Source organism: Acinetobacter sp. GG23, assembly GCF_057766365.1.
Window position 1 is genome coordinate 1 of the sequence record NZ_JBYMDJ010000013.1, and the last position, 90656, is coordinate 90656.

Sequence of the window (90656 nt, forward strand, 5' to 3'; positions counted from 1 at the left end):
TAATTAGCCATTTTATCTAACTAAAGAGTGTCTACAAAATCGGTGGCTATTCAAAAGCTAGCTAATAATTTACTAAATTTTATAATCATCAATAGTATTTTTTTTGCACAATTGTCCTGTAAATGTAATCGTGTCTTGTTAGATAAAACTTACAGGAATATATTAACTCTACAGTAGGTCGTTAAAGACGCTACAAAGAGGTTGGACGGATCAATGACAGCTCGTTGAGTTTACAACCTTAGGTTGAAACAAGAAATCAGCACTAGCCTTCCAACATAAAAGCCCGCAGAAATGTGGGCTTTTTTTATTTTGATTTTCTTGGATTTGAAAAGCTCTCTACACTACTTTATGAACTCATCAGCAATACAGGTTTAATTAATATGTTTTTATTACTTAAAATAAATTCCAAATATCTATTTATAAAAAGTTACATTGCCAAAAAATCTAACATCTCTAGCGAATGTTGAGAGTAGAACATATGTTATAAAAAGATCCATTAAATAAAATAAGTAGAGAAATCTAATGACGCAAATGATTGAGGTGAAGGTAAAAGATCAGTTTAGTAAGATACATGAAGTGCAGGCATTACTTCGGGATCTTCCTGAAAATACTGAGTTGAATAGGCTTTCAATATTTCAAAGAATTGAACATATTATTATAGAGGGGGAAATTATACGGCCCAGTATTGAGCTGCTCTTTGAAAGTCGTAATTCGGATAGTATTTATCGGATTATTGAGTGACACACATATGCTTAATGATTGGGTGAATTTAAATCAAAGCATGATATACAAAGAACTCATCAACAGGGTGGGTTTTTAAATTAGCCCCATTTTATCTGCTTTATATTTATCTAAAGGTAATTCTTTTTGAGGAAATTAATAAAAAAAGCTCACCGAAGTGAGCCAAGGGCTAAAACTTATAACAAATCAATATCTACATCATATTTTTTAAATTCTTGAATAATGCTTTGAATGACCTTAATTCCAATTTCATCATTACAGCTAAACTTTTCATCCTTAGTTTTTGTGCTGTCATAACATTCAATCTGCTGGATCAACCAGCGACTCTCAATTTCTGTTTGCTCAATAATAATTCGAAGGGGCTGGAGGTTTTCACCCACTTGGCGGGGAAGGACACTGGTCATTGCAAGTTGGATATTGGCCAATTCATCTCTAGAATTTAAAAATGTCAGCACCCAATTGCCTACTTTTTTTAAATACCTGGGATTGTCAGCTGCATCAAATTCCAAATAACGTAGAGACGACATAATTGATTCCCCTAAAATACCTATTATATGAGGTTTTTGGAGAAGTGAGACTATTGAGCAAAAGTCGTAATTAAAAGAATTTTTCTGCTTGAAAAGAAAGGTCGATACTTAAGGAAGAGTAAACCTAATTGTTTTATAAAAATAAAATTTCATAACACTGGTCTGGTTAAGACATGAAATGAATTATGACACAGGAAAATACTCTTAATTTTTATACAGCATTCAGCTTTTGTAGAGAGTGGTTGATTTGCTGTAAATTTTGCCTCAATTCTGCTGGAGCAATACGGCTTTCTTGTAACTCTGTAATCCATTGCATCTGACACAGTTTTAAACTGCGTAAATCTTGGGTTTGTAAGATGCGATTAATTAGTTGTTTTGCCATTAAGCCGCAGTTTTGCTGGAGTAGATGAGCCATCAATTGTTTAACTTCTTCAAAATCTAGAGTATCGATAATAACTTCTATGATTTCATTCGGCGTTTCTATTGCCTGAGAATTGTCATTACTGGATGAAATAGAGGAAGCGCTAGACGTAATAATGGGTTCGGCAAACCTCTCTGCAAGTGTTGAGGTTGGAGTAGTGAGGTGGGTTTCAATTTCACTCACAAGTGTAGCGGAAGAAGGCGGCGTTTGAGCTTGCTCTGGGAGAGAACAAGTGATTAATCCCATATCTAGCAATTGTTCGAGCAATTCTAATGGCGCAATCCGATTTTTAAATTGCTCGTTAAGGAGGTTAAAATCTTCGGTGCCAATTAAAAGTAATAGTCTACGTTGGCGAGCATTCAAATCCATTGAACGCTGTTTTAAACTTGCAATGCCTAAGTCGGTTTTGTGATATTGAGACATACCTTAATTTACTCTCCAAAATAAATTAAGGCAGATTGTAGTCGGCAATAATGACAATAATATGTAAAAAATATTACAAATCAAAAGATTATAAGGTAGCGATTTTTGCGTTTTCGATTGCCTTACGTAAGTAAGGGTCTAGGTCTTCTTGACGAAGCAGCCACTGCATATAATCCGCAGGTAAATCAGTGATAGCAGTTCCACGATGTTTGCCAAAATTAATGCTACGTGGAATACGGGCATCTTCAGATGCTTTATAAAGTTCTTCAAGACTTTGAATTTTTAGATGATGAATTTCATGCATCAAAATATTTGCGGTCAAAATAATATCCATATCGGCACGATGTGCTTTTTTAATCATTTCGCGGGCTTTTGCGCTGCCTTTGGTAATCATATAAATGAGCGCAGAAATATTATGTGCTTCTGCATCTGGCCAAACTAAGCGTGCAAGTGCAAGCGTACAAATGGCCTTAATATGTTTGGAATCTACGCCACATTTTTCCAGAGCGCGAATATCGTAATCAATGTTATGCCCAATAATATAAATGGTATCGTTAGGAAGCGTGAAAGTCTTATAGTGAGGTTGATCGACTAATTCCGATTCCAAAATATGATGTACTGCCATTGCTGCATAAGAAATGGGTTCATCTACGCTATACAGTTGATCAAAAATTTGTGTTTTATCGAGAGTCAGTTTGCCTTCATCAATTTGAACAGGTGCATAGGCAATCTCAATCGGCTGTCCATTTAAAGTATGGGTTTCTGTATCGAGAATAATTGCTTGCATGACCTGATCCATAACTGTAGCGAAAGTTTAAATAAATTTAACACTTTCAAATGCGCAGACACAAACCGAAAACAGCGACTTTGAGTTATTCTTTCTTATTTCTTTCTAGAGATGATGTTTAAATAGTCTTGTTTTAATTCTTCAACCGAAATTAGACCTTTATATAGATACAAAGGCACTCCACTTCATGATTCATCAATTTAATAAGCTTGAGTATCATCACGGTATTCAAATATGCACATGGCATAGAGGCGCGATCTAAAAGAATAAAACATTGTTGCTTGATGGCGATGTCAGGATTGATAAAGAGTTGTTTGAGTAACTGTAAAAATTCACTTTGAGGTTAGCTTAATTTATTAATTTTAGGGGTTCAAATGCTCTTATTTTGATCATGGTTTTAGATAAAGCTCAAGAAAAATTTGTTCGTAATGAATCGAGAGAAATAACGATACTAACTTATTTAATAAATTTTATTTTTTAATAGTTGTTCAACTTAAATAGATAGAATTTAAGAAAAATAAGATGAATAAGTTTGTATTTTACCAAACCTAAATTGTTGTATATTTGTAATTAAGGTGAATACAAGATAATAAAAATCAACGACTTAGATTGGGTAAAAAATTATTCAATTTTATTGTGTTTATTTGATCTGAAATTACATTGTTTAAAATTAAGAATAAAGGTAATAATTCTTATCTTCATGATACTTAAATCATCACAACAAAAAATGTATAAGGAAATGCACATGAAAAAAACATTGCTAACAGTGTTAATGAGTAGTTCGGTCATATTTTTAACTGCATGTGGAAGTGGAGATGGGGATTCAGTCTTCAATGGTCCGAATAATGGAATTCCGGTCAATAATATTCAGAATCCTGTAGTTTCTACCCCCATAGCCTATGACAAAACAAATATGACTAGTGTAGCAGGGCAAAGCGTGGTCATGACTTATAAGATGTTGGGAGTTAATGGCAAGGAAGTTCAAGCGACTGCATTGGTAATCACACCGAAAACACCTGCACCTGCAAAAGGTTGGCCAATTGTGGTTTGGGCACATGGGACAACGGGTGTGGCAGATCAATGTGCACCTAGCCGAAATAAACTGGATGTAGATATTGAGGGTATGATTACTCAACTCTTAGATGCAGGTTATGTGGTGGTGGCACCTGATTATGAAGGCTTGGGTGAGCCAAGTGGTAATGAATTGCATCCTTTTTTAAATTTAAAAAGCGAGGCTTATTCTATTACTGACGCAGTGGTTGCTGCACGTAATTATTTGGGGGTAAAAGTATCTAATCAATGGATGGCGGTAGGACACTCACAAGGCGGACATGCAGCATTAGGAGCAGCTCAATATGCTGAGCGCGCAAATCTTGACTATAAAGGAACTGTTGTAGTCGCACCGGCCTCTAATTTAAAAACTATTTTTAATACAGGACAACAACTTGTAGCGAATTTACCAGCCAAAGATCAAGTCCCTACCTTGGCTTCTTTAAATACTTATGCCGCACTAATTACTGCAGGAATGCAAGGTCAATCTTCACCACCTACATATGCTCAAGTATTTGAACCCAATGCAGCAGCAATAGCCGCTCAAGCTGAAATAATCTGCTCAGAACCATTAGGACAGGATTTTGGTACTGAAATGGGCACTGCGGCAGTGACAACTAATTCATTGGCTGGTTATTTAACACAAAGTAATTTTATGCAAGTACCTGCAATTTCAACATTTTTAAATACGACTTCTCAGCCGTTATCTGTGAAAGTTACGACACCAGTGAAGATATATCAAGGTGGATCGGATAGGACTGTACCAGCAAATGCAACAGCTGACCTTATTACCAATGCGACGAAACTCGGAACTTCTAATATAGTTTTGGAATATGACTTAGCATGGAATCATACAACTGCATATACTGGAAATATTCCTAATATCGTGAATGATGTTAAAGAGATGATGCCAACATCTACTCCATAATTTGCATTGACATAAATAGCTCATGTTTTTAATTAAACATGAGCTATTTTTATTTAAAACTGAACAAAGTTCATTCTCGATATTTATAAACTTCATGCTACAATACGCGCCAATCTTAGCACGGCTTAAAAGCCCTAATTTATAGGACCTCGCTAATGTTTGCCAATATCTCGATTTCTGAATTCGACCCAGAATTAGCTAAAGCAATTGATGCTGAAGGTGAGCGCCAAGAAGCGCACATCGAGCTAATCGCTTCTGAAAACTATTGCTCTCCAGCAGTTATGGAAGCTCAAGGCTCAAAACTCACTAACAAATATGCGGAAGGCTACCCTGGTAAACGCTATTATGGCGGTTGCGAATATGTAGACATCATCGAACAATTGGCGATTGACCGTGCTAAAGAACTCTTTGGTGCTGACTATGCTAACGTTCAGCCACATGCCGGCTCACAAGCAAACTCTGCTGTTTACCTAGCGCTTCTTAACCCAGGCGACACAGTTTTGGGTATGAGCTTGGCTCACGGTGGTCACTTGACTCACGGTGCAAAAGTTAGCTTCTCTGGTAAAACATATAACGCGATTCAGTACGGCTTAAATGTTGAAACTGGCGAGATCGATTACGAAGAAGTTGAACGTTTAGCTGTAGAACACAAGCCACGCATGATCGTAGCTGGTTTCTCTGCCTATAGCCAAATTGTTGACTGGCAACGTTTCCGTGAAATTGCGGATAAAGTTGGTGCTTACCTGTTTGTAGACATGGCGCATGTTGCTGGTCTGGTTGCTGCGGGTGTCTACCCAAGCCCAGTACAAATTGCTGACGTAACAACAACGACTACACATAAAACACTTCGTGGCCCACGTTCAGGTTTAATCCTTGCGAAAGCAAATGAAGAAATTGAGAAAAAACTTCAATCTGCAGTATTCCCAGGCAACCAAGGTGGTCCATTGGTTCATGCTATTGCAGCTAAAGCAATCTGCTTTAAAGAAGCAATGACTCCTGAATACAAAGAATATCAAAAACAAGTTGTGGTAAATGCTCAAGCAATGGCTGAAGTATTAATCGCACGTGGTTATGATGTAGTATCTGGCGGTACTGAAAACCACTTATTCTTACTGTCATTGATCAAACAAGACGTGACTGGTAAAGAAGCGGATGCTTGGTTAGGTGCTGCTCACATTACTGTGAACAAAAATGCTGTACCAAATGACCCACGTTCTCCGTTCGTAACTTCTGGTATCCGTATTGGTACTCCAGCTGTAACAACACGTGGTTTCGGTGAAGCTGAAGTACGTGACCTAGCAGGTTGGATTGCTGATATTCTAGATGCCAAAGGCGACGAAGCGGTAATTGCTGCGGTTAAAGAAAAAGTTGCTGCTGTATGTGCTAAATTCCCTGTTTACGCAAAATAAGTTAAAGACTTGAGAAAGCCCCCCTCAAGGGGGCTTTTTTTATATATGATTAAAGGTCATATTCTTCAAATATCATATTTCTGCTATAACAGAATAATACTCCATAAAAGATATAACTCATTTTGCTATTGCTGTAATGACATCTTTCTTTCAAAGGAAACAGGTAAATGGCTAGACCAACAATTATTATTTCACAACAAGATCTTCAGCGTTTAGAAACCATGCTTGAGCATCAATCTAAACTGAGCCCAACGATGCAGCATCTTGAAGACGAAATTGCCCGTGCTGATGTAGTGGCTCCCCAAGATGTCCCTCAAAATGTAGTCACTATGAATGCGCGTGTGCGTATTATCATTGCACCCGCTAGTGAATCTACGGATATTACCCTGGTTTATCCACATGATTTCCGCGGTGAAAAAGGCCAAGTCAATATACTTGCACCGGTAGGCGCAGCAATTTTGGGACTGGCAGAAGGACAGGAAATTGAATGGCCACAGCCAGATGGTCATTTAATGAAAGTGAAGATTGAAAAAGTGTTGTATCAGCCAGAACGTGAAGGCGATTATCTATAATTGTTTTGAATAAATAGCCCCATATTTAGGGGCTTTTTTAATGGGTAAATTAAGCTTAATTTTTTTCTTACTTTACTGAAGACGCTGCTAAAAGGTCACTGTGTAAATCAGAAAACTTCAACACTTCAGCGCGTATTGTAGTGATCACTGTCAAAGCTTTGACAATGTTTAGGGCGTATTAAGGGCAGACTGTATTTCAACAACATAACCTTGCAATAAAAATTGAAATATAAGGAATAGCCATGAGTCAAACTCAAATAAATTCCTATGTCCAAATTACTAATATCAACCTATTCAAGTGAAACCGATTACCTGTCGCATTGGTACAGAAATTGAAGGAATCAAATTATCTTTCAAGTGCTAAGCTATTTCTTTAAAAATCATCAGCATTTAACCGATGATGAACAGGAAGAAGGCTTTACTGCATTAGTAGGCGCCTTTGAACCATTCAACAGTGCCGGTAAAAAATGGAACAGTCCATAAGCTTGAGCTGGATTCACGTGGTGGCAAAGCAGACACTTGGCATACCGACATCAGCATTATTGAGGATTATCCAAAAGCTTCCATTTAACGCAACAATAGATTTTATTTTCTCAACAAAAATTGGGTGATAGGTAGATGTTATTGTGTGGGTATATGCAGATCGGTTAGCTGCTTAGTGACGGTAAGTTTAAAGTCAGTGATTAGGTGAAAAGGTATGCGGTGTTTAATTGGGTACTATTTTTACAGCAAAAAACGCTAATTTGTGATTTTTATGCGGTCTATAAAAAGTCAAAGTTGCCGTGATGGCAGGTGTTCCGACCAACCTTAAATAAGCAACTGCAATATTTTATCCAACAACGCATTGTAGAGTGGAGTTATAGCCAAACTCGTATTATTGATATGCAGCGTTTAAAACAAATGAGCTAGTTATAGAAATATTACTAAACTTACTCAACACACTGAAATTTTCTAAAATAATTGAACGGGTTATAAAAAAATTAAGCCAATAAAAAAAGGCAAAGTAAAACTTTGCCTTTTTTGATCTGTACCGATCTTAGTGGTGGTGACCACCCGCGCCGTGTACATGACCGTGTTCTAATTCTTCAGCAGAAGCTTCACGAATTTCAACAATTTCAACTTCGAAAGTTAAGTCTTGACCAGCAAGCGGGAAGTTAGCATCCACAACGATTGTGTCGCCTTCAACTGCTTTAACAGTCACGATTTGCACGCCATCATCGGTTTGAGCTTGGAATTGCATACCTGGCTGGATGTTGTCCACGCCTTGGAACATTTGAGCAGGAACTTCTTGAACCATTTCTGGGTTATATTCGCCATAACCTTCAGCAGCAGGAACGTTTACAGTAAATTTATCACCAACAGTTTTGCCTTCTAAAGCATTTTCTAAACCTGGGATGATGTTACCTGCACCGTGCAAATATGCAAGTGGTTCACCTTGTGATTGGTCGAGAGTTTCGCCTTCTGCGTTAGTCAACGTGTAGTGGAAAGAAACCACGAGGTCATTTGCAATAGCAGTCATGTTATTGATCCATTCAATTTTTAAAGGGGACATCATAAAGTGAAAAGCAGATTTTGTAGATCCATAATTATCAAAAATCTGCATTTTCTACATTTTTAATGGCATTTTGTTAATAATAGGGGCGGTTTTTTAAATTTCAATGCAATTTTATCTTTGGACCTGTTTTTCTTGTGACAAAATCTTTGGCAGTCAAAATTCCCGCATGGGTATAACCATGAATCGCGGCTTGATGCAGTCGATATAAAGAAACATACATTGATTTCGCCAGAAAACCTTGCACATTGACTTGGCCGAGTAATTCTCCTACTGCTTTATTATGACTTAATGACACCAGTGAGCCTTTGTCGGAAAATTTAAACATAGGCTGTGGTTTGCCTTGAATACGAGCTTTCATGGCTCTGACCAAGAAACTAGCCTGTTGACTGGCTACTTGAGCACGTGGGCCAAGTACAGGTTCATCTGCAGCCGGTTGGCAATGAGCGCAGTCACCAAAAGCAAAAACATTCGGGTCAGATAAAGTTTGCAGCGTTGCATACACTTTTAGCCGGTGAATATTGTCTTTTTCAAAGTCTTCTAATTTTTCCAGAACAGCAGGGGCTTTAATCCCTGCCGCCCAGACTTTCAGGTCCGCGTCTATAGAGTTTCCATCGGCAAAGTAGACTTTCTCGTTATCTACTTTGGATACCTGATGCTGGGTTAAAACCGTAATACCGAATTGCTCTAATTGATGACTGGTATGCTGTGCGATGGTTTCAGAAAGCGCAGGTAATATCCGGTCGGCCGCTTCTATGACAGTAATATTGACATTTTTCGGATGAATTTTATTTAGCCCATATTTAAAGAAAGTCTGCTTGGCTTGATACAGTTCGGCTGCAAGTTCGATACCGGTTGCGCCTGCACCAATAATGGCAATATTTAAGGTACGGCTGATTTCATGGTTCTGTGCTTCTAAATATAAATGCAATAAATCTTGCTGAAATACATCTGCCTGTTTGCGGCTATCCAGAAAATGACAGTGCTGTTTCACGCCTTCGGTATTAAAGTCATTCGAAGTCGAACCCACGGCAATAATGAGGGTATCGTAATCCAGACGAATATTTTTTTGAGTTCGATCAAGTTTGGATCGCTGCGATGTTTCAAGAACGATTTGTTTGCTTTTCTGATCGATCTCGATAAAGCTCCCTAAGACAAACTCATAATAATGTTTGGCAGAATGGGCGAAATAATTGGTTTCTTCGGCGTGTGGATTGAGAGTGCCTGCCGCAATTTCATGTAATAGCGGTTTCCAGATATGGGTCAGTTTCTGATCGACCAAGGTGATTTTGGCTTTATTACTTTTACCTAAAGTATTGCCCAGTTGGGTGGCCAGCTCTAAACCGCCGGCACCACCACCCACAATGATAATTTTATGTAGATTGCTCATATTTAACCTATTTATTATTTTCAAGACAAAAAAAGAAGACGGCATCAATATGCCATCTTCAATTCATTGCTTTTGTTTAGATTGTTATACAGCTTACATAATTTAAAGAAATGTCACGCAATTAGCCTAGAGGATACGTTTTAACTTCCACTTCATCACTAGAGAAGAAAGTGAAAAGCTGTTTAAACCAAATGGCAATTTTCTGGAAGAAATTGGCTTCTTCAATTTGTACATTATCTTCAATCGCAATGGTGCGAATCAACTGGTTGTTTTGGTAAACCTGTACGGTTGCCAATTCCATCACTTTAGCTACTGGAGCGGTCAGGAGTTTTTCTTTGATTTCGACATTTAAGTGAGTTTTGGTTTCTTGTAATGGGTCGATCGCCTGAATTGTTCCATTACCTGTATTCAACATAATGCGCTGGTTCACGGTGTCATAGGCTTGCAGATCAATCGCATAAGGCTGGTCATATAAAGACGTGGTAATAATTTGCGGTTTGCTGGTTTCCAGTTTGAACATTTTTAAAGTGGACTTAATCACCGGTAATTCAGCAATCAGCTGCTTGTCTTTAATCGCCACTTCATTACGCGTATAGGTATAAGCCATGTTCAGCAGGGTATGGGCAATTTCAGCACGTTTTAAAGCATTTTTTGTACCCATAACCACCACAACCAGACGACGTTCAGGCAATTCAGGATTACCAGTAGGACGGTGTGCAGTAAGTGCCAGGTTATAACCTGCGGCTTTGGTAAAACCTGTTTTTAAGCCATCAACACTTGGGTCAAATTTGAGTACCAAGTTGGTTGCACGATGAAAACGCTGGTTATAACTGAAACTTGGCATAACCGAGTAATGCAGGTATTCAGGTGTCTCTGCTGTAAGTGCCTGACCCAACAGTGCCATATCGTATGCTGAGGAAAAATGATCCGGCATGGTTATACCGGGTGCATTGGCAAAATGCGTATCGTTCATCCCTAAAGCTTTTGCCTCAATATTCATGCGTTCAATAAAAGCTGGAACCGTACCTGAAATACGTTCAGCTAAAGTCACCGCAGCATCATTGGCTGACATCACCACCAAACCTGCAAGCAGCTGGTCTATTGAAATTTGCTCACCTTCTTTTAGATACATTTGTGACTCATCCCACTGCACCATTTTTACCACTGGTGTCGCTGTGATGATTTCATCCCTTTTTAGATGACCCGCTTGAATTTCTTTAAGTGCGATATAAGCCACCATCATTTTGGTCATGGAGGCGGGTGCACGTTGTTCATGGCTGTTGTGTTCAGCAATGATTTGTCCAGAATGGGTATCTAAAATAGCCCATGCCGGAGCTTCAACGCTTTCGGGGACAAGATTCAGTAATGCAGCATTGACTATCGTGGAGCACAATAAACAAAGAGACGAGAGGAGGTAGATAACAGCTTTCAATGATGTTCCTTTATTTGCCAATCCATTGACTTTAAAAATGCAAAAAACCTTGGGCATGCTATGCTTTTTTCTTAACATTGGCTAGTCAGAATTGTAGACAATTGCGACAGTTCAGCATTGTTTTACAAAAAAATGCTAAGCTAGCCCTAAGTTCAGTTTTTTATTTTGTATTGCCCATTATGTTGCATTATCAAATCGAATTTGACGATTATCGTCAGCATTTAATTCACGTAACTCTTCGTTTTTTAGCAGATCCTACTCAAGTATTATCACTGCCAACCTGGATTCCGGGAAGTTATCTGATTCGCGAGTTTTCCAAGCATCTTGAGTCAGTTAAAGCCTACGATGAAGATGGCCGAATTCTACAAATCCAGAAATTCGAAAAGAATAAATGGCGTTTATTTAATACCGATCATGAACTGATTACAGTTGAATATGATGTATATGCCTATGACCTGTCTGTACGTGGTGCATATGTCGATCAAACACGTTTATATGTGAATCCGGCTTGTGCATGCTTGGGACTGGAAGGTCAGGAAGATAAAGCCATTGAAGTTGAAGTATTCCTTCCGGAAGAACTGAAACACTTCCAATTGGCTACAGGATTGGAAAATAAGAGCTTGGTTAAAGGCCGTCATACCTTAAAAGCCAAAAACTATGCGCAGCTGATTGACTCGCCATTTGAACTGGCAGAGCAAACCCGTTTCAGCTTTGAAGCCAATGGTATTCCGCATGAGTTCGTGGTTTCAGGCAAACACAGCATGAATGCTGAACGTATGCAGCAAGATATTGAAAAAATCTGTAGCACGGAAATTTCAATGTTTGGTTCGGCGCCATTTGAAAATTATACCTTTATGACGATGGCAACAAATAGCTATGGCGGTTTAGAACACCCGAATAGCACTAGCCTGATTACACCACGTGATGACCTGCCAAAAATGGATGAGCCTGTTGAGCCTTCAAAAGATTATCAACGTTTCTTGGGTTTATGTAGTCATGAATATTTCCATTCTTGGCTGGTGAAATTTATTCGCCCAGAAAATTTTGTTAATTACGATTTGAATAGAGAGGGCTATACCTCACTGCTTTGGATCTTTGAAGGCTTTACTTCTTATTATGATGATCTGATTTTGCTGCGCAGTGGTGTCATCAATCAGGAATCGTATATTGCTTTATTAAAAGCACAGATAGATCGTTACTTGCAAAATCCAGGTCATGCGATTCAAACCGTGGCAGAATCTAGTTTTGATGCATGGGTAAAATTCTACCGTCAGGATGAAAACTCGAATAATGCAGGCACCAGCTATTACAACAAAGGTTGTCTGGTTGCACTGTGTCTGGATTTAGGCCTTCGACTGAAAGGTTCAAGCCTTGATGCACTCATGCGTAAGCTGTATGAAAATGCGCAGAAGGGCATTCAAGTAAATGAGCGTACCATCTTTGATTTGTGTCATGAGTTGACGGGTCATAGCTGGCTTGAGCAAATTAATCATTTGATCAATACCACAGACGAATTGCCACTGGATCAGTTGCTGCCCGAATTTGGTCTAAGCTTTGAATTGAAAAATGAAAAAGCTTTGCCATTCGGACTCAAAGTTGCAGACAAACCTGAAGGTGTGGTGATTCAACAGATTCGCCGTGATAGTGCAGCGGCTAAAGCCGGTCTTTCTGCTAATGATGTGATTGTTGCGATTGATGGTTTAAAAGCGTCTGAAAAACTTGTTGAGAAATATTCGAAACAAGAAGGCACTTTCGCTGTGTATGCATTCCGCCGTGATGAATTTATTCAGTTTGAAGTCGAAGGTGGTGCAATTGATTTGACCACGGTTCACTTGAAAGTGGAAGATCAAGCGAAAGCAGAGAAGTGGTTGAAGGCTTAATTTGCTAGTTTTATCAAAGTCATGTAAAACCGATGCTTAGGCATCGGTTTTTTATTAGAAAAAATGAATCAGAAAAGTTTAAATTGGGGAATTGGAATTACGGTCATTTGGTTGGTTGTGATTGTTGCATTTTGGATCTTTGGAGGGTTGGAATCACCAACATCGTTAAATGAATTGGGTGATTTTCTTGCAGGTACATTCGCACCTGTCGCTTTCTTTTGGTTGATTTTAGGGTATGTACAGCAAGGGAAGCAGTTAGAACAGAATTCTCGTGCAATAAAATTGCAGGCAGAGGCTTTAAATCTCCAAATTGATGAATTTAAGAAACTAGTTGCTATTCAGGACAAGCAAAATTTTGATAAAAAAATGAGTGTAAAACCTAAGTTTGTCTTTAAAGACGGAGGATGCATAAAAAAATATGAAGAAAATGAAGAGGAAGATATGTTTAATTTAAGCTTGCAGCTTTTAAATCAAGGTACTGGTGATGCATTTGATATTAAAGGTCATAATAAGCAGCAATATTCTTATAATCTGTTTGAGGTTTCTAAGTTAAAGTTGGATTCATCAGTCTTAGTTAATTTCTGCCTTTATATTTCTAGTTTTGATCAATATTTAGAGGGGTTAATATATCGAAAATTAATAGAAGTTGAGTTTAAGGATAAGTTTGGGAATCAGTTTACGGAAATCTTTACTTTATATATTGGTAGAAAAGAAAATGATATGGGAACATCTTTTGTGTCAGTTCAGGATGGTATAGATAATACTTATGATCTAGTTACTAGGAAAAATAAAGACTATTAACCTAAAATTATTTTTATATATTTTCTAATTTAAAGGAATGGGTTGATTAACCTTTGCTAATCTTCTGGGTAAATCAAATAATTATAAGGACTTAAAAGTAGCGGAATATGGTACTGCTCTAAATTACCGTCAATCAAAAAACTACAGATACTTTAGGAAAATACGTTATTTATCATTGGTCGCACCTTCATTCAACTTCCCTCATTTATCACCTTGCTGAGCTTCAAGGATAACACCCACATTTTGGATTCTTCCACAAGATCCTATTGAAAATTACCGCTCGAAAGCCTTTAAAGTTTAGTAAAACTTAAGTGAGGAGTGCATACCTCATTGCGACAATTTTTTTCGGCTGATCAGGAGCAAACTGCAACGTATTCCTTAATAGATAATTTATTTGCATGATACCCAACATGTTTTAATAAATTGGGTTGTAAAACAGTAAATCAATTAGTTTGGATTTTAATCAATATTGTGAGTTTTTTTGATTTAAATTATTGATAAATATATATTATATCTTATTCAAGCCTTGATTCATTACTCATGCAGTTAGGTGTGCAGATGTAGCTGTAGATAACGACTACAAGTACCTATATTCGAAAAGAGACGAAATTTCAAGTAGAATATAAGGATTGGTGAACAACACCGATGTATACGAATTTTCAGCCAGACAGCAAGATGAAAAGATATTGTTGTTTAGCTGAGGTGCAATGAGCACCGATACTTTCGATGTTTTATTTAAGCAAATCGGTTCGCAGGGTCGGGTCAAAAGCTCGATCCTCAAAACTCAATCCAACGCAAGGGGCTATATATGGCTGGTGGAAAGTCAACAATCATTTACACACTGACTGACGAGGCGCCATTGTTGGCGACTTATTCGCTACTGCCGATCATTGAGACCTTTACTAAGCCGGCCGGTGTCGAGATTGTCAAAAGTGACATCTCTGTAGCGGTTCGTGTGCTCGCAGAATTTGCAGACTGCCTAAACGAAGAGCAGAAAGTTCCCGATACCCTCACGGAGCTAGGTCGTCTTACTCAAGATCCAGACACTAACATTATTAAATTACCGAATATCAGTGCCTCTGTTGGCCAGCTAACAGCGTGCATCAAAGAGCTTCAATCTAAAGGCTACGCGATCCCTGATTATCCGGAAAATCCAACGACTGAAGAAGAAAAGTCAATCAAGGTTCGTTATGGCAAATGCTTAGGCTCTGCTGTAAACCCGGTATTACGTGAAGGTAACTCTGACCGTCGTGCGCCTGCTGCTGTAAAAAATTATGTGAAAAAACACCCGCATTCAATGAGCGAGTGGAAACAGTGGTCACAAACCCACGTTTCACACATGAGCGAAGGCGACTTCTATCACGGCGAAAAGTCAATGACCCTTGACCGCGCTCGTAACGTAAAAATGGAACTTATCACCAAGAGCGGTGAAACCATCGTTCTTAAGCCAAAAGTTGCGTTGAAAGATGGCGAAATCATTGACTCAATGTTCATGAGCAAAAAAGCGCTTTGTGACTTCTACGAGAAAGAACTTGAAGATTGTCGTGAAGCAGGCATTTTGTTCTCTTTACACGTTAAAGCAACCATGATGAAAGTTTCGCACCCGATCGTATTTGGTCACTGTGTGAAAATTTACTATAAAGAAGCGTTTGAGAAGCATGGCAAGTTATTTGACGAGCTAGGCATCAACATCAATAACGGTATGGCGGGTCTCTACGAGAAACTTGAAACTTTACCTGCATCTCAGCGTGAAGAAATCATCCGTGACTTGCATGCGTGTCAAGAACACCGTCCAGCACTTGCAATGGTTGATTCAGCAAAAGGCATCACTAACTTCCATTCACCAAACGACGTAATTGTAGATGCTTCTATGCCTGCAATGATCCGTGGTGGCGGTAAAATGTGGGGCGCTGACGGCAAACCTTATGACTGTAAAGCTGTAATGCCTGAATCGACTTTCGCACGTATCTACCAAGAAATGATCAATTTCTGTAAGTGGAATGGCAACTTCGATCCAAAAACAATGGGTACTGTACCTAACGTTGGTTTGATGGCGCAAAAAGCGGAAGAATACGGTTCACACGACAAAACTTTCGAAATTCCTGAAGCGGGTATTGCCAACATCACCGATCTTGAAACTGGTGAAGTGTTGATGACTCAAAACGTTGAGGAAGGCGATATCTGGCGTATGTGTCAGGTGAAAGACGCACCGATTCGTGACTGGGTGAAACTTGCGGTAAATCGTGCGCGTAACTCTGGCATGCCTGCGATCTTCTGGCTTGACCCGTACCGTCCACACGAAAATGAATTGATCAAGAAAGTTGAGAAATACTTGAAAGATCACGACACGACTGGTCTTGATATCCAAATCATGTCACAAGTACGTGCAATGCGTTATACGCTTGAACGTGTTGCTCGTGGCCTGGATACGATTTCTGTAACGGGTAACATCTTACGTGACTACCTGACTGACTTATTCCCGATCATGGAATTGGGTACGTCTGCGAAAATGCTTTCTATTGTGCCGTTAATGGCGGGTGGTGGCATGTACGAAACGGGTGCAGGCGGTTCTGCTCCTAAACACGTACAACAGTTGGTTGAAGAAAACCATTTACGTTGGGATTCACTCGGTGAGTTCATGGCGTTGGCTGTTTCTCTAGAAGAGATGGGCATCAAAGAAGACAATGCTGCTGCGAAGTTACTGGCTAAAACTTTAGACCAGGCGACTGGCAAATTGCTCGACAATGATAAATCACCTTCACGTCGTACTGGCGAGCTCGACAACCGTGGCAGTCACTTCTACCTAGCGAAATACTGGGCTGAAGAACTTGCTGCGCAAGACGAAAATGCTGAATTGAAAGCGAAGTTTGCTCCGCTTGCAAAAGCATTGGCTGAAAACGAAGACAAGATTATTGCTGAACTTGCTGAAGTTCAAGGCAAACCAGCAGACATCGGCGGTTACTACGCTGTTGATCAAGCGAAAGTAAATGCTGTGATGCGTCCAAGTGTAACGTTGAATACAGTGCTTGCAGCTGTTACAGCTTAATGAATGTAATGCAAAGCCGACTTTGTCGGCGATGCAAAAAAAGCCGGTGCATATGCACCGGCTTTTTTTGTTCGTAAGCTTACGATACAAACTTTCCCAAAAAAGGAACCTGTTTAAACTAAATCTTAACGACCATTACGTCCACGACCACGAGGGGTTTTGGTATTTGGGCGTGTCGTACCATTGGTTTTACGACGAGGTTTATCTGCATCGTCCATTTGCCAAATACGCGTTGTACCACCGCCAGCTTTTTTCTTGCCTTTAAATGGCGCTTCGCCTCTTTCTTCACGAGCTTTATCTTTAGCAACCGAAAAATGCTGTTTTTTGGTCGGGGTCTTTTTCGCAAAAGAACGACCTTCATACGGTTTATCCGCAGGAACATCTTTAAAGTCTGGGTAAAGTAAAGGCTCGATCTCAACTTGCTCACCTGGTTGCAAGCCAAGTTTTACAATGCTAATGCTACCAATTTGAGTGCGAATTAAACGTAAAGTAGGAAAACCAACTGCAGAGGTCATACGACGAACTTGACGATTGCGCCCTTCACAAATTTGAATTTCCACCCATGAAGTTGGAACACTGGCACGGAAACGTACAGGTGGTGTCCGTTCCCATAACCAGTCAGGCTCGTCAATTTTTTTTGCCTGAGCCGGCAGGGTGATGCCATCTTTAAGCTCAACGCCTTTACGAAGTTGCTCTAAGGCTTCTTCAGTGATGTCACCCTCGACCTGTACTACATAAGTTTTAAACTTTTTGTTGGCAGGGTTGGTAATGAACTGGTTCAAACCCCCATGATCCGTCAAGAACATTAAACCTTCTGAATCTAAATCAAGACGACCAGCAATACGCAGGTCAGGATCTTGAGTAAAATCAGCCATGGTTTGATGTTTCTCGTCGGCACGGAATTGGGAGAGAACGTCATAAGGTTTATTAAGAATAACTATTTTCACAGTAACCTACTAAAAAGATTAAATATATTTTGTTGTGGTTTTCGAGTTACCCGTTTAGTTACCCGTTTTGGGAGGTGGGGGTAAAAGGTGTTAAAGAAAAGCCCACTATGTGGGGGCTATCATATCAGATTCTGTTTTGTGTTCTTCAACTTTATTCTTGACCTATTATGAATACTAAGACCTATTTTTTTCTAAAAGTTGAATAGGATGTTTAATTTTGTAGAGTTCAGCAAGGCATGAACTATTTAGTCCGAATGTTGTAAACAATGTCGACTTATGAAACCTCCTTTAAAGTTTGTAACCTTAAGAGATAACCTCATTCCTCGGTCAAACTGTTTATGGGGGCTTCTGAAATCAATCATTCTGCGATAAATGACATTCAGGCACCCAAGAGCTGATTTTTTAATTTCGTATATGATGACTTACATATAGTACAAAAAATAATCAAAAGTGATTTGGAAAGCTACAAATTTGAATGATAGTTTAATATTCATATATTTATTTTAATAATTTGAGGTGAAGAATGAAAATGCTGGCCCTATTAAGTGCAGGTATAGCAGCGAGCTATTGCTATAAAACCGTGAAGACGAATAAGCAAAATTCGTTAAAACCTAATTTTGATGAAATTATTAAACAATCTCTACTTAAAGATTTCCTGGTCTAACGCAGGAAAATATTAATTTTGATAGATTTGATAAAATAAAGAGATTATTGAAATGATATCAGTGGAAATGAAATGATACGAGTAAAAACTCAGTTATAAAAATTTTATTAACCCTATTAAATTTTGGAAATTTAGATAAATTTCTAAAAAATATAACTTAACTATGATATTTGGAAATAGACCAGTTTTATAAAACCTACTTATTCAACAGGGTAACAGTAATATCTTGTTTTCACTCCAATAACTTAAAAACAAAAAATATAAAATTGTGAATTAAAGAGCCTATTTAAGTTGAGAGAGTTAGGTAGACTTTTTACTAACTTCTAAATTAAATAATATGCTTACCATGTACAGGTGGTAACAATGAACTTTCTGTATCTATGGATAATATATTAAGAGATTTTAGATCGCATAAGTATGATGCTGACTGGGGTTCAAAAGAAAAATGATTTAGTCATTTTAACTGAACCTGGCGATATCACGATCAGTAAAATTTACTTTACTTTAAAGATACCGGTTTTATATTCAATAAAAATTGATTGAAAAAGATTAAAGTTGTAATTAGGTGTTTTTAACTTATATAGAGTAGATAAATATAATTCATTAAAGAATAAGGAATGCAGAAATATTAAGAATGACGACTTTCATAAAAAATGACCAATTTGATAATCATCAAGACCGGAGCGTTGAGTTTTATTTCAGCGAAAAATGGGGTTATTTCCCGTCTAAATCTCCAAAATACTAAAATTCGATTAAAGTATTTATGCAATAAGATAAGAAAAGTTGAAAGTATTGCTGTCTGACAATTATTTTTAAAGTCATTTGCTACAAAGGGAGAACTTGTACAATGGGTTATCAGAAAATCATAGTTCCTGTGGATGGTAGCAAAATTATCGTAAATGCAGATTTATCACTGAATGTTCCAAATAATCCGATCATTCCTTTCATTGAAGGGGATGGAATTGGGGTAGATATTACACCAGCGATGAAAACTGTAGTAGATGCCGCAGTTCAAAAAGCCTACGCTGGCAAACGTTCGATCGAGTGGATGGAAGTTTACTGCGGCGAAAAAGCAGATAAAATCTATGGGACTTACATGCCGGAAGAAACGTTTGAAGCGCTTCGCGAGTTCGTTATTTCGATTAAAGGCCCATTAACCACTCCTGTGGGTGGTGGTATTCGTTCTCTCAATGTCGCTTTACGTCAAGAATTAGACCTTTACGTATGTGTACGTCCAGTTCGCTGGTTCGAAGGTGTTCCTTCTCCAGTGCATCATCCTGAACTGACTGACATGGTGATCTTCCGTGAAAACTCTGAAGATATCTATGCGGGAATTGAATGGAAAGCGGATTCACCAGAAGCCAAAAAAGTCATTAAATTTCTGAAAGAAGAAATGGGCGTGACTAAAATCCGTTTCGAAGATAACTGTGGTATTGGTATTAAGCCAGTCTCTAAAGAAGGGACTCAACGTCTGGTTCGTAAAGCCATTCAATTTGCAATCGACAATGACAAGCCTAGCGTGACTTTAGTTCACAAAGGCAACATCATGAAGTATACCGAAGGTGCATTTAAAGAATGGGGTTACGAAGTCGCGCTTGAGCGTTTTGGTGGTGAACTTCTTGACGGTGGTCCATGGGTCAAAATCAAGAATCCTAAAAATGGTAAAGACATCATCATTAAAGACGTCATTGCCGATGCGTTCTTGCAACAAATCCTGATGCGTCCCTCGGATTACTCCGTTATTGCCACGTTGAACTTAAACGGTGACTATATTTCTGATGCACTTGCAGCGGAAGTGGGTGGTATTGGGATTGCTCCTGGTGCAAACATCGGGGGTGCAATTCAAATGTATGAGGCGACTCACGGTACTGCACCTAAATATGCTGGCCAGGACAAAGTAAACCCGGGTTCAATCATTCTTTCTGCGGAAATGATGCTGCGTGACATGGGGTGGACTGAAGCTGCTGACTTGATCATTAAAGGGATTTCTGGTGCCATTGCCGCTAAAACTGTGACTTATGACTTTGAGCGTTTAATGCCTGACGCGACTTTATTACGTTGCTCTGAATTTGGTCAAGCCGTCATCAACAACATGGAATAAGTCACAGACTTGAACTTTGTATGGGAAAAACCTGCATTTGTTGCGGGTTTTTTTATATTTACAGAAATCATATTTCATTCAATAGAATTAAAAACTTAAGATGAAATTGATTAAATCACTTTAATTCTTGAAATTAATGCATCAGCATCGAAAAATATTCAAAAAGAGTTCCTACATATGTTTAATGATGACATTCATGCTGCTTTCAGGTTGTCAGCCACCATCGTCTGGCGAAGCAGTGGGCATTCGTTATCCAGTTTTATATATGCAATTACAACAAATGGACTTGCCTGAACAACTTGCAATGCCGGTTGAAAATATTAAAGCTCGTCAGATTAATGATACTTGGGGTGCAGCACGTAGCGAAGGACGCAAGCATGAAGGCATTGATATTTTTGCCAAGCGAGGCACTTTTGTACTGAGTGCAACACAAGGGATTGTCACTCGAGTCGGAACTAATAATTTGGGGGGTAAGGTGGTCTGGATTACTGGGCCGAATTTAAGTCGACATTATTATGCGCATTTAGACGATTATGCGGATCAGATTCAAGAAGGAGACTGGGTAGAAGCCGGTCAAGTGATTGGTTATGTAGGAAATACCGGTAATGCTAAAAATACACCGCCCCATTTACATTATGGTATTTATTTCAATGGGCAAGGTGTGATCAATCCTTATCCTTATCTGGTTCCAGATTCTTAAAAGTATCAGAATAAATCAGATTTCTTTCATCTTCTGACCTTGATCCGAGCGGGTATACCAAGCCAATTGTAAAGTTCCCAATAATAGAACCACAGTAGCCAATATAAACTGTTGATGATAAGTTACACCGAAATGTTGCAGGGCACTAAAACTTAATCCGCCAATCAGCTGCACAGATGCAAAACACAGCGTGGCTATACTCCATAGTTTTTTATAAGCCAGACCATAGAGTTGTAAAATCGTATAAGAGGTCAAAAACACCACGGCCGGATTGAGCATTCCTGTAAAGAAGGAGGAAGCAAAAGTCAGCAGCTGACTGGTGTTTAATGTGGTAATAAAAATCGCCAGGATATATAGACTATACAGAATTTTCAGGCTGGTAAAATTGCCAAATTTTCTTGCCAGTGAGTAAGCGGCAAAAGCCCCCAAAGCACTGCCTACGCCATACAGAATCCAGTTAAAATTAATCCAGAACAGAGTCAGCCCCAGTTCATGGCTGAGATAGTCAATCCAGAATAATGAATGCGGAATATAGGCAAATGCACTGCAAGCATACACAATCATCAAGCTATAAAAGAGTGCATTGAGTGGAGTCTTAGGTACACTCTGAACGGTTTGTGCAGACAAATGATGCTTAAATTGTTGCAGCAGCAGACTTAAGCAACCACAAATAATCAGTGCAAACCCACATAAAATAAGCCAGGCTGTCTGTATCGAAATTTGATCCAGATAAGGCAAGAAAAGCGTAGCTATTAAAACCCCGAGACCAATTCCACTAAAGCCAATAAAATTAATTTTAAAACGATCCTGAATGTCGCAGCATTGTGCAACCACACTAGGGGATAAGATCATTAACAAGCCACCGCTGATCCCCGAAACCACACGCCAGAAGATATACCAAGCTTGAGGGAAATTTGCAAAAGCACAGCACATTAAACTGAACATTCCCGCAAGTGCGGCAATTTGAATGTAAAGGGTCATGCTTTTGTTTTGAGGCAGTCGCATGGCTACAAAAGCGCCCATCAGATAGCCGAGTAAATTGGCACTCCCTAAAAGACTGGCAAAACTGCTTGACCAGTCAAATGCTTCACGTGTGCTGGGTAAAAGTGCGGTATAGGAAAAACGTAAAATACCAATTCCTAAACACATGCTGAGGCATAAAAAAAGACTAAGCCTGATATTGTTTGGGGACATCCGTGTGCTCGTAGCTCTTGGGTATTAATTCAATATAATAAATAACATGAGTACTAAACAATGAATAGGATCAGACCTTACAAACGCTGCACAAATATCGATGTTTGACCCATTAAGCAATATTTAAGACAACTCTTATAGAGTTGGGCGACAGATAGCCCTTTATTTTGAAAATTGAATTTTTTCAATAAAGGCATACAATGCCGCTACTTTATTATACTTTTTAGAATTATGAATTTCTCATATCGCGCTGATATAGATGGCTTAAGGGCTATCGCCGTTTTATTGGTGATTTTTAACCATATCGGATTATCTTTCTTTTCTGGAGGATATATTGGTGTCGATGTCTTTTTTGTGATTTCAGGTTATTTAATTACCCTCATTTTAACCCATGAAATTCAGTCCAAACGGTTTTCTATCGCACGCTTTTACAAGAAGCGCGTGGTACGTCTAGCACCTGCTTATTTTACGGTGCTCAGCGTGGTTAGCATCATTGCTTGGCTGGTGATGTTACCAGGTGATCTGACTCAATATTTTGATAGTGTCATGTACGCAACTTTGCTGATGGCGAATATCTATATGCGCAATGAAGTAGGAGATTACTTTAGCCAGAGTGCTGAAAGTATTCCTTTATTGCATTTGTGGTCGCTTGGGGTAGAAGAGCAGTTCTATATTTTCTGGCCTTTATTATTATTGCTGTTTGTTGGAAAGGTATCACGTAAATATAGCTGGGCTATAGTCACGACATTAATCGTGGCCTTATTGTTTTATGCCCAGCATAAATTGACGCAAAATGCAGAGAAGGCCTATTTCAGTATGCCAGTACGTGCCTTTGAGTTGCTCATTGGTGCATTGATTGGCTTTTTGCCACAGCTTAAGCTGCCAAAAAAAATAGTGCAAAGTCTGGTTTGGGGCAGTTTAATCGTATTGTTTGCGGCAGCAGCGTATTTTAATGAAAAGACTCCATTTCCGGGAGCAATGGCGCTTATCCCATGTTTGGCAACAGCTTTCATTATCTATTTGGGGCAATGTTCACCTTCAACTAACCTGTTACTCAACAATCCTCTGAGTACTTGGATTGGAAGGATTTCCTATCCTCTGTATTTATGGCACTGGCCTATTATTGTATTGTTTGGCATTTATATGCGGCCATTAAATACAGAAAATCAGGCTGTGATTGTACTATTGTCTATCCTGTTGGCATTTTTAACTTATCAACTGATTGAAAAACCAAGCAAACGTTTTGTGATGATGGCCAATTACAAAGTGATAATCATCGGTTTTCTGGTACCCGCCCTCAGTTTTATTGCTGTTGCAAAGACCATCAATATCAATAAAGGTTTTCCAGAACGATTCCCTGAATCTATTTATATCAAGCAACAAGCACTCAATTCATTTGCCCATGTGATCCGAAATAAATGTATGGATATTGAAGATCCGAAAATATTACCTGAGCAGGATGATTGTGTTTTGGGCAAAGCGAAAGCTAGTATCGATTTTTTATTGATCGGTGATTCTCATGCCAATGCTTATACCGCAATGCTGGACGTATGGGCTAAAGATGCCAATTTACGCGGTTATGACGTTACTCAAAGTTCAACTTTCTATTTGCCTGGTGTGCAGCGTTTTGACTCTAATTTTAATCGATGGGAAGAGCTGAGTGAATTTAAATTAAGAAATGAGGCCATTACCGCTCATCTTGCAAAAACACATTATCCAAGCATTGTTTTAGCGGGTTCATATGTACCGTATTTTGGTCATGAGATAAAACTTGAAGATGATATTCATCATTCAAATGAAGAAATATTCAAAAACGGTTTCATGAAAGCGCTGGAAATTGCCTATCAGTCCAGTGATCAGGTCATATTGCTCAATGATGTCCCTTGGTTAGATCAAGATGGAGTGCCGGCAGATTGTAATCTACGCAATGAAATTTTAAACACAGAGGCCCAATGTACTGTTTCTAAAAGCAATTATGAAACACAGCTCATGAAATTTAATCGGATTGTTGCAGAAGCAAAACTGAAATACCCTGACTTGAAAATTATTGATCCGACGAAGGTGATGTGTAATCAGCAGACCTGTAAAATTATGCTCAACAATGTGCCTTTATACCGAAATAAAGACACCAACCACATTAATAATCAGGGTTCTCGGCAATTAGGGATTGAATATTTAAAACGATATGGTAATCCGCTGAAAGATCAAAAATGAATTGCAGACATAAAAAACCGCGCTATATAGCGCGGTTTTTTAGCATTTTTAATTAACGCATTTTTGCCAGGAAGCGACCTAAACGGGTAATCGCTTCACGTAATTCATTTTCAGCCGGCAAGAACACTACACGGAAATGATCTGGAGTCGGCCAGTTGAAACCGGTCCCTTGAACCAGTAACACTTTTTCAGCACGCAAAAAGTCGAGCATGAATTTTTCATCATCCTGAATTGGATAAATCTCCGGATCCAGTTTAGGGAAACAGTACATTGCACCTTCTGGTTTGACACAAGATACGCCGGGAATTGCATTCAGCATTTCCCAGGCGATATTGCGTTGTTCATATAAACGACCACCTGGACGAATCAAGTCATTGATGGATTGATAGCCACCAAGTGCTGTTTGAATGGCATATTGCGCTTGATGGTTGGCACATAGGCGCATTGAAGCCAACATGTCTAAACCTTCAATGTAGTCCATTGCACGTGATTTATCACCGGTAATGGCCATCCAGCCTGAGCGGAAACCTGCAATACGATAGGCTTTAGACAAACCGTTAAACGAGACACACAGTTGATCACCAGCAAGTGCAGCCACTGCCACATGTTCAATGCCGTCATAAACGATTTTGTCGTAAATTTCATCTGCAAATAAAATCAGGTCATATTTTTTTGCAAGTGCAACAATTTGTTCCAGTACATGACGTGGGTAAACTGCGCCTGTTGGATTATTCGGATTGATAATCACAATACCACGGGTATTGGGGGTGATTTTACTTTCCATATCCGCAATGTCAGGATACCAGTAGTTCTCTTCATCGCATTTGTAATGAATCGCCGTACCACCTGACAGGTTTACCGCAGCAGTCCACAAAGGATAATCCGGCATGGGAACCAGCATTTCATCGCCATCATCCAGTAATCCTTGCATTGCCATGACAATCAGTTCGGATACCCCATTACCGAGATACACATCATTGACATTCATATTCAAAATGCCTTTTTGCTGGTAATACTGACAAATTGCTTTACGCGCAGGAAAAATCCCTTTCGAGTCTGTATAACCTACGGCATTCGTAAGGTTTAAAGCGACATCGTTAATAATTTCTTGTGGTGCTTCAAAGCCAAAAGGGGCAGGATTACCGATATTGAGCTTAATAATCTTATGCCCGGCTTCTTCCATTTCGTTGGCCGCTCGTAACACAGGTCCGCGAATGTCGTAGCATACATGCTCGAGCTTAGACGATTTCTTAATTTCGCGAGGGGTTTGGAAAGTGTTCGGCATTTTAATGTTCTCGGAAGGAGTGGAGGTCACTTTTGCATAACGATATAAATAACTTTTAAATGTCTCAGTTGTTACTAAATCAAGATTGTGTTCATCTCGAAGTAAAGCAACAATTTTTTCGTGCGTAAATCCTGCCTGTTGATACTGTCTAATCAAAGGAAGCAAATTTTTAAAAATAACGCTCTTTTTTTGCGACATTTTTTAATCCTGAGCAAGCTTATGATAAAGAGTAACACTAAATTTGCTCACAAAAAAGCATTTCTTAAATGAATTGCTCACTCTATTTTTAAAATTTGCTTACTTTTTGCTTTTTTAGAGAAATTATAGGTCTTTTGTAAAATGTTAACGAAAGACTAGAAATTTAAATATGAATGACGTAAATATAGGATTATTTTATTTTAAATAGCAAGAAAGAAGGTGCGTAGCCATGGGAAAACTCAATAAATCAGACCGAGAATGGCAAAGAGAGTTATCACCTGAAGAGTTCCGTATTACACGTCAAAAGGGAACAGAGCCTGCATTTACAGGTAAATACTGGAACACAAAACAAGATGGTACTTATGTCTGTCGTTGTTGTGGCGAGCCGTTATTTAGCTCAGAGACAAAATATGATAGTGGTTGTGGTTGGCCAAGCTTCTATAAAGCCTTAAATAATTCTGCAATTGAAGAACATCAGGATACGACCCATGGTATGGTGAGAACTGAAATTGTTTGTCATCATTGTGACGCACATTTAGGGCATGTTTTTGAAGATGGTCCACAGCCAACAGGGTTACGCTATTGCGTAAATTCAGCTTCATTAGAATTAAAAACACAAGAAAAAAATGACGAGGAAACATATCCATGACCAACATTTATCAGTTTGAGGCTGAGTTGTTAGATGGAAAAAATAAATCATTTGCCGATTATGAAGGTAAGGTTTTATTGATTGTAAATACTGCAAGTAAATGCGGTTTTACCCCCCAGTTTGCAGGTCTTGAAAAGTTGTATGAGAAATACAAAGATCAAGGTCTCGAGGTTTTGGGATTCCCCTGTAACCAGTTTGGCGGTCAAGATCCTGGCTCTAATGAACAAATCGGGGCTTACTGCCAAAAAAACTATGGGGTAACATTTCCCATGTTTTCAAAGGTGGATGTGAAAGGCCCAGAAGCGCACATTTTATTCCGTTATTTGACTAATAACAGCAAAGGAATTCTAGGCAATGGGATTAAATGGAATTTTACCAAGTTCTTGATTGGTAAAGATGGCAAGGTGTTAAACCGTTTTGCACCGACCACGAAACCTGAAGAATTAGAAAATGAAGTTGAAGCTGCTTTGGCAAAGTAGTCAAAAGCAATTACTGACTAAAGTAAAATAGGGCGATCAATTGATCGCCCTAAATTTATCTAAAAAAATGCTGTTTAGATTTTTTAAATGAGTAGAGTGTTTATAAAATCGCTTTTAAACGCTGAATGGCTTGTTCACACTGCGAAATATCTGCAACCAAAGCTAGACGTACATGGTTTTCACCCGGATTGCCTTGTTCGGTATCACGAGACAGATAACGTCCAGGAAGCACTTTAATATGCGCTTTTTCCATTAACATTTTTGCAAAAGCTTCATCATTGTCGACTTTTAACCAGTAATAAAAGCCTGCATCCGGTTTTTTCAGTGGCAATAACTGACCGAGTTCATTTTGAAATAGTTCAAATTTGGCACGATACAGTTTACGGTTTTCTTCCACATGTGCTTCATCATCCCAAGCGGCAATAGACGCCAGTTGATGTTGCACCGGCATTGCTGCACCGTGATAAGTACGATATTGCAAATACGGTTTAAGTAATGCTGCATCACCCGCTACAAAACCTGAACGCATACCCGGTAAGTTTGAGCGTTTAGAAAGTGAGTGAAACACGACACAGTTTTTATAGTCGTCACGTCCAATTTCAGCACAGACTTCAAGTAAGCCGACTGGTGCTTGATCAAACCAGAGTTCTGAATAACATTCATCCGACGCAATGACAAAGTCGTATTTGTCTGAAAGTTCAATCAATTTCTTGAACTGTTCTTTAGACAATACCGCACCGGTTGGGTTACCCGGTGTGCAGACAAACAGTAATACTGTTTTTTCCCAGACTTCTGCAGGAACGGCATCAAAATCACCGAGGTAATTGTTTTCTTCAGTACAGTTAATGAAGTACGGTTTTGCCCCTGCAAGTAAAGTTGCACCTTCATAAATTTGATAAAAAGGATTTGGCATAACCACATAAGGTGCATCTTCACGGTTCACCAAAGCTTGAACAAAAGAGAAGATCGCTTCACGTGTACCAGATACAGGAAGAACATTACTTTCAGCACTCATGCTATTCAGCTTAAAACGACGAGTAAGCCAGTGGGCAATGCTTTGACGCAGCTCTGGTAGGCCTTTACTGTTTGGATAAGTCGATAAATGCTTAAAGTTGTCAATAATTGCCTGTTTTACAAACTCTGGCGCAGGATGTTTCGGTTCACCAATCGATAATGGAATCAGTGGTAAATCTGCAGGTTTTATATCCTGAAAAAGTTTATTTAACTTTTCAAAAGGATAGGGGTGCAACAGTGACAAACTTGAGTTCATGAAATCGATACCGCTTAATTTAAGTTAATGTTGGCCAGAGACTTGATTCGAGGCTTCATCCAGTGCCAATTTTAATTGAGCAGCAAAAGTTTGAGCTTCTGAATCGGACATGGGAATGCCATCTTTTTTAGTGACAAAGAAAATATCTTCTGCGCGTTCACCCAAGGTCGCAATTCTAGCAGAGTGAATATCCAAACCTTGCATCATAAATAAACCGCCTATTTTGGCAAGCAAGCCCGGATGGTCAAGTGTTGCTATTTCCACCATGTTTTGCTGTAGCGCAGCATTCATGGTGATATCAACAGTATTTTCAATATCAAAATGACGTAACTGGCGTGGAATGCGACGTTGCATTAAACCTGGATATTTATCCGATTGACTGAGTGCTTTGACTAAAGCCTCAATCACGGTTTCTTCACGTTCAGGATCGGTCAGCAAGGTACCAAAACGGTCAAGCACTACATAGGTGTCCAGGCTAAATGCAGTGGATGCCGTAATAATTCGTGCATCTTGAACGTCAAGATTCATCCGGTCAAATACAGCCACTGTAGTGGCAAATAAATTGGGCTGATCTTGCGTGTAAATAAAGATCTGAACCGCATCTTGGGCATATTGACGATGGGCACGCATTAACACCAAAGGTTCAGTATTGTTGCCATGTTGCAAGATGGCACGGGTATGCCAGGCAATTTCATCGGCTGATTCTTTAATGAAATACTCATCGCCAAGTTCCTGCCAAACCGTTTCTACATCGTATAGCGAGAAATCATTGACCAGCAGTTCACTTGCTGCAAATTTGGTGTCCTCAATCAGCATTTGATAATCGACAGGACGCCCCAGACCGGTACGAATTACATCACGGGCATGGGTGTAAAGCTGACGCATTAAGGAAGCACGCCAGGTATTCCAAAGTTTTGGATTGGTCGCGTTAATATCTGCCACCGTCAAGGTATACAGATAATCCAGATGTTCCATATCACCAAGTTTTTCAGCGAAAGCTTGAACCACGTCAGGATCGGAAATATCTTTTTTCTGCGCCGTCATCGACATGAGCAAATGGCTTTGAATCAGCCATGCCACCAGATTGCATTCACGTTCAGTAAAGCCATGTTTGCGACAGAACTTGATTGCATCTTCTGCACCCAATTCACTGTGATCACCGCCACGACCTTTGGCAATATCATGGAATAGAGCAGCCAAATAAACAATATCGCGACGTGCCAGACGCTGGAACACTGAACTGACCACAGGGAAATTTTTTGCAAATTCAGGCTCTTTAAAGCGGTTTAAATTGCGCAGCAATAATAGGGTATGCGCATCTACGGTATAAATATGGAACAGGTCATATTGCATCAGGCCCATAATTTGGCCAAATGCAGGAATATAATTGCCTAAAACGCTATATCGCTTCATCGCAACCAAAGTGTCATAAAGACGATGCGGTGAACGAATAATCGCCATAAACAAGGCTTGATGTTGAGGATTATCTCTGTAGTTTTGATCAATACGTTTTGCCGCAAGGATCAGAAGACGCAAGGTGCGTGCGCGAATGCCTTCAATTTCAGGGCGATTGGCCAATAAATAGAAAATTTCTAGAATTGCGCTTGGACGTTCTGAGAAAATTTTATGATGCTGTACCGCGAGTTTGCCATCCACCAGTTTGAAGTTTTCATTAATTTCTTCAATTTTGCGTTCATAGTTGGGCAAACGTGGCGTAATCACCGATTCATTAAAGTAAGCCAGCAGCATTTCATTGAGTGTTGAGACTTGCTGCGCGCTACGATAATAACGCTTCATGAATTGTTCGATTGGATAGTTGGGTGGCTGATGTTCTTCACGGGTGTAGCCAAACAGGGCTGCAATGTCGCGTTGGTAATCGAACAACAGACGGTTTTCATCACGCTTGGTTAAGCGGTGTAAATGATGGCGGATTTCCCACAAAAAACTTTCCGCTTCTTCTAATACCCCTAGTTCAAAATCGGAAATAAAACCTAAATGTACCAGATCATAAATGCGATTGACCCGAAAATGGCGTTTTGCAATCCAGCCAATTTGGTTAATATCACGAATACCGCCCGGTGCATTTTTAATATCTGGTTCTAAATTACTTTCAGTATTGTTGTGCTGGGCATGACGTCGTGCCTGCTCATCCATTTTGGCATCAAAAAAGGTTTTATCTGTCCAGGTTTGCGAAACAATACGACGCGGCCATTTGGCTAAATGTTGATTGCCAATAATCAAGCGTGACTCAATCAGGGCAGTGGCTACAGTTAAATCGCTGGTAGCCTGTTCCACACAGTGGGAAATGGTACGTACACTAATGCCCGGTTTAAAATTACCGACATCCCAAAGGGAGGAGATAAAGGTTGAAATCAACTTTTCCTGATCTGGAGTGATTTCATCTTCTGATAAAATCATGATGTCGATATCGGAATAGGGTAACATTTCCCGACGGCCATAACCGCCAACGGCAAATAGTCCCAGATCAGTCTGATCCAGTTCAGCATGCCTCCAGAGGAATTCCAATGCCTCATCAATCAGATTTGATCGGGCCAAAATGATTTCTCGGATTGACTGTCCATTTTCAAAACCTTCCTGAAGCTGATTTTCAACATCGGTGCGCCATTGATTGATCGCCTGAATGTCATGGTTACTTTTAACGTAATTCAACAGCGGAGAGGTATTGATCATGAACAGAGATCCATAAATAAGGTGATACGTTTAGTTTTGCTGAACAATGACTTGAGTCGCCGTATGCAATGCAAGTTCACGTGCTTGATCGGTTGTTTCGGCACGTGCCGTTGCCACACCCATGCGACGACGTTTAAAACCTTCGGGTTTACCAAAAAGCCGTAAATCTGTGTCCGGATTAGATAAAGCAAGATTTAAGCCAGAAAAAGACAGATTGTGATCATCAACACCCGCATAAATAACTGCACTTGCTGCAACGCTATGGCGTGTTGTATTCACAGGCAGGCCTAAAATGGCACGTGCGTGCAGTTCAAATTCGCTCTGGAATTGCGATGCAAGTGTCACAAGCCCCGTATCATGCGGACGTGGTGATACTTCACTAAACCATACTTTATCGCCTTTGACAAACAGTTCGACTCCGAAAATACCGCAACCGCCCAAGGCTGCTGTTACTTTATGTGCAATCCGTTTAGATTCCTCTAAAGCTGCTGGAGTCATAGCTTGAGGCTGCCAGCTTTCGACATAATCGCCAGCATCTTGACGATGTCCGATCGGGTCGCAGTATTGAGTTTCGATTTCACCCGTTTCTGCATTTTTAGCCCGAACTGTCAGTAAGGTAATTTCAAAGTCGAAATCAATTTGTGATTCCACAATGACTTTGCCTTGATTCACACGACCGCCAGTTTGGGCATATTCCCAAGCTGCATCAACCTCATCAAAATTTTTAACCCGCGATTGTCCTTTACCTGAAGAAGACATCACTGGTTTGACGAAATTCGGATAGCCAATATCATCACAAGCCGCGCGGAAAGATTCAATCGAGTCGGCAAAACGATAGGCAGAAGTTGGTAAACCCAGTTCTTCGGCGGCCAAACGGCGGATACCTTCACGGTTCATGGTGAGGTTGACGGCTTTTGCTGATGGAATAACAGTCGCAATATTTTGTTGTTCAATATCAACTAAAACTTCAGTCGCAATGGCTTCAATTTCAGGAATAATGAGGTTGGGTTTAACTTGTTGTATCAGTTGTTTGAGTTGTTCGGCATTTGCCATATTTAAAGTATAAGCATAATGTGCAACTTGCATGGCAGGTGCGTGATCATAACGGTCAGCAGCGTGAACCTCCACGCCGAGACGTTGCAGAGAAATCACCACTTCTTTACCCAACTCTCCTGAACCTAATAGCAAAACTTTAAACGCAGAAGCTTGAAGGGGAGTACCAATAGTCACGCTCATGTAAATCATCCATGCTTGATTTTATGGGCTTTTAGCATAGCAGAACTGATTGGGGTGATAAGCCTGGATTCACATAAAATAATGATATTGTCTAACAATTTTATTTATAAAGTTGTTAAAAAAATCTCCTTAAATTCTTCTTTGAAAAGAAGGCCCTTGATAGGGAGTTTGGATCTATAGGCTTTAGAAATAAAAAGGCAGGTAAGTATAAATCAAACCATACGTCACGGCTGCGGTTAAAGTCGCAGGAACAATTTGCTTAAACTTAAAATACAGACTGGCTAAGGTTAGAAAACCCATCAGCATGGCAAAGCTTTTATTTGGTGTTTCCATCAGCGGCGGAAGAGTGGCGACCACCAGCATGGAACTAATCGCGGCAATACCAATACTGCCTAAAGCAATTTTGATCCAGACCGAGCCACGTTTTTGTGATTTTTGCTGATGTTTTTGAAGCACATAAAAAGGACCGAAACGTGAAGCAAAATTGGCAATTCCGACAATGATCCCCACCAGAATAATTTCAAGATTCATGAGGCTCTCCAAATTCATCATCATGCTGTTTTAAAATATAATGCTTAAATAAACCGGCTAAAATACCAGATAAAATTCCAATGAAAATCGCAGCCGATAAATTAATGAAATAGTAGGCGATAGCGGAAATTATTAAACAGACAGCGACGATAAAAGTATGTTTCTTTTCAAATGCCGCCAGCAGGAAGCTCAAGAACAGGGCAGGAAGCAGAAAATCCAGTGCGGCTTGCAAGAATTGCGGTAAGTGACTGACTTGGTCCGCGAATAAGCCCCCTAAGAACGAACCTAAAGCCCATGATATCCAGCTGAACAGGCTTACCCCCAACATCCAGGACTCAGACCATTCCTGACGACGTTGCGATAGTTTAATCATCCCGGAAGCAAACACTTCATCGGTTAGACCCCACGCCCAAAAGGCTGTCTTTTTTAGGTTTAATTTATCTTGAATCAGGTTTTGAAGGGCTGGACCATAGAGTAAATGGCGAATATCCAAAGCAATCACGGTGAGGGCTGTCATCCAGATGGATGTACCACTACCCAGTAAAGCCACCACTAAAAACTGACTGGCACCAGCATACATAGAGCAGGATAAAAACAGGGCCTCCCAAGGAGTAAAGCCAAATTGTGTTGCAGAAACACCGAAAGCAAAAGAAACAGGAAGATAGGTAAAAATAATGGCTTGACTATCTTTAGCGCCTTGCCAAAAGCCAGCAGCTTGTACTGGAAGGATTTTGTGCTCAGACACGACACACCTAAGGAGAATTAGACAATGAGGGGAAAATGTTGATTGAGTATTCTACCCGAATTCACTAGCATAGTGCCGAAATGTTTGTATAGGCAGCGGATATGTTTGCGTTCAAATCACGTGCAATAGTGATGATTTCTGTACTGTGCAGTATTTTTGCATTGCAGGCTTGTGGTAACTCATCTGAAGAACCGAAACAGAAAGTTGAAATTAAGGCTGCACCCAAGCTCACTAATGATGCGACCAGCTATGCCAATGAAGCCTGGAAATTCATGAATCAGGTTGACGGTTTGGTATATGCAAAACAACTGGACGTACTTGAAGAACAGGTTCGTAAGCCGGCCCGAAAGTTAAGCACCGATTGGCGTATTAATGTCAAAATGACTGATTCCGTGACTGAAGGAAAATATGCTCTTTGTCGTAAAGCATTGACCAGTCTGGAAATATGGGCGCGTGAAACGATAGATCAATCCAGTTCGGTTGCACAAAAGCAGACAGATTACGAACGAGATAAGCAACAGTGTAAGGATGCAATTGATAATCCTGAACTTGGAAATACTGACCCGAAAAAGAAAGGGGTTTAATATAGTTAAAACGAGGCAAAGGCCTCGTTTTTTTTCGTTCATTTTTTGAATTTTATTTCTACTTATAGTTTTAAAGAATGAATAAGAGAATAATACAATAATACAATAATACAATAATTATATAGAATTATCGCCAAGTGATAATTTATTTATAATAATTGGTGTTATTTTATATTTATTTGGATTAAATTCTAATTTAATTTAACTCTAAAATTATCAGGAGTAAGAAAAATTGTTTCATAAAGTGTTTTTATCAATAAGTATGGCTGTTGTTTTGAGTGCTGTGAGTAATGGGGTAATTGCAGCAGAACAATTACAGTCAATCCAATCTACATCAGAAAGTGAAAATGAAGTTGCGCCTTGTAGCAATGATTTTGATAACGTTAATGTTTGCCAATTACGTTCGTAATGGATTGCTATAAGAATGATAAGTGCGATATTAATCTAGGCCTAATGAGGCCTAAATAAGATAAATATTGTAACGGTACTGCCTCTCAATCATTCAGATCTCATTTGTATATTCTGTTATTTAAAAGTCTGAAGATGCATGTGCGATTCGGTGCAATTTACCCAGATCTAAAATTTCGATTTTCCGAAAAGAAAGCCGCAAAATACTCTGCTTCTCTAAGTCTTGCAGTTCCTGATTTACGGTTTGTCGGGAACAGGTCAGCATTTGCGCCAATTGTTCTTGAGATAAATGAATGGTATTTGTTTCAATCATCAAATGATTGCCATAGCCATTTAATATAAAGAGTAAGCGCTGCGCTAAACGTTGCGTGAGGCTTTGCGTCTGAATTGCAATCAGCTCTAAAAAAGCAAAGCGTAACTTTTGACTGGTCAATTGTGCAATGTGATACCAGAACAGAGGATATTGTTGCAGTAAATTTTTTATCGCTGCACTGGGAATGTGTAAGATCAGGCTCTTTTGAGTCGCAATGGCATTGTGGGAGCGGGGCTGGGCATCGACCAGTGATATTTCGCCAAACCACATAATCGGTTCCACTATCGCCGCTACGGATTCTTTACCTTCAACATCGATATAGCCTAAGCAAACCGCGCCTTCTAAAACAGCATAGATGCCATTGAATGAATCTCCTGAACGAAAGATGGCCTGTTCCTTAGCAAAATGCTGTTGAACAGCATGACTGATAATAAATTCCTTGAACATTGAAGGTAATTGTGAAAACCACGCGTTATGTTTTAAATGATTAATATAAATGGGTTCTAGCACTTCAATTCCTTTTTTGAAGTCAGTTGTCATTTAGCCGACAACTTTGTCTTGGGTTTTTTTATATAGTGAAAGGATGAGTGTAGCAAGGAAGAGTAACATGACCAAATTAGAACAGCTGTTAAGCCAGTATGCAGCGTATCACCTAGATCACAAAAATATTTTGACGCATTTTGTGGGTATTCCTTTAATTGTGTTTGCGATTCTCTGCTTAACTGCAAGAGCAGGGGTGATGCAGTCAGGAATGGAAATCACCTTGGCATTAGTGCTGATAGTAGTCACCAGTATTTACTATTTTAGCCTCGACCGAATTTTTGCTTTAATTATGTTGATCATTCTGATCGCTGCCTATCCCTTGGCTTTGAAAATTGCCCATCTAGAACTCGTAGTTTGGTTAAGCTTAAGTATTGGTATTTTTGTGGTAGGTTGGGTATTTCAGTTTGTGGGACATTTTTATGAGAAGAAAAAGCCTGCTTTTACCGATGATATTATTGGTTTAGCGATTGGGCCCTTATTTGTTTTGGCAGAACTGGTATTTATGCTCGGTTTTCGTAAGGAATTGGAGCAGCGTATGCTTGATCATGCACGTCTATTACGCGCTGAAATGGATGTCAAGACTGTGAATATCACTTAACATGCATAGCTTAAACATAAAAAAGCCGGTTTATTGAACCGGCTTTTTTATGTACCGTTATGAGGCAGGTCGTTTTAATATTTGGATGCCTGTTTTTCAGGGGTTTTGTTTTCGTGCATATTTTCATGCATAGGGGCTTGAGGTGCAGTAGTTTTAGAGGCGGAAGTTGCAGCTTTTTTATCCGTTTTCATCATGTTGTGATCTGAGTTCATCATTTGATGCTCTGCTTTTTTCTCATGATTTGCTGTATGTTTTGGAGCATGGGCAGTTGAAACACATTTACCGCCTTTATGATTTGGACCTGTACCTCCCGTCATGGTGGTGCCTTTAGGGCAAGCAAATGCAGTTGCACTAAGCATAGTGAGGATAGCTGCTGTAAAGATTGTGCTGAGTTTTTTCATTTTCATTATTCTGAAATAAAGGCATTAGTGCCTGTAGATAAATTAGGCAAATTTGATCAGGGATTGAGTTGTAACATGGTTGCTAAACAGCAAAATTTTAGGATGAAATTGTCGGCATATTTTTAGTTTTAAGCTAGCATTAAGCTTATGCGGGATCTGATTAAATCAGAATAAAATAGTGGATTGCGCTTATATTAAATAGCCTAAGATATTAGGTATTAAAACCATTCATATTAAAAACTGGATCTAATGCAAAATTATAAGGTATCTAATTAACTCTCAAAGTTGAATTAATCAAAATGGAAAAGTACGGGCGGGTTAGCACTTCTTTCATAAACCATGTTTCGAGGCTTCCTGAACTTTAAACTATCTCCATATTTAGCCCGAAAAAGAAGGGATGTTTCAATGCTCGGATTAAAGCTGCATATTGTAGGGACTTAAAGATTTATCTTAAGTCAATTTTAACAATCTAAGAAAATAAAAAAGCCAGCGTAGCGCTGGCTTTTTTGCTGTCGGATTAGACGTTAAAACGGAAGTGTAAAACATCACCGTCTTGAACGATGTAAGTTTTACCTTCTAGACGCCATTTACCAGCTTCTTTTGCGCCAGCTTCGCCGTTGTATTGAATGAAATCATCATAAGCAACACATTCAGCGCGAATAAAGCCTTTTTCAAAGTCAGTGTGAATCACACCGGCCGCTTGAGGTGCAGTCGCGCCAACCTTAACTGTCCATGCACGAACTTCTTGTACACCTGCAGTGAAGTATGTTTGTAAGCCAAGCAGTGAATAGCCTGCACGGATTACCACGTTAAGACCAGGTTCTTCCATACCCATTGCTTCAAGGAATTCAGCACGGTCTTCATCTTCAAGCAAAGAAATTTCTGCTTCAATCTGGTTGCAAAGTGGAACCACAATCGCATTTTCTTCAGCCGCTAATTTTTTAACTGCATCCAGATGTGGATTGTTTTCAAAACCATCTTCAGCCACGTTGGCAATGTACATGGTTGGTTTTAAAGTCATTAAACCAAAACCACGCACCAATTTACGTTCATCATCATCAAGATCAGCTGCACGAGCCGGTTTGCCTTCATCCAGTAATGGTTGGATTTTCTCCAAAATTGCTTTAACAGCAATCGCTTCTTTGTCGCCACTTTTTGCAGATTTTGTTAAACGGGTGATGGCTTTGGCAACGGCTTCAAGGTCAGCCAGTGCAAGTTCTGTGTTGATGGTTGCGATGTCATCTAGCGGATCAATTTTACCATTTACATGAATCACGTTTTCATCTTCAAAACAACGAACCACGTGTGCAATTGCATCGGTTTCACGGATGTTGGCAAGGAACTGGTTACCCAAGCCTTCACCTTTAGAGGCACCTGCAACCAAACCTGCAATATCAACGAATTCCATAGAAGTTGGAATCACGCGTTGTGGTTTTACAATGGCGGTCAATTTGTCTAAACGTGGATCAGGTACAGGAACAATACCGGTGTTTGGTTCAATGGTACAGAACGGGAAGTTTTCTGCAGCAATCGCAGCTTTAGTCAATGCATTGAAAAGTGTAGATTTACCAACGTTCGGCAAGCCGACAATACCGCAATTAAAACCCATGTAATGACTCACAAAGTATACTTTAAAAATTGTGGCTGATTTTACATGAAAGCCACCACAAAGTCAGGTCATGGCTTTCATGTTTATTGAAAACAACTGAAATGTATATCCTTTAAATTTTACGTTTGTCCAGTTGGTTGGCAAGGGTGTCGCCCGTTGTTTGAATGAGCATGACTAAAACAATCAGTACAACAATAACGGCAAGCATGATTTGCATATCAAAACGCTGATAACCATAACGGTAAGCAATATCTCCCAAACCGCCTGCGCCAATAGCACCAGCAATTGCGGATGAGTTGATCATGGTAACTAAAGTGACGGTAAATCCTGCCACAATACCGGGTAGCGCTTCTGGAAGCAGTACATGCCAGACAATCTGTTTGCGGTTACAGCCCATGGCTTGTGCAGCCTCGATCAAGCCCTGATCGACTTCACGCAAACTGACTTCCGCAATACGTGCAAAGAAAGGTGTTGCAGCTAAGGTCAAGGGAACAACGGCTGCCCATACCCCATAACTGGTGCCAACGATAAGTCGAGTCAATGGAATCAGTGCGACCATTAAAATCAGGAAGGGAATGGAGCGGGTAATATTTACGATCCATCCCAAAGACTGATTAATGCTTTTCGAAGGATAAATACCGTATTCCGAAGTATTGACCAAAATCACGGCCATCGGCAGACCAATCAGCAAGGCAAAAAATGCTGAAACCCCGACCATCACTAAAGTATCGATGGTGCCAGTAATCAACAGATCAATGAGTTGGTCGTGCATAGCCCAATACCTCTAGATGCGCAATCTGGTTTTTTAATTGTTGCGTGAGTTGCTGGAGATCAATATCTAGATCAGCTATACCAACGATTAACGTACCGACTAAATGATTTTGTATGGTATCAATATGACTTTGATAGAGATGTACCGAATGCCCAAAGCGATTTAAAATTTGTGCAAGATCAGGAGAATGTCTAGCTTCACTGGCATATTTCAGTTTTAAAATGGTATGTGAAGCCGCATTGTCCTTTTCTGGATAAACGGTAAATGGCAAATTCAGTTGTTCCAGATTGAGTAGCTCTTGGGTAATCGGCTGTTCTGGATTAGAAAACACAGACCAGACTTGCCCAGACTCTACAATTTCGCCTTTCTCAATTACCACCACCTGATCGCAGATTTCACGGATCACCTGCATTTCATGGGTAATCAACACAATGGTAATTCCCAGTTTCTGATTGATTTCTTTGAGCAGGGAAAGCACAACCGAGGTACTTTCAGGATCGAGTGCAGAAGTCGCTTCATCGCAGAGTAAAATTTCAGGATGACTAACCAAAGCACGGGCAATCCCGACACGCTGTTTTTGCCCACCCGAAAGCTGTGACGGATAATGTTGCGCCTTATCGCTCAGCCCGACCAGTTCCAGCACTTCATTGACGCGCTGTTGAATGTCCGCCTTATTAAAGTTGGAAATTTTCAAAGGCAGGGCGACATTTTCCCAAACGGTTTTTGCCGACATTAAATTGAAATGCTGGAAAATCATGCCAATTTTTTGGCGCAACTGAATTAAATCCTGATGACTTAAGGTGGCTATTTCCTGTTGATGAATATGAATATTGCCTTCATTGGCCTGTTCCAATCCATTTAGGGTACGAAGCAGCGAGGATTTGCCTGCACCACTTTTACCAATAATGCCCAGAATCTTGCCTTGTGGAATATCTAGATTAATATTCTTTAAGGCATGTACCTGTTTGTCCTGTACATCATAAAATTTATTCAAGTGCCGGATTTGAATATGCGGCACGGAAAAATCGATTTGTGAACCGAAACTCACCATGGTTATTCTCCTTATTTCCAGCCTTCAAACCACATGCCTTGGCCAAAATCTTCATTCAAAATTTCGCGAACTTTGGCAGAGTTTTGAAAGGCTTGGACAAAAGTCGCCAGTTTTTGGTCTTGATCCGGGTAGTCTTTACGCGTCACAAATAAAATGGCGTATTTTTTATCCACTGGGTCGACAATTAGGGCTGAATTTGGGTCAGCGACTTTGGCCATTTTTAAATAATGCGGGAAGCCCATAATCAGGTCAGCTTCGTTATACGCATGCGCTGTTTGTGGACCTTCAACTTCAATTAACTTGAGCTGTTTCGGGTTGCTGGTGATGTCCTGCAATGTAGTCAATTCATTGTTGATATCTTTTACAGTAAGCAAACCTGCACGAGCCAATAGCGTCAAGCCACGGGATAAGTTCACAGGATCATTCGGCACCACTACTTTGGCTTGATCTGGAATTTGATTAAGCGAACGATATTTTTTGGAATATAAACCGACATGACTGCCAGAACCTTTGCCAAAGGCATGCAGGTTATAACCCGTTTCACGTACGGCATTGGCCAGAAACACACTCTGCTGAAAGAAGTTGGCATCAATATCGCAGTTCTGAACCGCAACATTGGGTGCTTGCCAGTCTGAAAACTCGATCAGTTCGACATTAATACCTTGGGCTTTAACATCGTCAGCCACACTTCTTAAAAGTTCAGCATAGGGTGGGCTAATACCTATTTTAAGGGTGCTGCTGTTTTTATCGCTATTGATCCAGCGATAGCCTGTCAACCCGACCACAAGTGCAATCACTACTGCTGCGATGACCCAAAGTTTGGTATTGTTTTTAACTGTATTTGACATGATCTTATTTCCAGCCCGGGAACCAGAGTTTGGCACCAAAATCGGTATCTAAAGCTTGTTTCACTTTTGCAGAGTTCTGATAGATATCAACAAACTTTTTCAGCTTGTCATTTTTATCTTCATAGTCATCACGCACGGCAAACAGGATGGCATAGCGTGTGTCAGTGTTAGAGTCAAATAACAAGGCTTGTTCCGGATCAGCCGTTTTCGCCAGACGTAAGTAATGCGGGTAGCCAAAAGCCAGATCGACATCATCAATGGCACGTGCGGTTTGTGGGCCTTCCACTTCTACAAACTGTAATTTTTTAGGGTTGGCCGCAATGTCTTTCAGGCTAGATAAATAGTTTTCAGGATCTTTAAGGGTAATCAGTCTTGCCTGTTGTAAAAGTAATAATGCACGACCCTGATTCACTGGATCATTGGGAACGACCACTTTGGCATTGTCTTTTAATTCATCAAAGCTTTTGATTTTCTTTGAATACAAACCCACATGCGTTGCAGCTCCTTTAGCGAATGCCTTGATCTTAAAGTCGGTTTTCTTTTTCGCGTTATCCAGAAAAGGCTGATGCTGAAAGAAATTGGCATCAATATCGCCATGATTCAGGGTGATATTCGGTGTGTTCCAGTCAGAGAATTCTACCAGTTTCACATTTACGCCTTGTTGTTTGGCCTCATCAGCTGCGACCTGTAACGGTTTGGCAAAGGAGGGACTAATACCAATCACTAGTTCATCAGGAACAGATTTTTTTTGTTGATTCCAGACTGCCAGTCCAATAATTACGGCGGCAATAATCACCCCAATAATGGTGAATTTGGTTTTCGCTGTTTGTGCCATGTTGCACCTCAAAATTTATGCGGATTGTTTTTGCTTTAAGTTAGAGTTCGAAGTTGAGGCGGAGCTTTGACATCGAAATTGCTGAACAGGATGTGAGGCAGACAGTCGGTCGCCTTGATTAAAGAGTTTGTGTCTTAAACTGCCGTGTTCATATGCGGTTTTATAACGGTCACGCTGTTGTAATTCAGGAATCACCAGTCGGACAAAATCATAGTGCGATTCAGGGGCAACGGTACGGGTCAGGTTAAAACCATCGATTCCTGTTGCATCCAGCAGTTGAATCAACTTTTCAGCGACAGTCGTACCGCTGCCGACAATTAAGGGATAACGTCCACCAAGTACATGCTGCGCTTTTAAATCATTTTTAGTGATTTTCTGTTCTTTAAACTTATTGTTCACTGAAGCAATGCTGTTGGTCTTTTGATAGGGAATGGCTTCGTCATCGGCAAATTTAGATAAATCAATACCGACTGAACTGGAAAAATGGGCAAGACCCGCTTCAGGACTGGCATAAGCAATATATTCATCCAGTTTTTGCTGAGCCAATTGATCAGTTTCAGCAGTCACCACGGTAATGCCGACAAAAATTTTAATTGCTTCAGGATCACGTCCTTGATCGGTGGCTTGCTGACGAATTTGATCGACCTGTTTTTTGATTTTTTCCGGTTGATCGCCCCCAATGAACATGCCTTCTGCATGCTGAGTCGCAAAAGCTAAACCATGAGGAGACGCGCCCGCCTGAAATAAAACAGGGGTACGTTGAATCGATGGTGAAACCTGAAACACACCCTGACTTTGGTAAAACTGACCTTGATGCTGAACTGGATGAACTTTAGCGGGATCGGTAAAAATACGATTCTGTTTATCTTTTAAGATGGCATCGTTTTCCCAGGAACCTTCCCAGAATTTATAGCAAAGCTGTAAAAACTCTTCGGCTTGCGCATAGCGCAGATCATGGTCTTTCAAGCCTTTTTCACCAATCAGGCGTTGTGCGCTGTCTAAGTAACCGGTGACAATATTCCAGCCGATACGGCCATGGGTCAGGTGATCTAAACTCGCAAAACGGCGGGCAAATTGATAGGGTGATTCATAGCTTAAATTCACCGTAATACCAAAACCTAGATTTTGTGTCACGGCAGCCATAGCTGAGACCAGGGTAGAGGGATCATGGCTCGGCAGCTGAATTGATTCTTTTAAAGTCAAATCAATGTCATTTTGATAGACATCATAAACCCCGGTAATGTCAGCAATGAATAAGCCATCAAACAGACCCTGTTCTAGGGTTTGAGCCAAATCCGTCCAGTAACTGAGTTCATTAAAACGATGTGACTCATCACGTGGATGGGTCCATAAACCGTGGTTGATATGCCCGACACAGTTCATGTCAAAGGCATTGAGCAGAATTTTTTTTGCTGTATTTGGCGTTGAGGTTGTTGTCATTACAATGTCCCCCGACGTGGCGGTAATACACCGTTTAACACATGATTGGCTATGAAATAGTATTTCCATCGAGAGGCATCATGCAGGGTATGTACACGGGCATTGCGCCAAAAACGGTCCAGCCCATCTTCACGCTGGCTGCCACGACTGCCTGCCAGTTCAATCAATTTTGACGATGCTTTCAATGCAGTTTCAGTACTGTGTGCACGCACCTTTGCGACATCGATTGAAGCTTTAGCAATATTTTCAACGGTCGGTTGTGGCTTGGCAGCGTCAATAGAACGTGCTGCCTGTTTCAGTAACACTTCAGAGGCACGCACATCGGCAACAATACGACCCAGTTCAAACAGGGTGAGCGGATCATCAGTGGCTTTGTCTACACCTGAATCAATCCATGGGCGCGCTTGACGCACACGAATCAGGGTTTCTTCAAATGCTGCACGGGCAATTCCGGTTTCAATAGAAGCATGCATCAATTGGGCAAACGGGCCGGAAATGGTCGGCTTTAAATAGGCAGTATCAAATGGAATAACATCTTCCGCTTCTACAAAAACATTACTAAATTTAACGGTGCCGCTGCCGGTGGTACGTTGTCCAAAACCCGACCAATCATCTACTAATTCCAGGCCTTGACTTTGACGCGGAATAAAAGCCAGAAATTCACGGCCATGTTCATCTTTGACCAAGGTCGGAATGCGATGTGCAAATAAACTGCCGGTGCAATAAAATTTTTCACCATTCACAATATATCCGCCGTCGACTGCACTGATTGCAGTTTGCTTTTGTGCAGCAGTTTTGGTTTTAAATTCGGCCAAGGCATTGCCAAAACGGGCACCTTTTAAAACTTCGGCATAGAGTTTTTGTTTTTGTTGTTCTGTGCCGGTATTGCGTAAAATTTCCAGTCCATAAAAATGATTTTGCGGAATCTGACCAATTGAACCATCTACACCACTCATTAAGGCGATGACTTGCGCCACGGTATAGCTTGAAACCTCTGCACCACCATATTGCTTGGGTACGGTAATGGCCCATAAGCCGGATTGGCTGTACGCCTCAATTTCTTCAAAAGGCAGAATTCGCTCGGCATCACGTTGTACAGCATTCTGTTTAAACTGTTCTACTAAAGCACGTGCAATTTCCAGCGCTTCTGCATCAGACTGAATAATATGTGCATGAACCAATTGTTGTGCTTTATACTGGTTAAGTTCTTGATATAAAGTCATTTTTATTACTCCTTAAATCCAGGCGTGACGGGCAGGTAGCTTATGATTGAGGTAGTAGTCACCTAAAGCATGCAATTTCCATCGCACGGGATCATGTAAGGTATGCACACGGGCATTGCGCCAATGTTGATCAAGGTTGTGCTGACTCAGACTAGAACGGCTGCCACCAAGTTCCAGTAACTTTTCAGAAATGTGCAAAGCAGCATCATTGGCATAGATTTTTGCTTCAGCCACTAAAATAGAGGCTTTTGCTGCTTGTTCATCCGTTACGGAATCGAGTTGATCCAGTTCATCTAAATACTCAGCCGCTTCATCGAGTAACAAGATGGCAGCATCCAGTAACACATTCGATTTACCGACTTCTTGCAAGGTGTAATGTTCAAAACTGGCTTTTTCAACTCGTGCATCGACAATCGGACGTGCTTTCTGTACGGCTGTAACGGTATCGGAAAAGGCTGCTTCAGCAATGCCGACATCTATCGCTACTTGCATCAGCTGAGAATAAGCACTCCGATAAGATGGTTGCGCTGATAATTTACGTTCATCAAAAATCAGTAAGGGATCGACTTCAACATGGTCGAGTTTGACCGTGCCACTTGAAGTGGTACGCTGACCAAAGCCATTCCAGTTATCAACAACTTCAACACCGGCAGCATCACGATTCACAATGGTTAAAACCACATGACCTTCTGGATGAATGGCTTTAATCGCCAACCAGTGGGCAAAACTACTACCGGTCGAATAAAACTTTTCACCGTCTACAAAGTAATGACCATCTTCAAGGGTTAACAGCGTATTTAAGGTTTTACTGTCTTTGGTATGACGTTCCGGGCCGCCATTGGCCAAGCGTTTGCCTTGTAAAATTTCTTGATAAATAAACTGTTTTTGCTGCTCTGTCCCCATAATCTGGATCATATTCAATAAGGCAATCTGGTTTTGCGGAATTTGTCCCACACTGGAATCCGCTTTATTGAGAATACGAAATACATGTGCCAAGGTTTTATTGGAAACGAATGCGCCACCAAATTGTTTTGGTATTCGAATGCCACCTAAGCCTTTCTGACTGAATAAATCAATTTCAGCAAAAGGCAAGAAGCGTTGTTGATCACGGTCATTGCGACCTTCCAATGCAAAATCTGCGACATGATAAGCAGCATGAATGGCTTCAAGATCGTTTTCAATTACATGAATATTTTCTGAAATTAAACGAGACATAATGACACCTTAAATCGATATCAAAACGCTACAAGTAAGTAGCTTTAAAATTAAGTAATTGCTTTAGCAAAGCTTATGAAAAATGATCTTTAGGATAAAAAATGATAGTTTTTGAATGAATTCGAATATGTTAAGTATTTAAAAATCTTCATAAATTAAATTTATTAAGTTTTTTATTTAAAGTTTTTTTAGTGGTTTATCTGCTTTAAAGATAATCAAGACAAAAAAATGTATAAAAATAAAGGGGCTAGCGTTAAAGATTAAACGGCTATTTTTGAATAAAAAGTACATTGTATTTCTAAGATAGGATGTCTAAAGTATCCGACCAAGGGCGCTGGTTTTTTATAGCCAGAGCTAAAAAAACAACTGTGGAGATTTTATGCGAATTTTATACCAGTTTCCTTTATCTCATTTTTGTGAGAAAGCTCGCTGGTTGCTCGATCATAAAGAATTAGATTATATTGCCCATAATCTGATCCCAGGTGTGCATCGTGCATTTGCACAATTAAAAACAGGGCAAAACCGTTTACCCATTTTACGTGACCAAGACCGCTGGATTGCGGATTCGACTGAAATTGCACTGTATTTAGATGAAGTCTATCCAGAACATTCTTTGCTACGTGCTGATTTGCAACAGCGTGAGCTAGCTTTAGAAATTAATCATCAAGCCACAGAGTTGGGGATGCATGTGCGTCGCTGGGGCTTGGCGCATACTTTGACTGAAAGCGAGGAATCTCTCGATATTCTGATTGGTGAAAAAGGCTATTTACGCCAATTTGAAAAATATTCAAAACCAATTATCAAAGCATTGTTGTCTAAAGGTTATCAGCTGAATTCAGATAAAGTGGCAGAGTCTAAACAGCGCATGGATGATTTGGTTGAACTTCTGAATCAGCGCTTAATTGAAAATCATGGACGTTATTTTGTCGGTGAGCGTTTAGGTTTGGCTGATATTGCTGTCTGTTCAATGCTTGCACCACTTTTGGAAATCCCGGGTACGCCTTGGGAAAAAGAGCATGGTGAAGATTTGTCTGAAGAATTTAAAAAATATAAAGAGACTTTAACTGAATTGCCGATCGGGCAATATGTACTGCGGATTTATCAAACCGAACGCAATGCTCGCGTAGACTGGCGTGGTATTTAAAACGTAATTCAGAGGAACATACACTCTATAGTGCTTATTTTTATGCTTACTCAGTGACTTACCAAATCCCACTTAACCAAATGCAATCGGCTGACCGAGTTCTAAATTGGGTGTTAATGTTGGTAAAGATGATGCATCTTAACTCGGTCGTGTGCTGCTACCCAAAATTTTGCGAATTGAATTTGTAATACTCTGAATCCCTTCGACGATGCTGCCGAAATCAAAACTGTTTTAAAGCAGATGAAATATCTTCTATACCGCCAAAATTTAGCTTGTTGTCATTATTGAAATTACTTAATACTCAGCTTAAGTCTATAGCATTGAAGTCGCATTCACTTAGACTGCCAAGGTCAGTTCGTGAGGGCAGAAATGTCGATATGGTTACTAATTAAGCCGCTTAGTGAAGTTTTTGTTTGCGTTTCCGCAGTTACACAGGACCCAGGTTGGTTTTTATGAGGCTTAGAAATTTAGAAGCTGTACCCCTTGCTTGTGTAATATATGTTTTTAAAAATGCGCTATTTTTATTTTTACTAGGACGCTTCTCTTTCAATCTATTTTTATACAGCTGTAGAAGATAGCTGGTGGTCGTGTTTTGGATACTCCAATTGATCAGTTTTATCTTAAAGTTAGTCCTGAATTCAAAGCATTTAAAAATAAAGATTTAATAGACATTACCATGGGGCATTTTTTTATAATTAAATGACCCATAGTCATCTAACTCAGCATGAATCAAAATTTTCTCTATGAATGAATTTGGTCTTTGGAAAATATTTTCATAATATTAAAAATTTATGAAAAATAAGTGATTATTGTATGACGGATATAGGGTAGTATTTTACGTATTTATTGGATATTGAGAAAGAGTATAAAAATGGAACTGGATCGTTTCGATAAACAAATTCTGGAAATTTTGAATCAGGAAGATGCGAATTTAAATGAACTTTCAGAACGGATTAATCTTTCTGTAAGCTCTGTGCATCGAAGGATTAAGCATTTGATTGAAGCCAATATCATGACGCATTTAAAGCGTGATATTAACTATGCCAAGTTGGGTTTTAGCCTGCATGTTTTATTACAGGTATCTTTAAATAAACATGACACCGATACTTTCGCTAAGTTTTTAGAAGAACTGGAAAATATTCCTGAAGTAATTAATGCCTTTTTAGTCACAGGTCAATCTGCCGATTTTATTGTCGAAGTGGTCGCAAAAGATATGGAAAATTACAGTGAAATTCTTTTAAAACGTATTGGTAAAATTGAGCATGTGGTGGCATTGCATTCGAGCTTTGTGATTAAAGAATATAATGTGTTGAACTGTAGCGGCTTACTCAACCGGGTATGAGGCGAAAATTTATTTTTATATTGGAACAATGATTATTTGTTTTTTTAAGCTTATAAAAAACGCACCATGCGGTGCGTTTTAGATTAGAAAAGATATTAGCCTTCAAGTTGCTCTAATACTTCATCTGAAAATTCTACGTTAGTATAAACGTTTTGAACATCATCAAGATCTTCAAACATATCAATCATTTTCAAAATCATTTTGGCTTGATCGACGTCTGTAATTTCAGCTTTAGTTGATGGACTCATCACAACTTCAGCGTTGTCAGATTTTAAACCTGCCGCAGATAAAGCATCCTGTACGTCACCAAAGCTTTCAGGGGTCGTGATGACTAAGATTTGATCTTCATCAACTTCAATATCTTCAGCACCCGCTTCTAAAGCCACGTCCATGATTTTATCTTCTAAAGAAACGTCTTCAAAAGTAATTTCACCACGTTTGGTAAATAGATAAGCCACTGAACCTGCTGTACCTAAGTTACCATTGGTTTTAGAGAAGCAATGACGAACGTCAGGTACAGTACGGTTTAAATTGTCTGTCATTGTCTCGACTAGAACAGCTACACCACCCACACCATACCCTTCGTAAGTGACTTCTTTTAAGTCATCGTTATCTTCGCCACCCGCACCACGTTGAACAGCACGGTTGATCACATCACGTGTCATATTTACAGACAATGCCTTTTCGACAACAGCACGTAGACGAGGGTTACTTCCCACATCGGGACCGCCGAGTTTTGCAGCTGTGGTTAATTCACGAATGTATTTGGTAAAAACTTTACCACGGCTCGCATCTTGTTTTGCTTTGCGATGCTTGATATTGGCCCACTTGGAATGACCCGCCATGCGAAATATGCTCCTTGTAGATTGGCTTTATGCCTAATCGAATGTGTCAAATTCTACCATAAGCCCTTTTTTCTTAGAAAGGGCTAGGTTTTGAGTTTTTTAAACAAATGTCACTTAGATCTTATCTTCAGTAATTTTTTTAGGTTCTGGAATAACAATATCCAGACCTACCTTATCTTTATAGAGTTGTTTAAGTAAAGCTAAGTCATGGTTGATTTCAGTCGGGTATATTTTTCCTAAAATGCCACCTTGCTTGGTATTTGAATTGGCATACATTAAAACGATAGGAACACCAGCTGCTTTGGCAATATGCCAGAAACCTGTACGTATCGGTCTTCTTGTTTCACCAGTTTTGGCACGCGTGGCTTCAGGTGCAATCACCAGATTGAATTTTTCATTTTGCTGAAAATGTTCAACCATAACAGACACGATATCCTTATTGGATTTACGATCGACTGCAATACCGCCAATGGCTTCTAATAACGGTTTCATCGGACCCTTAAATAATTCTCTTTTAATCAAGGTATGAATTTTCATATCATAAATCTGAAAGAGGGCAAGGGAAAGAACTGCATCCATCATCGAAGTATGTTCAAAGCCTACAATGACCTGTTTATTCTCAAGTACATCGGGTTCAACATGATAGGTCCATCCCGCAAGTTTAAATGCGGATTCACCAAGTAATTTTTTTAACATAGGAGGAAATTAGACAATTCGAAAGTCAGCTAATTTCTGCTTGTTCGTATTTATAGTCAAGAGGATATGTGTTGAAAATGAACAAATAAATACAGATGAATATAGTTTTAAAAATGCATGTATTAATTGTTTTTATATATAAACAGACCTTAATAAATATTTTAAAAATATTACTTAATATAAATTAAGTCTTAATAATGAGTTAAAATGACTATTCAGATCAAAAAATAACTATTAGACTTTTGTCGAAGATATAAGTTTCTGAACAGATGGTTCAACTTCGCTTCTGTTTAATAAGGATTGAAAAGAATGATGTATTTTTCGACTTTTTTATTGGCGTTCGGGTTGTTTACGCTGGTTATTGTGTGGTCTTTGATCGAAATTCTTCTAGAATCCCGTAAAGAACGCAGTTTTGGTTCTTAATTAGGTTGCTAATCTAATGTTTAGAAAAATTAATTCCTCTTTTTAATTTTTGAATAAATACTGAAAATAAGGGCTAAGTAATTAAATTAAGACCTTATAAGTATAATAAATTTATCATTCTTTTAGCATTTAATGTTGAATATTAAAATTGCCTGAGTGGTATAGCAGATATTTTTATTATCTGGATTTATTTTTTTAAAATAAAAAATTATGATTACTTAATTTTATCAATCACAAGTTTTTTAAAATATAAGTTATAAATAAATGATTAAAAGAATTGTTGTGTTACTGTGCAATTAAAAGCGAAAATGCTTGTTTTTTGAAAAAATCTTCGTTAGTATTGCCTCGCTTGAACTTGTTGATATATAACAATTTCAGCTTATAAGGGCCTATAGCTCAGTTGGTTAGAGCAGCGGACTCATAATCCGTTGGTCGACAGTTCAAGTCTGTCTGGGCCCACCAAATAAATCAACCCCTTACGTGTACTAATCGTAAGGGGTTTTTTAATGTCTGAATCCATGTAAGCACTATGTAAGATGCTACCTTGTAATCACTGCAGAGAAATAGAAGATGATCTAGTAAAAAAGAAAAAATAAATTGATAAAATTAGACCGCATAGCTATTTCGATAAGTTGGCTTTTTTCATCAGCAAAAAAGTAAGATAAAATGAGGAGTGAAAAAATATGTGCAATCTTACTCCGCTGACCAAATTAGATGGTCATTAATTGCTGATTATTAATCAATCATTAAAGGGTTGGAATATAAACATTGGTTAAGAAAAGTAACTTAAGCTAAACATCTTCAAACATAAAAGTTGTATTTTCTATACTTTTTTCGATGTTTTTGAAGGTATATTATTGTTATTCCAAGAACTTAAAAACAACAATAAGAAACCTATGAATTGAAAAGCCTACTTAATTAGAGAGAATTAAGTAGGCTTTTTATTTATTCTTGTAAAAGTTATTTCTTTTTTACGAAGTATAAATTTCATTACAAAAAATTAGTAAGGATTAAATTAACTAAATAAATTTTATAGGTTTTAATTCAATTTTTTCAAAAATATAAATTTAATTTTTGGTATATTCCATCATTGAAACGTAATAATAAAAAAGTAAATTGATAAGTCTACTTAACTATAATATCAATGATATGCAAAATAGAAGACTAGCAATTTTGCTCGGAATATTAATGATGGGATCTTTATGCCTCATGATATCAGTATATGTTCAGGCACAAAGGCAGAAGAGAGAAGATATTCAACGAGTTATAAAAGAGGCAGAAGAGGCTCTTAAGAACCAAAATTTCGGATATTAGTGCGAATTGAAATTTTAAATTTTTTATTAATTATTAAATTGAATTTTAAAGTATTTTTTTGCCAATGATTAAAAATCAAGTTTATATAGAATATGTATTTAGAATCTATCGCTGTAGTTTCTGATTTTAAATTTTAACCTCCTTAGCAGGAGGTATTTTTTTGTCTGAAATCAAGGAGAAGTAAATGCTCCAATTCTTCCGAAAACTATTTTGCTTACATGCTTATGAATTTGATTACCATCATCAGCATGGATATACACAAGAATGTCGTAAATGTGGTAAACATGAGTCATTAATTAATTGATTGTCTGACTAGACGGGTGGTTTACGCCACATAAAACCTTACTAAGGATCTATTATTATTTGGGTTTTTCTTTTTTATTTGTAATACTTATAACATGATGGGCATAAATTAAATCTTACGTAGATACGCCTAATATTTAAGAGTTAGTTACACAAAGGATGATTGTTGGGTATTGAATAATTTTATCGAATGTTTGAGCATAATACTTTCTTGTTTGAATAAGTGATGGATCGCCATGATAGATGAAGAAAAGCCTTTAGATTTCGAAGATGATAGTGAACCTCAAGATTTCGAAGATGAAGAATTTATCGATGATAAGAAAGAGGATGAGATGTACAACACTATTACGAAAGATGGTTCGAGTGTTGATCCAGCAGATGATGGGGTACGTCATATCCGTCCGGAGGACGGAGATCCCATAGAAGTCGAAGAGTAGAGTATAGGCCCAATTTAATGTTGGGCTTTTTTATTGCCTATCGAAAGAACAGTAGAGCACTTTATTCCTCAAAAATAATCAAAATAGAGAAACAAATGTTCCGCAAACTTCTCCTAAATATTAACCAATTTAGTGAGATTTTTCTTTTTTTATTAGTGATTTAATTATACGAGAGTATATACAAACTAAAAACTGCAGTTCTGTTATGAAGAACTGGCAAAATATCAAAGTTTAATCCGTTCAAATCCTAAGTTTCATCAAATGATGACTAGGATGAAATCAAGAATGGACTAAAGAGCATTTTAATACCTTATGAAATTTACTGTTCTAACATTTATTTAAAAAATCAGAAAATTTTCCTCTATTTCATGTCTATAAATTAGTCTTGAAGTTAAATTTAGCTTTAGTGGCAATATATTGAATGATTTGATTAATTCTTCATAATTAATTGATGTAAATTCTTTTTCTTTAAAAAAATTATTGTGTCTATACTTTATTTTTATTTAATTTTTTACTTATTGAATAACAAGATTTATTACAGCTGATGAAATACTACTATAATTTTAATAGATTTTTTGATTCTCCTGCCGTGTCGAGATCAGTTTTAATTTTGTAATTTGCTCTAAAAATTGTTGCTAAGTTATTTGAATTATCTCAAAAATATGGTAATAAGTAGTGGTGATGGTTTTTTAATCACACGGTTGTTTCAGGATGAAATGTATTTAAAAAAACTGAATTTTAAAAACAAGCAAAAGGGAGTTTAGAAAATGCTTCAATTACTTATGAAATTATTTTGTTTACATGTGTATGAGTATGAGCACATGGAGGAAATTGGGGAAAATCATAAGGAATGTAGGAAGTGTGGGGTTAATAAGCCACTTTAATTGAATTCTATTTCTAACAAAGAAGTGAGCTTTAGCTCACTTCTTTGTTTCTAGCGCAAAATTAGTAATAATGGATAAGTAAAAATTTTTACTTAGGCAAGGCTAAGGCCAATGAACAAAGATTTTAAAGCAAAAACTTATATTGTGAATGAGCATCTTGAAGATACATTAATGTGGTTATGTCATCATCAAGACAGTTTCGATTCATTCACCTATGATACGATTTCTAAAGAATTAGTCGTGTATCATGCCAATGGTACCGATATCATTCGAGTAGGGGATTATTTAAACAGCAGTTATGGTATTTTAATTACGGCACATAATTTTGCAGAATAATTTTTCCCAGAAAAAAAGACCACTAAGGTAATGCTGCTCAGTTAAGGGGTTTGACCATAAACTCCTTAGCTTTTAGGTTATTCATCGCGGAGTCTTATTTTTTTAAATCAAATATTTGAAGTTCGTCAGTTCTTTTGTTTAGCCAAAAGAACCAAAAGCATTCGTCATTCGCAAAACTCGTCCACTACTACTGGGTAGCAAATCAGTTGCAGAAACATTAGCTTATTAATGTAATCCTGCCTCAAACAGTTGCGAATGACGTTTCCGTGTATCAAAAACATGATGAGTCCAAAAATAAAAAATGCCAGTCAATTTCTTAATAGACTGGCATTACTCAAAGAGGACTTTTTTATTAACAATAAAAATGAATCATTTAACTTGCCATTGCATCTACAGATAACTCTTTAACCGTCGGTTTGGCCTTTTCTGCAACCAAGCCCAACTTATCAAATAATTGTCTGTCTTTACCTTCGCCAGCATTTGGAGTAGTCAAAAGTTTTTCCCCAGAGAAAAGAGAATTGGCACCTGCCATGAAAGCCAAGGCCTGGTCCGCATCTGATAGAGACTCACGCCCAGCAGAAAGACGAATATAGCTTTTAGGCATAATGATTCGCGCAACCGCGATAGTACGAATCCATTCGGTGATGTCGAGTTTCTCTACCTCTGCAAGTGGTGTACCTTCAATAGGAACGAGCATGTTGATAGGTACAGATTCAGGATGAAGGGGTAAGGTTGCGAGTTCGTACAAAAGACCAATCCGATCTTTACTGTCTTCACCTAAGCCGACAATTCCACCACTACAGACTTTCATACCTGCTTGACGGACATGATCCAAAGTATTTAAACGATCATCATAAGAGCGGGTGGTAATCACATTGGGATAATATTCGCGAGAGGTGTCGAGGTTATGATTATAATAGTCTAACCCCGCCTCACTCAGGCGTTCGGCTTGCGATTGATTGAGCATGCCTAACGTCATGCAGGTTTCCAAGCCCAGTGCTTTCACTTCACTAACCATTTCCAATACATACGGCATGTCGCGTTCATGTGGATTACGCCATGCAGCACCCATGCAGAAACGTGAAGAACCTGAAGCAAGTGCTTCTTTGGCTTCTTGAATCACTTTATCGACAGCAATACGTTTTTCAGCTTCAAGTTTTGAGTCATAACGTGCTGACTGTGAGCAATATTTACAATCTTCAGGACATTTACCGGTTTTAATTGAAAGTAATGTGCTGACTTGAATTGTATTTGGATCAAAGTTTTCACGATGAATGCGTTGTGCTTCAAAAACTAAATCCAAAAAAGGCTGGCTATACAAAGCCTGAATTTCTTCACGTGTCCAGTCATTACGTACATTCATTGGCGAAAATCCATAATCATCATTATTTATTATTTATCATACCTAATTTAAACTAAATCTAAAGGCATAAAAAGCCAAATTTCATAGTATCTATCGATTATTTTTAGTCAATATAGCCTATTATAAGATTGTATATTTAGTTACAAAGTAAGTCTTATTTCTCTTAAGATAATCGCAAAGTTTTCAATGAGATTTTTTAGTTTGTTTTGAAATGGATGCTATTTTTTTTATAGAGATAAAACTTTGCTTATATCTGAAAAATAAAAAAACTGAAAAATGCTTTGAAGTGGAGGGAAAACCTAACTCGATTTAGCCAACTGCTCCTGAATTGCCCAGTCAATATGGACTTGCACAATCTCATCATGTAATTCGCGAGTTTGTTTTAAAGTTGCCACAATTTGATTAGAAAAAGGTGCATTTCCTAAGCCAATCGCAATATTTCGCATAAAACTTTGATAACCGGTACGACGTATTGGACTGCCTTCAGTGTTGGCTAAAAAGGTTGGTTCATCCCAGTGCCATAAATCCAGTAAATTGATCTGATCTAAACCATGTCGGGGATTAAAATCGTCAATCGTGGCTTTCTTGGCAAAACTATTCCATGGACAAATCAACTGACAATCGTCACAGCCAAATACACGATTACCAATGCCACGACGTAATTCTTCAGCAATAATGCCTTTATATTCAATAGTTAAATAAGCAATACATTTACGCGCATCCAACATATAAGGTTCAACAATAGCCTGAGTTGGACAAATATCGATACAGGCTGTGCAAGAACCGCAATGATTGGTTGCAGGGGAGTCGAAGGGTAAATCCAGCGAAGTAAAGAGTTCACCCAAAACAAAAAAGGAACCTGATTTTTTATGAATCAATAAGGTGTGTTTACCGGTCCAGCCCATACCTGCATTTTCTGCTAGAGATTTTTCAAATACCGGTGCAGAGTCAGCAAAAGGACGCGATTCAAAATTTCCAACCTTTTCACGAATGATGCTGGCTAAAGTTTTTAAACGGCCGCGCATGGTTTTATGGTAATCGCGACCACGGGCATAGCGTGCAATAATGGCGGCATTAGGCTCATCTGGGACATAACGCGGTTTAGGGGTTTCTACCAAATAATTCATTCGTACGCAAATAATGCTTTTGGTGCCGGGAACCAGTAGAGTTGGATCAGCACGTTTTTCTAAATTTTCTTCCAGAAACTTCATATCACCATGATAGCCACGCTTTAAATATTCTTGAAAACGTGGCAATTCTGCTTGAGCATCCGGTTTTGCGATGACACAATCGCTAAAACCTAATGCCAAAGCTTGAGCTTTAATCCACGCTTTTAGCGCTTCAGGATCAGTTTGATCTAAAGGTATTTTCTGTGACGCTGTGGATGTTGCCATAATTTAATAAGAAGGGAAGAACAATGCGTCAGCCAGTTTATCATAGCCCAGTTTATTTGAGCCAAAGTATTCAAGCATGGGAGCAACGCTGGTTTGCCAAGCAAAACGGTTCTTATGCCTTGATGCAGCAAGTCGCGTGGATGATTGCGCAGCGGCTGGTTCCCCTTTTTCAGCATCAGAAAATACAAAATATCGCAGTGTGTTGTGGACAGGGAAATAATGCAGGTGATGGATATTTAACGGCTCAATATTTAAAACAGGCGGGTTTCAAGGTCGAGATTTATGCCGCTGAATTGGGTTCTTCTAAAGATTTGTATACGGCTTATCAAGACGCTATCGCTGCTGAAATAAAAATTCATTCAGGTTTTAATTTTCAAAAACAATATGATTGTTATATCGATGCTTTATTTGGCATCGGTTTAAATCGTGAACTTAGTCCAGAGTGGCAGCAGATTATTCAAAGTATTAATGCTCAATCCGCTTTGAAAATTGCGATTGATGTTCCCAGTGGTTTACAGGCCAATAGCGGTCAGCCCCTACCATGCGCAATTAAAGCCGATTACACTTTCTCAGCCTTGGGGTTAAAAGCAGGACTGTTTACCGGACAAGGCAAAGAGTTTGCAGGACAGATTGAAGTTATTTCCCTGATTCCGACAGATGCAGAACTCAGTCCAATTGCCGAACTCTCGCCTGATACAATTTCATTGCCCGAGCGTCAGGCATTTGGCCATAAGGGCAGTTATGGTCATGTACTTGTGGTTGGTGGACATGCCGATATGGGCGGTGCGGTGATGATGGCCGCCGAATCTGCTTTTAGTGCAGGTGCAGGTAAAGTTACTATTGTCTGTCATGAAAAACATCACACCGCTATTTTGGCACGCTCACCGAATATTATGCTACGTGATATCAATGCTTTGACTAAAGCCGAGATTCAGCAATTATTAGAGCATGTCGATGCCGTCAGCTTTGGTATGGGCCTAGGACGTGATACTTGGTCAGAACAACAATTTTTTAAATGGTTCCCGAAGATCAACACAGCTGAACATTTACATGTGGTGCTCGATGCCGATGCTTTATGGTTCTTGGCCGAGCATCCGGAATTATTAAAAGCGGATTCTTATGCGACACCGCATCCGGGTGAAGCTGCAAAACTTTTAAACTGTTCAGTGAAAGAAATTGAACATAATCGAATTGCAGCGATTCATCAACTGCAAGAAAAATACGCAGGACAATGGGTACTTAAAGGTTCTGGCAGCTTAATTTTGCAAGATCAGCTCTGGATTTGCACGAAAGGTAATGCAGGAATGGGAACGGGCGGTATGGGAGATGTGCTGGCAGGTATGGTGGCCAGCTTAAAAGCACAATTTGGAGAGCAAATTCATCTACATGAAATTGTCACCTTACATGCTTTGGCAGGGGACTGGTTGGCGAAAAAAGGGATACGAGGTCTGCAAGCCCATCATATGAATGAGGCGGTTTATCATGTGGTCAATGGGAGTCATGATGAATAAGGCGATTAAATTAATCATTCATGGCAAAGTCCAAGGGGTGAGTTACCGGCGCTGGTTTGAACAGCAGGCTTTAACATTAGAACTCACAGGCTATGTAAAAAATCTGGCTGGCGGTGAAGTTGAAGCCATTATTGTTGGGACGGAAAATCAGCTCCATACAATAATCGAACGTAGTTATATGGGGCCATCACGTGCCGAGGTTTCAAAGATCATTCAAATTGAACTTGAGCAGGCATCGGAGTTCATTGCATTTACAATTTTGTAGTGAATATGACTTTTATAAAAAATATAAGAGGGAAATGATGGAAAAATATCTGGTTGTGGCAATTGTTATCGCAATTTGCATTGTTATGGTGATTTACACGCAACGTGGTGAAAGTTCAAGTCGCTCAGGCAATACCTCATTTAAGGACATTGTGCAAAAAGAATTCGTGAAATATAAGGTCATTGAAAGGAATCAAACCATTATGATTTGTGAGATAAACCATCGCAATGAACCGGATGAACTGGTTTTGATCCGGATTGATCCCAATCAGAAAAAGAATAGGCGAAGCTTTGGTCGAAGAGTCACTTTTACTTATCCCAAGCAACCCTCGATTGGTGAAATGCGTAAAGATTTCGCGCCGTATCTTTAAATATTCTAGTTATCTTCTTCTGCTGGTACGGCCACGACCGCGTGCCATACCACCTAAGGCATTCAGTACCGCCATTTTACTCATACTGCCTGAAGCATGGGCATGACAAATTGCAGCGGCTAAAGCATCGGCAGCATCCTGTTGCGGTTTAATGCTTAAATTTAAAATGCGCATCACCATCATCTGAACTTGTTCTTTATCTGCTGCACCATAACCCACTACCGATTGTTTAATTTGTCGTGCTGTATATTCAGCGACTTGTAAATCCAGATTTACCAAAGCAGCAATGGCAGCACCACGGGCTTGACCAAGCTTTAACGCAGAGTCAGGATTGACTGCCATAAAAACTTGTTCAACTGCAGCTTCTGTCGGGCCATGAAATTTAACAATACGTTCCACCCCTGCAAAAATTCGTTTTAAACGTTCCGGCATTTCAGGAGTTTCGGTACGAATGGTTCCTGCATCCACAAAAGTCAATTTTTGCCCATCTTTTTCGATAATACCGTAGCCAGTTAAGCGAGAACCCGGATCGATACCAATAATTAATGACATATAAAGACTTTAAAAATAGAATAATGCCCATATTGTTACATAAGCGTATCAAAAAAGCTTGATCGTGATTAAGCACTTGAATATTGCACCCTATTTATTTTATTGAGATTTGATTAATTTTTATGAAATTATTTCTTATTGTTTTAGCTGGCTTAATCCTTGAAGTCTTTGTCTGGATTGGCGTGGGTGACCTCGTCGGCAGTATGTGGTACGTATTTTTCTGGTTTGTAGCCGCATTTTTCATCGGGATCAATATGATCCGTACCCATGCGTCTGGTCTGCAACAGATGAAACAAGGTCAAATGGTAATGGACCCAAGTCTAACCAATAATTTACCAAAAATTATTGCGGGTTTGTTGTTATTGATTCCAGGCTTAATTACTGATGTACTTGCCCTGTTAATACTCATTCCCCCAGTACAACAAGCTTTGAAAGCTGTGGCAATGAAAACCATGATGAAACGCCAACAAGCCATGATGGATAAAATGATGGGTGGCATGATGGGCGATATGAATGGCATGGGCGGGGGTGCACAAGGTCAAAATCCATTTGCAGATATCATGCGTCAAATGCAGGACATGCAACAGCAGCAAGGTGGTTCACCGCGTCATGACTCTAGTGTGATTGATGGCGAAGCGCGCGAAGTGACGCCTGATGCGAAAAAAATTGAAATGAAAGATGTGAATAAATAAGTTTATTGATTTATATTTTTAAGCCGAATCCTGATGATTCGGCTTTTTTATTGGCTCTAAATTTGTATGTAAATTAGATGGCAAGACATGCAAAAAATTGAACAAACGATATAATACGTTTTTTTAAAATCTCCTCTATTTCTATGTCATTGCTTTTGACCATTTGTGCATTGCATTTTGTTGCACAGCTTAGCCCCGGACCGGATGTTCTACTGATTGCTAAAAGTTCGGCATCGACTTCAAGAGCCAACACTTTAAAAATTATTTTCGGTATTTCAGTCGGTATTGTAGTTTGGGTGGTGCTGACTTTACTTGGCTTTACTGTGCTAATAGAACAATTTCCATGGATACAACAAGTTTTAATGTTGATTGGTGGACTGTTTTTGGCTCGAATGGGCTGGGCAATGTTGAATGGCGGTTTAAAAAACCTGAAGCAAGAGACCCGTTTAGATGATGATCAACAGGCTGTACCTGATTCTAAAAACCATTTTTTATTGGGACTGTTTACCAACTTATCCAATCCTAAAACCCTGATTTATTTTAGTAGTGTGTTTTCTTTAGCTTTAAGTTCATCCGCATCAACACATTTAAAAACCCAGCTTGCAGTGATTATTCCACTACAAACTTTTTTGGTCTTTGCACTATTTATGCTCATTATGTCGATGCCAAAAATCAAAAATGTTTATCAGCGTTCAGGAAGTTATATTGATATTATTTCCGGCGGATTATTCCTGATTTTTGCAATTTGGTTGGGCTATGACGCATTAGCGATGTTTTAATCTTTTTTAGCTAGATCATCAACGGATTGCGAAGATGGGGGAGTGGCAGTGCTGACTTCCTCATTTTTTTCGCCTTGAGCATAGCGATTGGGTTTTAAGGTCGCTTCAGTATTTTCTGAACCTTTATAGCTGCGGCTACGGTTGGCACGTTCGCGTAAACCACCTTTCTTAATCAGTTGAACCATCATACACTCCAGATTATTGTCTGCCATTTTACCTAAAAAGGTGAGAAGTATCTGTTTTTTGCAACTTTCATATTCAAAGTTTGTTTTATTGCATTGTGTTACAAATGATGTCTTTAATATTTGAATAGATTGTTTAATTTTCAATATAAATTAGTAACTTATAAAAAAAACTGAAGAGAGATATTTTTGGTATATTTTAGTTATTGATAAATAGCCTTGTATCTCGCTAAAGAGTCACATAAGATTTTATTGATATTACCTTCCATCAAAAAAAATAGGGTGGAAATATAAAAACAAGAATGTGCGTAATGTAGGAGCATAGCTATGCTATATCAATATCATTGTGCGTGTTGTGATCAGGTTATTGAGTCAACCCATCATAAAGAATGCACAAATTGCGGTTCACATAATATTAAAAGTCCGTATGGTTTCTGGATTTTCTGTATTTTAACCTGCCTGGCAGCAGTCATCATTTTTAAGATCGTGCATGTCTATTTACAAGATCATCAAGAAACGCCTGTGCAAATTTCATTATTAGAAGTTTTACAACAGGGAGGAAAGCCGAAATAATGATTTTTTACGTAAAAAAAAGCCCACATCTGTGGGCTTTTTTATGAAAAAATTACAGGCCAGCAGAGGCTTTAAGCGCTTCCACTTTATCTGTTTTTTCCCAAGTAAATGCAGTGTCTGAACCTTCGCGACCGAAGTGGCCATAAGCAGCAGTTTGCTTATACATCGGTTGAATCAGGTCTAGCATACGAGTAATGCCGTATGGACGTAAGTCAAAGTGTTCACGAACCAATTGAATAATCAATTCTTCAGATACTTTTGCTGTATTGAAGGTGTTGATTGAAATAGAAGTGGGTTCAGCAACACCAATTGCATACGACACCTGGATTTCACACTTGTCCGCAAGGCCAGCAGCAACAATGTTTTTCGCTACATAACGACCCGCATAAGCAGCAGAACGGTCAACTTTAGATGGATCTTTACCAGAGAAAGCACCACCGCCATGACGTGCCATACCACCGTAAGTATCTACAATGATTTTACGGCCGGTTAAACCGCAGTCGCCTACAGGACCGCCAATCACAAACATCCCAGTTGGGTTGATGTGGAATTTGGTGTCTGCATGGAACATTTCAGCAGGAATCACTTTTTTCACAATTTCTTCAATTACCGCTTCTTTTAAAGCAACTTGTGAAATTTCAGGATCGTGTTGAGTCGACAATACCACTGCATCTAAACGAACAGGCATGCCATTTTCATATGCAAAAGTCACCTGGCTTTTCGCATCTGGACGTAACCAAGGCAAATGTCCACTACGGCGTAGTTCAGCCTGTTTTTCCATTAAGCGATGTGCATAAGAAATAGGTGCAGGCATTAAAACATCAGTTTCACGGCTTGCATAACCAAACATCAAACCTTGGTCACCCGCACCCTGATCTTCAGGTTTTAGACGGTCAACACCTTGAGCAATCTCAGGAGACTGTTTACCAATCATATTGATAACAGCACAGGTTGAACCATCAAAACCAAGGTCAGAATGGTGATAACCAATTCCATTTACGGTTTGGCGTACAATTGCTTCGAAGTCAACATTTGCTGTTGTTGTGATTTCACCGGCAAGTACTACCGCACCCGTTTTTACAAGCGTTTCACAAGCAACCCGTGCATATGGGTCTTCTGTTAAGATTGCATCCAAAATAGCGTCACTGATTTGGTCAGCCATTTTATCCGGATGGCCTTCGCTTACAGATTCCGAGGTAAATACAGCGTACTCGCGCATAAGTCCTATCACAGTTAATTTTAAAGACCCGATATGTTACATCGAGTTAGACTTTTGGACTAGTTCTACACGACCAAAATGACTGAAATTATTTCAATTTCACAACTTTTTAATTGATATATGCATCTAAAAAACTGATAAGCAGAAGAAATTTCGCTTTAAAGAAAAAGTTTTAACGAGAAAAATTTTTATAGAGCAACTATTTAATTAGATGTTCAAAGCTGCTTTATTGAAATTAAAATCATATTAACTTTATTTTAGGTTAAAATTTAATTATGTTAATAGTATTTATTATCAATATTTTACTTTAAATAAATTGAACTTTATGATCGCAGTTAGAGGAGTAGATCAAAATTATAGATCCAATAAAAACCGTTACAAAACATTCATTTTAACTCATTAAATTTTCATTAAATATTTTCAAAGATGAATTTTATTCAGCTTTTGTGTCTAGCGGGTATTAATTGATCAATTTTATTTCATAAAACTTTATAGGTAGCATTATTTGATGATAATCCCTCTATGAGCAGGTAAATAATAAAAATAATTCCTGTGAGAAGGGGGATGTGTGAATAATATTTTAATTAAATATAGTGAAAGCGATTTATCGTTAATAAGTCGTATATCAGTTTTAAATTAAATTACACCGCTCTTCACTCACTCGCCAATACTTAAAAGCGATGTCAAATTGAGCTTTACCAACCATTAAAATATATACAGTCACGAATAAATGTTGAAATGTTGACTATTAGGCTTTACCCCTTGCTGTTTTTTTAAGACAATATAGCCAGCTTTGAATTTTCCTATTCATCATCTTCTTTAAACGATTTAGTTGGACTCTGACCTATGACAACCCCGCTTAACGAACGTCGTATTGCAAATGCAATTCGTGTATTGGCAATGGACGCTGTGCAAAAAGCAAATTCAGGACATCCAGGTGCTCCAATGGGGATGGCAGATATCGCTGATGTAGTATGGCGTGAATTTTTAAATCATAACCCGACAAATCCACAATGGGCCAACCGTGACCGTTTCGTATTGTCGAACGGCCATGGTTCAATGCTTCAATATGCATTATTACATTTGACCGGTTATGCACTTTCAATTGACGATTTGAAATCATTCCGTCAATTACATTCTAAAACACCGGGTCACCCTGAATTGGGTTATGCACCGGGTATTGAAACCACAACTGGTCCACTCGGTCAGGGTATTGCCAATGCAGTTGGTTTTGCTTTGGCAGAAAAAACTTTAGCGGCTCAATTCAACAAAGATGATATTCAGGTTGTTGACCATTTCACTTACTGTTTCTTGGGTGATGGCTGCTTAATGGAAGGTGTTTCACACGAAGCATGTTCATTGGCAGGTACTTTGGGTCTAGGCAAGTTAATTGCTTACTATGATGACAACGGCATTTCAATTGATGGTGAAGTTGAAGGCTGGTTCTCTGACGATACAGAACAACGTTTCCACGCTTACGGCTGGCAAGTAATTAAAGTTGATGGTCATGATGCTGATGCGTTACGTGCTGCAACTTTGGAAGCAAAAGCTCAAACCACTAAACCGACGCTTATTATCTGTAAAACAGTGATTGGTTTAGGTTCACCAAACAAACAAGGTAAAGAAGATTGCCACGGTGCGCCGTTAGGTAATGATGAAATCGCATTAACTCGTGAAGCACTTGGCTGGAAAGAAGAAGCATTTGTTATTCCTGCAGACGTCTATGCTGCTTGGGATGCAAAAGATAAAGGTGCTAAATCTGAAGCTGCTTGGAATGAAGTATTTGCTGCTTATGCTGCAAAATACCCAACTGAAGCTGCCGAACTTAAACGCCGTTTAAGTGGTGATTTACCAGCTGACTTTGCTGTTAAAGCAGATGCCTATATAGCTGAAGTGAATGCAAAAGCTGAAACTGTAGCAACACGTAAAGCGAGCCAAAATGCACTTCAAGCATTTGGTCCGTTACTTCCTGAAATTTTAGGTGGTTCTGCCGATCTTGCAGGGTCCAACCTGACGCTTTGGAAGGGTTGTCAAGGTATTCAGGACAATCCTGCCGGTAACTACGTACACTATGGCGTACGTGAGTTCGGTATGACTGCAATTGCCAATGGTGTTGCACTACATGGTGGTTTCATCCCTTACGTAGCAACATTCCTGATGTTCATGGAATATGCACGTAATGCAGTACGTATGTCTGCACTGATGAAACAGCGTGTGATTCATGTTTATACTCATGACTCAATTGGTTTAGGTGAAGATGGTCCTACACATCAACCTGTAGAACAAATTGCATCACTACGTGGTACTCCAAACTTAAATACTTGGCGTCCATGTGACACCGTAGAAGCAGCGATTTCCTGGAAATCTGCACTTTTACGTTCTGAAGGTCCAACTGCCTTAATCTTCTCTCGTCAGAATTTGCCATTCCAAGCGCGGACTGAGGCACAAATTGCAGACGTAGCCAAAGGTGGTTATGTATTGGCTGAAGAGAAAGGTGAATTAAAAGCAATCATCATTGCAACAGGTTCTGAAGTGTCTCTTGCGATGGAAGCGTATGCACAACTTGAAGGTGTGCGTGTAGTTTCTATGCCATGTGCTGAAGAATTCGTTAAACAAGATGCGGCTTACCGTGAAGCGGTGCTTCCATCTAACATCCGTGCGCGTGTAGCTGTTGAAGCTGCGCATGTGGATTACTGGTGGAAATTTGTAGGTCTTGACGGTCGTGTGATTGGTATGACAACTTACGGTGAATCTGCACCTGCGAAAGACTTATACCAATATTTCGGTATTACGACTGATGCTGTCGTTGCTGCTGTAAAAGAAATTACTGCTTAATTCTAAAAGATTAAATCAATGAAAACGTCTCTTACGGGGGGCGTTTTATTTTGATAAATTTTTGACGATATTGGTCTAGCAGTTTTTACGAATAAGTATATAGTGATGCCATTCATTGAGTATTCATGGTGAGATGGCATTTATTCAGCATAAGTGAGGAAAATATGAGCCTTTATAACCAAATTAGTGATGAAATCACTTTAATGGAACCAGGTGAGCAAAAGTGGATCGGTCAGGATCTGCCCCTTGAAAGCATGATGGCCGTAGTATTGATGCTCAAAGAACTGGACGAAGAAAAAGTGATTAAGGTGCGTCGTCAAAATCGTGAAAAACATACGGGTCTTAAGCAAGTCGATCGTGTGTTGGTTGAAAAGTTATAAGAGATTAATGATCTTAAAAAGCCCTCATGGGGCTTTAATTATTTTAGCGATATGTTAATTATCTTTAATTGCTTTTGGAGGGTTCATCCATTTAAAGTTAAATAGACCAAGTCAGTCAATTGTCTGTAAAGTCACCTAATCTTCTTGCGGTATTGTGTCTCTAAACTGTATATTTTTGTATTAAATAATTCAAATATCATTCAAAAAATAATGTAAATCAGACCCTGAGCTAGAATAATAAAAGTTGATTAAAAATAATTTATGAAAATTATCAACTGATTAACATCAACGCGTTTATATTGAGGCGAATGTCTTCTGTAAAAGCAAGTGAGTGTTCTATTCTTGCAACATATCGTTTTATCTATACCAGTGAATTAAAATAAGAAACCTATACACTAACAATCATTCCAAAGAGAGATAAAATACATGAATTTCAAAGCAATAACTTTAGGTTTGGCGGTTGCATCTGTTGCAACTTTATCTTTGGCAAAACCCGTTGCTTACCAAATTGATCCGCAACATTCTGCAACTGTTTTCTCTTGGAGCCACTTTGGTTTCTCTACACCTTCAGCGAACTTTTCTGACATTCAAGGTACGATTAACGTTGACAATGCAAAACCAGCTAACTCCTCTGTAAATGTTAATATTCCAGTATCAAGTATCAATACCAATGTAAAAGCATTGGATGAGCATATTCAAACTGCAGACTTTTTTGATGCTGCCAAGTATCCGAACATCACTTTTAAAAGCACTAAAGTTCAGGCTTTAGGCAAAAACAAATACAAAATCACCGGTGATTTAACAGTAAAAGGCGTAACTAAACCTGTGGTTTTAGATGCTGTTTTAAATAAACAGGCAGTTCATCCAATGACTAAACTGCAAACTGTTGGTTTTAATGCAACCACTTCATTTAACCGTTCAGCCTTTGGTATAGGCGGTTATGTTCCGAACGTGGGTGATAAGGTTACTGTGAATATCACTACTGAAGCTTCAGTGCCTGCGAAAAAATAAGCCTAACAAGCGCTTAAACAAAAAAGCACCCTTGATGGTGCTTTTTTGTTTAAATTATTTTAGATGCGTTAATCACGGTTTAAGATCAGCAGACAGCCAAAACTGATAAAAATTCCGCCGGTAATGCCGTCAATTTTCTTACTGAATTTTTGATAATAATAATTAATTTTTGCTGTAGAGAAAACCAGAGCAACAGCAGAAAACCATATCAGACTTTCAATAAAAACCAGCGCGAGCAATGAACTTTGCTCGAAAATACTGACATTTGTGCTAATGGCGATGGAAAAGACGCTGCTGAAATAGACGAGTGCTTTGGGGTTAGCCATGTTGGTCAGAAAACCCTGAACTAACAGTGTACTGTGTGATTTTTTCGGCAGAATTTCATTCTGGTTTTTCGAGATAGGCACCGGATTTTTATTGAAAGCGGATTTCAGCAATTGTATCCCTAAATAAAGCAGGTATAGACCGCCTAAAGTCATCAGCACCTGTTGTAGCCAAGCAATTTTCTGAAATAAAAAATGCAGCCCACTGATTGCACAAATGGACCAAACCAAAATACTCAGCGAGACCCCTAATGCAGCGCATAAAGCATGCGTACGTGATTGGCGGATTGCACTTTGGGTGACAAAGAAAAAATCTGGACCCGGACTGATCAATGCAAAGAAATGAATTACAGCAATACTGATTAAAGGTGTCATCATCAGAGACTTATATAAATGAATGACACCGTTATAAATGAATTAAATCATAAATTAAAGTCTATTTACTCATCAATTGGTTCATATAATTTAGCAAAATTTCTTTAGCACCGGTTTCCAAGGGCAGGGCATATTTTTCGTTATCTGCACGTAACGCTGGAATATTGATATTGGCTTTACGTAATTCACAAGTATGACCAATGAGCCATTTTTCCAGACTTTCTGCTGCAACTTCCAGATGGAACTGCAAAGCTAGAATGTTTTTTCCAACTGAAAAGGCCTGATTCGGATAAACGTCAGAGCTGGCCAGTAATTCAGCCTGTTCAGGTAAATCGAAAGTATCGCCATGCCAATGTAATACAGCTGTATCACTTAATGGTGCAAGTAAGTTGTTTGGAGTATTTGAAATACTCAGTTCACTCCAGCCAATCTCCTTTTGATGTCCTACATAGACTTTTGCCCCCATAGCATGTGCAATGAGTTGAGCGCCTAAACAAATACCCAAGGTCGGTAAATTTTCCTCTAAACGTACTTTTAGTAAGTCTATTTCTTGTTGTAAGAATGGGTAGTCATCTGTTTCATAAACACCAATCGGACCACCTAAAATAATGGTTAAACCTTTGTGCTGAAATGCTTTGTTTAGATCATCTACACCGGCTTCAAAATAACGCACCCGAAAGCCAAGTTGGTAAAAGATATCTTCTAAAGCCCCCAAGTCTTCAAAGGCAAGATGTTGAATGGCATAAATCGTATCAGGGAAATCTCGAGATGCTGTAGTCATACTATTTTTTCAGGATATTTGGAATAAGAGAAATTTAGCCCGAATCTGAAGAAAAATGAAGGTTTCAAACAAAATGATTTGGTTAATGCGCTGCATTAATAAAAAAGCGAACCGAAGTTCGCTTATTTATGCTTTACATACCTGGGTTGTTAGAAGAAGCCCATCGGTTTGGTCGCATAGCTTACCAACAAGTTTTTGGTTTGTTGATAATGGTCCAGCATCATTTTATGGTTTTCACGTCCAATCCCGGATTTTTTATAACCCCCGAATGCCGCATGTGCAGGATAAATATGGTAGCAGTTGGTCCATACACGACCGGCCTGAATGGCACGACCAGCACGGTAAGAGGTATGAGCCGAACGAGACCAGACACCGGCACCTAAACCATAAATGGTATCGTTGGCAATTTTGATTGCATCATCAAAGTCTTTAAAGGTTGTAACAGCAAGTACAGGTCCAAAAATTTCTTCCTGGAACGTTCTCATGTCGTTGGTGCCTTTCAAGATGGTCGGTTCGATATAGAAACCTTGCCCTACTTCATTGCGTTCGCCACCACCTGTCAATATTTCAGCACCTTCTGCACGACCTGTTGCAATACAGCCCAAGATTTTATCTTGCTGCTCTTGCGATGCCTGAGCGCCAATCATGGTGTCAGTATCGAGTGGATGACCGGTTTTAATCCGTTTAACACGCTCAATGGCTTTTTCCAGAAATTGATCGGCTATGCTTTCTTGAACCAGTGCACGAGAAGGACAGGTACAAATTTCACCTTGGTTTAAGGCAAACATGGCAAAACCTTCTAGCGCCTTATCTAAAAAGTCATCCTCTTGTGCCATTACATCTTCAAAGAAAAGGTTGGGTGATTTACCACCGAGTTCAAGCGTGACTGGAATAATGTTTTCGGTGGCATATTGCATGATTTGCTGACCGACTGAAGTTGAGCCGGTAAAGGCAATTTTGGCAATACGTGGATTGGTTGCAAGCGGACGACCCACTTCAACTCCATAACCATTAACAATATTTAATACACCTTCAGGCAGCAGGTCCTGAATCAATTCAACCAATACCAAAATACTGACCGGAGTTTGTTCAGCCGGTTTTAAAACAATACAGTTACCCGCAGCCAATGCCGGTGCCAATTTCCAGGTCGCCATTAAAATAGGGAAGTTCCAAGGAATAATTTGCCCCACCACACCTAAAGGTTCATGAAAATGGTAAGCAATCGTGTCTTCATCAATTTCTGAAATGCCGCCTTCCTGAGCACGGATACAGCCAGCAAAATAGCGGAAATGGTCAATCGCCAAAGGAATGTCTGCTGCCAGAGTCTCGCGGATGGGTTTGCCGTTATCCCAAGTTTCAGCCACTGCTAAAAGCTCTAGATTGGCTTCTAAACGGTCTGCAATTTTTAACAGAATATTGGAACGGGTAGTGGGAGAGGACTTGTTCCACTGTTCTTTGGCTTTATGCGCTGCATCAAGTGCCAACTCAATATCTTCAACACTTGAGCGTGGAACTTTGGTGAATACTTTACCGTCGACAGGAGAAATATTGTCAAAGTATTCACCTTTTACTGGAGCTACCCACTGACCGCCAATAAAGTTTTCATATTGGGCTTTAAACTGAACTTTTGAACCATCTTGATTAGGATCGGCATAACGCATATGAATTTTCCTTTGCTTATTTTAGTGTTTTAAACCGCATCTACAGCTTTGGTATAAGGTACTTTTGTACATTATTTAATTAGCATACATGGAATAAGGTTGGAGAAAGGTTGGAGACAAGAAGGTTTACAATCTTTTCAATCAGGCTTACAAGAATAGCTATTACAGTGGATGTAAATCATGAATTGTTGTGAGAATAAGGAATGATGAATAAACAAAGTTTGATCCAGAAAAGACAGAAAATTGAGCATTTTAGACAAAGTAGCAGTCTTTCTCCCTTACATGCAGAACAGCTCGGGCAAAGTATTGCCAGTTCTTGGCAACGCTCAACTTCTGCTGAAATTCCCAAAGATCGCGCAGCTGCGCCGTTGGTTCATTTACAAAAAGAAACTTACCCCACGGCTTTGGAACATGCATTGCAATATTGTGCACAAGATTTAAAACATATTGCAGAACAATCTTCCATGGTACTGGCGGTAGGCGATATCGGCAGCACTATTATTTGGACAGCATCGAGTCCACAAATGCAAAGTGCAGCAGAAAGTGTGCACTTTATTGAAGGCGGGCAATGGCGCGAAGAACTGGTCGGAACCAATGCTCTAGCACTTTCTTTAAAAACCCAACAATCGAGTTGTGTATTTTCCAATGAGCATTACATGTCGTCTATTCATGATTGGGTCTGTTATGCAGCTCCCATTATTGATCCTTATTCGAAACAGGTGCTTGGAGTGATTGATCTTTCCACCACTTGGCAAAAACACAATAGTTTGGGTTTGCTGGCGGCTGAACGCTGCGCCTCAATTATTCAATCTGCATTACTGGAATATCAAAAGCAGCGCTTGTTTGTTCGGGCTTTTTCCGTGCCGCAAGTAATGTTCAATGGCAAAGTTTTGGTGCTCACCCCACGGCAAATTGAAATTTTGACTATTTTGGCACTATGTCCGCAAGGCTTAAGTTTGGATACTTTGCATCAAGCCTTATATGGGGAGCGTAAAGTCAGCATGGGCACTTTAAAAGCAGAAATGTCACAATTACGCGATATTTTAGGCGGAATGCTCGGTTCCAGACCTTACCGTTTACTGGCGCACGTTGAAGCTGATTTTTTACTCACCGAGCAATCTTTAGATGCCGGATATATCGATTCCGCCTTAAAATTGTGTACGGGCGTTTTTTTGGCAAAAACTGAAAGTCCTTTTTTATGTGCTTGGCGAGATTGTCTAGAGTCACGTTTAAGTGATGCCATTTTTAAAGCTAATGAAACGGATGTTTTGCTTAAGCACGTGGCACGTTTTCCTGAAGCGATTGATGCAGTGGAACGTCTGATTGAATTGATGCCCAAGACGCATCCTGTGCATCAAACCTTATTAAAGTATCAAGATGGCTAAGGCTTATAGCGCTTTTCTTTAGATCTCTTTCATAAATAAAAAATTGTTCAATATTAGGTTTTATAAAATCGTCATTGCCGCATTTGACTGATTTAATTTTTATACCTTTGTATAGGCAATATTTCTACTTTTGAAAGGTCAAAATGAGAACATCAAAATATATTTTGAGTTCGCAAGAAAAACCTTTTGTTTCGCACACCCAACATTCTGAGTCAGTTTTAAGCACTGCTTTAAAATGCAGCGCAAGGAATAGGAACCGTGGGGCATGCATGCCACATTCATAAAACCCATACCTATTAAAATCCATTTTTGATTTTGACTTTACAATTTATTGGTAGTCTTTGAAAAATGATTTATGAAAAGAAGTCTTTTAGAAACCTTTTAATGCTAACCATTCAAATAGCTGTTGATAGACATTTTCGCGCACCGATTTTTCCGACAGCACCAAGTCATGCAAGCCATTTTTTATTTCGCAGATGGTGACATCACCGTTAATTTTTTTAGCATATTTATCAATATGTTTTACGTCCAAAATCAAATCACTACTTTGTGCATATTTATGCCATTTTTTTGGATTTTTAGTTTGATCTGAATGCATCACTAAGGCAGGGACTTTTAAGGTCACGCCTCGATGAATTTCCTTTTGCGCTTCAAAAATTGCCCGTATAAAACTTAAACGAACCAAAGGATAAGTGGCTTTTTTCCATTCAAGATTAAAGTCCCATTCTCCTTTTAAGCTTTTGTGCAAACTGGTCACATACCATTTATTCAGTTGACTGGGGAATTCTAAATCTGGACAAATTTTACCGACACGGCTTATATTGGGCAGGCCCAGTTTTTTCTTGATTGGATTCATGTTGAAATCGTAAAAAGGGCTATTGACCCACAATGCTTTAATTAAAGGATGATCCGGATGATGCGCTGCATATAAAGTCGTGGTGAGACCGCCAGTCGAATGTCCGCATAGTAAAATAGCCTCATGATCTTCTGCGCCAATAATGTCTAAGGCTTGGCTGATTTCAGCGTCGTATTCAGCAATCTCACGTACGTTATAATATTTTTGATGGGGAAGGTGAGAGCGACCGTATTTACGTAAGTCGAGTGCATAAAAGTTAAAGCCATGCTGATTAAACTGTTCGGCCATTTCGGTTTGGAAAAAATAGTCGATAAAGCCATGAATATATAAAACAGCCTTGTTGGTTTTTTGCGCTGCTTTTTTACGCACCAATGTAGCTATAACTTGACCTTCATAATCCTCAGGGAAATTTAAGGTGGCTTGTTCATAGCCTGAACCTAAGATATCAACTTGATAAAGCGGTTCAATTGTCTGTTCTGTCATTATTGTGCTCATTTGGAATTATCAATTTTCTTTTATCCTTCATGATGAGCAGTGATTTGTCAAATAACTTTAAGATTACTAATAAAAAAAGGGCAATCTAAATTTCCACCTCTTTAAGAAAATAGAGTTTAGATTGCCCGAAATGTAAGTCAGAGATTGGAAGAGAGGACTTACATGGACGTTTTACACCGCTGCTTTAAAAATATCGACCACTTGAGCGTTTGCCTTTAACGCGGCTTTAAAAATATTCACCACTTGATCATGGGTTGCTTTGCGTGGGTTGGTTAACATACAGGCATCTTTTTGTGCATTTTCAGACATCACATGAAGATCTTGCTCTTTCACACCAAGTTCCGACAAACTTGAGGGAATACCAATCGATGCTGATAATTCACGAATTGCATCAATAGCTGCATAAGCTGCTTCGGTTACGGTCAGTCCAGCAGTATTTATACCCATTAACTGTGCAATTTTGGCATAACGATCAGGACAAGCAATCAGGTTAAATTCACATACATGCGGAAGTAAAATCGCATTACATACGCCGTGGGGTAGATTGTAAAAACCGCCAAGTTGATGTGCCATGGCATGTACATAACCTAAAGATGCATTGTTGAATGCCATTCCAGCCAGATATTGTGCATAGCTCATCGCATCACGTGCTTCAAGGTTTTCACCATTGGCAACAGCAGGGCTAAGCCATTCACTAATCATGCTAATGGCTTTTTCAGCACAAGCATCGGTAATTGGATTGGCTGCTGTCGATACATAAGCTTCAACAGCGTGTGTCAATGCATCCATGCCTGTTGCTGCGGTTAAGCTGGCAGGCTTAGCAACCATCAGTTTAGGATCATCAATGGCAATCAATGGAGTACAACGCCAGTCTACAATCGCCATTTTTACATGGGTATCGGTATTGGTAATAATACAGAAGCGCGTCATTTCAGACGCTGTACCTGCTGTGGTATTGATAGCGATCAATGGTGTCATTGGTACTGTGCTTTTATCAATCCCTTCGTAGTCACGAATATGACCACCGCCCGCTGTGACTAAGCCTATACCTTTGGCACAGTCATGCGATGAGCCACCGCCTAAAGAGACAATGAAATCACAAGCATGGTCGTTATAGGCTTGTACGCCGTTATGTACGTTAATATCGGTGGGATTTGGTTCTGCACCCGGGAAAATGTGACTATCTACGCCGGCATCTTTTAAATAAGCTGAAATGGTATCTGCGACACCAAATTTAAAAAGACCTGCATCTGTCACAATCAGGGCTTTTTTAGCACCTAAATTTTGTGCTTTAGCACCAATTTCTTTGGCACAGCCTGGACCAAAAAGAGAAACACAGGGAATATAAAAACCGTTCGTTTGATCTGCAATATTTTTAAAAGCCATGGTGCGATTCCTTCTACCATTGGTATGTTGTTATCGGTGACCCTCACCGTGAATTGAGTATCAAAGGAACAGGATAAAAATCCTACCTACCAAACACCTACCCTTTTAAGTAATTGAATTTTTATTATTTTTTGGGTTTAATTATTTAATCAGAACTTAAAGCATATTTTTTATATAAATGTACAAGATAAACCGGGAGGGTTTAGACGGAATTTGATAACCAAAAATGTAAGTTCGTTTTAAGGTGGTGATTTTCTGATTAATGCATAGAGCTAAAGGTATTGTTTTAATAAAAATATAATTTTCTATTTGGTAAATAAATTATTTATGTTATCTATTGAATAATCAATGTTTTTGCAAATTGAAAATTCAAAAGTTAGTGTTTTTCATGGGGTAAAGGAATTTAAAACTTTATAAAAGCAAGTTGGAAGATATAGTTAAAAATACTTGATAATATTGTTGAGAGTAAATTATAGTCAATTTATATGATTTTTATATTAAATTCCTAAGGATGGGGGGAGGTTTAATGAAAGTCGAACATACGAATGATGCCACATTATTATTACATGCAATCCATAAAATTCTACTTAAAGAATGGGATCCTTTAGGAATTCGTAGTATTCCTTTGATGCGTGACGAATATGAAGATTATTTACCTAAACTCTTTATGATGATTTGTGACAAGGCAGATGAATCAGAGATTTTTGAATATTTATGGCGGGTCGAAAATAAAATCATGGAAAAAAGAGGCAATAGGCAGCATACCTTGCGTATTGCCAGTTTACTCAAAGATTTGCAATTGAAAAAATAAAGTCAAATTTTTTAGTAGCAAGCAGAATCTTTTTAAATACAAATGATTGACTGCACGGATGTTGATGAGGAAAACCGGTGCATGAGCACCGGTTTTTTTTTAGAATTTCTTTTCCAGACTCATTAATACACTGGGAATTGCTTGATTCACACGTGATTCATAAAGGCTGCCATTGGCCTGACTGGTGAGGCGTTCTTTATAATCTGTGCTGAGAATATTGCGTGCATTGAGTGTGGTTGCCCAGCCATCGGTAAAGCGTTTGGTGATGCTGATATCCATGTTGACACGTTCATTGCTGGTACGCTCATAAGGCTGGTTATCCAGAGCACGGGTAAATTCTGGAATATAGTTCAGGTTGACACTGGTTGAAATGCGCCAAGGCTGATAGTTATAAGATAGACCGGTACTTGCAGTATAGGGAGCAACATCACTCACCAGACGTTCCTGATGGTTTTCATCTTCCACTTTGGCACGTACCGTAGACAGTTGCCCATTCAACATAAATGAATGACCATTTGCAGTTTGTTTCAATGCATAGCGTCCAGCAATTTCAACACCATAAGTGGTGGCATTGTCCTGATTTTGTGGGCGTTCTACAAAGCGCGTACCTTCTTGGCGAATTACTTTTTCAATATAGTCATCAATTTCACGTTGAAACGCGGTGATATTGATTCCACCAGATGGCGTGTTGTAGCCCAGAGTGGATTCAAAAGCAGTAATTTTCTCAGGACGTAAATTTGGATTACCGCCACGATCTGGATTGTTCAGGCTACCGGCATCACTATCGGTAGAAATGGAAACCGTGGGCAATAAACGGTCTGCCTTAGGGCTACGGAAGGCTTGGCTGATATTGGTTTGTAATGACCAGGTATCGTTAAGGTCAAAACGATGTGCCAGAACAGGACTGAAGTGGTGGTCGCTATATTCAACTAAGCCCGAACGGTTAATCCATTCCTGACGTGCACCCAAAGTCACCGTTTGGCGATCAGTAAATTTCCAGCTACCTTCCGCATATAATGCGTATTGCTGTTCGTCTAAACTCTGGCTGACATTGCTGTCGAGTTCATTGCTACGTGCATCTGCACCAAATTTAAGTTGACGAGTTTCATTGAACTTTCGAACACCATCATAGGCAATACCATATTCATTGACCGTTTCATCGGTATAAGTGTTGAAGAGTGATGACTCGGTCGATTCCGTTTCATTCTGCTGTTCAACTGAAAGACGAATCTTGTCAGAATTGCCCTTGTCTTTACGTTCATAACGAGTGTTTAAGCGAATGCTATCATTTTTGTCATGCTGAAACTGGTCGCCACGAATACCATCACTTTCGTTATTCCGATAGAACAATTCTGCAACCAATTTTTGCTGATCATCCAACTCGTATTCAACCCGTGGCGCCAGCATTTGTGACTTGCGTTCAGTCGTACGTTTTTGCTCACGTGTTTCGGTACTGGTTTGCGTCTGTGTAAACGATGTGCTGTCATTCCACATTTGATTGGCAGAAAGACTATATAACCATGGACTATCACGTCCATCGAGTTGAACGCTAATATTTTTACGTTGTTCTTCTTTTTGATCTGATTTTGCCAAGCCATATCCGACACGGACATTGCCGCCTAAGCCTGCATTATTTATCGGTTCTTTTAAAATAATATTAATCACGGCAGAGGAAGAGACGGAAGCTTGGGCGACACTTGGCTGTTTGGTGATTTCAATACGCTCAATCATGTCGGGAGTAATGCTGTCGACGATAGACATTCCACCACGTGGACCGCCTTGTACAGGTTCACCATTGATTAAGAATACCGGGGTGCCGCCACCACGAAAACGCATACCTGAGGCACCTCCACCCCCACGTGGACCTTGGCCGGGTGTCGGCATTTGAAAACCAGCTGCACGACGTAAGGCATCATTTACCGACTGATCGCCAAATTGCAGCATTTCTTCGCGAGTAACAATAGTTTTCGCAACTGCACTGATATCAGGATCTTTTGCCGTTGTCGGGGTTGCTTCAAACTTTAAGGTTGCCAAAGTTTGTACTGGAGCAGTTTGGTTAGTAGCGCTGTCTGTTGTATTTGTAATGGTATCAGCAGCCCAAGTTGGGGAAATAACAGTAAACAATGCACAGCTTAAGGTGCTTAATTGCCAACGCGGTTGTATGCGTTTCATTATTTGATGTTCCGAATGTAATTTTAGGTAAGATAACGTAAAAATGTGGAGAAAAATTGTGGAAATCAGCAGAACAAAAAATAAAAGATAGAAATCGGATTGAATGAATAAATACCAGCAAATGAATGATTTAGATCCTAAGATTGTGATTTTAATTCTTGGTTCAGGAAAATGATTGAATTTTAATCACTGAAACTAGGGCGATAAATAAAATCCTCCTTTATCTTTAACATGACTCACTGAATCTTGCGTTCAAGATTAATATCCATTTGTAAATTAAGTGCTCATTTTTTTAATAAATACAATCGAGCCTTATAAATGAAGCAGGCATTTAAGTGCATGGTATAGGCGCTGTCATACTATTTTAAGAGGATGAAGATCCTTATATATTTTGAGTCAGCAGGACAAAAAAATCTTTATTGCGTATCAAACAGCGTTGGACGTTCAATTCTTTCTCATATTTTGTATGGACGCATAACATCAATTAATTATTAAAACGATAAAATGCAGTTTTGGCTGATTTTTTCAATAAGTGCTTCGCTGATACTGATTTGATCCCATTTGACCATTTGCTGAATCAGCCATTTAAAGTCTTCTGCTTTAGGTTGAGATGATTCATTGATAAAATTACGGATAATATTTTGAATGGAATGAAATTTTTGTACATGAATGCTGTCTGAACATTGAAACTGCACAATATTTAAGTCCATCAGCATTTGCCAGACTTGCGTATAATCCTCGAGATCTTTTAGTTCTTGTTGCGCTTTTTGAATCGCCTGAATCAAGGCACAGTGTGTATTCGGATGTTGCATCGCCCAATCCGCTGTTACAGCCAGAACTTTATCTGCCACTTGAGGAATAACATCTTGGCTAGAAGCGATCACTTGACTAATCCCTAACAATTCCCCTTGCGTATTCCAGGGTTCGCCGACACAAAAACCGTCAATCACATGATTGCTTAAAGCCTCGACCATATAAGGCGGTGGAAGTATCGCGAGTTTCATGTTCTGTGCAACATCACGGTCCGCGAGTGCGAGCCATTCTCTTAAACAATAATGATGAATCGACTGTTTAAATACATGCGCCAGTTGAATGTTTTTTTGCTGTTGAATCGCAGCGACTAATTTTTGTGCCGATTGTTGGGCATTATCTGGAGGGAAAATCTGCAGGTCAAAACATAATTTTTGATTCAAACTGATAAAGGCACGGTTATGACTTAACACCAAAGCCGTTTGCAGGGGAATACCAAGCTGGTCTTCACCCAGCGCTGCGGCAGGCAGCATGGCAGACAGGCAATGCGCAGCATCTAAAAAACCAAAAGCCAATCGGTCTCTTAAACTTGCCCATGAAGCTTCCTTGACTAAAGTAATATCCAGACCAAGCTCATCGAAGAAGCCGCGCTGTTTGGCCCAAAGAATGGCCACACAGTCAAGCAAGGGAATATAGCCGATCTGGATTTGAGTTTTTTCTAAATCTGTCATGGCTTAATCCCTGAGTTGGTTTTGTAATAGTTGTTGGGCATCCAGTAAACGCCGTGCCATTTCTCCAATGGTCATGCGATGACTCATGGCATTTTTACGCAGTAATTGAAAAGCCTGATCTTCACTGAGTGAATGCAATTGCATCATCAGTACTTTGGCTTTTTCGACATCTTTACGGTCAGCCAGTTTATTTTTGGTTTCTTTCAGATCACCGAGTAATTTTTTATGTTTTTTAAACTGTTCAATCGAAATTTCTAAAATACTTTCCAGTTTAGATGGGTCAATACCGTCGACGATATAAGCCGTTACACCGGCATCAATGGCACTTTTGATGGTGTCTTTATGGCTATTTTTGGTAAATAAAACAGTCGGCAAATCGAACTGGCTGACACAGCTTTCAATGATGTCACGATGTGGATGGTCCATATCCAGCAATATCACGTCGGCATGCAATTGTTCTAAACGGAACATGCTTAAATGGTCAATGGTCAGGCAGGCGACAACCTCGAAATTGTGCTCGATCAGAGAGGCTTTTATATAATTGGCACGTTCCTGATGGTCATCAATCAGTGCGATTTTCAGTTTTGGCATAGTGGCTAAAATATCATCAGGCAAGGCCTGAAAGAAAAGTCATAGCAAATGTAAAGCAATTAAAATGCCAAAACAGTTAAAACTGTATTAATTCGATAAAAATCAGATATAAAACTTAACTGTTATCGGATTGTGCACCGTATTAATGCAAAAATGCGCTACAAGGAAGCACAATCACAATTCATTTCCTTAGCTCTAGCGTTGTTAATCAGATGAACGTGCTGTAAGGATGAATATCAAAAATGATTAATCCATTATAAAAAGTTATAAAAAATATTGAGTTAATGATGTTTTTTTTATGTTGGCATGGACATTGCTTAATTTATATTGAGTCAAAGACGACTCTAAAGAATTTGTAGACGGCCAACGATGTCCGCTCTGATCGAATCTGGTGTGCAGCGATCCGCATAGCAGATAAACCAATACGTTCAGTTCAGGAAGGAGAAGGTTATGTCTTCAAATTTATATGAAAAAAAAGCCACAAAAATAGGTCTTTTTAATTTTAACAGCGCAGCGATGAGAGCCTTCCACATGAGTTGGCTCGCTTTTTTTGTCTGCTTCTTTGCCTGGTTTGCCTGTGCACCACTGATGCCTGTGATTGCAGGTGAATTTCATCTTACTAAAGACCAGATCGCCAATATTAATATTGCCGCAGTCGCAATTACCATTTTGGTTCGCCTGATTGTCGGGCCTTTATGTGACAAGTATGGACCACGCAAAACTTATACTGCACTACTGATTATCGGCAGTATTCCTGTCTTTGGTGTGGCCTCTGCCAACAGCTATGAATCTTTCCTTTTCTTCCGCTTATTGATTGGTGCGATTGGTGCCAGCTTTGTCATCACGCAATATCACACCAGTATCATGTTCGCTCCGAATGTGGTGGGTACTGCCAATGCTGCATCGGCAGGTTGGGGCAATGCCGGCGGCGGTGCGACACAAGCCTTGATGCCGTTAATGCTTGCTGCTTTGGTGATGTTCGGGGTGGAACAGGCGATGGGTTGGAGAATTGCTTTATTGGTGCCGGGTATTCTGATGCTGATTGTCGGTGCAATGTACTGGAAATTTACCCAAGATTGTCCACAAGGCAACTTTAAAGAACTTCGTGCGCAAGGCATTCAAGTCGGTAGCGATAAAAAAGGCGGTATGGCGATTCTGATGCACGCTGCACGCAACTACCGTGTCTGGATTTTATTTGGTGCTTATGCAGCGTGTTTCGGTATTGAAATCTTTATTCATAACATCGTGGCGATGTACTACGTCGAACACTTTAGCTTTGGTCTCAAAGAAGCAGGACTGGCAGCAGGGATCTTCGGTTTACTGGCACTGTTTGCCCGTGCTTTGGGTGGAATTGTTTCAGACAAAGTTGCAATGAAAAAAGGCCTGGATGGTCGTACTAAAGTGCTGTTCGGCATGATCCTGATGGAAGGTTTGTTCCTGATCTTGTTCTCACAAATGAATACCGCAGTTCTCGCAATTCTGGTCATGACCGTATTTGCACTGTTTACGCATATGGCATGTGGCGCAACGTATGCCCTAGTGCCATTCATTGACCGTGATGCCTTGGGTGGTGTAGCCGGCATCATTGGCGCAGGCGGTAACGTCGGTGCAGTCGCAGCAGGTTTCTTGCTCAAAGGTATGCTGGATATTCAAACTTGTTTGATGGCACTCGGTGGATTGGTCGTGATTGCAGCAAGCTTTGTACTGATGATTCGCTTCTCGGTTGAGCATAAACAGAAAGAACAAAAACTGTTTGAAGATGCAGTGCTTGAACGTAACAACATGGCGCAAGGTTAAGGAAAGGGATTAAGGAGAATTGATATGAAATTAGTCATGATTGGTCACGGTATGGTAGGGCACAAGTTCATTGAATCGGTTCTTGAACATGCAGGTGACGAAGTTGAAATCACGATTCTGGCAGAAGAGCCACGTTTAGCCTATGACCGCGTGCATTTAACCGAATATTTCACTGGAAAATCTGCCAAAGACTTAACCCTTTGCCGTAGCGATTTTGCCGATGCGTATGGCATTGATTTACGCCTCAATACCAAAGCCAATGCAATCGACACTTTAAATAAAACGGTTATCACCAATCATGGCGATGTAATTAGTTATGACAAGTTGGTACTGGCAACCGGTTCATATGCTTTTGTCCCTCCTATTCCAGGCAATGAGCGTGAGAACTGCTTTGTTTACCGCACCATTGAAGACTTGGATGCCATTCGTGCCGCGAGTTTAAATGCCAAAACCGGTGTGGTGATTGGTGGCGGTTTACTCGGTTTGGAAGCGGCCAAAGCCTTACGTGATTTAAACCTTGAAACCCACGTGGTCGAGTTTGCACCTCGCTTAATGGCGGTGCAAATTGATGACCTCGGCGGCAAGGTTTTACGGGCAAAAATCGAAAATCTAGGGGTGAAAGTTCATACTCAAAAAGCTACACAATGCATCGAAGCCGGTGAAAATACTACGCACGTGATGAAGTTTGGCGATGGTTCTGAACTTGCAACCGATATCGTTTTGTTCTCTGCCGGTATTCGCCCACGTGATGAATTGGCGCGTCAAAGCGGTCTGGTGCTTGGTGAGCGTGGCGGTATCGTGATCAATGATTATTGCCAAACCTCTAATGCTGACATTTATGCCATTGGTGAATGTGCACTTTGGCAAAATAAAATTTATGGTCTGGTGGCTCCAGGTTATGACATGGCACGTATTGCTGCGAAACATGTTATGGATCAAGTCTGCAATTTATTTGCCGGCGCGGATATGAGTACCAAGCTGAAACTGATGGGTGTTGATGTAGCATCAGTGGGTGATGCGCATGCCATGACGCCGAATGCCTTAAGTTATTTCTATGCCGATGAAGATGCCATGATTTATAAAAAAATCGTGGTGAATGCGGAAAAAACCAAGCTACTCGGTGCTGTTCTGGTGGGCTGTGCCAAAGAATATAACGACCTGCTACAAATGATGCTGAATGGCCTGGCTATACCAGAACATCCGGAAAGCCTGATCATGCCGGGTTATGCACAGTCATCAGCAAAAACAGGCGGTAGCGGTGTTGATTTACTGCCAGACAGCGCAACCATTTGTTCATGTAATAACGTGTCTAAAGCCGATATTTGCAGTGCTATTGCCGATGGTTCAACCTCACTGGGTGCACTAAAAAAATGTACCAAAGCCGCAACGGCTTGTGGTGGATGTGCACCTTTAGTTACTCAAGTATTGAAATCTGAATTGCAACGTCAAGGGGTGACCGTAAACAATCACCTTTGTGAACACTTTGCCTATTCACGTCAAGAGCTGTATCACCTGGTGCGGGTCAATGAAATCAAAACTTTTGATGATCTGATCGGGCAACATGGTCACGGTCTAGGCTGTGATATCTGTAAACCGACTGCGGCGAATATTTTGGCATCTTGCTGGAATGATTTTGTACTCAAACCAAGCCATGCCGGTCTGCAAGACAGTAATGATTACTACCTCGGTAATGTTCAAAAAGATGGTTCCTATTCAATTGTGCCCCGGATCGCAGGCGGTGAAATTACCCCGGAAGGTTTAATCACTATCGGGCAGGTTGCGAAAGACTATGGTCTATATACCAAAATCACTGGTGGACAACGGATTGACCTGTTTGGTGCGCAAGTGCATCAACTGCCTGAAATCTGGGAAAAACTCATCAATGCAGGATTTGAGTCGGGTCATGCTTACGGCAAATCATTGCGTACTGTGAAATCTTGTGTCGGTAGCACTTGGTGCCGTTATGGTGTCGATGATTCTATGGGCTTGGCCATCTTCCTGGAAAATCGCTACAAGGGCTTGCGTTCTCCACATAAACTCAAAATGGCGGTCTCTGGCTGTACCCGTGAATGTGCCGAAGCACAAAGTAAAGATGTCGGGGTGATTGCTACAGAAAAAGGCTGGAACCTGTATGTATGCGGTAATGGCGGAATGAAACCTCGCCATGCGGAGCTACTTGCTTCTGATCTGGATACTGAAACTTTAATTCGTTATATCGACCGGTTCTATATGTTCTACATTCAAACAGCAGATCGCCTGCAACGTACTTCGGTATGGCGCGACAACCTGGAAGGCGGTCTGGATTATCTTAAAGCCGTGGTGCTTGAAGATTCTTTAGGACTGGCTGCCGAGTTAGAACGCCGTATGGATCATGTGGTCGGCACTTATCAAGATGAATGGCGCACTGCGGTTGAAGATCCGGAAGTACGTAAACGCTTTATCACCTTTATTAATGCCAAGGCTGAAAAACAGAATGATCCACATATTCAGTTTGCTATTGAACGTGGACAAATCCGCCCAAAAACTGCGGTTGAACGTGATGTGACGCGTATTCCGGTAGTTGAAGCCTAAGCATTTTCATGGAAATGAAGGAGAATAAATATGACGATTTTAAAAGAAATGAATGACTTGGATTGGGTTGAGATTTGTAGTCTGGATGACATTACCCCGAATACCGGTGTGGGGGCTTTAATTGACAATCAGCAAATTGCCATTTTCCGTGTCGGTAATGAAAAACGGGTTTATGCTTTAAGTAACCAGGACCCATTTAGTCAGGCATTTGTGATGTCGCGCGGCATCATTGGCGATTTGCAAGGTGAGCGTGTCGTGGCATCTCCCATCTATAAACAACATTTCAGTCTGGCAACCGGGCGTTGTCTGGAAGATAAAGATAAAAAGCTACTGGTTTTCCCAAGCAAGATTGAAAATGGAAAAGTCTGGGTCAGTCCTACATCGCAAAAAACCTATATTACCAATAACGGCACTTCCCAAGAAAAGATGAAACTGGTGCTAGTGGGCAATGGTCTGGCGGGTATGCGCTGTCTGGAAGATTTGCTGGATATGGCACCTGAACGTTATGAAGTGACCGTAATCGGTGAAGAACCATGGGGCAACTATAACCGCATTATGCTCTCACCTGTGTTGTCTGGCGATAAAACCATTGATGACATCATGCTGCATCCGTATGCCTGGTATAGTGACAAAAACATTCGCTTCATTGCCGGTGATGCTGCGGTAAAAATTGATCGTCCTCGTAAACAGGTTTATACCGAAAAAGGCATAATTGTAGATTATGATCGTTTGATTCTGGCGACAGGTTCCAAGCCGTTCATTCCGCCCATTCCAGGTAGTGACTTAAAAGGTGTGCTCAGTTTCCGTGACATTTACGATGTCAACACCATGCTTGATTACTGCAAATCTAAACAGAATGCCGTGGTGATTGGTGGTGGCTTGCTTGGTTTAGAGGCTGCTTATGGCCTGAAACAACGTGGCATGAATGTGACGGTTTTACATTTGATGGACCGCATCATGGAACGTCAATTGGATAGCCGTGCAAGCAGCTTGTTAAGACAAAGTATTGAAGCGAAGGGCATCAACATCATGACTCAAGCCAATACAGAACAACTGATTGGCGAAGACGGTCATGTGACACACATTAAACTTAAAGATGGTACTGTTTTAGATGCTGATCTGGTGGTTTTTGCTGTGGGCATTCGTCCGAATATGGCATTGGCGCAAAGTGCTGGCTTACGTTGTAACCGGGGTGTGATGGTGAATGACACCATGCAAACTTTTGACCCGAGTATTTATGCGGTGGGTGAATGTATTGAGCACCGTAATCAAACCTTCGGTCTGGTTGAACCACTTTGGGGTCAAGCCTTTATTTGTGCCTCACATCTGGCCGAACACGGCAGCTTAACCTTTAAAGCACCGACGGTTCCGACGCAGCTCAAGGTCAGTGGCTGTGATGTATTTTCGGCAGGCCGAATTGATTTAGAAAATAGCGAACCGCAGGACGATTATGAAGACATTATCTTGAATGATGAAAAACGTCAGATCTATAAACGCATTATTATTCAAAAAGATAAAGTCATTGGTGCCGTATTGTTTGGTGATACTGAAGATGGTGCATGGTATGCAGAACTGATTTCCGATCAAACGCCAATCAGTAATATTCGTAATAAATTGCTCTTTGGTAAAGATTTTGCATTAAAGAAAGCAGGTTAATTACATGAGTGGTATTTGTTCAATTTTAAATATTTGCACAGCCACACTTTGCACTAATAAGTAAAGAATAATTGCGTAGGCATGATCTTACTTTTGAAAGATCAAAAGTAACAAAAATCTTTGTTTCCCATACATTACGTCCTGTAATGATGGGAAACGGTGGCATCCATGCCACCTCGACAGAATACATACTTACGTGAACTCTAAAGATTTAGATAGCTTGGAAAATAGAAGAAATTATTCAAGTGAATTTATTCGATAAAAAGGAGCATCCATGAATAGTATCCCTGTGATGGAACTGCATAGCTCCACAGAAATAAGTAGCAAAATCACCAATACCACCTGTCCCTATTGTGGGGTGGGGTGTGGCGTAACTGCTACTGTGCAGGACACGGCATTAGGTCAAAAAGTTTCGGTTGCAGGAGATGTCAATCATCCATCCAATTACGGGAAACTGTGCATTAAAGGTAGCAATCTGGCTGATACCATTGGCTTGGAAACCCGTGTTCTCCATTCTATGCTCGGTCGCAAGCAACAGCGTGAAAAGAGCGACTGGAATACAGCAACGGATTTAATTGCCGAAAAATTTCAGCAATGTATTGATCAATATGGTCGTGACAGTATTGCCTTTTATGTCTCTGGGCAATTGCTGACTGAAGACTATTATGTGGTGAACAAGTTCGTCAAAGGTTACCTTGGTACAGCCAATATCGACACCAATTCACGACTTTGTATGTCATCTGCGGTTGCGGCACATAAACGTGCTTTCGGTGAAGATATTGTTCCGGCAAGCTATGAAGACTTTGAGCATGCCGATATGGTAGTGCTGGTCGGTTCCAATACCGCTTGGTGCCATCCGGTGCTATATCAACGCATCATGAAAGCTAAAGAGCAACGTGATTTGTTTGTGGTGGTGATTGATCCACGCTTTACCAGTACCTGTGAAGCAGCAGACTTACATTTGCCGATTTTACCGGGGCAGGATGTCGCATTATTTAACGGCTTATTACAATATCTGGCGCAAAATGGTCATGCAGACCAAGATTTTATTACTGCACATACTCAAGGTTTGGAACAGGCTTTGGCGCATAGCCAAACTGAATCATCTATTGAAGATGTAGCAGTGCGTAGCGGTATTTCACTTGAAAAACTACAAGTTTTTTATGAGAAATTTGCCCAAACTGAAAAAGTGATGACCCTGTTTTCGATGGGGGTGAACCAGTCTTCACAAGGCGTGAACAAAGCCAATAGCATAACCAACTGTCATCTGTTCACGGGAAAAATTGGCAAACTCGGTGCTGCACCATTTTCCATGACTGGGCAGCCAAATGCCATGGGCGGACGTGAAGTGGGTGGGCTGGCCAACATGCTGGCAGCACATCTGGAACTGGAAAATGAAAGTCATCAGCAACTGGTGCAAAATTTCTGGCAAAGTCCTTATATTGCCAAGCAGGCTGGCTTTAAGGCCGTTGATCTATTCCATGCGGTAGAAAGTGGCAAAATTAAAGCCATCTGGATTATGGCCACCAATCCAGTCGTAAGTTTGCCGGATGCAGATCAGGTGAAACGTGCTTTAGACAAGTGTGAGTTTGTGGTGGTGTCCGACATTTGCCAAGACACCGACACCACACAATATGCCGATGTACTTTTACCCGCTTTAGGCTGGGGAGAAAAAGATGGCACAGTCACCAATTCTGAACGCCGTATTTCCAGACAGCGTGCATTTTTAGAAGAGCCAGAACAGGCTAAAGCCGACTGGTGGGCGATGAGTCAGGTCGCTAAAAAAATGGGCTTTAGCGGTTTTGAGTTTAACAACAGCTATGACATTTTTCTGGAACATGCACGACTCTCCGCTGAGCAGAATTCAGGTTTGGAACACCGTGGGAAAACGCCAAACTTCCGTTATTTCAATTTAAAAGGCTTAACTGATTTAACCTTTAATGAATATGATGAACTGCAACCGTTGCAATGGCCGCTTTGGTCTAGGCAGCAAGCCGATGGTGCTGTGGCACGCATCTATGCCAAAGGGCATTTTAGCCATGTCGATGGCAAAGCCAAATTTATCGCCATTACCGCGATAGACCCGGTGAATCAGGTGTGTAGTGAATTTCCTTTGGTGCTGAATACAGGCCGGATTCGTGACCAGTGGCATACCATGAGCCGTACCGGTTTATCTGCCAATTTAAGTACCCATCGCGCAGAGCCGTTTTGTGAAATCCATCCCCATGATGCCCTGAAATATGGGATCAAAGATGGCGAATTGGTAGAAGTCAAATCGAAATGGGGCAACTGTGTTTTACGCGCCACGGTCAGTGATGATATTCGTCGTGGACAAGTCTTTGCGCCCATTCACTGGAACGATCAGGTAGCTTCCGATGCCCGCATTGGCAAGGTGGTCAATCCTGTTGTGGATGCCATTTCAGGAGAGCCTGAGTTTAAACATACACCGGTGATCATCCATCCATTTTATAGCCAATGGCAAGGCGTATTTTACGTGCGTCAGGGCTTTGAACAAATAGTACAAGCTTCGATTCAAAATACGGTGTGGTGGACGAAAATTACCACGGCCAAAGCTGTACGCTATGAACTGGCAGACCGTAAAAAATTTACCCAGACCACTGAGCATTTGAAAGAGCTGTTACCGTTTCAGGATGAAAGTTTTGAATGGCTGAATATTGAAGATCAGACTGCGCATATCAGTCACAGTATTGTATTGAAAGATGGTCATTTAATTGCCAGTTTGTATATTGCCCCTAAAGCTTTGTTGCCAGATCGCGACTGGGTCGCAAGTCTGTTTAAACGTGAACGTTTAAGTGCCATGCACCGTAAAGCATTGCTTGCCGGTCAACCGATGTCGATGGCCAACAATGAAGGGCCACTGGTCTGTAGCTGTTTTAAAGTCGGTAAAAACCGCATTATCGATACCATTAAAACTCAAAATATCACCGATGAAAAACAGATCACTGCATGTTTAAAAGCAGGCGGCAATTGCGGTTCATGTCTGCCTGAAATTCGTGGCTTGATCAAAGCCTGGCAAACGGAGGCAGTTGAATGAAGCAAGTCATAAAAAAAGCAGTTTATCCTGAGACTGATTTGGTGATTTTAGCCGGTGGACAAGCGCGGCGCATGAATGGTATCAATAAACTGTTGCAGAAATTTGATGATCAAATTCAACTGATCAAGATTCATCAACAGCTTAAATCCGATGTTGCACACGTATGGATCAATAGTCATCGAGATGATTCGATCTATCAAAAAATGATTCCGAGTATTGATTGTTATCAGGATGAGGAGGCTGGCTTTCTAGGACCACTCATGGGAATAAAAAGTGCCTGGTCACATGTACAGGCAGACTATGTGCTGTTTGTACCTTGTGATGTGACTTATATCCCTTCAAAAGTGCTACTCAAACTACATCAGGCTTTAGCCAAAAATAGCTTGGCAGAAGTGGCTTATGTCGAAATCAACGGCAAGGCACTTTATCCATTTTGTCTGGTTAAACGTAATAGTCTGAATATCCTTACAACCCATCTTGAACAAAAACAGCGCAGTTTGAGGCAGTGTTTTTTAGATTTGCACGCTCAAGTGGCACATTTTAAAAATCACGCACTATTTTTTCACAGTATTAACTCATTGGATGAGCTGCAACAGCATCAACAACTTAAATTTCTGCATTAAAACTCAATAGTTCGCCTTTGGCACAAAGTTGGAACACTTATTGCAAATCTAATCATCACAAGATTGGGCGATTTAACACTAGTGCACGATAGGTGTGCAGTTGTAGCCAAATGCCTGAAGATGGATGTTCAACATGAATATGATGACAGAGCTTAAAACCGAAGCGAAATTTGTCGACCAATTTGGTCGTGGCAAGCGCAAACTGCGGATTTCAGTAACCGATCGCTGTAATTTTAAGTGTGTCTATTGCATGCCGGAACATCCAGAATGGATGAAAAAGCACGACTTGCTCAGTTTTGAACAGCTTTACCATTTTTGTGATTTTATGGTGCGTCGTGGTATTGAATCTATTCGCATTACAGGCGGCGAACCACTAATGCGTCAAGGGGTGGTGCATTTTGTTGCTCAGCTTCAGCAGCTAAAAAAACTGGGGCTGAAACGCATTTCGATGACCACCAATGCCCATTATTTAAAACAATATGCACAGGCGTTAAAACAGGCAGGACTGGATGATTTAAACATTAGTCTGGACAGTCTGGATGCCCATCAATTTAAACAGCTTACAAAAAAAGATTTATCTCCTGTACTCGAAGGAATTCAGACAGCACAAGCGGTAGGGTTGCCGATCAAGATCAATAGTGTATTGATGAAGGGCATTAATGAAGATCAAATTCTGCCTTTGGCACGCTGGTCGGTTGAAGAAAAAATTGTCTTACGTTTTATTGAATTTATGCCACTGGATGGTGACCGTAAATGGTCGAGCGAATATGTGGTCAGTGAACAACAGATTTTAGATAGCCTGCGTACTGAATTTGCTGTAACTCAACAGCGAAGTGACTCTGCATGTTCAACTTCAGAGCCGGCACGACAGTATTTTATTGATGGTCATCCGATCGGAATCATATCCACCATCACTAACTCATTTTGTGGAACTTGCGACCGGGTACGTTTAACCGCACAAGGTGAATTTTATAACTGCCTGTTTGCGCCTCAAGCTTTGAATCTAAAAACTGAAATTAAAGCCCTAAATTCTTCCGAACCTTTGAGTGAACTGAGCTTGCATGCTGCGTTATCACAATATATCTGGAACAAAGAATACGGCTTTCATGCGATTGAACAGCGTTTAAAACATCAAAGTATGAATAAAAGCAGCCGCAAAATCAGCATGCATATACTTGGAGGTTAAGATGTCACAGATCACAATTAAAATTGAAGCCTTCGGTGCGGTAGAACGCCAGTTACCTGCAAACCTGGAGATGATCTGCAGCCCATACAGCACGGTTGCGCAAGTTTTGGCTCAAGTTGGGCAGGAGTATCCGGCAGCTTTTACCATGATTGAACGCTGTGCCTGTGCCATTGGTGAGGACATTATCTCACGCCAAACACAACTAAGTGCGGACAGTAGCCTGGTTCTGCTTTCACCCGTTGCAGGAGGCTGAAATGAATGTATTGAAACGATTTTCACGGATTCAGGATACCGCCTTAACCTTAGATAGCTTTGATGAGATTCAAACTTTTCCTGAATGTGGTGGTATTGGTATTTTTGTGGGCACAGTACGCAATCATCATGAAGGTAAAGCGGTTAAAGCACTGAAATACACATCTTATACACCCGTGGCGGAAAAAATGATTCGCCAGATTGAGCAAGAGATCCAAGCTAAATATGGCGTGTCTTATGTGCGGGTGATTCACCGGGTTGGCGCTTTGGATATTGGTGAAAAGGCGATTATTGCGATTGCATATGCTGCCCATCGCCGCGAAGCCTTTGCCGCCTGTGAAGAAGCGGTAGAACGGGTCAAGCATGAAGTTCCGGTTTGGAAAGAAGAATTCTATATGGATGGCAGCAGTCAATATGTGGAAGGCTGCTGTATCCGTAAAGATGCCGTGGATAACATCCATGCCCATCATCATCCGATTAAAAAATCTGAATACGAAGAACACCTATATTGTCATCATTAGATAGAAATGAGTTTTTGATTTGCTCAAGTTTTAGCTCAGTTGAAATGACTTTGAAAAGCCAAAAAGAAACATAGGAATACGTAATGAAAAATGTCGGGATGAAGGCAGAGAGTTACCGGACTGCA

79 protein-coding genes and 1 tRNA gene are annotated in these 90656 nt (G+C 39.8%); 41 read left to right on the forward strand and 39 right to left on the reverse strand.

Features of this window, described 5'->3' with window-relative positions; all coding sequences use genetic code 11:
• Window positions 1–522 precede the first annotated feature (522 nt).
• A complete protein-coding gene (locus tag AC3CAU_RS16050) occupies window positions 523–741 on the forward strand; it encodes a hypothetical protein (protein ID WP_447054279.1) in 219 nt (72 codons plus the stop codon).
• 176 nt (window positions 742–917) lie between these two features.
• Here AC3CAU_RS16050 and AC3CAU_RS16055 read toward each other — a convergent pair whose 3' ends face one another.
• The 3 genes from AC3CAU_RS16055 to AC3CAU_RS16065 all read right to left on the reverse strand — a co-directional run bounded on the left by AC3CAU_RS16055 (window position 918) and on the right by AC3CAU_RS16065 (window position 2899).
• Entirely contained in the window at window positions 918–1268 is a 351-nt protein-coding gene (locus AC3CAU_RS16055) for a hypothetical protein (protein ID WP_447054280.1), read from the reverse strand.
• A 211-nt stretch (window positions 1269–1479) separates the two neighbouring features.
• Window positions 1480–2112, reverse strand: a complete 633-nt coding sequence (locus AC3CAU_RS16060; protein ID WP_447054281.1) for a hypothetical protein — start codon at window positions 2110–2112, stop codon at window positions 1480–1482.
• 88 nt (window positions 2113–2200) lie between these two features.
• Window positions 2201–2899 (reverse strand): exonuclease domain-containing protein, encoded by a 699-nt coding sequence (locus tag AC3CAU_RS16065; protein WP_447054282.1) that lies wholly within the window; start codon window positions 2897–2899, stop codon window positions 2201–2203.
• 745 nt (window positions 2900–3644) lie between these two features.
• On the opposite strand from AC3CAU_RS16065, the gene AC3CAU_RS16070 reads away from it, so the two are divergent.
• From AC3CAU_RS16070 to AC3CAU_RS16085, 4 genes are all read left to right on the forward strand, one after another.
• The gene (locus tag AC3CAU_RS16070; RefSeq protein WP_447054283.1) at window positions 3645–4877 is read left to right on the forward strand and encodes an alpha/beta fold hydrolase; all 1233 of its coding nucleotides are present in this window, start codon (window positions 3645–3647) and stop codon (window positions 4875–4877) included.
• A 155-nt stretch (window positions 4878–5032) separates the two neighbouring features.
• Complete coding sequence (glyA, locus tag AC3CAU_RS16075) at window positions 5033–6286, forward strand: serine hydroxymethyltransferase (RefSeq protein WP_447054284.1); 1254 nt, start codon at window positions 5033–5035, stop codon at window positions 6284–6286.
• A 167-nt stretch (window positions 6287–6453) separates the two neighbouring features.
• Window positions 6454–6858, forward strand: a complete 405-nt coding sequence (gene rnk, locus AC3CAU_RS16080) for a nucleoside diphosphate kinase regulator (RefSeq protein ID WP_131213493.1) — start codon at window positions 6454–6456, stop codon at window positions 6856–6858.
• 439 nt (window positions 6859–7297) lie between these two features.
• The gene (locus tag AC3CAU_RS16085; RefSeq protein WP_284066403.1) at window positions 7298–7429 is read left to right on the forward strand and encodes a hypothetical protein; all 132 of its coding nucleotides are present in this window, start codon (window positions 7298–7300) and stop codon (window positions 7427–7429) included.
• A 465-nt stretch (window positions 7430–7894) separates the two neighbouring features.
• On the opposite strand, the gene slyD is transcribed toward AC3CAU_RS16085, so the two are convergent.
• The 3 genes from slyD to AC3CAU_RS16100 all read right to left on the reverse strand — a co-directional run bounded on the left by slyD (window position 7895) and on the right by AC3CAU_RS16100 (window position 11232).
• Window positions 7895–8377 (reverse strand): peptidylprolyl isomerase, encoded by a 483-nt coding sequence (gene slyD, locus AC3CAU_RS16090; protein WP_131213491.1) that lies wholly within the window; start codon window positions 8375–8377, stop codon window positions 7895–7897.
• Between the two features lie 136 nt (window positions 8378–8513).
• Window positions 8514–9800 (reverse strand): NAD(P)/FAD-dependent oxidoreductase, encoded by a 1287-nt coding sequence (locus AC3CAU_RS16095; protein ID WP_447054285.1) that lies wholly within the window; start codon window positions 9798–9800, stop codon window positions 8514–8516.
• 121 nt (window positions 9801–9921) lie between these two features.
• Window positions 9922–11232 (reverse strand): D-alanyl-D-alanine carboxypeptidase PBP6B, encoded by a 1311-nt coding sequence (locus AC3CAU_RS16100; protein ID WP_447054286.1) that lies wholly within the window; start codon window positions 11230–11232, stop codon window positions 9922–9924.
• Window positions 11233–11411: 179 nt separating this feature from the next.
• Between AC3CAU_RS16100 and AC3CAU_RS16105 the strand changes: the two genes are divergently transcribed.
• From AC3CAU_RS16105 to AC3CAU_RS16115, 3 genes are all read left to right on the forward strand, one after another.
• The gene (locus tag AC3CAU_RS16105) at window positions 11412–13112 is read left to right on the forward strand and encodes a M61 family metallopeptidase (RefSeq protein WP_424621509.1); all 1701 of its coding nucleotides are present in this window, start codon (window positions 11412–11414) and stop codon (window positions 13110–13112) included.
• Window positions 13113–13175: 63 nt separating this feature from the next.
• On the forward strand, window positions 13176–13913 hold the full coding sequence (locus tag AC3CAU_RS16110) for a hypothetical protein (protein ID WP_447054287.1): 738 nt from the start codon (window positions 13176–13178) through the stop codon (window positions 13911–13913).
• Window positions 13914–14721: 808 nt separating this feature from the next.
• Window positions 14722–16959 carry an NADP-dependent isocitrate dehydrogenase gene (locus AC3CAU_RS16115; protein WP_424621505.1) on the forward strand — a complete coding sequence of 746 codons (2238 nt, stop codon included), beginning with the start codon at window positions 14722–14724 and terminating at the stop codon, window positions 16957–16959.
• Between the two features lie 125 nt (window positions 16960–17084).
• Here the strand turns inward: AC3CAU_RS16115 and AC3CAU_RS16120 are convergent, their stop codons facing one another.
• Window positions 17085–17906, reverse strand: coding sequence for an rRNA large subunit pseudouridine synthase E (locus AC3CAU_RS16120; protein ID WP_447054288.1), 822 nt, complete (start codon window positions 17904–17906; stop codon window positions 17085–17087).
• Between the two features lie 523 nt (window positions 17907–18429).
• Between AC3CAU_RS16120 and AC3CAU_RS16125 the strand changes: the two genes are divergently transcribed.
• From AC3CAU_RS16125 to AC3CAU_RS16135, 3 genes are all read left to right on the forward strand, one after another.
• Window positions 18430–18570 (forward strand): hypothetical protein, encoded by a 141-nt coding sequence (locus AC3CAU_RS16125; protein ID WP_447054289.1) that lies wholly within the window; start codon window positions 18430–18432, stop codon window positions 18568–18570.
• An 847-nt stretch (window positions 18571–19417) separates the two neighbouring features.
• Window positions 19418–20671 (forward strand): NADP-dependent isocitrate dehydrogenase, encoded by a 1254-nt coding sequence (gene icd / locus AC3CAU_RS16130; RefSeq protein ID WP_447054290.1) that lies wholly within the window; start codon window positions 19418–19420, stop codon window positions 20669–20671.
• 187 nt (window positions 20672–20858) lie between these two features.
• On the forward strand, window positions 20859–21371 hold the full coding sequence (locus AC3CAU_RS16135; RefSeq protein WP_447054291.1) for a M23 family metallopeptidase: 513 nt from the start codon (window positions 20859–20861) through the stop codon (window positions 21369–21371).
• Between the two features lie 15 nt (window positions 21372–21386).
• On the opposite strand, the gene AC3CAU_RS16140 is transcribed toward AC3CAU_RS16135, so the two are convergent.
• Window positions 21387–22565: a YbfB/YjiJ family MFS transporter gene (locus AC3CAU_RS16140; RefSeq protein WP_447054292.1), complete on the reverse strand. Its 1179-nt coding sequence runs from the start codon at window positions 22563–22565 to the stop codon at window positions 21387–21389.
• Between the two features lie 231 nt (window positions 22566–22796).
• On the opposite strand from AC3CAU_RS16140, the gene AC3CAU_RS16145 reads away from it, so the two are divergent.
• A complete protein-coding gene (locus AC3CAU_RS16145; protein WP_131213472.1) occupies window positions 22797–24779 on the forward strand; it encodes an acyltransferase family protein in 1983 nt (660 codons plus the stop codon).
• A 52-nt stretch (window positions 24780–24831) separates the two neighbouring features.
• Here the strand turns inward: AC3CAU_RS16145 and AC3CAU_RS16150 are convergent, their stop codons facing one another.
• The gene (locus AC3CAU_RS16150; RefSeq protein WP_131213470.1) at window positions 24832–26262 is read right to left on the reverse strand and encodes a pyridoxal phosphate-dependent aminotransferase; all 1431 of its coding nucleotides are present in this window, start codon (window positions 26260–26262) and stop codon (window positions 24832–24834) included.
• 229 nt (window positions 26263–26491) lie between these two features.
• On the opposite strand from AC3CAU_RS16150, the gene msrB reads away from it, so the two are divergent.
• Window positions 26492–26911, forward strand: a complete 420-nt coding sequence (msrB, locus tag AC3CAU_RS16155; RefSeq protein ID WP_067724171.1) for a peptide-methionine (R)-S-oxide reductase MsrB — start codon at window positions 26492–26494, stop codon at window positions 26909–26911.
• Window positions 26908–27390, forward strand: a complete 483-nt coding sequence (locus AC3CAU_RS16160) for a glutathione peroxidase (RefSeq protein WP_131213468.1) — start codon at window positions 26908–26910, stop codon at window positions 27388–27390. Before msrB ends, AC3CAU_RS16160 begins: the two co-directional genes overlap by 4 nt.
• Before the next feature lie 100 nt (window positions 27391–27490).
• Here the strand turns inward: AC3CAU_RS16160 and dapC are convergent, their stop codons facing one another.
• The 5 genes from dapC to AC3CAU_RS16185 all read right to left on the reverse strand — a co-directional run bounded on the left by dapC (window position 27491) and on the right by AC3CAU_RS16185 (window position 33863).
• A complete protein-coding gene (gene dapC / locus AC3CAU_RS16165; protein ID WP_131213466.1) occupies window positions 27491–28660 on the reverse strand; it encodes a succinyldiaminopimelate transaminase in 1170 nt (389 codons plus the stop codon).
• 24 nt (window positions 28661–28684) lie between these two features.
• Window positions 28685–31351, reverse strand: coding sequence for a [protein-PII] uridylyltransferase (gene glnD, locus AC3CAU_RS16170; protein WP_131213464.1), 2667 nt, complete (start codon window positions 31349–31351; stop codon window positions 28685–28687).
• A 30-nt stretch (window positions 31352–31381) separates the two neighbouring features.
• Complete coding sequence (purT, locus tag AC3CAU_RS16175; RefSeq protein ID WP_171459105.1) at window positions 31382–32596, reverse strand: formate-dependent phosphoribosylglycinamide formyltransferase; 1215 nt, start codon at window positions 32594–32596, stop codon at window positions 31382–31384.
• Between the two features lie 174 nt (window positions 32597–32770).
• Window positions 32771–33118: an L-valine transporter subunit YgaH gene (gene ygaH / locus AC3CAU_RS16180; RefSeq protein ID WP_447054293.1), complete on the reverse strand. Its 348-nt coding sequence runs from the start codon at window positions 33116–33118 to the stop codon at window positions 32771–32773.
• Window positions 33108–33863, reverse strand: a complete 756-nt coding sequence (locus AC3CAU_RS16185) for an AzlC family ABC transporter permease (RefSeq protein WP_447054294.1) — start codon at window positions 33861–33863, stop codon at window positions 33108–33110. Before AC3CAU_RS16185 ends, ygaH begins: the two co-directional genes overlap by 11 nt.
• A gap of 101 nt (window positions 33864–33964) precedes the next feature.
• On the opposite strand from AC3CAU_RS16185, the gene AC3CAU_RS16190 reads away from it, so the two are divergent.
• Both AC3CAU_RS16190 and AC3CAU_RS16195 read left to right on the forward strand, forming a co-directional pair.
• On the forward strand, window positions 33965–34447 hold the full coding sequence (locus AC3CAU_RS16190) for a hypothetical protein (protein ID WP_131213455.1): 483 nt from the start codon (window positions 33965–33967) through the stop codon (window positions 34445–34447).
• Between the two features lie 262 nt (window positions 34448–34709).
• Complete coding sequence (locus AC3CAU_RS16195) at window positions 34710–34856, forward strand: hypothetical protein (protein WP_165493986.1); 147 nt, start codon at window positions 34710–34712, stop codon at window positions 34854–34856.
• A 120-nt stretch (window positions 34857–34976) separates the two neighbouring features.
• Here the strand turns inward: AC3CAU_RS16195 and AC3CAU_RS16200 are convergent, their stop codons facing one another.
• On the reverse strand, window positions 34977–35678 hold the full coding sequence (locus AC3CAU_RS16200) for a Crp/Fnr family transcriptional regulator (protein WP_447054295.1): 702 nt from the start codon (window positions 35676–35678) through the stop codon (window positions 34977–34979).
• 97 nt (window positions 35679–35775) lie between these two features.
• Between AC3CAU_RS16200 and AC3CAU_RS16205 the strand changes: the two genes are divergently transcribed.
• Window positions 35776–36309, forward strand: coding sequence for an Mpo1 family 2-hydroxy fatty acid dioxygenase (locus AC3CAU_RS16205; protein WP_447054296.1), 534 nt, complete (start codon window positions 35776–35778; stop codon window positions 36307–36309).
• Between the two features lie 74 nt (window positions 36310–36383).
• Here AC3CAU_RS16205 and AC3CAU_RS16210 read toward each other — a convergent pair whose 3' ends face one another.
• From AC3CAU_RS16210 to AC3CAU_RS16250, 9 genes are all read right to left on the reverse strand, one after another.
• Window positions 36384–36710 (reverse strand): hypothetical protein, encoded by a 327-nt coding sequence (locus AC3CAU_RS16210; protein WP_131213449.1) that lies wholly within the window; start codon window positions 36708–36710, stop codon window positions 36384–36386.
• A 517-nt stretch (window positions 36711–37227) separates the two neighbouring features.
• The gene (gene ychF, locus AC3CAU_RS16215) at window positions 37228–38319 is read right to left on the reverse strand and encodes a redox-regulated ATPase YchF (RefSeq protein WP_131213447.1); all 1092 of its coding nucleotides are present in this window, start codon (window positions 38317–38319) and stop codon (window positions 37228–37230) included.
• Window positions 38320–38431: 112 nt separating this feature from the next.
• Window positions 38432–39091: a methionine ABC transporter permease gene (locus tag AC3CAU_RS16220; protein WP_131213445.1), complete on the reverse strand. Its 660-nt coding sequence runs from the start codon at window positions 39089–39091 to the stop codon at window positions 38432–38434.
• Window positions 39072–40142, reverse strand: coding sequence for a methionine ABC transporter ATP-binding protein (locus AC3CAU_RS16225; protein WP_131213443.1), 1071 nt, complete (start codon window positions 40140–40142; stop codon window positions 39072–39074). The genes AC3CAU_RS16220 and AC3CAU_RS16225 overlap by 20 nt, the downstream gene beginning before the upstream one ends.
• 11 nt (window positions 40143–40153) lie before the next feature.
• A complete protein-coding gene (locus tag AC3CAU_RS16230; protein WP_447054297.1) occupies window positions 40154–40990 on the reverse strand; it encodes a MetQ/NlpA family ABC transporter substrate-binding protein in 837 nt (278 codons plus the stop codon).
• 4 nt (window positions 40991–40994) lie between these two features.
• Window positions 40995–41825, reverse strand: a complete 831-nt coding sequence (locus AC3CAU_RS16235) for a MetQ/NlpA family ABC transporter substrate-binding protein (protein ID WP_131213438.1) — start codon at window positions 41823–41825, stop codon at window positions 40995–40997.
• A 15-nt stretch (window positions 41826–41840) separates the two neighbouring features.
• A complete protein-coding gene (locus tag AC3CAU_RS16240; protein ID WP_131213436.1) occupies window positions 41841–43265 on the reverse strand; it encodes an LLM class flavin-dependent oxidoreductase in 1425 nt (474 codons plus the stop codon).
• A complete protein-coding gene (locus AC3CAU_RS16245) occupies window positions 43265–44488 on the reverse strand; it encodes an SfnB family sulfur acquisition oxidoreductase (protein WP_447054298.1) in 1224 nt (407 codons plus the stop codon). The genes AC3CAU_RS16240 and AC3CAU_RS16245 overlap by 1 nt, the downstream gene beginning before the upstream one ends.
• 12 nt (window positions 44489–44500) lie before the next feature.
• Window positions 44501–45703 (reverse strand): SfnB family sulfur acquisition oxidoreductase, encoded by a 1203-nt coding sequence (locus AC3CAU_RS16250; RefSeq protein ID WP_447054299.1) that lies wholly within the window; start codon window positions 45701–45703, stop codon window positions 44501–44503.
• A gap of 379 nt (window positions 45704–46082) precedes the next feature.
• Here AC3CAU_RS16250 and AC3CAU_RS16255 point away from each other — a divergent pair, with 379 nt between their 5' ends.
• Together AC3CAU_RS16255 and AC3CAU_RS16260 are read left to right on the forward strand one after the other, a co-directional pair.
• A complete protein-coding gene (locus AC3CAU_RS16255) occupies window positions 46083–46847 on the forward strand; it encodes a glutathione S-transferase family protein (RefSeq protein WP_131213429.1) in 765 nt (254 codons plus the stop codon).
• Between the two features lie 871 nt (window positions 46848–47718).
• A complete protein-coding gene (locus AC3CAU_RS16260) occupies window positions 47719–48189 on the forward strand; it encodes an Lrp/AsnC family transcriptional regulator (RefSeq protein WP_131213428.1) in 471 nt (156 codons plus the stop codon).
• Window positions 48190–48284: 95 nt separating this feature from the next.
• On the opposite strand, the gene AC3CAU_RS16265 is transcribed toward AC3CAU_RS16260, so the two are convergent.
• On the reverse strand, window positions 48285–49034 hold the full coding sequence (locus AC3CAU_RS16265) for a YebC/PmpR family DNA-binding transcriptional regulator (protein ID WP_447054300.1): 750 nt from the start codon (window positions 49032–49034) through the stop codon (window positions 48285–48287).
• A gap of 114 nt (window positions 49035–49148) precedes the next feature.
• Entirely contained in the window at window positions 49149–49730 is a 582-nt protein-coding gene (locus tag AC3CAU_RS16270; protein WP_131213426.1) for a 1-acyl-sn-glycerol-3-phosphate acyltransferase, read from the reverse strand.
• Between the two features lie 808 nt (window positions 49731–50538).
• On the opposite strand from AC3CAU_RS16270, the gene AC3CAU_RS16275 reads away from it, so the two are divergent.
• From AC3CAU_RS16275 to AC3CAU_RS16285, 3 genes are all read left to right on the forward strand, one after another.
• Window positions 50539–50615 (forward strand) — tRNA-Ile (locus AC3CAU_RS16275).
• Between the two features lie 1391 nt (window positions 50616–52006).
• On the forward strand, window positions 52007–52207 hold the full coding sequence (locus AC3CAU_RS16280) for a hypothetical protein (protein WP_131217102.1): 201 nt from the start codon (window positions 52007–52009) through the stop codon (window positions 52205–52207).
• Between the two features lie 995 nt (window positions 52208–53202).
• A complete protein-coding gene (locus AC3CAU_RS16285) occupies window positions 53203–53427 on the forward strand; it encodes a hypothetical protein (RefSeq protein ID WP_131217100.1) in 225 nt (74 codons plus the stop codon).
• A 373-nt stretch (window positions 53428–53800) separates the two neighbouring features.
• Here AC3CAU_RS16285 and bioB read toward each other — a convergent pair whose 3' ends face one another.
• Both bioB and queG read right to left on the reverse strand, forming a co-directional pair.
• Window positions 53801–54790: a biotin synthase BioB gene (bioB, locus tag AC3CAU_RS16290; protein WP_131217098.1), complete on the reverse strand. Its 990-nt coding sequence runs from the start codon at window positions 54788–54790 to the stop codon at window positions 53801–53803.
• Between the two features lie 299 nt (window positions 54791–55089).
• The gene (gene queG, locus AC3CAU_RS16295; RefSeq protein WP_131217096.1) at window positions 55090–56184 is read right to left on the reverse strand and encodes a tRNA epoxyqueuosine(34) reductase QueG; all 1095 of its coding nucleotides are present in this window, start codon (window positions 56182–56184) and stop codon (window positions 55090–55092) included.
• A 23-nt stretch (window positions 56185–56207) separates the two neighbouring features.
• Here queG and AC3CAU_RS16300 point away from each other — a divergent pair, with 23 nt between their 5' ends.
• The 3 genes from AC3CAU_RS16300 to AC3CAU_RS16310 are packed head-to-tail and all read left to right on the forward strand — an operon-like array spanning window position 56208 to window position 58330.
• On the forward strand, window positions 56208–57695 hold the full coding sequence (locus tag AC3CAU_RS16300; RefSeq protein WP_131217094.1) for an NAD(P)H-hydrate dehydratase: 1488 nt from the start codon (window positions 56208–56210) through the stop codon (window positions 57693–57695).
• Window positions 57667–57960: an acylphosphatase gene (locus tag AC3CAU_RS16305; RefSeq protein ID WP_488368509.1), complete on the forward strand. Its 294-nt coding sequence runs from the start codon at window positions 57667–57669 to the stop codon at window positions 57958–57960. The genes AC3CAU_RS16300 and AC3CAU_RS16305 overlap by 29 nt, the downstream gene beginning before the upstream one ends.
• 34 nt (window positions 57961–57994) lie before the next feature.
• Window positions 57995–58330, forward strand: coding sequence for a hypothetical protein (locus tag AC3CAU_RS16310; RefSeq protein WP_171459159.1), 336 nt, complete (start codon window positions 57995–57997; stop codon window positions 58328–58330).
• A gap of 9 nt (window positions 58331–58339) precedes the next feature.
• Here AC3CAU_RS16310 and ruvC read toward each other — a convergent pair whose 3' ends face one another.
• Window positions 58340–58882 carry a crossover junction endodeoxyribonuclease RuvC gene (gene ruvC, locus AC3CAU_RS16315; protein ID WP_131217090.1) on the reverse strand — a complete coding sequence of 181 codons (543 nt, stop codon included), beginning with the start codon at window positions 58880–58882 and terminating at the stop codon, window positions 58340–58342.
• Between the two features lie 122 nt (window positions 58883–59004).
• On the opposite strand from ruvC, the gene AC3CAU_RS16320 reads away from it, so the two are divergent.
• Both AC3CAU_RS16320 and AC3CAU_RS16325 read left to right on the forward strand, forming a co-directional pair.
• Window positions 59005–59574 carry an FxsA family protein gene (locus AC3CAU_RS16320; RefSeq protein ID WP_447054302.1) on the forward strand — a complete coding sequence of 190 codons (570 nt, stop codon included), beginning with the start codon at window positions 59005–59007 and terminating at the stop codon, window positions 59572–59574.
• A 143-nt stretch (window positions 59575–59717) separates the two neighbouring features.
• The gene (locus tag AC3CAU_RS16325; RefSeq protein WP_131217086.1) at window positions 59718–60353 is read left to right on the forward strand and encodes a LysE family transporter; all 636 of its coding nucleotides are present in this window, start codon (window positions 59718–59720) and stop codon (window positions 60351–60353) included.
• Here the strand turns inward: AC3CAU_RS16325 and AC3CAU_RS16330 are convergent.
• Entirely contained in the window at window positions 60350–60538 is a 189-nt protein-coding gene (locus AC3CAU_RS16330; protein WP_131217084.1) for a hypothetical protein, read from the reverse strand. The two genes, AC3CAU_RS16325 and AC3CAU_RS16330, sit on opposite strands and share 4 nt — an antisense overlap.
• A 324-nt stretch (window positions 60539–60862) precedes the next feature.
• Here AC3CAU_RS16330 and AC3CAU_RS16335 point away from each other — a divergent pair, with 324 nt between their 5' ends.
• Window positions 60863–61108 carry a hypothetical protein gene (locus AC3CAU_RS16335; protein ID WP_424619801.1) on the forward strand — a complete coding sequence of 82 codons (246 nt, stop codon included), beginning with the start codon at window positions 60863–60865 and terminating at the stop codon, window positions 61106–61108.
• Window positions 61109–61160: 52 nt separating this feature from the next.
• Here AC3CAU_RS16335 and metK read toward each other — a convergent pair whose 3' ends face one another.
• Window positions 61161–62327 (reverse strand): methionine adenosyltransferase, encoded by a 1167-nt coding sequence (metK, locus tag AC3CAU_RS16340; RefSeq protein WP_131217080.1) that lies wholly within the window; start codon window positions 62325–62327, stop codon window positions 61161–61163.
• An 846-nt stretch (window positions 62328–63173) separates the two neighbouring features.
• Here metK and tkt point away from each other — a divergent pair.
• From tkt to AC3CAU_RS16355, 3 genes are all read left to right on the forward strand, one after another.
• A complete protein-coding gene (gene tkt, locus AC3CAU_RS16345; RefSeq protein ID WP_131217078.1) occupies window positions 63174–65162 on the forward strand; it encodes a transketolase in 1989 nt (662 codons plus the stop codon).
• 164 nt (window positions 65163–65326) lie between these two features.
• Window positions 65327–65542 (forward strand): hypothetical protein, encoded by a 216-nt coding sequence (locus AC3CAU_RS16350; RefSeq protein WP_067724440.1) that lies wholly within the window; start codon window positions 65327–65329, stop codon window positions 65540–65542.
• 426 nt (window positions 65543–65968) lie between these two features.
• Entirely contained in the window at window positions 65969–66553 is a 585-nt protein-coding gene (locus AC3CAU_RS16355; RefSeq protein ID WP_447054303.1) for a YceI family protein, read from the forward strand.
• 68 nt (window positions 66554–66621) lie between these two features.
• Here AC3CAU_RS16355 and AC3CAU_RS16360 read toward each other — a convergent pair whose 3' ends face one another.
• From AC3CAU_RS16360 to exaC, 3 genes are all read right to left on the reverse strand, one after another.
• Entirely contained in the window at window positions 66622–67254 is a 633-nt protein-coding gene (locus AC3CAU_RS16360; RefSeq protein WP_447054304.1) for a LysE family transporter, read from the reverse strand.
• 58 nt (window positions 67255–67312) lie between these two features.
• Window positions 67313–68032 (reverse strand): glutamine amidotransferase, encoded by a 720-nt coding sequence (locus AC3CAU_RS16365; protein ID WP_131217073.1) that lies wholly within the window; start codon window positions 68030–68032, stop codon window positions 67313–67315.
• Window positions 68033–68181: 149 nt separating this feature from the next.
• Window positions 68182–69693, reverse strand: a complete 1512-nt coding sequence (gene exaC, locus AC3CAU_RS16370) for an acetaldehyde dehydrogenase ExaC (protein ID WP_131217071.1) — start codon at window positions 69691–69693, stop codon at window positions 68182–68184.
• Window positions 69694–69896: 203 nt separating this feature from the next.
• Between exaC and AC3CAU_RS16375 the strand changes: the two genes are divergently transcribed.
• The gene (locus AC3CAU_RS16375) at window positions 69897–71078 is read left to right on the forward strand and encodes a sigma-54-dependent transcriptional regulator family protein (protein ID WP_131217069.1); all 1182 of its coding nucleotides are present in this window, start codon (window positions 69897–69899) and stop codon (window positions 71076–71078) included.
• A 370-nt stretch (window positions 71079–71448) separates the two neighbouring features.
• Here the strand turns inward: AC3CAU_RS16375 and AC3CAU_RS16380 are convergent, their stop codons facing one another.
• Both AC3CAU_RS16380 and mdh read right to left on the reverse strand, forming a co-directional pair.
• Window positions 71449–72417: an alpha/beta hydrolase gene (locus tag AC3CAU_RS16380; protein ID WP_447054305.1), complete on the reverse strand. Its 969-nt coding sequence runs from the start codon at window positions 72415–72417 to the stop codon at window positions 71449–71451.
• 183 nt (window positions 72418–72600) lie between these two features.
• Window positions 72601–73815: an iron-dependent methanol dehydrogenase gene (gene mdh / locus AC3CAU_RS16385; RefSeq protein ID WP_131217065.1), complete on the reverse strand. Its 1215-nt coding sequence runs from the start codon at window positions 73813–73815 to the stop codon at window positions 72601–72603.
• Window positions 73816–74341: 526 nt separating this feature from the next.
• On the opposite strand from mdh, the gene AC3CAU_RS16390 reads away from it, so the two are divergent.
• On the forward strand, window positions 74342–74626 hold the full coding sequence (locus tag AC3CAU_RS16390) for a hypothetical protein (RefSeq protein ID WP_447052819.1): 285 nt from the start codon (window positions 74342–74344) through the stop codon (window positions 74624–74626).
• Between the two features lie 99 nt (window positions 74627–74725).
• Here the strand turns inward: AC3CAU_RS16390 and AC3CAU_RS16395 are convergent, their stop codons facing one another.
• The 3 genes from AC3CAU_RS16395 to AC3CAU_RS16405 all read right to left on the reverse strand — a co-directional run bounded on the left by AC3CAU_RS16395 (window position 74726) and on the right by AC3CAU_RS16405 (window position 78870).
• Window positions 74726–76798 (reverse strand): TonB-dependent receptor plug domain-containing protein, encoded by a 2073-nt coding sequence (locus AC3CAU_RS16395; protein ID WP_447052820.1) that lies wholly within the window; start codon window positions 76796–76798, stop codon window positions 74726–74728.
• A gap of 491 nt (window positions 76799–77289) precedes the next feature.
• Window positions 77290–78279 (reverse strand): ABC transporter substrate-binding protein, encoded by a 990-nt coding sequence (locus AC3CAU_RS16400; RefSeq protein WP_447052821.1) that lies wholly within the window; start codon window positions 78277–78279, stop codon window positions 77290–77292.
• 3 nt (window positions 78280–78282) lie between these two features.
• Window positions 78283–78870, reverse strand: coding sequence for an ANTAR domain-containing response regulator (locus AC3CAU_RS16405; protein WP_447052822.1), 588 nt, complete (start codon window positions 78868–78870; stop codon window positions 78283–78285).
• A gap of 450 nt (window positions 78871–79320) precedes the next feature.
• Here AC3CAU_RS16405 and AC3CAU_RS16410 point away from each other — a divergent pair, with 450 nt between their 5' ends.
• The 8 genes from AC3CAU_RS16410 (at window position 79321) to AC3CAU_RS16445 (ending at window position 90531) form a co-directional block, all read left to right on the forward strand.
• On the forward strand, window positions 79321–80667 hold the full coding sequence (locus AC3CAU_RS16410; protein WP_131217054.1) for an MFS transporter: 1347 nt from the start codon (window positions 79321–79323) through the stop codon (window positions 80665–80667).
• 24 nt (window positions 80668–80691) lie between these two features.
• Window positions 80692–83238 (forward strand): nitrite reductase large subunit NirB, encoded by a 2547-nt coding sequence (gene nirB / locus AC3CAU_RS16415; protein WP_447052823.1) that lies wholly within the window; start codon window positions 80692–80694, stop codon window positions 83236–83238.
• 30 nt (window positions 83239–83268) lie between these two features.
• Entirely contained in the window at window positions 83269–84894 is a 1626-nt protein-coding gene (gene nirD / locus AC3CAU_RS16420) for a nitrite reductase small subunit NirD (RefSeq protein WP_447052825.1), read from the forward strand.
• Between the two features lie 274 nt (window positions 84895–85168).
• A complete protein-coding gene (locus AC3CAU_RS16425; protein WP_447052826.1) occupies window positions 85169–87949 on the forward strand; it encodes a molybdopterin-dependent oxidoreductase in 2781 nt (926 codons plus the stop codon).
• Window positions 87946–88572 carry a molybdenum cofactor guanylyltransferase gene (mobA, locus tag AC3CAU_RS16430; protein WP_447052827.1) on the forward strand — a complete coding sequence of 209 codons (627 nt, stop codon included), beginning with the start codon at window positions 87946–87948 and terminating at the stop codon, window positions 88570–88572. Before AC3CAU_RS16425 ends, mobA begins: the two co-directional genes overlap by 4 nt.
• A gap of 133 nt (window positions 88573–88705) precedes the next feature.
• The gene (moaA, locus tag AC3CAU_RS16435; protein WP_447052828.1) at window positions 88706–89758 is read left to right on the forward strand and encodes a GTP 3',8-cyclase MoaA; all 1053 of its coding nucleotides are present in this window, start codon (window positions 88706–88708) and stop codon (window positions 89756–89758) included.
• Window position 89759: 1 nt separating this feature from the next.
• Window positions 89760–90011, forward strand: a complete 252-nt coding sequence (locus tag AC3CAU_RS16440) for a MoaD/ThiS family protein (protein ID WP_447052829.1) — start codon at window positions 89760–89762, stop codon at window positions 90009–90011.
• 10 nt (window positions 90012–90021) lie between these two features.
• Entirely contained in the window at window positions 90022–90531 is a 510-nt protein-coding gene (locus tag AC3CAU_RS16445; RefSeq protein WP_447054306.1) for a molybdenum cofactor biosynthesis protein MoaE, read from the forward strand.
• Window positions 90532–90656 lie beyond the last annotated feature (125 nt).

Coding starts and splice junctions, on each gene's coding strand:
- AC3CAU_RS16050 (WP_447054279.1), top strand. CDS start 523: ATGACGCAAATGATTGAGGTGAAGGTAAAAGATCAGTTTAGTAAGATA.
- AC3CAU_RS16055 (WP_447054280.1), bottom strand. CDS start 1,268: ATGTCGTCTCTACGTTATTTGGAATTTGATGCAGCTGACAATCCCAGG.
- AC3CAU_RS16060 (WP_447054281.1), bottom strand. CDS start 2,112: ATGTCTCAATATCACAAAACCGACTTAGGCATTGCAAGTTTAAAACAG.
- AC3CAU_RS16065 (WP_447054282.1), bottom strand. CDS start 2,899: ATGCAAGCAATTATTCTCGATACAGAAACCCATACTTTAAATGGACAG.
- AC3CAU_RS16070 (WP_447054283.1), top strand. CDS start 3,645: ATGAAAAAAACATTGCTAACAGTGTTAATGAGTAGTTCGGTCATATTT.
- glyA (WP_447054284.1), top strand. CDS start 5,033: ATGTTTGCCAATATCTCGATTTCTGAATTCGACCCAGAATTAGCTAAA.
- rnk (WP_131213493.1), top strand. CDS start 6,454: ATGGCTAGACCAACAATTATTATTTCACAACAAGATCTTCAGCGTTTA.
- slyD (WP_131213491.1), bottom strand. CDS start 8,377: ATGACTGCTATTGCAAATGACCTCGTGGTTTCTTTCCACTACACGTTG.
- AC3CAU_RS16095 (WP_447054285.1), bottom strand. CDS start 9,800: ATGAGCAATCTACATAAAATTATCATTGTGGGTGGTGGTGCCGGCGGT.
- AC3CAU_RS16105 (WP_424621509.1), top strand. CDS start 11,412: ATGTTGCATTATCAAATCGAATTTGACGATTATCGTCAGCATTTAATT.
- AC3CAU_RS16110 (WP_447054287.1), top strand. CDS start 13,176: ATGAATCAGAAAAGTTTAAATTGGGGAATTGGAATTACGGTCATTTGG.
- AC3CAU_RS16115 (WP_424621505.1), top strand. CDS start 14,722: ATGGCTGGTGGAAAGTCAACAATCATTTACACACTGACTGACGAGGCG.
- AC3CAU_RS16125 (WP_447054289.1), top strand. CDS start 18,430: ATGAAAATGCTGGCCCTATTAAGTGCAGGTATAGCAGCGAGCTATTGC.
- icd (WP_447054290.1), top strand. CDS start 19,418: ATGGGTTATCAGAAAATCATAGTTCCTGTGGATGGTAGCAAAATTATC.
- AC3CAU_RS16135 (WP_447054291.1), top strand. CDS start 20,859: ATGACATTCATGCTGCTTTCAGGTTGTCAGCCACCATCGTCTGGCGAA.
- AC3CAU_RS16140 (WP_447054292.1), bottom strand. CDS start 22,565: ATGTCCCCAAACAATATCAGGCTTAGTCTTTTTTTATGCCTCAGCATG.
- AC3CAU_RS16145 (WP_131213472.1), top strand. CDS start 22,797: ATGAATTTCTCATATCGCGCTGATATAGATGGCTTAAGGGCTATCGCC.
- AC3CAU_RS16150 (WP_131213470.1), bottom strand. CDS start 26,262: ATGTCGCAAAAAAAGAGCGTTATTTTTAAAAATTTGCTTCCTTTGATT.
- msrB (WP_067724171.1), top strand. CDS start 26,492: ATGGGAAAACTCAATAAATCAGACCGAGAATGGCAAAGAGAGTTATCA.
- AC3CAU_RS16160 (WP_131213468.1), top strand. CDS start 26,908: ATGACCAACATTTATCAGTTTGAGGCTGAGTTGTTAGATGGAAAAAAT.
- dapC (WP_131213466.1), bottom strand. CDS start 28,660: ATGAACTCAAGTTTGTCACTGTTGCACCCCTATCCTTTTGAAAAGTTA.
- glnD (WP_131213464.1), bottom strand. CDS start 31,351: ATGATCAATACCTCTCCGCTGTTGAATTACGTTAAAAGTAACCATGAC.
- purT (WP_171459105.1), bottom strand. CDS start 32,596: ATGATTTACATGAGCGTGACTATTGGTACTCCCCTTCAAGCTTCTGCG.
- ygaH (WP_447054293.1), bottom strand. CDS start 33,118: ATGAATCTTGAAATTATTCTGGTGGGGATCATTGTCGGAATTGCCAAT.
- AC3CAU_RS16190 (WP_131213455.1), top strand. CDS start 33,965: ATGTTTGCGTTCAAATCACGTGCAATAGTGATGATTTCTGTACTGTGC.
- AC3CAU_RS16195 (WP_165493986.1), top strand. CDS start 34,710: ATGGCTGTTGTTTTGAGTGCTGTGAGTAATGGGGTAATTGCAGCAGAA.
- AC3CAU_RS16205 (WP_447054296.1), top strand. CDS start 35,776: ATGACCAAATTAGAACAGCTGTTAAGCCAGTATGCAGCGTATCACCTA.
- AC3CAU_RS16210 (WP_131213449.1), bottom strand. CDS start 36,710: ATGAAAAAACTCAGCACAATCTTTACAGCAGCTATCCTCACTATGCTT.
- ychF (WP_131213447.1), bottom strand. CDS start 38,319: ATGGGTTTTAATTGCGGTATTGTCGGCTTGCCGAACGTTGGTAAATCT.
- AC3CAU_RS16220 (WP_131213445.1), bottom strand. CDS start 39,091: ATGCACGACCAACTCATTGATCTGTTGATTACTGGCACCATCGATACT.
- AC3CAU_RS16225 (WP_131213443.1), bottom strand. CDS start 40,142: ATGGTGAGTTTCGGTTCACAAATCGATTTTTCCGTGCCGCATATTCAA.
- AC3CAU_RS16230 (WP_447054297.1), bottom strand. CDS start 40,990: ATGTCAAATACAGTTAAAAACAATACCAAACTTTGGGTCATCGCAGCA.
- AC3CAU_RS16235 (WP_131213438.1), bottom strand. CDS start 41,825: ATGGCACAAACAGCGAAAACCAAATTCACCATTATTGGGGTGATTATT.
- AC3CAU_RS16240 (WP_131213436.1), bottom strand. CDS start 43,265: ATGACAACAACCTCAACGCCAAATACAGCAAAAAAAATTCTGCTCAAT.
- AC3CAU_RS16245 (WP_447054298.1), bottom strand. CDS start 44,488: ATGACTTTATATCAAGAACTTAACCAGTATAAAGCACAACAATTGGTT.
- AC3CAU_RS16250 (WP_447054299.1), bottom strand. CDS start 45,703: ATGTCTCGTTTAATTTCAGAAAATATTCATGTAATTGAAAACGATCTT.
- AC3CAU_RS16255 (WP_131213429.1), top strand. CDS start 46,083: ATGCGAATTTTATACCAGTTTCCTTTATCTCATTTTTGTGAGAAAGCT.
- AC3CAU_RS16260 (WP_131213428.1), top strand. CDS start 47,719: ATGGAACTGGATCGTTTCGATAAACAAATTCTGGAAATTTTGAATCAG.
- AC3CAU_RS16265 (WP_447054300.1), bottom strand. CDS start 49,034: ATGGCGGGTCATTCCAAGTGGGCCAATATCAAGCATCGCAAAGCAAAA.
- AC3CAU_RS16270 (WP_131213426.1), bottom strand. CDS start 49,730: ATGTTAAAAAAATTACTTGGTGAATCCGCATTTAAACTTGCGGGATGG.
- AC3CAU_RS16280 (WP_131217102.1), top strand. CDS start 52,007: ATGATAGATGAAGAAAAGCCTTTAGATTTCGAAGATGATAGTGAACCT.
- AC3CAU_RS16285 (WP_131217100.1), top strand. CDS start 53,203: ATGAACAAAGATTTTAAAGCAAAAACTTATATTGTGAATGAGCATCTT.
- bioB (WP_131217098.1), bottom strand. CDS start 54,790: ATGAATGTACGTAATGACTGGACACGTGAAGAAATTCAGGCTTTGTAT.
- queG (WP_131217096.1), bottom strand. CDS start 56,184: ATGGCAACATCCACAGCGTCACAGAAAATACCTTTAGATCAAACTGAT.
- AC3CAU_RS16300 (WP_131217094.1), top strand. CDS start 56,208: ATGCGTCAGCCAGTTTATCATAGCCCAGTTTATTTGAGCCAAAGTATT.
- AC3CAU_RS16305 (WP_488368509.1), top strand. CDS start 57,667: ATGTGGTCAATGGGAGTCATGATGAATAAGGCGATTAAATTAATCATT.
- AC3CAU_RS16310 (WP_171459159.1), top strand. CDS start 57,995: ATGATGGAAAAATATCTGGTTGTGGCAATTGTTATCGCAATTTGCATT.
- ruvC (WP_131217090.1), bottom strand. CDS start 58,882: ATGTCATTAATTATTGGTATCGATCCGGGTTCTCGCTTAACTGGCTAC.
- AC3CAU_RS16320 (WP_447054302.1), top strand. CDS start 59,005: ATGAAATTATTTCTTATTGTTTTAGCTGGCTTAATCCTTGAAGTCTTT.
- AC3CAU_RS16325 (WP_131217086.1), top strand. CDS start 59,718: ATGTCATTGCTTTTGACCATTTGTGCATTGCATTTTGTTGCACAGCTT.
- AC3CAU_RS16330 (WP_131217084.1), bottom strand. CDS start 60,538: ATGGTTCAACTGATTAAGAAAGGTGGTTTACGCGAACGTGCCAACCGT.
- AC3CAU_RS16335 (WP_424619801.1), top strand. CDS start 60,863: ATGCTATATCAATATCATTGTGCGTGTTGTGATCAGGTTATTGAGTCA.
- metK (WP_131217080.1), bottom strand. CDS start 62,327: ATGCGCGAGTACGCTGTATTTACCTCGGAATCTGTAAGCGAAGGCCAT.
- tkt (WP_131217078.1), top strand. CDS start 63,174: ATGACAACCCCGCTTAACGAACGTCGTATTGCAAATGCAATTCGTGTA.
- AC3CAU_RS16350 (WP_067724440.1), top strand. CDS start 65,327: ATGAGCCTTTATAACCAAATTAGTGATGAAATCACTTTAATGGAACCA.
- AC3CAU_RS16355 (WP_447054303.1), top strand. CDS start 65,969: ATGAATTTCAAAGCAATAACTTTAGGTTTGGCGGTTGCATCTGTTGCA.
- AC3CAU_RS16360 (WP_447054304.1), bottom strand. CDS start 67,254: ATGATGACACCTTTAATCAGTATTGCTGTAATTCATTTCTTTGCATTG.
- AC3CAU_RS16365 (WP_131217073.1), bottom strand. CDS start 68,032: ATGACTACAGCATCTCGAGATTTCCCTGATACGATTTATGCCATTCAA.
- exaC (WP_131217071.1), bottom strand. CDS start 69,693: ATGCGTTATGCCGATCCTAATCAAGATGGTTCAAAAGTTCAGTTTAAA.
- AC3CAU_RS16375 (WP_131217069.1), top strand. CDS start 69,897: ATGATGAATAAACAAAGTTTGATCCAGAAAAGACAGAAAATTGAGCAT.
- AC3CAU_RS16380 (WP_447054305.1), bottom strand. CDS start 72,417: ATGACAGAACAGACAATTGAACCGCTTTATCAAGTTGATATCTTAGGT.
- mdh (WP_131217065.1), bottom strand. CDS start 73,815: ATGGCTTTTAAAAATATTGCAGATCAAACGAACGGTTTTTATATTCCC.
- AC3CAU_RS16390 (WP_447052819.1), top strand. CDS start 74,342: ATGAAAGTCGAACATACGAATGATGCCACATTATTATTACATGCAATC.
- AC3CAU_RS16395 (WP_447052820.1), bottom strand. CDS start 76,798: ATGAAACGCATACAACCGCGTTGGCAATTAAGCACCTTAAGCTGTGCA.
- AC3CAU_RS16400 (WP_447052821.1), bottom strand. CDS start 78,279: ATGACAGATTTAGAAAAAACTCAAATCCAGATCGGCTATATTCCCTTG.
- AC3CAU_RS16405 (WP_447052822.1), bottom strand. CDS start 78,870: ATGCCAAAACTGAAAATCGCACTGATTGATGACCATCAGGAACGTGCC.
- AC3CAU_RS16410 (WP_131217054.1), top strand. CDS start 79,321: ATGTCTTCAAATTTATATGAAAAAAAAGCCACAAAAATAGGTCTTTTT.
- nirB (WP_447052823.1), top strand. CDS start 80,692: ATGAAATTAGTCATGATTGGTCACGGTATGGTAGGGCACAAGTTCATT.
- nirD (WP_447052825.1), top strand. CDS start 83,269: ATGACGATTTTAAAAGAAATGAATGACTTGGATTGGGTTGAGATTTGT.
- AC3CAU_RS16425 (WP_447052826.1), top strand. CDS start 85,169: ATGAATAGTATCCCTGTGATGGAACTGCATAGCTCCACAGAAATAAGT.
- mobA (WP_447052827.1), top strand. CDS start 87,946: ATGAAGCAAGTCATAAAAAAAGCAGTTTATCCTGAGACTGATTTGGTG.
- moaA (WP_447052828.1), top strand. CDS start 88,706: ATGAATATGATGACAGAGCTTAAAACCGAAGCGAAATTTGTCGACCAA.
- AC3CAU_RS16440 (WP_447052829.1), top strand. CDS start 89,760: ATGTCACAGATCACAATTAAAATTGAAGCCTTCGGTGCGGTAGAACGC.